Below are 115,343 nucleotides of genomic sequence, written 5' to 3' on the forward strand. Positions count from 1 at the left end.
TGCCACTGGATTTGACCGGTACCGACACCTGGATCAGGTAGGCATTGGCGCTGTCATCAAACTCGGGCGCAGCAATAAATACCTCACCCTGCCCGCCCTTGAAGGTTTCGGTAAATTTCTCTTCGTCGCCCTGCCAGAAATCCGAGGTTTTGTTAGTCATGGCGACATTTGCACCCTGATTGTCCACCACAAACATTTCAACATAATAAGGTTCGGATTTTTCGATAGTCCGCAGCGCCTTGGCTGCATCGTTCTCCATAATTTCACGCATACCTTCGTCGATTCCCTCTTTATTCGCCATCCATTCAGCATCGCGTTTTTTTATGTCATCCATCGACATTCCACGTGAATTGCGCGCCTCAACCGCCGCCACAATCACCGGGTTCTCGCCCAACTTTTCAATTTCAGCGAGGCGGGCATTCAAGGAGTTGGGTACCTCTTCAGCTGCAACTGCCCACGCCTGATGCACCGAGCAACAAGCACCAAGAATAAATAACGTCGTTTTAAGCAAACTTTTATCTAATCTCACGTTTTAATCCCCTATTTCAAATAGGCTCGGGTAACTTATGCGCCACAATCGCCTTTTAAGTAAAGAGGATAAACAACCCATGTCAAGTTAACGCAAAGCAGGATAAGTACCCCATTGATATTTTTAGATTTTTTAACGTAGGGTAATTTTTTGTTTAGCCGTTTGCGCGATGAGGTGATGGGGCTTACAACTAGATAGATAAACTTGTCTGGAGACACCTCAATGGCTCAACTCAACCGCCGCGAACTGCTCAAAGCGCTAGCCGCGCTCGGTGTCGCCGCCCATGCAGCGCCATTATTTGCCAGTTCTGCACCGAACAAACGTGTAGGTGTTGCACTTGTGGGGCTTGGATATTACAGCCGCGACCTGCTCGCCCCGGCATTGCAACTCACGCAACATTGTTATCTTGCCGGCATAGTGACTGGCTCACCGGAAAAAATTCCCGTGTGGCAAAAACAATATGGACTAAAGGATTACAACATCTACAACTACAGCAATATGTATGAATTGGCCAACAACCCGGATATTGATGTTGTTTATGTTGTCACGCCCACCGGCACGCACAAAAAATTTACGGAAATTGCAGCTAATGCGGGCAAACATGTGTGGTGCGAAAAGCCCATGGCGATGAATGCAAATGAATGCCAAGCGATGATTGATGTATGTAAAAAAAACAAAGTGCAATTGACAATTGGCTATCGCATGCAGCACGAACCTAATACGCAGCGCATCATGCAATTCGCCAAAGAAAAACCTTATGGAAAAATCCAAACGATTATCGCTGAAGCGGGCTACAACAGCGGCAATGCAGGATATAGCTGGCGCGCCGATCCAAAACTCGGCGGCGGCGCTGTGTATGATATGGGCGTCTATCCACTGAATGCCGCGCGTTATACCGCTGGCGAAGAACCTATCGCCGTAACCGCAAAAATGGAGAGCACGCGCGAGCTTTATAAAAATGTTGATGAGACCACTGAATTTGAACTGGAGTTCGCAAGCGGCTCACGCGCGCGATGCGCAACAAGTTATGCACGATCGATGAATTTACTACGCGCCGATTGTGAAAAAGGTTGGTATGAACTAAATCCTTTCCAATCCTATTCGGGAGTACAGGGTAAAACCAGCGATGGTATTCAACTCGCACCATCCCCCGCCAACCAACAAGCACGACAAATGGATAATGATGCACTCGCGATTTTAAATAAATCACCGCTTATTGTTCCCGGCGAAGAAGGCATGAAAGATATCGTCATTCTGGAAGCTATTTTTAAAGCGGCAAAAGAAGGCAAGCGAATTACGTTGTAATATTTAAATCCTCGCTCCCAAGCTCCACTTGGGAGTATACCTCCCAATTAAAACACGCTCATCAACCGCGACTGAAACCACATAATCACCGGAAACGCTGCCGGCCAAATCCAGAAAAAACGATTCAATCCAAACAAACACGCATTGGCCAAATGAAATAGCGCCGCAATTCCGAGTGCAACTATTAACAATGTTTGATTAAACAATACCAACGGAAATAACAATTCAAATATCATCACCGACCAGGACATAGCCAGCAACACCTGCGGCCGCCGCGCCCACAAGCGCACACTTTCACTCACGGGATAAGCACTCAACGCAAACACCTGCTGCAACGCTCGGCCGCTGCGCCATTCCGGATTAACTACTTTCACCCAACCGGATTGAAAATAAGAGAGGATTAATTGCACGGTCAAATATCCCAATGCAATTTCCTGCCAATAGCGTGAAGGCGCCAGATGCGATAGCCATAAACATAGCAGCACCAACATAGTCATAGTATCGCTGCCACCATTGTAGGGACCCTGAAAACGCTGGATTAACATTATCGCTGTCACCAACAATGCGGATTCAACCAGCAATGGTTGAAAGCCCAACATCAATAAAATCGCCAGCACTATGCGAATAAATCCCAGCGTTTTTTCTGATTGTTGTCCTCGTATAAATTCCAGGCTTTGCTGGAAAATTGCAAAGCCTAAAATAATCTCAGCGAACCGAACAGCAAGCTCAAGCGTCATTGCCCGTCACCCACATTCCGCAACGCAAACGGTCTGGAAACAAACACAACTTCATCACGCACCTGCCCTGCTTCGGACTCAAGCGCGCGAATACGAAACACCAAATAGTAAAATTCACTACCGACAACCATCTCCTGATTTAAAGCAGCCGCTACCAATCGCTGGCCAATTTCCCGTTCACGAAACTCTGAATAACCTTCGAACAAATGTTCCGCGCAGGTACTGATATACAAACGCTCATTCCACAAGGGATTGTGAAATAGCTGTTGCATACCGAGGGAAAAATTAACTTTTTTGGGTAAGGGGCGAAACGGTAACCACTCTTGCGGCTCGGAGTTTTTATCCGCAACAAAGCCCACCTCAATACGCGGCGATGGACCAATACTGCTGAAGAAGCGCCAGGAGGGGAAAAGTATGGGGAGAATTAGCTTTAACATTTCATATTAATAACAAAAAACCATGGAGAAACATGAGTCAATTTCACGCTACTACTCTATTGAAACACGTGCAGCTTAGCTCATTAACAGGCGGGCTTCGACATTAAAAGTCTATGAAAATTTAAATGCACTCGATGCCACAATACTTTCTTCATTTCTAGCGCGCTTCAATAGAGCACCTAGAAAATCATCAATAAAAGGATCTGATAATGGATGCAACTGAGCTAGATGTGTTTGCATTAGCGGATGTTGTAAACTGGGATTATCCAAACCATGCAATGACCTCAAGCGAAATACACTTAACACCTCGAAAGGATTGTAATATTCGAGCGGAAAATTTTCAAAATCATAAAATCGATTGCTATTCCAACTGTCATGACGACACTGATGAGTATGCCGGTCACAAATTTTTAGCAGAAGGCTCTTTAATTCATCAAGATTATTAGTATTCCATTTCTTCACTAACTCATTAAAAATGTCCACATCATAAGCACATTTTATATTTAATTGCTCCTGCACATCTCTCACCCCATCATATGCGTTAAGCAACCTTACTAGAAAATGCTGTGTCCTACGTCTACCGCAAGAATCACCACCATCGGCAATAATATTTTTAGCGAATGCAGAATTAATGCGATCCCGAAAATCTCTAGCGTAATCCAACCAACCCAATGACAAACACAAGCCCAAGGTGACGCCGTAATGACGTAGATAGCCCGATAGTTTTTGAGGTCTCTCGCCAGTCAAAAACTGTTGGTACGCGAATTCATAAAATTCTAGTTCTAATCGATCAGACCAGTATTTATGCACCACTGTCTCTTTGTAGGAGTCCAACCATGAAACATCGCATGTAAAACATAGCAAACATGAGTCCACCATTTTTTGGATAGAATAACGGTGCAGACTATGCATCATACTTAGACTTGTATATTTATCAGGTTTATAAGTTATGCCACTTTTCCTACATTCGCCTTCACTCATGTGACTGTAAAAAAACTCCTCTCCGCGCGCATATCTAGTCAGAAAATCCAAATCTTTGCTATAACTTACCCCCCAATTCGCTAATGACTTTGTATGTGTAGAAAGCTTGGGGTAGCGCTTATAAACACCATCAATGGTTTCTTTTAATTCATTTGGCTTATACATAGCACAGGCATCCTTAACTTAAACTCAAATACTCTAGCTCAGGCAATTAACTATATCGCCTTTTTCTTCAACTTCTCAATCTCATCGCGCAGTTTAGCCGCAACTTCAAATTCCAAATCTTTCGCCGCTTGGAACATTTGTTTTTCCATTAACTCGATGGTTTTCCAAATATCTTTCGGATTTACTTCAACGTTATATTTACCACTGCGCTCTGCGATTGCCATGGCTTTATTTCGCGCTGCGCGACTGCCACCGCCAGGTGCGACTGAGCCTTCCAGAATATCGGCAATGCTTTTGTTAATTCCTTTGGGAGTAATGCCATGGGCAAGGTTGTGTGCAATTTGTTTATCGCGGCGACGGTCAGTTTCTTCAATCGCACGCTGCATTGAACCTGTAATTCGATCAGCGTAGAGAATTGCCCGCCCTTTTAAGTTACGCGCGGCGCGGCCAATGGTTTGAATGAGCGAACGATCAGAACGAAGAAAGCCTTCTTTGTCCGCATCGAGAATTGCTACTAGCGATACTTCTGGCATATCCAAACCTTCACGCAAGAGGTTAATACCTACCAGCACATCGAATTGCCCCAAACGTAAATCGCGAATAATTTCTATACGCTCTACTGTGTCAATGTCCGAGTGCAAATAACGCACACGCACGCCGTGCTCACCAAGGTATTCGGTAAGGTCTTCTGCCATACGTTTGGTGAGCACGGTGATTAATACGCGGTCACCCTCACCCACAGTCGCGCGGATTTCAGACAGAACATCATCCACTTGTGTGGTTGCCGGGCGAATTTCAATTTGCGGATCAATCAATCCCGTCGGCCGCACCACCTGCTCAACCACTTGCCCTTGATTTTCCGCTTCGTATTTTCCAGGCGTTGCCGAAACCATAATCATTTGCGGAGCAATGCGCTCCCACTCATCAAAACGCATGGGGCGGTTATCCAATGCGGATGGCAAACGGAACCCGTATTCGACCAGCGTTTCTTTGCGCGAGCGGTCACCTTTGTACATAGCGCCGATTTGCGGAATAGTCACGTGGCTTTCGTCGATCACTAACAAAGCTTCGGGCGGCAAATAATCAAATAACGTCGGCGGTGCTTCGCCGGAATTACGGCCGGATAAATAACGCGAATAGTTTTCGATACCATTGCAGTAGCCTAATTCTTGCATCATTTCCAAATCGTATCGGGTGCGCTGTTCCAGCCGCTGCGCTTCAACGAGTTTGTTATTTTCGCGTAAGTATTCCAAGCGCGTTCGCAATTCTTCTTTTATGTTTTCAATCGCATCCAGAATTTGTTCGCGCGGCGTTACATAGTGGGATTTTGGATAGACCGTAAAACGCGGCACTTTTTGCAGCACTTCACCGGTGAGCGGATCAAAAATCGAAATCTGATCAACTTCATCATCAAACAATTCAATGCGCACGGCTTCGATATCCGAATCAGCGGGATAAATATCAATCACATCGCCGCGCACGCGATAAGTCGCGCGGGAGAATTCCATATCGTTGCGTGTGTATTGCAATTCAGCGAGGCGACGCAGAATTTGGCGCTGATCAATTTTGTCGCCGCGTACGATGTGCAGCAACATTTTCATATAAGCTTCTGGATCACCCAAACCGTAGATCGCTGAAACTGATGCGATGATGATGGCATCCTTACGCTCCAATAGCGCTTTGGTTGCGGACAAACGCATTTGTTCGATGTGTTCGTTTACTGCGGAATCTTTTTCAATAAAGGTATCAGACGAAGGCACATAGGCTTCGGGCTGATAATAGTCGTAGTAGGAAACGAAATATTCCACCGCGTTATTGGGGAAAAACTCTTTGAACTCACCGTAGAGTTGCGCCGCCAGCGTTTTGTTGTGTGCCATGATCAGCGTTGGGCGCTGCACCTGCGCGATCACATTGGCGATGGTGAAGGTTTTACCTGAGCCCGTAACACCCAACAGGGTCTGGTGAGCCAGCCCCGCCTCTATGCCTTGCACAAGGCCAGCAATAGCAGTGGGTTGGTCGCCCGCAGGCGCGAATTCACTATTTACAACAAATTGCTTGGACATAAGAACTCAATAATGAATTAAAAAAGGGATTGTAACTAAAACTGGTTCAACCCAGCGACCATACTTGCTAATGGACTGCAGTATTTCTTCTGGGACACGCCGTGAATACATCCCTGTAGGCTCATCTTCGACATCCATGTCTCAGACGGTCTCAGAAAAAATACTCCAATCCATTACGCGACAAATTGCTAAATAGGATGGCTAGCAGATGCCATTACTAGCTAGACTTGAAGACCACACAGCCTAACCCCCGCAACTGACAACCTATGTCAGCAGCACCCTTAATAACCGAAGGAGGCTTATATGAGCGAGTTCCGCACCGAACACGACAGCATGGGCGAGGTACAAGTGCCCAAAACCGCGCTCTACGGCGCCCAAACCCAACGCGCACTCGACAACTTCGCCATCAGCAGCCTTACCCTACCCCCGCGCTTTATTCACGCTGTAGTCCATATTAAAAAAGCCGCTGCACTGACTAATCGCGAACTGGGCCTGCTGGACGAAGACATCGCTTGGGCGATTTGCGCCGCCTGCGACAGCATAGTCGCAGGGCATTACGTGGATCAGTTCCCGGTAGATGTGTTCCAAACCGGTTCAGGCACCAGCACCAATATGAATGTGAACGAGGTCATTGCCCATATAGCCAGTGAACTGGCAGGGCAAAAAGTGCATGCCAATGACCATGTAAACATGAGCCAAAGCAGTAACGATACGATTCCCAGCGCAATCCATGTCAGCGCTGCGCTCGCCCTCAAACAGCAACTCTTTCCCGCGCTGGAAGAATTGCACACCAGCTTACTCGGCAAAGCGGAAGCACTGTCCGATGCAGTGAAAACTGGCCGCACCCATTTAATGGATGCTATGCCCGTGACATTTGGGCAGGAAATAACTGGCTGGGCGAGTCAAATTGAAAGCAATTATGTGCGCTTACAGATGGCGTTGCCGCAATTATTACGCTTGGCACAAGGCGGCACAGCCGTGGGAACCGGCATTAACGCTCACACGGAATTTGCAGAAAAATTTGCAGCGCATTTAAGCGAAGCAACTGGATTGATGTTTGAGCCTGCAGATAATTTTTTTGCACTCATGAGCGCGCAAGATACATCGGTTGCAATCTCAGGCCACTTAAAAACACTCGCCGTCAGCCTGATGAAAATCGCTAACGATTTGCGCTGGATGAATTCTGGTCCACTCGCCGGTTTGGCAGAGATCAGTTTAAAACCACTACAACCCGGCTCATCGATTATGCCAGGCAAAGTCAATCCGGTAATTCCTGAAGCGGTGACCATGGTGTGCGCACAAGTCATGGGGAACGATGTAAGTATTGGTATTGGCGGGCAATCCGGCAATTTCCAATTGAACGTGATGTTGCCATTAATTGCCTACAATTTATTGCAATCCATTGAATTACTCAGCAATGCGAGTAATGAACTGGCCGATAAAACTATCGCCACTTTTACCGTCAATCACACCAACCTGCAAAAAACGCTCGCGCAAAATCCGATTTTAGTGACCGCATTGAATCCGATTATTGGGTACGAAAATGCCGCAGCAATTGCCAAAAAAGCTTATAAAGACGGGCGCGCGATTATCGATGTTGCACAGGAAGAAACTGATTTGAGCCGTGACGAATTGGAGCAATTACTAAATCCAGAAAAATTAACTCGCGGCGGTTTGTAAAAAGCTGTCTTTTAAACGATTGAATGAGATAACCCCACAATGGATTTTGTTGTAGAGACACTGTTATTTTTATTTTTCGCTGCCACCGTTGCAGGTTTTATGGATACACTCGCTGGCGGTGGTGGTTTGATCACTATCCCTGCGTTGGTTGTATCCGGCGTACCACCACTCGCAGCCTTGGGTACCAATAAATTACAAAGTAGTTTTGGTTCAGGAACATCGAGTTTTTTATTATTTAAACGCAAAAAAATCCACTGGCAAGAATTGCGCCCCATGATGGTTGCCGCTTTTGTTGGCTCGGTCGCCGGCACAATAATTGTACAATTTATTGATGCCAAAGTACTTGGATTTATGATCCCACTGGTACTAATCATCATTGCTGCTTATTTTATTACCGCACCCTATTTACAGCTTGAATCGACTGAACCAAGAATGTCGAATAATGTTTATCAAAAAACTGTGCTGCCTGTTATTGGAATTTACGATGGTATGTTCGGACCCGGCACAGGATCTTTCCTTGCAGTTGCGGGTGTCAGTTTCCGCGGACTGGAATTAATCAAAGCCACAGCGATTGCGAAGCCACTCAACTTCGCCACCAATATCGCCTCGTTAATTGTTTTTATCTTTGCAGGTCAAATTATGTGGCTTGCCGGGTTCGCTATGATCGTCGGACAAATGCTCGGAGCTTGGATGGGTTCGCACTACCTTTTTAAAGTTAACCCAAAGGTATTGCGGATACTGATTGTTACAATTTGTTTGATCATGTTAGGGCAGTATTGGTACAAACAAATCGCTGTTTAAGGCTTTTACCAATAGCATCAGGAATCACACATGATGAACTTCTCCCACATAATCAGTCGATTGGTGTTGATACTGCTGAGCAGTACCATCGGCGCTTGCGTGGTCACCCCTAAAAAAGGGGCAAGCTATGATGAAAAATGCATGGTATCTACGCAGAAAATTGTACTCACCACAGAGCAAATGCGAACGTTCGATGAAATAGACTGCCTTACCAGGAGTTGTAAAGAAGAGGTAACGGGTGCCTTGGTCGTCGCGACCCTAACGGCTACCACGAGTGCAATAGTATCTGGATCGGTCGCATTAATAGGCAACACACTCTATTGGCTAGAGAGCCAAGGCGAGTGCCCGAATAAAAATCATCAGAAAGAAGATAAACTTCAAGTATTACCAGAGGGCACAGATGAGACCTACTTGATCAGAGAAGAAGTAATTACCGCTAGATCCTGATTTTATTATTCACATCACGATTCGCCGCAATTGGACGCTGCTCAATCACTTCCCGACCTGATTTTGCCATACGATCGTAAAGCACAACATGGACTGTAGCGGCGAGATTCATACAGCCAATGGTCGGGATGTAGACCACGTGCTGGCAATGATCTAACAATTCTTTTTTTATCGAGCCATCTTCCGGGCCGAAAATATAATAGGCGTTATCGGGATGTACAAAATCCATTAGTGGTGTCGCACCTTCGATTAATTCGATAGCAACCAAGGTGGCATTGTCCGGAATATCATCTAATAAATTTTCTACACCTACTAAAGCGATTTTACTACCAGCGTTTTTCGTATCGGTCGCAAATTTTTGCGCGCGCTCAAAACGCACACCACTATAAAAAACCGTAGTAGCTTCATAGCAGCCGGCTGCGCGCATTACCATTCCCACATTAGCAGGGCTTTTAGGGTTAACGAGACCTATGTGGGCGGATTTTTTGTGCATAGCAAAAACCTGAAAAATAGTAACGATTTAAATAGGATAGTGATGTTTTGGGCGCAGCAAGCGGCGCCCCTACGTCAGGATAGGCGCTGTTTGAAATCAGCGTAGCCAAATTCACGGATAACATCTAACTCATCGGTGCGTGAATCCCAAATGGCAATAGCGGGTAAATTAATACCATTGAACGTGGTGGTCTTCACCATTGTGTAGTGAGCCATATCGTCAAACATTATACGTTGGCCAACCGTTAAAGGCTTGCGGAAACTGTAATCGCCTATCACATCACCTGCTAAACAGGTCATCCCACCCAAGCGATAGGTATGTGCAAACTCATTGGGCATTCCTGCCCCCAATACATCGGCGCGGTATGGCATCTCTAATACATCCGGCATATGGCAAGTTGCTGAGGTATCCAAAATAGCCTGCGCAATACCATTCCAGGTAATATCTAATACCTCCGCCACCAGCACACCGCTACGCAGTGCAACCGCCTCGCCTGGCTCAAGATAAACTTGTTTTTGGTGTCGCACGCGGAAAGATTTAATCAGCTCAATTAACTCATCAACTTGGTAATCTTCACGACTGATATGGTGGCCGCCACCAAAATTGATCCATTTAATTTGCGGGAAATATTTCCCAAATTTTTCTTCAACGGCAATCAATGTACGCTGTAATGGAGGGAGATCTTGTTGGCAGAGCGTATGAAAATGCAAACCGCTAATACCATCAAGAATGTCTGGATCATCACTCACTGCCTGTTCAAATTGCGCAACAGTCACTCCCATACGCGAACAGGGTGCACAGGGATCGTATAGTTCAGTTTCACCTTCAGAATGCTCAGGATTAATGCGAATACCAAACTGCAATTCAGGGCGTTGTTGTTGTGCAGTTAACGCAAGTGATTTAAATCGTGACCACTGCGAAAACGAATTGAATAGCACATGATCGGCAACCTTCAAAATTTCGATTAAATCGGACTCTTTATAAGCGGCTGAATAGCAGTGTACTTCTCCACCGAATTCTTCTCGCCCCAAACGCGCCTCATGCACACCACTTGCACAGGTACCCGAGAGATGCTGACGAAATAAAGGAGCAAGATTCCAGCAAGAAAAAGCTTTTAATGCAGCAAGTACTTTTGCACCGCTTTCGCGCTGTACGCGGTTGAGGATTTTTAGATTATTTTGCACAGCCGCCTTGTCGATCACATAACAAGGTGATGGAACGCGTGCTGTATTAAAGTGCGTGAAATATTCGCGCTTTTGCATTACTCACCCTTCAATCGCACTGGGATCGACTTCCACAACTTGCCAAGGCAAACCGTATTTATTGAGATCCTCCATAAATGGATCCGGATCATACTGCTCCATATTCCATACCCCCGGCTTTTTCCATTTGCCTTCCAGAATCATTTTTGCACCGATCATGGCGGGCACACCGGTAGTGTAAGAAATCGCCTGGGATTTTACTTCGCGGTAGCACTCTTGATGGTCGCAGACATTGTAAACAAACATAGCCATAGGCTTACCATCTTTAATACCTTGCGCAAAACAACCTATACAGGTTTTGCCTTTGGTTAAAGGACCAAGGCTTGCAGGGTCAGGCAGCAGTGCTTTTAAAAATTGCAGCGGGACTATTTCGCGACCTTCAAACATCACCGGCTCAATGCCAGTCATGCCGACATTGCCCAGGACCTCCAGATGTTTTAAATAATTATCTGAAAAGGTCATCCAGAAACGCGCGCGTTTAATTTCAGGAAAATGTTTAACCAGCGATTCAAGTTCTTCGTGGTACATCATGTAGATTTTTTTAGGACCAATTTCTGCCGGAAAATCAAACACGCGATTAATGCTGAGCGGCGCAGTTTCAACCCAATTTCCATTTTCCCAATAGCGGCCATTGGCTGTAACCTCGCGAATATTGATTTCCGGATTGAAATTGGTCGCAAACGGCAAGCCATGGTCACCAGCATTACAATCGATAATATCCAGATAATGAATTTCATCGAAGTAATGCTTTTTCAAATAAGCGGTGTAAACGTTTGTTACACCCGGATCAAAACCGGAACCGAGCAGCGCTGTTAAACCCGCATCTTTAAATTTGTCCTGATACGCCCACTGCCAGGAGTATTCGAATTTGGCAGTATCCAATGGTTCGTAGTTGGCGGTATCAAGGTAATCCACACCGGTCTCCAAACAGGCATCCATAATCGTCAGGTCTTGATAAGGTAATGCCACGTTGATGACCAAATCCGGCTTTTCAGCCTTAATCAGAGCAACCAGTTGCGGTACATTATCCGCATCTACCTGTGCGGTTTTAATGGGGCGATTTAACTGCGCTGCAATTGTTTTGCATTTGGATTCAGTGCGACTTGCCAATACTATTTCTGAAAAAACCTCGGGTAACTGCGCGCATTTATGTACCACAACACCACTCACACCACCCGCCCCGATAATTAACACTTTTGCCATTAACACTAACTCCAAACCATTACTTCAATTATTTTTCAAAATAGGTATAGCCGCGCAGGCCTTCGGAATAGGCAGCAAGCATAAGTTGGCGATCTGCCAGGGTGATAATGCCATCGCGCACGGCATTTTCTGCTGTTTGACGAAATTGCTCGTAGAGTGCATCGGGATTATATTCCACATAAGTCAGCACATCGGCAATGCTATCACCATGCAACTCATGAACAAAATCAATGCTGCTGTCAGGATTTATACGCACACTGGCAACATTGGTATCGCCAAATAAATTGTGCAAATCTCCCAGGGTTTCCTGATATGCACCCACCAAAAACACACCGATATAATATTCCTCGCCATGCTTGATGGGGTGCAGCGCGAGGGTGGTAGATTCCCCTTCCGGACTGGCAAACTTTTGCAATTTCCCATCGCAGTCGCAGGTTAAATCGGCAATGATAGCTTGGCGCGTCGGCTCTTCATTTAATCGATGGATTGGCATCACCGGAAATACTTGCCCTATCGCCCATGAATCCGGCAAGGATTGGAATACGCTGAAATTGCCGTAATAAATATCGGCCAGCATCTGTGGCAAACTTTCCAATTCAGCAGGAATGCGCTTGACCTGAGGCAGGAGTGAAGCAATTTTTTGCAACCCGGCCCAATAGATATTTTCACCTAATACACGATGACGCAGGTTAATATCACCTGAATTAAATAAGTCGCGGATTTTATCGCGATAGTAAATAACATCGTTGTAAGACTCTTGCAAATTGGCAACACAAATTACATTGAGTGTGTGCCATAAATTGGCAATCATTTCATGACAATTTGCTGGCAATTCCGCAGGCAATGCTGTTGGTTCAAAGTGGGTGACATCGAGAATATTAAATAACAATATTGCCGTATGTGCGACTGTCGCGCGGCCTGATTCAGTTACAATTGTTGGGTGCGCGATCCCATGGGCATCAAGACTTTCCTGAATTGATTCCACCACATCAATACAATATTCTTGCACCGAATAATTGCGACTGTGGCCGTTAGTACTGCAAGTACCATCGTAATCAATCGCCAAACCGCCCCCCAAATCCAGATAACCAAGCGGCGCGCCCTCACCTACTAGTTCAATGTAATAGCGGCAGGCTTCCAGCACACCCGTACGAATACTGCGAATGTTGGGAATTTGTGAACCCAAATGAAAATGCAGCAATTGAAAACAATGCAACAAATTGGCATCGCGCAAGGTATCAATAACAGTTACCAGTTCATTGGTATTTAAACCAAATAAACTGCGGTCACCACTATCCGCACTCCAGTGGCCTTCCACCTTGGTAGACAGTTTTAGGCGGACTCCAATCAATGGTTCTATGCCGAGAGCGCGGCTGCGCTCAATGACAAATTGCAATTCAGTTAGTGTTTCCAATACAAAGAAACATTTAAAACCTAATTTACGCGCTTGCAAACCCAGTGAAATAAATTCGGCATCTTTGTAGCCATTACAAATAATAACGCTTTCGCGATTGGTAATCGTCGCGAGGGCAATCATCAATTCTGCTTTGCTGCCCGCTTCAAGGCCGTGATTGTAGCGCTCACCAAACCGCGCGATTTCGGCAATCACATGTTTTTGTTGATTGACCTTAATCGGAAAGGCTCCGCGATATTGGCCGCGATAGCCACTCGACTCAATCGCGTGTGCAAACGAATCGTTGAGGATGCTAATACGTGAATCGACAATATTTTCAAGGCGCAATAACACCGGCATCTGCAAGCCGCGCTGCTGCAAACCGTCGACGATTTCCATTAGCGATACATTAGCTTCACCTTCTGGAGTCGACGCTCGCACCACAACATCTCCTCGTGGTGAAACGCCAAAATAACCACTGCTCCATTCATCAATGCCATAGAGATCAGCCGATTGGCGCACAGACCAAATTTTGGATTCTTCTGGGTTATTCAAAATAGTTCCGTCCTGTGTAATTAACAGTTTGCAAATATTAATAGCCCCCTCAATAACTGGGACAAGAATGGAAAATGGCGCGCAATTTTCCACATTTTCTGTGAAAAATAAAGCATCACACCATTAGGGACAGAAATTAATCTGCAACAAATGAGCCTATTGCGCAGATTGTTGTTGAAGATACTGAATAAGTACACCCATATTTTTGATGTAGGCGCCAGTGGAAATCCCCATGACGGGATCATCTACCGGAAAAGGGGATGTATCCCATTCATCACCGACCATAGTAGCAGCATACTCGTTAGTGGCCTTGGTTATCGGTGCGACGCCTTTGTAAGGGTTGGTAGTGTAATAAAGTGGCGTTGGCCAATAACCTTGCTGATTGAGCGCCCCAATTAATGCAGCCGCTTGCTCGGTAAGATTTTTTGTTTCAGGTATTTTTTGTGCGCGAAAATTTAGATCTGACACACTGACTTTGCCAAGGGTAAAATATTTGGGTAGCGCAATATTAGTCATCGCCTTCAACGGTGAGTTTACAGTCACCTCTTTCGGCGTGAGCCGTAACACCTGCTCATATGCCGCACGCAATTTGGCAAGATCAATTGTGCTTGCCGATTTGTAGTGCGCCAGCATATTGCCGGGCGTGTAATCAACATAATATTCGCCATTACTCACATTGGCGCCGCGCCTGTGGGTAAACAGAGCCTTGTTAGTATCCAGTTCAATAAATGATGGATGGCTGCGCCCCTCATATTCTGGCTTGATAGGTAAGGTTAAACTTTCTAACCAGGCCAATGCTTCTGGAATTCGCGCAAGGAATTTTGTTTCGCCCGTCATGCGATAAAATTTAATCAACTGCTGGATATTTTCAGCAGTCGTCGGGGTATGCAGTGATTTGGGTTCATAAGAGCGTGCACCTGCAGGAACTAATTCAGGTGTGTACTGCAACGCCCAACCCGGCTGCGGCTGCCCCATTTGCGTGACCAAAAAACTATTCATCGCACGAATCACCGGTTCACGCACACGCGCCTCGCCGAGGATTTGGTAACACATTAATAGGAAATCGATATTTTCAGCGGCAACATCGTCATTGAACGTGATGAACGATGAATAATCTGCATGATCTTTGTAAGGATGGTCGTACATCAACGGAAAACGCTGCGGCCAACCACCAATGGGATATTGGCTCGCCAGTATAAAATGGATGGCTTTATCGAGTGCGGGGCGATATTTGGAATCACGTTTTTCACTATATAAACGCAATAAAAATTTTGCCGCTTCTGCGGTACCGACATCATCAAAGGTCGCATTACCGTAATAATGTTGGAATTCTTCCAGGCGCCAGGCATTTTTGCCAATAGTGGCATACCACTCTTTAAGTGCGGTCTCCCCGGCAAAATCGGCAACATAATTCCAACCACCACTCGGATGCTGGGCGTAGATAATTGCTCCTGCAACCTTTTCGGCAGCTACGTAATAAAACGCATCACCCGTAGCGTGATAGGCATCAAGAAACAAATGCCCCACACTTGCGGTACCCGGTGGCTGCATCCAAATCATCGAACGGCGCGCTTCAAGCTCGCCCCACTGGCGGGAAAAATCCGGCAAGTAAGACCACACAAAACCACCGCGATAACTCACCTTTTCCAACATAAATTGGCTGGCAGTTTTCATAGTGTGCTGTGTTTGCTCAGGCGAGGGCGCCGCAGCTATTGCCTGGGCGAAGTGAGTGCAGAGAAAAACAAAGCTGAAAAAAAACAGGTTGATGATGCGCATAGCCACTCTCTAATTATAGATATCCAATTACGGATACTATCTGTTATGGATTTTGCGACCGAAAAAAATTACCGATAAAAACGTTCACTGACATTAGGTTAGCACTGTTTTTAGATGTAATTATTGAAGTGCAACAGAGCAATCATAAGTGTCTTGCCGAAGTAGTTATAGGCGATTAACACTTTTTATCTAGCCAGCCAGGAAGGCTACTCAGGAAACCAATTGCGGAAACAGCCCTTTAATGCCCCCCGCAATAAACTCCACTGCAATTGCCACCAAGAGCAAGCCCATCACCCGCGTAGACATGACAATACTGCGTTTACTCAAATGCTCGCTAAACCAGGGCAGGAATTTAAAGCAGAGCATCAATGCAGCACTTACCAATAAAATACACAGGGTGATCGACAAGTAATGCGTAACCGAATTGGATTGGTGGGCATAAACAATGACCGCACTCATCGCTCCCGGCCCAGCAAGTAGCGGCATAGTGAGTGGCACCAGTGCGATGGTTTCATCTTGTGCGGCTTCGATCTCCGCAGGTGTATGGCCACGGGATTGCAGCATCCCCAAGCCCATCAGTAATAGGATCACGCCACCCGCACAGCGGAAAGCATCAACACTGATACCAAATGCCCAGAGTATCCATTCGCCAAATAACAGCGCCACCATTAGCGCAAAAAACACCGAAACAACCGTAAGGCGAGCGGTTTTCAGACGCTGCTCTTTATTCTGGTGCACTGTGAGTGCGATGAATACGGGAATAGCACCGAGCGGATCTACAATCGCCAACAGGCCTACCAGGAATTTGGTGTATTCAGTAATTTCCAACATGATCATGCTCTATCGCTGATAGTCATTGCTCAGAGTGTAGGCTAATTTCGCGTGTATCGCATCGCGCTAAGATCAGGCACCGAACAAATCAATTTGTGTAGCCGCTAGCACCTTGGTATCAGGTTTGTGTATTTTTTCCGTTCGTTTTTGTTTCATGCGCGAGCCATGCTTAACCAATACGCGCTGTGCGCTTTCCCGACCTTCATCACTCTTGCGTATGGCACTAATTCGCTCTTTCATGATACGAATATTATGTTCCGCGCTCACCAAGGGGGTGGGATAACCCGGCAGTGTTATTGTTTCGTGACAGGCAATTTGCTCTGCGCTGAATCCGCGCAATTCTGGTACCCAACGCTTGATAAATTGGCATTCAGGATCCTGATCCATCAACTGCTTAAGCGGACTATAAACGCGAATGGTGTTGATACCGACAATCGCCGCTTGCATTTGTATTTGGGAGAAATGAATACCCGGCTCGTAATCAGTAAACAAACGCGCCAGCGGGTATTGCAGATCGCGCCAATGGATGTGCAGACCAAAACACGCAAAATTTACCAGCATCGCGCGCATCCGAAAATTTAAAAAACCCGTCGCCTGCAAACACCGCATACAGGCATCAATAAAGGGAAAACCGGTGTTACCATTAATCCAAGCATCGAGCCTCGTTGCATCCTGTGAGTATTCCAGTTGTTCATACGCAGGGTTTAGTGCGCGCGACTCCATCCAACTCGCCGATTCCAATCGCTGCACAAAATGATCGCGCCAAAATAAACGCGCGCTAAAACCCTCCAAACTTTTGTGCCAACGCTGCGCAAGTTTATTGTCAGGCTGCGCGTCCAATAGTTCATCTAACTCGGTTAAGCGCTGATGCAAGCGTGAAAAAATCCGTCGCAAACTGATGGTGCCCCAGGCTATATGAGGCGATAACCGCGATCCGTAAAAAAAGGCTTTGTTGGGCGATGAAATACCGCCGCGATAGCCAATGCCGCGATCACTCAAAAAACTATCCAGCGTGCGCTTCGCCCTGCGCTCATTCACCACTTGTACACTCGACCATTGAATGCGCTCATCCAACAGTTGAGGAGCCAGCTCTTGCAGCTGTGGAATTTGATAACAATCATGCTGATTAATAGTGAGTGAGGGCAACAACGGTTGTGGTACCACTTCCGGCACTGGCAGTGGTTCACTATCAAATAAACGTTCAGCGATATATTGTTGTCGGTTGTCGCGCGAACGCAAAGCTCGCACCACACCAGATTGCGGAACTTCTTGCCAAATCACCGATTCAGCATCACACCATTTTTTTACTGCAATATCACGTTTAAACGTAACTGCCGCGCCGGTTTCTTCGTGTGAAAAAATATGAGTGAAATGAATATGCTGTCTTAAAAGAGAAAATCCGAGTGGCAAATTACATCGCACTATCAGCAACTCAGCCCCACGCAGTCGCAGTGAATTTTGTAGATCAGCCAAGGCAGTAAGCTGTGCGTGTAGATGAAAGGCAGATGCGTCTTGGGCAAGATAAATATCTGACTCAAGAAAAAAAACTGGAATGACTTGGCCACACTCAGTCAATGCCGCATGTAACGCAGCATTATCATCAAGGCGAAAATCGCGTTTTATCCACCAGAGCGCGAGCATGCAAAAACCAAAATGAAAGAGGTTTTATGCATACGTTAAACATTGACGGTTAGATCTGAGTGAATAGGAAAAATGTGACGATGAAAAAAATGGTAATAAAAAAGGCGATCCGAAGATCGCCTTTTCGAAACAACCAAACCGGAAAAATTACCAGCCAGTGATTTCTTTCAGTGCTTTACCGATATCAGCCAAGCTCTTAACAGTCTTAACACCTGCATCTTCCAGTGCAGCAAATTTCTCGTCAGCAGTACCTTTACCACCAGAAATAATCGCACCAGCGTGACCCATGCGCTTACCAGCAGGTGCAGTTACACCGGCAATGTAAGATACAACAGGCTTAGTCACGTTAGCTTTAATGAACGCTGCCGCTTCTTCTTCTGCAGAACCACCGATCTCACCAATCATTACGATTGCTTCGGTTTGTGGGTCAGCTTGGAACAACTTCAGGATATCGATGAAGTTGGAGCCTGGGATTGGGTCACCACCAATACCGACACAAGTAGATTGGCCGAAACCGTAGTCAGTCGTTTGCTTAACCGCTTCATAAGTCAAGGTACCTGAACGCGATACGATACCTACTTTACCTGGCTTGTGGATATGGCCTGGCATGATGCCAATTTTACATTCGCCCGGAGTAATAACACCTGGGCAGTTAGGGCCAATCAAACGCACGCCCAACTCGTCACACTTCACTTTTGCGTCAAGCATATCGAGGGTTGGGATACCTTCAGTAATACATACAATCAACTTGATGCCACCGTTAGCCGCTTCAAGGATTGAGTCTTTACAGAAAGGAGCCGGAACGTAGATAACTGATGCGGTTGCGCCAGTCGCTTCTACTGCTTCAGCAACAGTGTTGAACACTGGCAGGCCGAGGTGAGTTTGACCACCCTTACCTGGAGTTACACCACCAACCATTTTGGTGCCGTAAGCAATCGCTTGTTCAGAGTGGAAAGTACCTTGCGCGCCGGTGAAGCCTTGGCAGATTACTTTGGTGTCTTTGTTAATTAAAACGCTCATGTTCTTGGCCCCTTATTGATTCGCAGCAGCTGCAACAACTTTCTTGGCAGCGCCAGTCAAGTCGGTATCGGCAATAATGTTAAGGCCGCTTTCGCCCAACACTTTTGCACCCAATTCAGCATTGTTACCTTGCAGACGAACAACAACAGGTACTTTTACGCCTACTTCTTTAACTGCACCGATTACGCCTTCTGCGATCATGTCGCAACGTACGATACCGCCAAAGATGTTGATGAATACGGCTTTAACCGCGTCATCAGACAAAATGATTTTGAACGCTTCAACTACGCGCTCTTTGGTAGCACCACCGCCTACGTCGAGGAAGTTAGCCGGTTGGCCGCCGTGCAATTTAACGATGTCCATGGTACCCATCGCCAAACCAGCGCCGTTTACCATACAACCGATATCACCACCGAGCGCAACGTAGTTCAGTTCCCAAGCAGCAGCATGAGCTTCACGCGCATCTTCTTGTGATGGGTCTTGCATTGCTTTCAGTTCTGGATGACGGTACAGAGCGTTGCCGTCGATTACCAATTTGGCATCCAGGCAATGCAAGTTACCTTCCGGAGTGATTACCAATGGGTTAACTTCCAACAGCGCCAAATCTTTCTCTTTGAAGAGTTTGGCCAAGCCGAGAAAAATGTTAACGAATTGGTTAATTTGCTTGCCTTCCAAACCGAGCTTGAAAGCCAGATCGCGACCTTGGAAAGGCTGTGCGCCTACCAGTGGATCAACAGCAACTTTAAGGATTTTTTCAGGAGTGTCATGAGCAACTTTCTCAATCTCTACGCCACCTTCGGTAGAGGCCATGAACACGATACGACGGCTTGAACGATCAACTACAGCGCCCAAGTACAACTCTTTGGCGATGTCGGTGCAAGTCTCAACCAAAATGCGGCTTACTGGTTGGCCTTTCTCATCAGTTTGATAAGTCACCAGATTCTTACCCAACCACTTTTCAGCGAAAGCGCGGATATCTTCTTTGCTCTTAACCAGCTTTACGCCGCCCGCTTTACCGCGGCCGCCAGCGTGAACCTGAGCTTTAACGACGAACATATCGCCGCCGATTTGATCCGCGGCAGCAACAGCCTCTTCAACAGTCGCAGCAGCAATGCCCTTAGAAACAGGCAGACCATATTGGGCAAACAGTTGCTTACCCTGATACTCGTGCAAATTCATGGTGTAGTTCCATTTGACGATGGTTGGACATGCAATTATCGATAAACATGCCAACTGGGTTATCGATGGAGACGAACCTTATGAGTTCGCCCCCGCCTAAAAAACGAGGACTCTATGGTTCTCTTAACGCTTCTTCTTGTTGGCTACGTGGATGGCATGACCATGCACCGCCAATGCTGCTTCGTGGATAGCTTCAGACAGGGTTGGGTGACCAAACACCATCATGCCCAAATCTTCCGCACTGGAACCGAACTCCATTGCAATCGCCACTTGCTGAACCAAATCTGCAGCGCTTGGGCCAACAATGTGGGCACCAAGAATGCGATCAGTTACGGCGTGAGCAATAATTTTTACCAAACCCTGGGTTTCGTTAGCAGCCATAGCACGGCCAGATGCTGCAAACGGGAAAGTACCAACGTTATAAGGTTCACCCGACGCTTTAACTTGCTCTTCAGTTTTACCCACTGAAGCAACTTCCGGGTGGGTGTAAATTACGTTTGGAATAATGTCGTAATTAATTTGTGATTTTTGGCCTGCAATACGCTCAGCAACCATCACACCTTCTTCCGAACCTTTGTGAGCCAACATCGGGCCACGCACTACGTCACCAATTGCCCAGACACCTGGCGCATTAGTTTCGCATTGTTCGTTTACAAAGATAAAACCGCGCTCATCCAAATTAACACCGCTGTCAGCAGCCAACAGATTTTCGGTGAACGGGCGACGACCAACACACACAATCAACTTATCAAACGTTTCTTGCTGCTCTTTACCTTCTTTGTCCAAATAGGTGACGGTCACTTCTTTGCCGTTCACTTTTGAACCGGTAACACGTGAGCTGGTGCGGATATCCAAACCTTGTTTGGTGAGGATTTTTTGGGTTTCTTTCGCAATTTGCTGATCCATAATTGCGAGGAAACTATCCAATGCTTCCAACACAGTGACCTTGGAACCACAACGATTCCAGACAGACCCCAATTCCAAACCAATTACGCCAGCGCCGATTACACCTAAACGCTTTGGCACTTCGGTGAATTCCAACGCGCCAGTAGAATTAACAATAATATCGTTATCAACAGGTGCCGGTGGAATATTGATGGGGCTTGAACCTGAAGCCAAAATAACATTTTCAGCTTCATACACAGTTACCTTGCCTTCAAAGTCAGTCACTTCGACTTTCTTGCCAGCAAGTAATTTACCAGTGCCGAACAAGCTGGTAACGCCATTTGATTTAAACAATCCAGCAATGCCACCCGTCAAATTTTTGATGATTTGATTTTTACGCGCAATCATTGAAGAAACATTCAACTCTACGCCTGAAGTGGTAACACCATGAAGGCCAAGATCTTCTTTTGCTTCGTGGTATTTGTAAGAGCTATCGAGTAATGCTTTAGAGGGAATGCAACCTACGTTCAAGCAAGTACCACCGTTAACACCCTTGCCCTCTTCGTTTTTCCATTTCTCAACACACGCAGTTTTCAAACCTAATTGCGCGGCACGAATGGCAGCAACATAGCCCGCAGGGCCAGAACCGATAACTATCACATCAAATTTTTCAGACATAACAATGTTCCTAAATTATTAACAGTCGGCTACAACCTTGTGAGTGGTAACCCTTCACATAAAAACGCTCCTGGGTTGCCAGAAGCGTTTCAAAAAGCAGATTAGATTTCCAACACTTTATATTTCTAGAAGAATGCGCGCTGGATCTTCCAACAAATCTTTGATGGTCACGAGGAATTGCACAGCCTCTTTACCGTCGAGCAAGCGGTGATCGTAAGACAGTGCCAAGTACATCATCGGCAGAATTTCTACTTTGCCATTGACCGCCATTGGGCGCTCTTGAATTTTGTGCATGCCCAAAATTGCAGACTGCGGCAGGTTCAAAATCGGCGTAGACAAAAGTGAACCGAACACACCACCGTTGGTGATGGTGAAGGTGCCGCCAGACATTTCTTCAATACCAAGTTTGCCATCACGTGCTCGCAGACCAAAATCGCGGATAGTATTTTCGATGGTGGCCAGACTCATATTTTCGGCATTGCGCAACACAGGAACTACCAAGCCTTTTTCAGTCGATACTGCAACACCGATATCCTGGTAACCGTGATAAACAACATCGTTGTTGTCGATAGAGGCGTTTACCACAGGGAAACGACGCAGCGCTTCAGCAGCGGCTTTCACAAAGAAACTCATAAAGCCCAAACGTGAACCGTTATGCGCTTTTTCAAATTGGTCTTTGTATTTTGCACGCAGTGCCATTACCGGAGCCATGTTCACTTCATTGAACGTGGTCAGCATTGCCGTAGTGCTGGATGCTTCAAGCAAACGCTCGGCAATACGCTTACGCAAACGCGTCATAGGTACGCGCTTCTCAACACGATCACCTACGGCTTCGATTGCGGCAACAGGTACAGGCGCAGCAGGAGCGATCACCGCTGGTGCTGATTTCAAATGATTGGCAACATCTTCTTTGGTAACACGGCCATCTTTACCGCTGCCGGCGACAACTGCAGTATTCACATTGTTCTCTTCAGCCATTTTCCGTGCTGCAGGATTTACCAATTTTTCAGCGGTTGCGGCAACAGGCGCTGCTGCAGGAGCTGGAGTACTTGCTGCAGGAGTACCTGTTGCCACGGCACCCTCAACAAAACGGGCAATCACTTCATTACTCAATACAGTCTCGCCTTCACCTTTAATAATTTCAGCGATACTGCCATCTGCAGGTGCAACCACTTCCAACACAACCTTGTCGGTTTCAATATCAACGATCAACTCATCGCGCTTGACGGCTTCGCCTGGTTTTTTGTGCCAGGTTGCTACCGTGCCATCGGCAACGGATTCAGGGAAGGTAGGGGCTTTGATTTCGATACTCATGCTATTCCATCTCTCTGTAGCGCTAGGATTATTTGATCATTTAATCAGTTAGTAAAAGCACTCAAACAGTGAGCGCTTTATTCACAAAACGTTTTTCTTCTTCAAGGTGCGCAGACATGTAACCGCCCGCTGGTGCTGCCGATGGATCACGACCCACATAATCCAAATACATTTCTTTGCCGTACAACCCCTGCACTACATGGCGCATATGGTGTTGACTGCTATACCAAGCTCCCTGGTTCATTGGCTCCTCCTGGCACCAGAAGATATCTTTGATATCCTTGAATGGCGCCATAGCAGCTTTCAATTCTTCTTCAGGGAATGGATACAATTGCTCCAAGCGGATCAAGGCCACATTTTCCTGCTTGCGTGCAGTTCGCTCTTCAAGCAGCGTGTAATAAACCTTACCACTACACAAAATTACCCGCTCAACTTTGGACGGTTCGACGGTGCTATCGCCAATCACATTTTGGAAGCTGCCGTTGGCCAATTCTTCCAGCGTAGATGTTGCCAATTTATGACGCAGTAACGATTTCGGACTCATTACCACTAATGGACGACGCATCGGGCGAATCGCCTGGCGACGCAGCATGTGAAATACCTGCGCGGGTGTAGTTGGTACACAAACCTGAATATTGTGTTCCGCACACAATTGCATGAAACGTTCAAGACGCGCAGAAGAGTGCTCCGGCCCCTGCCCCTCATAACCGTGTGGTAACAACATGGTCAAACCGCACAAACGACCCCACTTGTGCTCACCACTGGTAATAAATTGGTCGATAACGACTTGGGCGCCGTTAGCGAAGTCACCGAACTGCGCCTCCCAAATCACTAAACCGGTTGGCGATGTTGTTGAATAGCCATACTCGAACGCTAATACGGCCTCCTCTGACAAATAAGAATCGAACAACTCAAAAGACGGTTGGTTAGGGGCCATATTCGCGAGAGGCACATAAGAAGAACCGTCTTTCTGGCTGTGAACTACCGCATGACGATGTGAAAAAGTACCGCGACCAACGTCTTGACCAGTCATGCGAACCTGATAACCCTGTTCAACCAGGGTAGCGTAAGCCAATGTTTCGGCCATACCCCAGTTAAGCGCCAAAGCACCAGCGGCCATTTTGCGGCGGTCTTCGTAAATTTTTTCAACTTGTTTTTGCAGCACGATTCCATCAGGAATTTCGCACATCTTATTTGCTGCAGCCTGCAGTGTTTTGAGTTCACAACCGGTTACTGCCGGCGTCTCCCAATCGTGGCCGATATAGGGCGACCAATCTACAAACAAGCTGCGATCCGGCTCGCTTACCAAACCACTCGCAACATTTTCGCCACGATCCAAGGCTGCGCGATACACGGTAGTCATCTCGTCAGCTGCCGCTTGGCTGAGCAGGCCCGCTGCAACCAACTTATCGGCATAGAGCGTGCGAGTAGTTTTGAGATTGCGAATAATTTGATACATCAACGGCTGGGTTGCAGAGGGCTCGTCAGTTTCGTTGTGACCGCGACGGCGATAGCAAACTAAATCAATTACCACGTCCTTCTTGAACTCATAGCGATAATCCATCGCCAACTGCGCCACAAACAATACTGCTTCAGGATCATCACCATTCACATGAAAAATCGGGCACTCGATCATTTTGGCGACGTCGGTACAGTACTCAGTTGAGCGTGCATCTTCACGTTTGTTAGTGGTGAAACCCACTTGATTGTTGATCACAAGATGTAAGGTACCACCAGTGCCGTACGCGCGAGTCTGGGACATTTGGAATGTCTCCATCACTACGCCTTGGCCTGCAAATGCAGCATCGCCATGCACATTGATAGGAACAACTTTGGCGCCGGTTTTGTCGTTGCGACGATCCTGACGGGCGCGCACAGAACCTTCAACCACGGGTGATACGATTTCCAAGTGCGACGGGTTAAACGCCATCGCCATGTGTAACTCTCCGCCAGGAGTCATTACGTTGGAAGAAAAACCTGAGTGATATTTCACATCGCCAGAGGTATTCAATGAACGCTTGCCATCAAATTCTGCAAACAATTCTGCAGGGCTTTTACCAAACACGTTGATCAACGCATTAAGGCGACCACGGTGAGCCATGCCCAATACTATTTCTTTTGCACCGTAAGTACCCGCGCGCTTTACCAAGGCATCAACTAATGGAATAAAACTTTCGCCACCTTCGAGACCGAAACGTTTGGTGCCTGGATATTTACTATCGAGATGACGCTCAAGGCCTTCCGCAGCTGTCAAACGCTCGAGGAGGGCAAGGCGCTGCTCTTTACTGAATTCAGGATTGGAGCGCACGCTCTCAAGACGCTGTTGCAACCATTGTTTTTCAGCAAGGGGCGTAATGTGCATAATCTCGGCACCGATATGACCGCAATAGGTCTTCTCTAATGCCTCAACAATTTCACGCAGGGTCGCCTGCTCTTTGCCGATAAACAAGCTGCCAGTGTTAAATACAGTATCCAGGTCTGCATTGGTCAGGCCGTGAAAACCTAATTCCAAATCGGCGACCGGATCGCGCTTCATCAATCCCAAAGGATCCAACTGGGCCTTTTGATGACCGCGGAAACGGTAGGAACTGATCAGTTGTACTACCTTGATTTGTTTTTGCTCGTGCTCAGCACTAACCGAGCCACCTGCAACGGCAACGGTGCGCACACGGGATTTACCCAATTGCTCGAATTGAGCGCGAATGACCGAATGGGGAGTATCTTGAGTCAACACACCGTTGATACGTGGTAATTGATCGAAGTAATTGCGCCATTCTTCAGGAACGGCATTAGGATTGTGTAGATATGTGTCGTAGAGCTCTTCGACATAAGCAGCGTTCCCACCAGAGATGTGAGACGTACTCCAAAATTGCTCCATAATGCTGTCTTGCATTCCACTCACCTTAATCATTGGGGACTCAGGCAAATCCCCTGCTATCAACTAGCGGTTAGCTACCAAACGTTTTCAACTTGTGATTAAAAACGCCGCTTTTAAGTTGCTGCAACACCGGGTTACAACAAACAGTTCTTCAACGCAGCGAGCACCAAAGCGCTCACTTTGTCATCAAATTTTTGCCAGCTTCAGATACAGAAAAGCGCCACCTTAGGTAGCGCTCTGTAACAACATATTGCGAATATGGCCGATGGCTCGTGTCGGGTTCAGCCCTTTGGGACAAACCGCCACACAGTTTTGGATACCATGGCAACGGAATACGCTAAAAGGATCGTCCAGATTGGCAAGTCGTTTCTCGGTCGCCAAATCGCGGCTATCAGCCAGGAAACGATAAGCCTGTAATAAACCAGCAGGACCGATAAACTTATCGGGGTTCCACCAGAAAGATGGGCAGCTGGTTGAGCAGCAGGCGCAGAGTATACACTCATAAAGGCCATCGAGCTTCTCGCGATCTGCAGGTGATTGCAAACGCTCAATTGCTGGTGCTGGCGTATCGTTTTGCAAGTATGGCTCAATTTTCTTGTATTGATCGTAGAACTGGGTCATATCAACTACCAGGTCACGAATCACTGGCAAACCGGGCAACGGGCGCAAAATCAAAGTATTGTTCTTGATGCACTCGGAGATTGGCTTGATGCAAGCCAAACCGTTTTTACCATTGATATTCATGCCATCAGAACCGCACACACCTTCGCGGCAAGAGCGGCGATAAGCAAGACTTTCGTCTTGTGCTTTCAGTAATTCCAATACATCCAATACCATCAAATCTTTACCCTGAGTATCCAGCTCATAGGTTTTCATATAGGGCGCATTATCTGTATCAGGGTTGTAGCGATAAACTTGTACTTTCAACATGACTTCTGCTCCCGATTGTTAGTAGGTACGTTTTTTAGGTTGGAAAGCTTCCATAGTGCGCGGCTTGAAATTTACCGCACGCTTGCCAACACGCTTATCAACGGGGAAATACATGGAGTGACACAACCAATTAGCATCGTCACGATCTTCAAAATCTTCACGCGCGTGCGCGCCGCGCGATTCTTTACGCTCTTCCGCTGCAATCGCCGTTGCTTCTGCGACTTCAAGCAAGTTTTGCAATTCTAATGCTTCAATACGCGCAGTATTGAATGCATTGCTCTTGTCAGTAATAGATACATTTTCAATACGCTTGCGCAGCTCAGCCAGTTGCTGGATACCTTTTTGCATAAACTCACCTTTACGGAATACACCGAAGAAGTTTTGCATAATGGTTTGCAACTCTTTACGCAGTACTGATGCGCTCTCACCGCTATTAGATGTATTTATTTTGTTTAGGCGCGCCATCGCTTTATCGATATCAGATTGAGTGGCATCGCGATGCTCAATACCCTCACGCAATGCTTTCTCAATGTACAGACCAGCTGCACGACCGAACACAACCAAGTCGAGCAATGAGTTTCCACCCAAACGGTTAGCGCCGTGCACAGACACACAAGCAACTTCACCACACGCAAACAAACCATCAATCACCACATCATTTCCATCAGCATCGACGGTCAACGCTTGCCCATTCACGTTAGTTGGAATGCCACCCATCATATAATGGCAAGTTGGAACTACAGGGATGGGAGCATATACAGGGTCAACGTGTGCGAAGGTGCGCGACAACTCGCAAATACCAGGCAATTTACTCTCGAGCACTTCTTCACCCAAGTGATCGAGCTTCAGCAGTACGTGATCCTTATTAGGACCTACACCACGACCAGCAATAATCTCCTGGATCATGGAGCGCGCCACTACGTCGCGACCAGCAAGATCTTTCGCATTAGGAGCATAACGCTCCATAAAGCGCTCGCCATCGGCGTTGATCAAGTAGCCACCTTCACCGCGGCAACCTTCAGTTACTAATACACCGGCACCGGCGATACCGGTTGGGTGGAACTGCCACATTTCGATATCTTGCACAGGAAAGCCAGCGCGCAACGCCATACCAACACCATCGCCAGTATTGATGTGAGCATTAGTAGTAGAAGCGTATATGCGCCCTGCACCACCGGTTGCCAACACAGTTGCCTTGGCTTTTACATAAACTGTTTCGCCATCTTCGATATTGATCGCGATAACACCAACCACTGCGCCGTCTTCATTTTTCACCAAATCAACTGCAAACCATTCATTAAGAAATACGGTTTTGTTTTTCAGGTTGCCTTGGTACAGAGTGTGGAGCAGTGCGTGCCCGGTACGGTCTGCCGCAGCGCAAGTACGCGCCGCCTGGCCACCTTCACCGAAGTTTTTAGATTGGCCACCAAATGGACGCTGGTAGATACGGCCTTCATCTGTACGGGAGAATGGCAAGCCCATATGCTCCAATTCAAATACCGCTTCAGGGCCTACCGAACACATGTACTCAATCGCATCCTGGTCGCCGATATAGTCGGAACCTTTGATAGTGTCATACATGTGCCAACGCCAATCATCATTTGGATCAGCACTGGCGATCGCACAAGTAATACCGCCCTGGGCAGATACAGTGTGCGAACGCGTTGGGAATACTTTTGTAATTACTGCTGTTTTGTAACCGGATTGTGCCAACTGCAAAGCGGCGCGCATACCAGCACCGCCGCCGCCAACCACAATACCGTCAAAAGAAATCGTGCGCATATTAGCCATTAATTAATACCCCAAATTACTTGAACACCCCAGACAAGATAGGTGACTGCAACTGCACCCAGCACTATCTGTGCGAATATACGAAGGAAAGTCGCTTTGGAGCCTAATAGACGGGTAGTTAAATAATCAGTGAGCACAGCCCACAAACCGATCCACGCATGCGATATAAAGGAAAGAAGGGTAACAAGGGTAAACACACGCATCCACAGTTGGTTATAAAGGGATTGCCACTGTTCGAAAGTCAATTCAGGATTACATGCAAGATAAGCCACGATAAAAATAGTGTACGCCGCCATGACGGCACCACCGACGCGTTGGATTAGCCAATCATAAAGGCCACTGCGTCCAAAACTGGTTACTGAAGTTACCATACCCACACCCCCGCCAACACGATCAATACAATGGCAATAGCCAGTGCGATTTTGGCACCAGTTTGACCACCTTTAAGAGATTCACCGATACCGAAATCCATAATCAAATGACGGATACCGAGCACCATGTGATACGCCAAACCAGCCAAAACTGCCCAGAGAACAAATTGGCATACAGGGTTTGCGGCGAGATCGCTAATGCTGTTAAAACCTTCTTGCGAATCAAGACTGGCATCCAGCATCCATAAAAGGACAGCTACGCCTGCAAAAAGGAAAACGCCGGAAGCACGATGAAGAATGGAAACGTAAGCAGTGATGGGGAGTTTAATAGTCGCTATATCTAGGTTGACAGGTCTTTTCTTGTTCACGGTCTATCTCACCTTTATGCCCATCGCGGGCAGGTTTAAGAATAAGCGCTTCACTTTTTATCATTTAAAAATGACCTTAAATGAAACACGCCCTGCAAGTCGCGCAGCATTATAGAGATTGGACTCTGGAAACACAAACAAAAAGCCGTGCAGAATTCCCTTCACGCTGGCAAGGAAAAATATTACTGCACTTTTAACGATGTTTTTACACAACACATTGATTATATTGAAAGATTTTAATAAAAATGCACCGCAAGCGCGCGTTTTTACCATTGCCGCTCCACATAAGTGCAGGCACATCGGTGAGTTTTTCAGCAATGTGAGACGCCACCACATGAGCACTCAGCTATGGCGCGAAAATTTCCGAAAAAGATAAAAGAAATTGCCCCAGAGATGTGCCAAAAACTTTCGCCTTAACAATTAAGTCATCTATAATGCCGCTCGCAAACGGCAGTGTCGGCCCACCATAAGAAACCGACTAGTCCATAAAAAACATAGCCGGCCTATGACGCTATTAAAAGTAGAGCTATTTGCACAACGCAAAGCTACCTACAGTTTTTATCAGTTGAGTAGAGCGAAACATGCTTTTCTCAAGCCTTTAGTCTTAATCAGTAAGCACAGGAGTCAGTAATGACTGACAAGAAAGCACATCTCTCGATTGATGGCATTGATTCGACAATTGAATTACCAATCTATGCCAGCACAATCGGACCTGACGTTATCGACGTCACCAGTATTACCAAGAATGGCTTTTTCACGTTTGACCCGGGCTTTATGTCCACCGCCTCATGCGAATCCAAGATTACGTTTATTGATGGCGATGAAGGCGTGCTACTCCACCGCGGTTACCCGATTGAACAACTGGCTGTCTCTTCTGATTATCTCGAAACTTGTTACCTCTTATTAAACGGCGAATTGCCAACTCCGGCGCAAAAAGACGAATTTACTGCCGCGATCAAAAAACACTCCGCTGTCGATCCCTCCATTGCCAATATCATCAAGAGCTTCAAACGCGAATCCCATCCGATGGCGATTTTGTGTAGTGCTGTCGCAGCCCTGGCCGCGGTATACAACGATGAAATCGATATTACCAACGCTGAAAGCCGCAAGCTGACCGCTTACCGATTGATTGGTCAAATGCCAACCTTGTCGGCAATGGTGTACAAACACCGCAAGGGCGAAGAGTTTATTGCCCCGGATGACAGCCTGAGCTATGCCGAAAATTATTTGAACATGACCTTTGGCACGGCTGGCAAAGCGCCTAACGTGAGCAAAACGATTGCCAAGGCCATGGATCGTATTTTTGTATTGCATGCAGACCATGAACAAAATGCATCGACATCTACCGTGCGCCTGTCCGGCTCTTCAGGCACCAATCCATTTGCCGCTATCGCTGCTGGTATTTCAACCTTGTGGGGCCCTGCCCATGGCGGCGCCAACGAGGCGGTATTGGAGATGCTGGAAGAAATCGGCACTGTGGAAAATATCGAAGCTTGTGTTGCACGCGCTAAAGATAAAACCTCTGGCTTCCGCTTGATGGGCTTTGGTCATCGTGTTTACAAAAACTTCGACCCTCGCGCCAAAGTAATGAAGCAAACTTGCGATGAAGTACTGGCCGAATTAGGCCTGGAAAATGATCCACTGCTTGCAATTGCAAAACGCCTCGAACAAATCGCATTGGAAGATCCATATTTCATTTCCAAAAAGCTCTATCCTAACGTTGATTTCTACTCCGGCATTATCATGAAAGCAATTGGTATCCCAACCGAAATGTTTACCGTGATTTTTGCTTTGGGTCGTGCGGTAGGTTGGTATTCCCACTGGGATGAAATGGTGAGTGGCCCTTACAAAATTGGCCGCCCACGTCAGCAATACACTGGCAGCCCGAAACGCGACTATCCAAAAAAGTAAGGCCAAAAAAAGTAAGTCATAAAAAGTAATCACTGTAAAAGCTACAAACAAAAAAGGCCGCACTGAAAACTGCGGCCTTTTTTATTGACGCTGCCCCCGAAACGCCCCCACGCACCGCAATTCAATCAGTTCGCGCACCATTTCAAACAAATGCTAAAGCGCCGGTTCAGAAATTCCCTCTATACTCCCACCACAGATCACACAGGCTTTTGCAACCACAAGTTTTTATTACACGAATAATCATCGCTTTTTTATCATAGGGAGTTGTTATGCCGCACACCTTGGTCCGCGCTCTAATTAGCCTTTTTCTGTTGGTTGGCAGCCATTTACAGGCAGCAGAAATTCCTACTGTACTGCAAGATTGGCAGGGCTGGGTCTTAAAAAAGCACCCGGAAATCCACTGCCCGTTTTTATATAACGATGCCCAACGCTCTTGCGTCTGGCCGAGTGAATTGCACATTGATGCCAATACACAGGGAGTACAGTTTACCCAGCGGATAGAAACATTTACCGAAAGTTGGATCAGACTGCCTGGCGGCACCGGCTTCTGGCCTGAGAATCTGCGCGATACCAGCAATTCACTCATGCAGGATAAATTAGCCATCCGCGAGCGCGGCGGAATCCCCGAAGTTCTCCTTCCACCTGGCCGATATACATTGCAAGGCGATATCCGCTGGACCGGTATTCCGCGCACACTGAGCATCCCACCCGCATCCGGGATCATCAAGCTGCAACTCAACGGCACGAGCGTAGCCACTCCATCACTCGAAAGCGATAGCCAGCTCTGGTTGACCGCAACACAAAATGCGCAGGAAACCCAGCAGCAAGACAGTTTGCAAGTACGCGTTTTTCGTAAACTGGATGATGGTATTCCTCTGAAAATCAGCACCCGCCTACAATTGGATGTGAGCGGCAAAGAGCGCGAAATACAACTGGGGCAGATGTTGCTCACCGGCTTTAATCCAATTCTGTTCAACAGCCGCCTACCTGCCCGCCTCGAAGCCGATGGCAAGCTGCGCGTGCAAGTTAAACCGGGCAGTTGGGAGATCGAACTGCATATGCAGTCCACCCAACCACAGCCCCATTTGGGCTACAAAGCGCTGGATGAGCACTGGCCGCAACAAGAAATATGGGTAGTCGCCAGCCAGCCAACACTGCGCAGCCTGCAAGTTTCCGGCGTATCCAGCATTGACCCAAGCCAGACTCAATTACCTGACGAATGGCGCGAACTACCCGCTTATTTGGTCACTCCGGACACCACCATGGAATTGCAGGAGTTGCAGCGCGGTGCGGGCGATAGCAGTAACCAACTGGTACTTGATAAAGAAATCTGGCTGGATTTTGATGGTCAAGGTTTTACGCTGCGCGACGAAATTAGTGGACAATTTCAACAAGGCTGGCGCATGGAAACGCTGCCACCCTATGAGTTGCAAAGTGCCGCCCTCAATGACGTACCCCAGTTGGTTACCCGCCTTGCCGACAACGCCAACACCGGCGTAGAAGTTCGCACCCGAGAACTTGACCTTACCGGCATCAGTCGCCTGCTGCGCAGCACAGCAATTCCGGTCAGTGGCTGGTCCGTGGATTTTGCGGAGGTTGATGCACAACTGCATTTGCCTCCGGGCTGGTCGCTACTTTCGGCGACTGGAGCCAGTTATGAATCCGGTAGCTGGGTATCCAAGTGGAGCCTGTGGGATATTTTCCTGGTACTGATAATCACCTTTACGGTAGTGCGCATCACCAACCCATTCTGGGGCGGATTGGCGCTGCTGACTCTGTTGCTCACTTTCCATCGCGCCGGCGCACCGCTGTTTATCTGGCTAAATATCGCTGCCCTGCTGGCCCTACTGCCCATGGTCAGCGGCAAGTTCAAAACCCAGTTGGTGCGCTATGCCTATGCCAGCTTTATTTTGCTCGGCTTATTTTTGCTGCCGTTTAGTGTGCAGCAGGCGCGGCAGGTGTTTTATCCCCAACAGGAGTTTTCGGGGCGCAATATCAGCGAGAGTTACTACGACGATAGCCAGAACAGTTGGGGCTTTGGCTTGGTAATGATGAGTTCGGATAACAAAGGAGTTGAAGCACCCCAAACAAAATACCGCGCAGATCAAGCCGATGCGGTAGAAGAGGTAGTTGTCACCGGCGTTCGATCCTCGCTCTCCAGCCCCAAACAACAAGTATCCCAGGAATACGATTTAGGCCAACAAGTACAGACAGGCCCGGGAGTTCCCGGTTGGAATTGGCACAATATCGATTTGCGCTGGAATGGGCCGGTAAAACCGGATGAAGTTACCCGCCTGTATCTACTGCCACCCGCCATCAATCGCGCAGGTAGCGCCTTGAGCCTATTGCTCCCTCTCCTGCTGGGTGCGCTGTTGCTGCGATTATTCTTACGGCAAACCGGACACACTCTACCGAGCTGGAAAATTGGCAACCGGACGCTGTTACCCACCCTTTTGTTGCTTGGCTGCGGCATCAGCCAAAGCGACAACAGCCAAGCTGATGTGCTGGTTTCCACTGCTTTACTCAAAGAACTGGAAACGCGCCTTACCCAGCCCGCGTCCTGCCTGCCGGATTGCGCCAGTATCGAATCCCTGCAAGTGAAAGCCGATGGCGAACAGTTGGCAATGGATATCATCATCCACAGCGCCGATGCAATCGCCCTGCCCCTGCCTGCCCAACGGCAGCAGTGGTGGCCAAATCAGGTGCTGATAGACAATAAACCGGCATCACTGGTACAAAATGCCAATGGCCAGCTGCTGGTCAATCTGCGTAAAGGGCGCAACTTGCTCCACCTTGAGGCAGTGATTAAGGGGCGCGACAGCCTCACCCTCAGCTTCCCCTTGCCCCTCCATAACCTGGGCAGCCAATTAGATGGCTGGCAATTGACGGGAGCACCAACGGCAAACCAAGCCAGCAGTTCACTGCAGCTCAACCGTATTCAGCGCAGCGAAGCATTGACCATAGCTGAACACCTGCAACCCGACCCTATCGCTCCCTTTATGACCGTGACGCGCCAACTACAATTGGGGCTGGAATGGCGTGTAGAAACACGCGTAGAGCGGGTTGCTCCTACCCAGGGAATGATTAATCTGGAGATCCCCTTATTGCCCGGTGAGTCGCCTATCAGTGGAGATACCAGCATCACTGGTGATGAAACCAGCAAAGGCAAAATCACCGTACAACTGGATTCCCATCAACAAACGACCTTCTGGTATTCCACCCTCAAGGCAGAGTCACCACTGGAACTTAAAGCACCGGCAAATCCGGCTTGGGTGGAAACCTGGGTCTTGGACACCTCGCCCATCTGGCACACACAGGTAACCGGTATACCTGCAGTGCAAACCAGCAACCTGCCCGTCTGGCAGCCCTGGCCAGACGAAAGCATCAGCATTATCGTCAGCCGTCCGCAGGCAGTAACAGGCAGTGCGATGACAATTGACCAGGCCCAGCTGAAATATACGCTGGGCGATCGCGCCAGCAGTTCCACCTTGAGCCTGTCCCTGCGCACCAACCAAGCAGGACACTACGACTTTGCCCTACCGGAGGGAGCCAGCCTCGAAGGTGTTAGCATCGATGGGGATGAGGCGCCCTTGTTGGCAGTAAATGGCCGGGTAAAAATCCCGCTGCACCCCGGCGAGCAAGAACTGGAAATTCGCTGGCAAGATGACAAGGGCACCCGCCTTAAAACCATAAGCCCGGCAATCGACCTGGGCAGCAATAGCAGCAACCTGACGATTAATATTGATTTGCCAGGTGATCGTTGGCCACTGCTGGTAGGCGGGCCCAGCGTGGGGCCAGCGGTATTGCTCTGGGGAATGTTGGCCGTGATACTGCTGCTCGCTCCGCTGCTCGGGCGCAGTCCACTGACACCACTGAAAACCCATCAATGGGTGCTCTTAAGCCTGGGGGTGGCGACAGTCAATCTCTATGTACTCGCCCTAATCGCCATCTGGCTGATCCTGCTCACCAAGCGCGGGACATTGGTACAGATAAGCTCAGCCAGAACCTTCAAGTGGATGCAGCTGGGATTATTTTGTCTATCGCTGGTGACCTTGTTGATGTTATTGGGCAACATCCCCTACAGTTTGCTATCCAGCCCGGATATGCACATCACCGGAAATGGTTCCAATGCGCATTATCTGCGCTGGTACCAAGACCAGAGTGCGGGTGAGTTCCCACAAGCCTGGATTATTTCACTCCCTTTGTGGAGCTATAAGTTGGCCATGCTGCTCTGGTCGCTATGGCTGGCGTCGGCGTTATTAGAATGGGTGCGTTGGGGCTGGCAGCAACTGAGCCACCATGCGTTATGGTATGCCCCGGATTCAATTTTGCCAGCTACGCCCAAAGGAGAAAATGATTTACTGGAGAATAAAACCGAGGCGAACAAACCCAATTCGGATGCTCATCCCAAATAATTTTCAGTTTGCCAAAAAACAAACCCTCACCAAATGGCGAGGGTTTATTAAAAACAATTTGAATATCCTTTTCCAATAATTCATTCAGCGAAAATTTTTAAAATATTGCATTAAAAATTCCAATCCGCCATTATCCAAAATTTATCAGTGTCGGTAATTTTGGTGGCAGCATCGCCCATTGCGTACTGCGCATACTTTGCAGTCCACACAACGGCACCCACTTTTTTGCTGATGCTCAAATCAATTTCATCACCGTAATCGGCGCTGCCAAAATCCGCATCGTATTTGTGATAGCTCACCAATGCCTGTGCACCCGCAAATGTCACACCCAGGTTTACATATTTATCTTCAAGACCATCCTTAGGTGTAGCTAAAAACTTATCTGCCCAACCATTAAATGCATGCAAGGTTGCCAAGGGAGTTGCAAAACCATAAGCACCATTATCAGAGCCCAAAACTTCATAGCCCAAACCAATGCTGTAACGTGAAACCGTATAGGTTCCTTCAGCTAACAAATAATCAGCATCAAACGCTTGTTTTGCACCTGCATCTTGTTGAGCTGCATATTCAAGGTTGTAGGTAAAGGTTTCACCCACTGTACCCTGCCAACGCGCACCAAAGGTATCGCTGGTTAAACCAAATTGGGCGATGGGGTTTTCCACATCCAACAAATAGGCATAGCCAATTAGTTTACCTGCATCAAAGCCGGTGTAGCTGGCATTTAGCACGTGGCTATTCATATTTAAATCGCCCAATCCGGCATTGGCCTCACCAAAAACACGATTCACGTTTTTGATATAAGCATAAGTAAAATTGGTGTAGCGAATTGCTTTGTTGGTGAGCGAGACACCATCGTATGTCTGCTCGTTCTGGCGCCAGCCTACATTACCGATAAAACGGGCGTTGTCGAGAATCAAACGCTGGCGACCATATTTAATTTGATTGTTAAATGTGGTGTAAGAAATAAAGCCTTGATTGACTTCAGTACCGATGGGATCAGCAATGATTGCTTTATTGGTATTCAGTGGATCATTGCCAGCAGTGCGATAATCGACTTCATTCGTCATCTCGCTCACATTGTCCATTTCCGCGGTAAAACCAAAACCATTCCATGCACCAGACTGATAAGACAAGCGCGATCTGGTTGTCCAGGCATTCGCTTCTTTCTCACCAGATTTATTTCCCTGCGCATTTAGAACATCTTCAGTTACATCTTCATAGCGTGTACGAAAATTTACCTTGATCACACTGCCCTGCTGCATAGATTCGGTGAATGTTTTTGCTGAAATACTTGGAGCAGCACAAAGCAGCGAACTTGCCGCAGCAACAAGAAGATGAATCGTATTTTTTTTCATAGAGCCTTCTCCAAAGATTTTCATAAATGTGTGTAGTTAATCCGCACCCTGCCAATAAATTTGAAATATAAAATTTATATTTGCTATGCACTAAAAAAGTTTCTTGTATGTTTATGGGCATAACATGGCGGTGACTGAAATCCATTAGAGCAAGGCTTATGCCAATTGATTTTCTAAACCATCCCCAAAGGAATAAATCATTATTAATCAAAGGGATATAAAACGTTAAAAAATACACCACGAAAAAATCGCATTTTTTTACGCGCACCCTTATGGGGACATCATAATTTTTTACGCGCCAATTAAATCCAACACGATAAAATTTATCGCACAATAAACGCCCACAAAAATGCACGCCGCTTTTTCACTTTGCACAAACTTGATGCAACCACAAAAAATAAGTGAATGGGTGCCTAAATAGCAGGCACAAAAAAGCCGCACAATTGCTTGTGCGGCTTGCATGTTAACGGGCAAAAAGGACTTAGTTAAGGCGTACGCTGGCGCCTTGCGCCAAGCCTTTTTCAATACGCACCTGTGCGAAAGTAACATCCAATTTATTATTGGCCACCAAGGTAAATGGCTCAAGAATGAGGGCAAACAACTCCTGTGGCGTGCGCTTCAATCCAAAGTCAGTGCCGGCGTCCGGATAGCATTTCAAATCTACGGTTAAAGTTTTCCAACCAGCCCCAGCAATACTGGTAAGCTCCCGGGTTATATCCACTTGTGAATAACAAGAAGGACCACAGCCAATGCGCACCCAAGCCTTATCGACAGGTGCAGCATCCACTTTTATATCAAACACCAACGAAGAATCTGATTCATAGTAATCACTCAACACCTGACGATTCAGCGTTGAGATGGCAACCAACCCCTCACCTTGACCATTCCACACAGCCCGACGCGCATCTTCCTGCACATCGCGGTCCACACAAGTTACCGTTAGCGTTGACACACTGGCGATATTGCCATTTAGATTGGCGCGATCGTTATTTTTACCTTCTAAAATAATGCCGTAAGCCCCCATGGGGCGACGATTGAATAATTCCAATATCGCAGAGCTGGACTCAAATACTATCCCCTCTTCTGACAAGTCATCGCCCAACGTATCAGTATCGCCATAATTCAAACCAAAACCATAGGCAAACAATGGATCATAATTTTCATCGCCAATATTCAACGTGCCCTGATCCGGCGATTTGGGCCATGAGAAGGCTAAGCGCCCCTTTACGGGATAATTAATTTGATCATCGGCATTTTTGAAGATCACATCAGCGATACCTGCACCTTCTGTACCCGGCTGCCAAATAACTGCAAACGCATCAGAGGCATTAAGTTCGCGGTTCACCCACATGGGGCGACCAGTGACAAACAATGCCACAACGGGAATTCCTTGGGATTTTAATTTCTTGAGCAAATCCAAATCGCTGGTATCGCCAGCTTTCAACAATTGGTGTTGGATATCGCCCTGCATTTCGGCATAGGGATCTTCACCAAAAATAACGATAGCAACATCCGGTCTCTCACTGTAGGAACCGTCGACACTCAATGTAACTTTACCGCCCGCACTGGCAACGGCATCCTGAATTCCCGCCCACAAAGTGGTAGCACCGGGGAAGTCCGCCATAGTATTGCCGGTACCCTGCCAGTTCACCGACCAACCACCAGTTTGCTTGCTGATATTGTCTGCGCCATCGCCTGCAACGAGAATATTTGCTTTGGCAGACAGCGGCAGAATATTGTTCTTGTTTTTTAACAATACAATGGATTCGCGTACAGCTTGGCGAGCAACAATACGATGCTCACGTGCACCAAGCAATTCATCTTTACCTGCGAGTGGGCGAGTTGATGGAAGACCTTTCTCCCACAGGTTCGCACGTAATTTCACACGCAGGATACGGCGCACTGCATCATCGACACGCGCCATCGGAATAACACCGGTACGCGCTTGCTCAACAGTATTGTTAAAAAGCTGCTTCCAGTCAGGATCGGGCACCATAAAGATATCCAATCCTGCATTAATTGCCTGTGGGCAATTCAATACCGTCGCGCCTGCAACAAAACCGTGGCCATTCCAATCGCCCACCACCAAACCGTCAAAACCCATTTGATTTTTTAATACATCAGTCAGTAAATAGCGATGCCCATGCATGTGTTCGCCGTGCCAGCTATTAAAGGAAGCCATCACACTTTGCACACCGGCTTCGATTGCGCTGTAGTAACCAGCTGCATGAATACGACATAAAGTCTCTTCATCATCGAGACAGTTACCGCGATCGATACCGTTGTGGGTACCACCATCGGCGATAAAATGTTTTGCAGTGGAAATAACGCGATATTTAGAGAGGAAGCCTGAGTCATGGGCTTCACCTTGCAACCCCTCAACCATCATGCCCGCATATTCGCGCACAAGATCAGGATGTTCGGAATAGGATTCGTAAGTGCGCCCCCAGCGATCATCGCGCGCAACCGCAACAGTGGGAGAGAAATCCCAATCCAATCCGGTCACCGCAATTTCAGTCGCCGTGATACGACCGATCTCTTTAATCAATTCAGGGTTGCGCGCGGCACCCAGCGCGATGTTGTGCGGAAACAGGGTTGCACCAACAATATTGCCTACGCCGTGAACTGCATCTGTGCCCCACATAATCGGGATAGCCACTTTGCCATCGCTGGTATCCATAGACGCCTGATAATAAGCATCTGCAATCGCCAACCAATCTGCAGCTTTTGAGTAACGGTTGCCATTGGGCACCGAGCCACCGCCATTCAACACCGAGCCGATGTGATAATCCTTAATATCCTGCGGAGTCAAGTGGCGAATCTCCGGCTGGATCATCTGCCCCACTTTTTCCTCAAGAGTTAACTGCGCGAGCAATTCGTCTATTTTCGCTTCAAGCGCTGGATCTTTTTTCACCTTGCTGGTGATGCTGGGCCACTGCACGTTTCAACCTCCGTCGGGGGCATCTAAAAAATCATTGTAGGGACAACACTGTGTAACGCCGAAAATCCTGACGGTTAAATAACACCAAGTGGCGCCAAAGCCCCACTTAAAGAGTGTAGCCGCCAGAATAAATGAACGGAAGATTCCTTGAGATAACCCCCGATACACCGCTCGAATCAGGGTAACTTGTGCGGGATGCCCATCTTGAGCACCTGTGTGACATCACTTCTCTTATTAAATTGCGGCCAATCAATCGAGCCAGCAACCCCTTCCAAGCTGGCGCAAACTACTATTTGCTGACAGCGCTGTCAACAATAGGGCGCGCCAACTTGCATGCGAATCAATATTAAACCTGAGAAATCGTATTTATTCATAAAATTAACAAATAAAACCCTGTATAAGCACCAGATATGCGCATGAAAAAGTGTGCAAAATCAATTTAGCAATCGGGCGTAAAAAGTGAATTTCCGCCCATCCAGTTTAATGTTATCCTCCTGAGCCTAACCACTATATTCAACACATCCCCCTATAACTATTTGATCTTCTTATAAAAGAAGCTGAGGAGTCACATGAGTCTTTTACTGGTTGCAGATATCGGCGGCACCAATGGCCGTTTTGGACTGGTCGAATTTGATGCAGAAAAGATCGGCACAAATGGCCAAATTAATTACACCGCAGAGCGCCAAATCACGCTCAAGTGTGCCGACTATGTTGATATGGCCACCATGATTAGAACCTGCTGCGCAAAATTTGGGGTTGATATACCTGATTATGCTTGTTTAGCGATTGCCGGCCCAATCGAAAATGGCCAGGCATCCATGACCAACCTGAATTGGAAATTTTCAATTCACGGCCTGCGCGATCAATTGGGAATGAAAACCCTGCATGTCATCAACGATTTTGCCTCGCTTGCATATGCAGTTCCTTTCCTCAAAGAAAATGAATTAGTCACTCTCTACGAATCCAATAAATCCAATCCTGACGCACCGATTGTCGTGATGGGACCTGGAACAGGTTTTGGTATGGCAGCGCTGGTTCCCAGCCAAAATAATTGGAAGATTATCCCTACCGAAGGTGGCCACGCCAGCTTTGCCCCAACAAATGAAAAAGAATTGGATATCAAATCATTTCTATTGAAAGAGCAAAGTCACGTATCGGTTGAAAATATTTTGTCCGGCGGCGGTTTGGTGACGCTTTATCGTGCACTTGCACACAACTCAGGTGTTGAAGCAAAACCCTATTCACCTGCTGATGTCAGCACCAAAGGCCTTGCGAATGAAGATCCCCTATGCCGCGAAGCCGTACTGACTTTCTGCGATGTATTGGGTGAAGTAGCAGGAGATAAAGCACTTTCCGTCGGTGCGCGCGGTGGTGTGGTTATTGGTGGTGGACTCACGCCCAAACTGATGGGCTTGTTGCCTGAATCCCATTTCCTTGAACGCTATAAAAACAAAGGCCCTATGGCGGGATATGTTAGCGACATTTCAATTCGATTGATTGTGAATGATAAAGCTGCACTGGTTGGCTCTGCCGCCTGGCTTATTCACAACACACCTGAACTAAAAGCTCACTAAAATAATTCACTGTTTTTCTCAATAAAAAATGCACCCTCGGGTGCATTTTTTATTGAGTTGCTAAATTATCAATGCTTATCTTTGGGCTTAATTAGCGGCCCGGTAGATTCGCGCGAAATAATACTGGAACTCAGCATACTGGCAGGTAATTGGATCTCGCGTCCTTTTAATTGTTTGAGCAACAAATCGGTAGCTTTTTTTGCCATCTGCCGAATAGGTTGGCGAATCGTTGTCAAGGCCGGCCAGATTTGGTGTGCAACAGGTGTATCGTCAAATCCTGCTACCGATAATTGTGCGGGAATTTTAATCCCCATCTGATGGGCAACCATCATTACCCCTGCCGCCATATCATCGTTCGCCGCAAAAATAGCGGTTGGCCGCTGGGCATCTGCCAACAATTTTTTCCCGCACATCTCACCGGATTCAAATGAATTATCGCCCTGCTCGACCAAATTTTTTAACAACGGTAAATCATTTTCCACCAAGGCCGCTTTATATCCCTCATAGCGTAACGACATGGCGCGATGATCAGGATGACCACAGATAAACCCAATACGCGTATGCCCCAACGCGATAAGTTGGCAGGTCATATCGTAGGATGCTTCTTCATCATTTGTTTCAACGTAGGGAGAAGCAGATTTATTTTCCGTCGGTGCAACACGCACAAACGGAATATTCATTTTTTTCAATAAATTGATAACGTTCATATTGTCGGATAGCGGCGGCGTCAGCATTACACCATCAACCCGTTTCTCCAAAATCATATCGGTCACTTCATTAATCAAATTCGGGTCGCGATGAATGGCCGGATGCACCAATAATTCGTAGCGTTGCGGGCGACAAATTTCCAATACCCCTTCCTGGATATCCAACACATAGTGCGCACTGGGATGCCCATAAATAAGCCCCAACAAATAAGAGCGGTTGCCTGCCAAACTGCGCGCCGATTGATTGGGGCGATAATCCAGAGCGCTGATCGCCGCCTCAACTTTTTCTCGGGTTGCAGGGCGCACATTAGGTTCGTTATTGACAACACGAGAGACTGTTTTCATGGACACGCCCGCCAGAGCGGCCACATCGTCGATGGTTGCTTTTGCCACAGTACTCACCTCAAGGTTGATTTTTATCGCTATTGTTATCGCGCACTCTGATTGGATGCCCGTGCGCAGTTATCCGTTAATATTTAACCAAACAAATATGAGTCAAAATGACTACAAGATGAATAATGCGCGTGTGATTGTAAACCGGGAACAAACAATGTGACAGCCTTATAGGCTTGGATTATAGTACCGCGCGCTTGGCGCACGCTTTTAATCGGCAATCGTCAATTTAAGACCACGACAACGACAGACCATTTTTATAACAAGAGGTAGAACCATGGCCAGCATTCCGCAAGGCTCATCAACGCAACACAGCTCGGTGGACGCAGGTAACAATACTGTGCCCCTGATTATCATCACTATCCTGTTTTTTATGTGGGGCCTATTAACATCAATGAATGATGTTTTGATTCCACACCTGAAAAGTGTCTACACCCTGAGCTACACCCAAGCAATGTTGGTGCAATTTTGCTTCTTCGGCGCCTACTTTGTTATCTCTTTACCTGCTGGTGCACTCATCAAAAAGCTGGGTTACCAAAACGGTGCCGTGGCCGGTTTGATTATCGCCGCGTCAGGTTGTGCGTTGTTTTACCCTGCAGCAACCAGTGGCTACGCCATTTTCCTGCTTGCATTATTTGTACTTGCCTCGGGCATCACTATTTTACAAGTTGCTGCAAACCCCTATGTGACGGTGCTTGGCCCAGCCAGAACCGCATCCAGCCGCTTAACCCTGACACAAGCATTTAACTCCTTAGGCACTACCATTGCCCCGTGGTTGGGTGGGATTTTAATTTTGGGCGGTGCGGTGTTAACGGCAGACCAACTCAATTTATTACCCGCGGCAGAAGTTGCTGAATACCGCGCAAAAGAAGCGGCATCTGTTCAAGGCCCCTATCTTGCACTTGCTGCTGCATTACTTGGCTTGGCATTATTTTTTGCCTTTGCCAAATTGCCAAAAATTCAACACGAAGACGAACCGGGTGTATCCGGTGATATGGCCTCCAACAAAGAATCTGCACTGTCACATAAACATTTGGTACTGGGTGCAATCGGGATATTTTTATATGTTGGTGCAGAAGTCGCGATAGGTAGTTTATTGATTAACTTTTTTGGCGAAGAAAATATTGCCGGCCTAAAAGAAGCTGACGCAGCACACTTGGTAAGTTATTACTGGGGCGGAGCAATGGTTGGCCGCTTTATTGGTTTTGCAGTCATGCGTTATATCAGCCCAGGCAAAACTCTGGCATTCAACTGCATCTGCGCTGTATTGCTGGTATTAACCGCAACCTTCACTGAAGGTAAGTTGGCCATGTGGGCGATTATCGCGGTGGGTTTGTTTAACTCTATTATGTTCCCAACCATTTTCAGTATGGCATTGCACAACCTCGGCAAATTCACTGGCCAAGGTTCTGGTGTTTTGTGCATGGCAATTGTTGGTGGTGCATTAGTGCCTTTACTACAAGGCGCTTTAGCCGATACCTTTGGCTTGCAAATCTCCTTCTTGCTGCCTGCTGCCTGCTATTTATACATCATGTATTTCGGTATTAAATATGCTGGAATATACAAAACTGCTCCGGCTTCAGAGCCAGCACATTTGTAATTTTCCGATAATAAAAATGGGCGCAGTAGCGCCCATTTTTTTGCGTCGAAAATAGCCATTGAACTCACCAACGCTTGCTTGCATCAACATCCTTAACATTTTCTTCAACCCACACAGACCCTTGTGTAGTTAGCTCCTTCTTCCAGAAAGGCGCCTGTGTTTTTAAAAAATCCATCAAGAATTCTGCCGCCTGAAATGCATGTTCACGATGTGCACTGGTAACACCGACAAAAACAATTTGATCACCCACCTGCAATTCACCAACGCGATGCACGATATGTGCAGCAATTAATTCCCAACGCGCTTTAGCTTCATCCAGAATGTTCTGCAAAATATTTTCTGTCATGCCGGGATAATGTTCGAGCGACATACTTTTTACATCGCGCGCATGATTCATATCACGCACCCGCCCCACAAAAAAAACCACTGCACCTACAGCAGTATCACCTGCAACCAATTCAGCGTACTCGTGCCCGATATCAAAATCCTGTGTTTGCACTGCAATCGAAAATGACATATCAGCCTCCGGTAACAGGTGGGAAAAAAGCAACTTCATCACCTGTTTTTAGTGCCACATCAGCTTTTGCATATTGGTGATTTACCGCGACCAGCAGTTTGCTATTGGAAAGAAATTGTTCCCAATGCGGATGACCAGCCACAAGGTATTGTTTGAGGGTTGCGATGCTAACAACATCTTCAGCCACAACTTGTAACTCAGCAGCGCCCAATTGCTCGCGCAGTTGGGCGAGAAATAAAACCCGGATCATTGCTCACTCTCTCCCCTAAGATAATGCCCACGCCGACCGCCAGATTTTTCCAGCAGGCAAACCTGCTCAATGACCATTTCCATATCGACAGCTTTACACATGTCGTAAATCGTTAATGCGGCAATGCTGGCTGCCGTCAGCGCTTCCATCTCAACGCCCGTTTGCCCGGTGAGTTTGCAATAGCTGGTGATTTCCACGGTGGAATGCTGGTCATCAATTACAAAATCTACTGCGACCTTACTCAACGCCAATGGATGACAAAGGGGAATCAAATCCGCACATTTTTTTGCTGCTTGAATTCCAGCAATGCGGGCAACTGCAAGTACATCACCTTTTTTAAGACTATTGGCTTTAATTTGCGCCAACGTCTCTGGCTTCATCATGACGCGCGCAAAGGCACGCGCCTCCCGTACGCTGGCAGGTTTTTCCGAGACATCCACCATGCTGGCGTGCCCTTGGGAATCTATATGGGTTAGTGACATAGAGAACTTATCCAATGCAATGAACTGCAGTTTACCGTGCAGCAGGAAGTAAATATCGTTATCATAAAACACCTGTCGGCTATGGCCGCATTTTTATTTCCCTCGCAGCAGAATTCCACCAACTAATGACTTCAACCCAAACTCTTGATCGTCGTTTTACCTTGGCACCCATGATGGAGTGGTCAACCTCTGACTGCCGCACCTTCTGGCGCTTGCTGACCAAAGAAGCAGTGCTTTACACGGAGATGGTTACCACTGGCGCGCTCTTGCACGGCGATAAGTCGCGGTTTCTGGATTACAACGCTTGCGAACATCCGCTGGCATTGCAATTAGGCGGCAGCGATCCCATCGCCCTCGCCGAATGTGCCCGTATTGCAGAAGATTGGGGATACGATGAGGTGAATCTCAACTGCGGCTGCCCGAGTGATCGCGTGCAAAATGGCATGATCGGCGCCTGCTTGATGGCAGAGCCTGAACTGGTTGCCGATTGTATCGCCGCTATGCAAAACGCCGTCAAAATCCCTGTCACCGTCAAACACCGCATCGGTATTGATGATATGGACGACTATGAAGGCTTGGTTAAATTTGTCAGCACTATCGCAGAAACTGGCTGTCACACGTTTATCGTCCATGCGCGCAAAGCCTGGTTAAAAGGCCTAAGCCCCAAGGAGAATCGCGAAGTTCCACCATTGCAGTACGATAAGGTGTATCAACTGAAACAAGACTTTCCGCACTTGAATATCATCATCAATGGTGGCGTCACTACATTGGAGCAAAGCAAAAACCTGCTGGATCATGTGGATGGAGTGATGATCGGGCGCGAAGCCTATAGCAACCCTTATCTTCTCGCGCAGGTCGATCAACAGATTTACGGAATCGACAAGCCCGTGGTGAGCCGCGCTGAGGTCATGCAAAAATTTATGCTGTATTGCACTGAAGAATTGGCCAAAGGAGCTCGCCTTAATCACCTGACCCGCCATATCCTGGGGCTCTACCAAGGTCTGCCGGGGGCGCGCCAGTTCCGCCGGATTATCAGCGAACAGGCGCATAAACCCGATGCAGGAATTGAGGTGCTTGAGCGCGCCCTTGCTGCATTAAATGAGTTACCATTAGCAAATACAGTTGATGCCGGGAATGCTTAAGGCCTTCAACACTATCGAATTATCAGCTTATAAAAAATGACTGCTTTCCGCATAAAGTCATAACGACTATAATATATCTGACGGCAATAAAACGAAGATCAACCACTTGTACTTTCAGAGATAGGATTACCACTGTGACTAGCAAACTTGAACAACTGAAAAAATTTACCGATGTAGTTGCCGATACCGGCGACATCGAAGCCATCCGCCTGTACAAACCGCTGGATGCCACCACTAACCCATCCCTGGTATATAAGGCTGCGCAAATGCCGCAATACCAGGATTTGCTCACGGCATCGATCAATGCCAGCAAAGGCATCACCAATAGCGCGCAACAATTAAGCGCTGCTTGCGACCATTTGGCAGTGGGTATTGGCTTGGAAATTTTAAAAATCGTTCCCGGCCGCATTTCAACCGAAGTCGACGCACGCCTGTCGTTCGATACCAAAGCTTCTATTGCCAAAGCCCACGAACTCATCAGCCTTTATGAAAAAGGTGGTGTGGATAAATCACGCGTTCTGATCAAACTCGCTTCTACCTGGGAAGGTATCCGTGCTGCGGAAGTGCTGGAAAAAGAAGGCATCAATTGCAACCTCACCTTGTTGTTTGGTTTTAACCAGGCTGCTGCCTGTGCAGATGCAGGTGTGTTTTTGATCTCTCCGTTTGTGGGTCGTATTCTGGATTGGTACAAAGCCAATACTGACAAAAAGGAATACACCGCTGAAGAAGATCCAGGTGTAGTGTCTGTGCGTCACATTTACAATTACTACAAACAAAATGACTACAAAACAGTAGTGATGGGTGCCAGCTTCCGTAACATCGGTGAAATCGAAGCACTTGCCGGCTGTGATCGCCTGACCATCAGCCCACAATTGCTGCAAGAGTTGGAGCAGGACAAAAACGAATTGAAACGCGTTTTATCACCGGACAACACGGGTGACGCAATTGCCAAACGCCTTGAAACTGAAGCGAGCTTCCGCTTTGGCTTGAATCAGGATGCCATGGCGACCGAAAAACTGGCTGAAGGCATTCGCGGTTTTGTCAAAGACCAGATCAATCTTGAGAATTTGTTGAAAGCCCGTGCTCAATAAACTCTCGCGCTTTATCGAGCGCCACCTGCAACCCGCAGGTGGCAGTTCGCCCGTATTATCTGATCACCAGAAACAATTGGCGGTAGCCTCATTGCTGGTTGAAGTAGCAATGGCTGACCATCAATTTTCCGAGGTGGAGCTGCACAACCTCACTCTCATTCTTGAGCGTAAGTTTTCACTATCGCTTGACGAGCTTACAGAGTTGATTAGTCTTGCTAAAAACGAAACTAATCATGCAACGTCCCTGCATCAATTTACCCAGCTTATTAATCAGTATTGCACGACAGAAGAGAAATTTAAGCTGATGAAAGCCATGTGGGAAATGGCTTATGCCGATAATGATCTGGATAAATACGAGGATTATATTATTCGCAAAGTGGCCGATTTGATTTACGTGCCACACACCGAATTTATTCGTGCCAAAAGTCTGGTTAAAGCGAGTTTGTTAAGCGCAGAAAATTAATGCAGCGTTCAAATAAAGGAGGGTATTAGCAGCTCTCGAGCATATTGACCAAATTTCGGAAAGTATCGGCGTTACTAGCGTTCAGCCCCATCAAAATTTTGTGCGCTTCCAGCACTTTTTCTTTCACTTCCTGTTCATTACAGTTAACACAATTCAGCGGTTGCTCGGCTAACACAGGGGCATCCAATTTATCGACAATGGTGAAAATATCGCCGAAACCCATAGTCTGCAAAATACGCTGGATACTGGGATTACTCGCCAGAATCACCGGCATAATGCCGTGACGCTCTTGCCCAAGGATAGAAATTTTCGCCATCAGCCCCAGAGTAGTACTATCGATAGCCTCTGCCTCCGACAGATCAAAGAGTACCGAGATAAAACTCTCACTCTTGAACATGGCATCGATAAATTGATCAAATGAGATGCACAATGTCAGGCGTACATCGCCCACCATTTTGATCACATAAACACCATTGTGGTCGGCAACTAAAATCTGGCCGGCTTTCATCAACTAACACCTCGGGCGATGGACAAGACTGCAATGTCATCCGGGTTATCACGAACTTCTTTTATAACTAAAGTATTACAGACAGAATCCAAACTGCCACTACTTGAAGCAATTAGTTTTAATAAATGGGCTTCTTTGTCTTGTAACTCCGTTTGTGGCAAGGTTTCCAATACACCGTCAGAAAAACAGACTAAAGCAAATTTCTCTGGTAACTGCCGTTCGTAAACCTCCCAGTTAACTTCCTTGAAAATGCCGACCGGCTTGCCGCGCCCGGTCAAATATTCGACGCCAGCATCAGTGAGTAAAATGGGCATCGGCAAATGACCAGCCACAACGTAATGCATTTGGTGGGTAACCGTATCGATTACGCCCACAAAAAGCGTCAGGTGGTGGCTCAGGCGTGTGTCATGCAACTCGCGATTAATCTGCCGCAACATGACATCTGCACCTTGCGCAAAAGAGCTTTCATCCCCAAACAACCCCTCTTCCCGCACCATACGGCTAACCAGATGTTTAAGCCAGATAGTCACAAAAGCAGAAGATGCGCCATGCCCGGAGACATCGGCCAAATAAAATGCGAGATAGCGTTTTTTGATGTGGGCGTAATCAACAAAATCGCCGCTGAGGAACAGGGATGGGACGATGGTATGGGCAGCAGTATAACCTTCTTCAGTTGTGAAGCCCGAAGGCATCAAACGGCGCTGCACCCGTCGACCGGCAATTTGGTCGCGCTCAAGCACGCGCAGATTTTCCTTTAACTCCCGATTAGCGTCTTCCAATTGAATTCGATAGCGCTGGTTTTCCTCTTCCAAATCCTGTCGGTCGAGCACTTTGTTGATCGAATGGACCAGCACTTCCAAATCGACCACTGGTTTTATCAAATAATCGCGCGCACCTAAACGTAGCGCAGTTACCACATCATTCATCACACCGGCGCCGGAGATAACAATCACCGGCAGCGAAGGATGGCGATCATGCAATAGCTGCAGTAGTTGCAAACCATCGCCATTCGGCATACGCAGATCAGTGATGATTAAATCGGGAAGGGAATGGTCAGGATTAGCGAGCAGATCAAGTGCAGCGGTGGCATCAGAGGCAGAACACACACAAAAGCCACTGTCCGTCAGATAGGTCACAATACTCTGGCGGACAAGGGCATCGTCATCGATGATAAGCAGCTTGCGGCTTGCGGGTGTCATCTTATGCTCGGACTTTTTATGGCTACAGTTGAGTTAAGGGCAATCGATAAGGCGCGTAACACTACTCCTTCACCTTAAGGAGCGCAAGCCATAGCAACTAACGCCCTGCCTGCTTAGCTAATTAAGTTTTGTTTGCATTCTATTTGCACCGCCAAGGGGCAACAATCGTTAAATCTTGGACTATTTCGGCTTGCTACGATTTTTGTCGCGTTCAGCTTTACGTCGCATCTCGACCAGTTGGCGCTGAGTCATTTTGCTTTTGCGCTCGGTATAGGGGTTTTCATTATTGCGATATTCAATCCTGATCGGTGTGCCATGCAAATCGAGCACACGCCGGAAAGTTTTTTCCAAATATTTGGTGTAATGGCTAGGTATATCGTTCGTCTGGTTGCCGTGGATCACAATAATAGGAGGGTTATGCCCGCCTGGATGCGCATAGCGTAGCTTGATGCGACGCCCTTGAATCATTGGTGGCTGATGCTCGCGCACTGCATCTTGCAGGATACGAGTCAGGAAATTGGTGCTGAATTTATCGGTGGCGGATTGGTAAGCTAGCTCAATCGATTTGTACAGGTTACCCACGCCAGTGCCGTGGAGGGCTGAGATAAAGTGAATAGTCGCAAAATCCACAAAACGCAAACGGCGTTCAAGTTCGCTTTTGACATACTGCTTGTGCGCATCGTCTAAGCCATCCCACTTATTTAGTGCGATAACCAGCGCGCGCCCCGCTTCGATAGTCGTGCCCATCAAATGCAGGTCCTGCTCTACTACACCTTCGCTGGCATCCATTACCAACACAACAACATTTGCATCTGCAATAGCCTGCATAGTTTTAACAATTGAGAACTTTTCGACCATCAAATCGATATTTTTACGGCGGCGCACACCGGCCGTATCAATCAGCGTGTAAGGCTTATCAAAACGGGTGTAATTGATATATGTACTATCGCGCGTGGTGCCCGGCTCGTCATAAACCACAACCCGCTCTTCACCTAGCAAGCGATTGACCAAGGTCGATTTACCTACATTCGGACGCCCCACAATAGCAATTTTTATCCCGGTTGCCTCTTCTGCTTGATAGTCTTCAGGCAGCTCAGGAATATCAGCCAGCACCTCTTCCATTAAGGATCTAACACCGCGACCATGGCTGGCAGTCGTGGGGTGAACCTCTCCCAGACCCAGCTCATAAAAAGGCGCCAGTGCGATATCAGGATCCATTCCATCTATTTTATTAGCGACAACATAGGTTTTTTTGTTGTTTACCCGCAAATGCTTGGCAATCATTTCATCAGCAGGGTTTAAACCAACGCGACTATCCACAATAAACAGCACTATGTCAGCTTCCTGAATTGCAAGAAGTGACTGGCCAGCCATCATGCTATCAATGCCCTCTTCTTCTCCGCTTATCCCGCCGGTATCAATTACGATAAACCGGCGATTCTCCAACACGCCCTCGCCGTATTTACGGTCGCGGGTCAAACCGGGATAGTCTGCCACCAATGCATCACGCGACTGGGTGAGACGATTGAAGAGTGTGGATTTACCCACATTAGGGCGGCCAACAAGTGCTATTACGGGGATTATCATAAAAGTATCAATTGAGATGAAAAATCATGGGATTGCAGCAAAGGATCACCGCATAAATTCATGTACGTAAAAAAACAAAACCAGCCGCTGAGAAGTTTACCTTATTCGATTCAGGTAAATTCAAGCGGCTGGTTGGCGTTAATAAATAAAGCTGGAAACTATTTGTCCTTTTCCGCCCTAAATGCGATTAGTTTGCCGCGATTGGTATAAACATAAAGTGTCTCGCCATCCGTTAGCATTGGTGCTCGGGCACCCTTTCTATCTACGCGAGTGCGCGCAACAAATTCACCATCACTTTGGTTAACAACATGCATGTAGCCTTTAAAATCAACCACTGCGACATAATCACCAAACACTTGCGGGCCATTTAACAGACGACGCAGCATTTTTTCGTTACTCCACAGCTGCTCACCCGTGACTGAGTTGTATGCAACCAATTTTCCGTCGGCATGGGCGACAAACAACTTATCACCCGACAGCGCCACACTCTCGCTGGTAGAGCCATCCTGACCCCAAAGAGGTTTGCCAGTACCACGAGCGAGGGCACTGATACGCCCTTGATAAGTACCTACATAAATCACACCATCTTTAATCAACGGGCTGGAGTGGATATCAACCATACGCTCCAATTCGGAACGTCCTTTAGGTGACGCAATACGCTGCTCCCACAATATCAATCCATTGGCCGGATTAAATGCCATCATACGACCATTGGAAAAACCGGAATAAATAGCGGTATCTGTCACTATGGGTGATGGAGTTCCACGCAAGGTTAATACCGGTGGTGGATTGTCATAAAACCACAACTGTTCGCCGGTTTTTGCATCCAGCGAAAACAATTTGCCATTCACGGTTTGTGCAGCAACAACACTACCATTAGTGCGCGGAGCAGAAACCACTTCACCCGGTAATTGTTTACGCCATACTTCATCACCTGTTTCTTTGGAAAGCGCCATCACTTCGCCAGCGTAAGTTGCGACCAACAGCAGGCCATTCTCTGCCGCTATGCCACCTACGATTTGGCGATTGGGGTCACCTGCAACAAAAAAACTTTTTAACCAGGTCCACAGGCCTTGTTGCGATTTATTAACTTTGCGCGACCACCGCTTTTTACCGGTTTTGCTGTCTAACGCAACAACCAGACCTTCATAATCCACTGCATAGATAGCATCGCCATCCAATGCCGGAGTGAGGCTACTAAACCCTTTGTTTTGGCCTTCACCGATGCCGCGTTTCCATACCTTGTCGAGATCCAATGTCTCTTTAAAATCGACCAACTCCATGGGTTCATTCCCGGTTTTTTTACTAAACCAGGAACAGCCGGACATAGCGAATGCACAAAGCAATACCAAGCAGCTCAAGTGCCTCACAGAGACTTGCATCATTGAGCCTTCTCCTCAGCCGGAGCTGCAGGTACAGGGCCATCCACTTTCAAATCATCAACTTTCATTTGCAATAACATGTAGCGCTCTTGTTGTTGAGGGTCGGTTGCTGCGAGTGCTTTTTCGTAAGCAGTACGTGCCGCATCCAAATCACCTTGCAATTTCAGGATATCACCGCGCGCTTCTGCATACTCGGAAGTGAACGCAGCAGCAGGCTCGGGTGACAATTGTGCCAATGCATCGGCATAAACTTTTTGTGCCGTTAATACACGAGCCAGACGCAAACGAGCAAGTTGCTCAGTCGCGGCCTCGGGTTTGGCAGACAAAACCCATTTAAGTTCACTCACAGCAACATCCAATTTATTATCTTCCACCGCTAACTTGGCCAGGAAAAATGCAGCGCTGTGCGCATACATACTTTTACTGTTGCCGTCTTTCAACTCGCCAGCGAGGTGAGCGATAGTTGCTTTATCTGAATCCGTCAGGGTTTTACCTGGTTCAGCATTGGTCAGTTTGAGCAATTGCTCATACACTTCTGACGCTTTTTCCGCTTTCTGACGTTTTTGGTCCTGCCAAGTGGTGTATCCAAAATAACCAACCACAGCAACCAACACGGCGATAATTACGGTTTTACCGTAATCCTTCCACCAGCGCTTTAATACTTCTAATTGTTCTTCTTCTGAAAGATGTACGCTCACAATTGACTCCTGTAGGCCTTAGCGCAATGCGCAAAAAATGAAATAATTTTTAAAACGTTATTTTTTTACTCGGCGAACTGCTTTACTCAAGAGCACGAAGGTAAGCAATTGCCTTATCAAAATCGAGTGTTTGCTGCTCGATTTCTTCACGCAAAAATTTGATCGTCACTTTACCTGCTTTGACTTCATCTTCACCTAAAATAAGTGCGATATCTGCACCACTTTTATCGGCTTTTTTCAGCTGGTTTTTAAAGTTGCCTCCGCCGCAATTGGTTAACAATTGCACAAAAGGCAACTCATCGCGAATCCGTTCTGCCAATTGCATAGCAACTGATTGCACATCACCCACAGCAACCAAATAAATATCCGCCTGCTGATCGAGCCCCTCGGGTATTGCTTTTACCGCCTGCAACAGTAAAACCAAGCGCTCAAGGCCGATACCAAATCCAACCGCTGGCGTTGATTTGCCGCCCAATTGCTCGACTAAACCATCGTAACGACCGCCTGCACACACTGTACTTTGAGCGCCTAATTTGTCAGTCACCCATTCGAACGCCGTTTTACCATAATAATCGAGGCCGCGCACCAAGCGCGGATTAATCTGGTAACTAACACCAGCAGCATCAAGCAAGGATTTTAGACCCTCAAAATGCACACGCGATTCTTCATCCAGATAATCCAGCAATACTGGCGCTGCATTGAGCAATGCCTGGGTGTTTGCATCTTTGGAATCGAGGATACGCATCGGATTTGTAGAGAGGCGGCGTTTGCTGTCCTCATCCAACTGATCCTGCACATTACTCAGATAAGCAACCAGCGCATCTTTATAGGCCGCTCGCGCTTCTGCACTACCGAGCGAGTTAATTTGCAACTGCACGTGTTCAGCAACACCAAGCTCGCGCAAAATACGCGCACTAAGAACCAACACTTCGGCATCAATATCCGGCCCTTGAATACCAAAAGTTTCTACACCAATCTGGTGAAATTGGCGGTAGCGACCTTTCTGTGGGCGTTCATGGCGAAACATAGGCCCCATATACCAAAGGCGTTGCGTTTGATTGTAGAGCAAACCATTTTCTTCGCAGGCGCGAACACAACACGCAGTACCTTCAGGACGCAGGGTGAGGCTGTCACCGTTGCGATCATCAAAGGTATACATTTCTTTTTCGACGATGTCGGTAACTTCACCGATAGAACGTTTAAATAATTCAGTTGATTCAACAATCGGAAAACGAATTTCCTGATAGCCGTAACGCGCCAAAATATCAGTGACGCCACCTTCAACGTATTGCCATAAAGGCGAATCTGCCGGAAGCAGATCGTTCATGCCACGAATTGCCTGGATTTTTTTCAATTTCGAACCTTAATTGTTGCAAGCCAGAAAGCGATTAGCCTTTGGCAATAATATTCCTGGCGTCAGCATCCATCTGTGCTTGTTTTTGCGCCGCTTTTGCGCGGATCAACCGCTCTAAATTATCAACCAGATTTTCATTGGTTAACTTTTGGTTAGGTTCACCGTCAATATAAATTAAATTGCTTGGTGTGCCACCAGCAAGCCCCAAGTCTGCCTCTTTGGCTTCACCCGGGCCATTAACGACACACCCAATAACAGCGACATCGAGCGGAACAGTAATATCTTCTACTCGCTGTTCAAGATCATTCATCGTTTTGATCACATCAAAATTTTGTCGCGAACAACTAGGGCAAGCGATAAAATTTACGCCCTTGCTGCGCAAACGCAAACTGCGCAGCATGTCCCAACCAACCTTAATTTCTTCAACAGGATCAGCAGCAAGCGACACACGAATCGTATCACCGATACCATCCATTAACAGCGCGCCCAAACCTATAGAGGATTTCACAGTCCCCGAGCGCAAACCACCTGCTTCGGTAATACCCAAATGCAATGGCTGCTCAATCAATGTAGCGAGTTTGCGATACGCCGCAACCGCCATAAACACATCGGACGCTTTTACACTTACTTTAAAATTATGGAAATTAAGCGAATCCAGAATTTCAACATGGCGCAATGCAGACTCCACCAATGCATCAGGTGTAGGCTCGCCATATTTTTTTTGCAAATCCTTTTCAAGCGAACCCGCATTAACGCCAATCCGAATCGGAATATTGAGATCGCGCGCCTTATCAACCACAGCTTTAATACGCTTTTCACGTCCGATATTACCGGGATTAATACGTAAGCAATCCACACCCAAGTCCGCTACTCGCAGCGCGATGCGATAATCAAAATGGATATCCGCCACTAACGGAATATTGACTTGCTTGCGAATTTCACCAAACGCTTCCGCCGCCTCCATCGTTGGTACAGACACACGAATAATATCGGCACCAGCCAATTGAATGCGACGAATTTGCTCTACTGTTGCCGCAACATCAGTAGTTTCGGTATTCGTCATACTCTGTACTGAAATAGGCGCATCACCGCCAACGGGAACATTACCCACCATAATCTGGCGAGATTTACGACGTTTTATTGGAGACTCGCAGTGCATAACTATTCCTGATCAATTTTACGCAATCATTCGCGTGTGGGCGCACCCACTTTTATCGACAATACATTGGTACCCAAAGCAGGCACTATAGCGACCTGATCGCCATTTAATTCTATCTTGGCTGCAGGTGAATTACCGAGCTTCACATCAAATGGAGCTGTACCCTGCAATTGCAAACTACTGCCTGCGGATTGCAAATCGGCTACCAATACATCACCGCGCGCATCACTGACTTCAAGCCAACACTCTTCGGTAAAAGAAAAAGCAATTGAATCCAATTGATTAGCATTAGCCTGTTTTGCTGCCAATTCAGAATGTGCAGCCGAAGACATAGACAAACTCGCTGCAACAGATTGAATTGCACTGGAGAGACTTGAATTCTGCACCGGTTTTACGGAACTATCTGATGTAACATTCACCGGCTGCTGACTTCCAATAAGTTGTTGCTCCACTGTGACCAGCGCAACACTGCTCACCGCTGCCTGTCGTGCATTGGATTCGCTTAGCGATTGTACATTTAGCGCAGTTTCCACAGGAGGAACCACTGCCATGGGCCTGTTGTATGTTGGTTGCTGACGATTATCAAAAAACCAAATCGATACCAACCAAAGTACTAACAAGGCAAGCAGAACCATTACAATAAACTGCCACAGGGGTTTATTGGCAGATTCTGTGCGACGCGGTAAAACCTGCTCAACCAACCCATGTTTTTGCGCATGACGATCATAGGCTGCAAGCACCTGCACTACATCAAGCTTTACTAAATTTGCGTACGCACGTAAGTATCCACGGGTAAATGTGTCTGAACCCATATGGCGATAATCATCTGACTCAAGGGCACGCACCTTGGTCAACGTCATATAGAGTTCTTTCGCTACTTGCTCCTGAGTCAAGCCTGCACGCTCACGCGCCCAAACTAATAATTTACCAGGTGAAAGTTCGCGAAAACGACTATCGTCGGTAGATTTTTTTTCGTCGTCAGCTGCCATTAAAAGCCCGTTAATTTAAATATCGCTTGTGGTTTTACATCATCGTTTGTTTGTATTCCAAATACTCTTTGGAATAGGGAAAGCGATTCTTTAATACCAACAAATAACTGGCTTCTTTATCCTTGTTGCCAAACACGCGCTCCAAGCGAATCCCAAGCAAGAGCGCACGTGCAGATTGCTGCCCAAGTGCCTGATAGCGATCCAAATGCCTCTTGGCTTCAGCGTATTCCTGGTTTTGGAAACTCATGGCGGCCAATTCAATATACGGCTCAGAAATTCCTTTATCCAATATTGATGCATGTTCAAACGCGGCCTTGGCACGCTCGTTTTTCCCAAGCAGCAACGCGGTCCTGCCGACATTTACCAGAGCAGAAGCACGGCCATCATAATCGAGATCGCTGGCAGCCAGTTCGAATTGCGCAAGCGCCTCTTCATAGCGTTTCAGACCAAATAAAAATACTCCGTAATTATTATTGGCCAACGTAAAATTCTTTTTACGCTTGAGTGCTTTCTTGAAGGTTTCTTCCGCAAGCGCAGGTTCACCCTCTAACTGATAAAGACGCGCCATCGCTTCAGTAGCATCAGCAGAGTTTTTATCAATTTCTGATGCTTTGCGTAAGTGATGACGAGCAGCTTCCCTATTACCATTATCAATATATCCTTGAGCCAACTTAATATGTAATTCCAAAGATTTCGATTTATCAACTTGCCGTGGCTTGCCACTTTTTACTTCTGACGCACAACCAATGAGAAGTGCAACAGCAACAACAGACACCAGGGTTAATTTCAGCAATCTTGTAAAGTTATTCATTTGCATCATTGACACCATTGTATTTGGAATTATTGGCTAACAATTTTTACCGCTTGTACTTCATCAAACTGCGCGCGGTAGCGTTCGCTACGGCGCGTCACATCATTCACCTGTCCTGCTAACTGACCACAGGCTGCATCGATATCGTCACCACGCGTCGTGCGTACAGTAGTAATGTAACCTTCCTCCATCAAAATATCCTGAAACTTGCGCAACGCGTTGTTACTGACTCTTTTATAATTCGATAGATTAAATGGATTAAATGGAATCAGATTGATTTTTACCGGAACATCACGCAATAGCTCAGCCAGTTCACGGGCGTGATGGGGGCGATCATTCACTTGATCAATCAACGTGTATTCAATGGTAATTTTTCGATGGGTGTCCGGCATTGCTTCGATGTAGCGTTTGGCAGAATCAAGCAACATCGCAATTGGATATTTACGATTGATTGGTACTAATTCATTGCGCAATTCATCGTTAGGTGCGTGTAGCGAGATAGCAAGGCAGGCATCGGTATACTGGCTTAAACGATCCAATTGCGGCACCACACCGGAAGTGCTCAGCGTAACGCGACGCTTAGAAATTCCGTAAGCGTTGTCGTGCATCATAAGGTTCATGGAATCGACAACATTATCGAAATTGAGCAACGGCTCTCCCATGCCCATCATCACCACGTTGGTGACTCTGCGCGGGCCATTAACCTGCAATTGACCAAAGGATTTGGCCGCAATCCACACTTGTCCAATAATTTCAGCTGCTGTTAAATCGCGATTAAATCCCTGCTTGCCCGTTGCACAAAAACTGCAATCCAATGAGCAGCCAACTTGCGACGACACACACAAAGTACCGCGGTCACCATCGGGAATAAATACGGTTTCAATAACATTATTGCCACTGACACGAATTAAAAACTTACGCGTGCCATCAGTTGAATCAAATTGCTGCACAACTTCCGGCATACGTATTTCCGCAATGTTTTTCAACTTTGCACGCAAATCTTTGCTGACGTTAGTCATATCATCAAAGTTGTCAGCGCCAAGCTGATGGATCCATTTCATCACCTGAATAGCGCGAAATTTTTTCTCGCCAATCGATTCAAAAAATGCCACCAGTTTGGCTTCTGGCAAGCCCAACAGATTCATTTTGGCAGAGCCCTCTGCAACCTCCGCGCTAGCGGTGTTAGTGGAACTGGAAACTTCAGTCATGGCTCTATTACCTGGTGAACTACGTTGGGAATAACAGTGATTACAAAATTAACGGATAACAACTTCATTGCTGGCAAAGAAATAAGCGATCTCGCGCGCAGCTGAAGTGGGCGAATCTGAACCGTGGACAGCATTGGCATCAATGGCTTCCGCAAAATCAGCACGGATAGTACCCGGAGCCGCTTTGGCAGGATCAGTAGCGCCCATGAGTTCGCGGTTAGCCGCGATAGCATTTTCACCGGACAGCACTTGCACAACCACAGGGCCAGAGGTCATAAAATCGACCAAGCCAGCGAAGAATGGACGGCCTTTGTGCTCGGCATAGAAGCCTTCCGCTTGAGCACGGCTCAACAGCATCATGCGCTGGGCAACGATTTTGAGGCCAGACTTTTCAAAACGAGCGACGATTTCACCGATATGGTTCTTGCTAACAGCATCGGGTTTGATAATGGATAAGGTTTGTTCAACAGCCATGAGACGCTCCACACGCGATTTTCCGGTTACTGCAGGCTCGGATTTCACCACCCAAAAGCGGATTCAATGCCTACAAAATACAAAACCCGCGAATTATACGCGGGTTTACATTATTTTTATATCCTAGCTATTTGATTAATAAACAAAATCGGTTAGGAAACCTGTCCCGATATTCCATCCGATTTGGATTGGCTTAATTAGTTTGGCTGGCACGATCCTTAATCCGCTTCACCATCGCCCTAAGGCCATTCCCCCGGGTAGAACTCAGGTGCTGCAAAAGGTCCAGCTGTGTGAAATAAGCATCTATATCAAATGCAAGGATTTCCCCAGGGGTCTTGCCGTTAAAGGCAGCCAAGACTACGCCAAGCAAACCCTTAACGATAAATGCATCGCTATCTGCCTGGAAAAATAACTTGCCCGCACGCCATTCATCCACCAACCACACTTGGCTTTGGCAACCGCGCACCAGATAATCTTCGGTACGCAAACTGGCATCCATCTCGGGCAGCTCCTTGCCCAGATCGATAATGTACTTGTAGCGCTCCTCCCAGTTATCAAAAAAACCGAGACTGTCGATAATGTCATCGACGGTTACATCTATGCCAAATTGGGTCATCAAAATTCTCAATACAGGGTCATCAATACACGGAAATCAATAGAACATACCGGTTTGCAACTGGGCCTCTTCGCTCATCATATGGCGCTGCCACGGTGGATCAAACACCAACTCAACCTTCACCGTTTTAACGTTGGGCACCTTGCGCACGCGATATTCGACGTCGCCAACCAACACCGGCCCCATACCGCAGGCTGGCGCAGTTAACGTCATTTGGATATCCACCTGCTTTGCAGCCTGATCCACCTCAACACCGTAAATCAGCCCGAGATTCACTAAATCTACGGGAATTTCCGGATCAAACACCGTGCCGAGCGCTTGCCAGACCTGCTCTTCGATAATCTGGTCATTGGCAGGCTCGGGGAAGCTTATGGTCTCGGACTCAAGCCCCAGCAAATGCGCATCAGTACCATCTACCCGCACCATCTGGCCGTGATAGGTCAGCGTGTAATTACCGCCCAAAGCCTGGGTGATAGTAACGAAGGTTCCTTCAGGGATAGTCAGTGGTGTACCGTCAGGGACACGCCGCGCCGGACAATCAGCTTGGGCGACCACCATACGTCTTTCAGACATAGTAATTCTCTACGCAAGGCGTCTTAGTTAACGCTAAAACTTTCACCGCATCCGCAATAGTCTTTGACACGCGGATTATTGAATTTAAGCTGGCGGTTAACGCCTTCAGTGACGTAATCAATTTCAGTGCCGCTCACAACTGACAGACTTTTAGAGTCAACCAATAACTCGACACCAGTCTCCAGTTGCATGTGCACGTCATCAGCTCTGGCTTCATTGACCAAATCCACAACGTACATCCAGCCAGTACAACCACTTTGCCTTACACTCAAGCGCACCGCTTTCGCGTCTTTAGCAGAACCCAACTGCCGCTTGAAATGTTCAACCGCCGTTGGGGTGACCTGCACAGGTTGCTGCGGATCAAATGATGCGATACTCATAGCAGTCTCCAGGGTTAACTCATCGCTCGTTAAAGCATGTTTCGTTACAACACGTTCGTTACATTAAAAGGCGTTACAACAAAAAGGTTTTCGCTTTTTCAATCGCTGCGAACAGACGATCCACCTCGGCAAAGGTGTTATAAAAACTGAAACTCGCGCGCACTGTGCCGGGAATTCCATATTGATCCATAATCGGTTGCGCACAGTGATTACCCGTGCGCACCGCAATTCCCTGCTTATCCAATAAGACACCGACATCGGCCGGATGTGCACCTTCGAGCAAAAAACTCATTACTGAGGTTTTATGTGCGGCAGTACCAACCAATTTCAAGCCAGCGGTTGCACGCGCTTTTTCCTCAGCATAATTTAACAGTGCCTGTTCATGCGCAGCGGCAGCGGTACGGTCGATTGAATTTAAATAGTCGATCGCAGCACCCAAACCTATAGCGCCCGCGATATCTGGCGTGCCCGCTTCAAATTTGTAGGGCAACTGATTAAAGGTTGTGCCTGCAAACGAAACGGTTTCGATCATCTCGCCCCCACCCTGATAGGGCGACATGGCATTCAGCAAATCTTCTTTACCGTACAACACACCCAAACCCGTCGGACCAAATAGTTTGTGTGCAGAAAACACATAAAAATCGCAATTGAGTTTTTGGACATCCACCGCCCAATGGCTCACTGCTTGCGCGCCGTCAATTAACACGCGCGCGCCAACTGCATGCGCCAGCGTAATAATTTTTTCGATGGGATTAATCGTGCCCATTGCATTGGATACATGACCTACGGCGACCATTTTTACATGGGCGTCAAGCATGGCATCAAACGCCAGCATGTTGATATTACCGTTAGCATCGACAGCAATCGGTTCAACTTTCGCACCGGTTGTCTGGGCGATTAATTGCCAGGGAACAATATTGGAGTGATGCTCCATCGCCGATACCAGAATACGGTCACCCGGCTGCAAATTGGTTTTGCCCCAAGAGGCGGCAACCAGATTAATACTCTCGGTTGTACCGCGCGTCCAAATAATTTGTTTTGCCGCTGGAGCATTTAAAAACTGTGCAACTTTTTCGCGCGCCGCTTCAAACTTTACCGTGGATCGATCAGCCAAGGCATGAGCACCGCGATGAACATTGCTGTTGTCATTGCGATAATAATCACTGATTGCATCAATCACCGCATTGGGTTTTTGGGTGGTAGCCGCATTGTCGAGATACACCAGCGGCTGCCCATTCACCTGTTGGTGCAAGATAGGGAAATCAGCGCGGATTGTTTCCACATCAAAATGCAACACGTCAATATCACCCAAAGATTTAGTCATCCGTCAACTCCGCCAATGCGCTGGCAGCAATCAAACTATTGTCGCGACCAAAGAGTTTCGCCAAACGCGGCTGCAAATAATCGTGCACTACGGGTTGCGCAATTTGTTCCAGCAGTTCATTGATAAAACCAAAACTGAGCATCACATCGGCTTCGGCGCGCGACAAACCGCGGCTCTGCAAATAGTAACGCGCATTGGCATTTAACTGGCTTATGGTTGCACCGTGAGCGCACTTCACATCATCTGCGTAAATTTCCAACTCCGGCTTGGTATTCACTTCCGCCTTGCTGGAGGTCAGCATGTTTTTGTTGCTTAATTCCGCGAGAGTTTTTTGCGCGTCTTTATGAATATAAATACGGCCATTAAAAATGGCCTGTGCCGAATCACTCACAATTCCGCGAAACACTTCATTCGATGTGCAATGCGGAACCCAGTGGCAAATATTGGTGTGATAATCCACAACCTGTTGGTTGCGCGGCAGATAAATCCCTTGCAGATCCAACTCGGCCCCCTGCCCGCGATGATTTAATTGGTAATCGACACGCATCAGGCTTGAGCCCAATGCCAACGCGAAGCCACGCAGACGTGCATTGCGCTGTAAATCCACATGCACTGCACCTATATGCAGGGCGTGCTCTTCTTCCAAATTCAAACGGTAGTGATGCAAATTAGCGTTATCACCAATATGAATTTCAGTCAGCGAATTGACGAAACCATTTTGCACATCAGCGCTAGAGAAATAATGCTCCACAATGTCAGCGCGTGAATTTTCGTCGAGCACAATCAATACACGCTGGTTGTTTACCGCTTTAACAGCCGTAACAACATTGACAATATAAATTGGTTTTTCCAACTGCTGATTACGAGGGACGTGAATCAACACACCGTCGTCGAGCCAGGCATCATTCAACGTGGCAAACAAATGCTGCTCGCCCTCAACAATCTTGCCCAAATACTTGTTAATAAGCTCTTGCTGTTCTGCATTCGCTTGCGAAAAATGCACAACAGATTCAGGCAATTTACTTGAATGGGCAGGATCAAAAACGCCATTAACAAATACCAACTGAAAAGCATCCATCGGAATCAATTCATTTTGCAATGCCTTATCCAGGGTTTGACTTGCGGTAGCACCCCAGGTATACAAAATGGTTTTATGCAAACTCTGCATCGGCGTATATTTCCAATGCTCGGTTTTGCGCGTGGGCCAAGGTTGCGCCAACCAATCATCAGTTGCCTTATTGCGTAACTCTTCCAGCCAGGTCAGTGGCTGCTGCTGGGCGGTGAGTCGTATCGCTTGATGTTGAAAATCACTCATGCTTACACTGCCTCGGTTTCAAGCCACGCGTAGCCTTTTTTTTCCAGCTCCAGCGCCAGTTCTTTACCGCCCGTTTTAACAATGCGGCCATTGGCCAACACGTGCACGTAATCCGGCACTATGTAATCCAGCAAACGCTGATAGTGAGTTACCACAATAAAACTGCGCTCAGGCGAACGCATCGCATTCACTCCGTTAGCAACTACTTGGAGCGCATCAATATCCAAACCTGAATCAGTTTCATCGAGAATGCACAGGCTCGGCTCAAGCAACATCATTTGCATAATTTCGTTGCGTTTCTTTTCACCACCCGAAAAGCCTTCGTTAACACCGCGTTTTAAAAAAGCCTGTTCGAGATTAACGCGTTTACTGGTTTCACGTGCGAGTTTCATAAACTCAACTGCAGACAACTCTGGTTGACCATGATGCTTACGTTTGGCATCGACAGAAGCTTTTAAAAATTCCATATTGCTTACGCCCGGAATTTCTACCGGATATTGGAATGCAAGGAACAAACCTTCGCGCGCACGCTCTTCAATTTCCAGCTCAAACAAATCCTTGCCATTAAACTCAACACTGCCGCCAGTTACTTCATAACCATCGCGGCCAGATAACACATTACCCAATGTACTTTTGCCCGCACCGTTTGGCCCCATAATGGCGTGAACTTCACCGGGTTTGACGGTCAGATTTAAACCTTTAAGGATGTCTTTCTCTTCAACACGGGCAAACAAATCAGTAATGCGTAACATAAATTTTTTAGTCCGATAATTTTCTAACACGGTAAATTCAAATTTTTAATTTTTCTTGTTGGGCTATGTCGCTCGCTAAACTCGCGGCTAGCCCAACCTGCAAAATCACTCTGAGCGGCTAGCCTACGGAGCCTTCGAGGCTTACTTCCAGCAACTTGCCGGCTTCAACCGCAAATTCCATTGGCAATTCTTTAAATACTTCACGGCAAAAACCATTCACAATCATGGAAACGGCTTTTTCTGCATCCAGGCCACGCTGTTGGCAGAGGAACATTTGGTCTTCACTCACTTTTGATGTGGTGGCCTCGTGCTCAATCACAGCGCTCGGATTTTTACTTTCGATATAAGGGAATGTGTGCGCGCCGCATTTATCACCGATCAACAGCGAATCACACTGGGTGTAATTACGCGCACCTTCGGCACCGGGATTGATACGCACCAAGCCACGATAGGCATTAGAACTTTTACCTGCTGAAATCCCCTTGGAGATAATCGTTGAGCGGGTATTTTTGCCGATATGAATCATCTTGGTGCCGGTATCGGCCTGCTGATAATTATTGGTCAGCGCAACGGAATAAAACTCACCGACACTATTATCACCACGCAAAATACAACTTGGATATTTCCAGGTCACCGCAGAACCGGTTTCAACTTGTGTCCAGGAAATTTTGGCATTGGTGTGGCACACACCGCGCTTGGTCACAAAGTTGTAAATACCGCCCTTGCCTTCCTCGTTACCGGGATACCAGTTTTGCACGGTGGAATATTTAATTTCCGCATTGTCGAGCGCAATCAACTCAACCACAGCAGCATGCAACTGGTTTTCATCGCGCATAGGCGCGGTGCAGCCTTCAAGATAACTCACGTGCGAACCTTCATCGGCGATAATCAAGGTGCGCTCAAATTGACCGGTATTTTGTTCATTGATACGGAAGTAAGTAGACAACTCCATTGGGCAGCGCACACCTTTGGGGATATACACAAAGGAGCCATCGGAAAATACTGCGGAATTCAATGCAGCGTAATAGTTGTCTTTTTGCGGAACTACTGAGCCGATATATTTTTTCACCAGCTCCGGATACTTATGCACCGCTTCGCTGATCGAACAAAAAATAACACCCACTTCAAATAATTTTTCACGGAAAGTCGTTACCACCGATACGGAGTCAAACACCACATCCATTGCCACACCGGCAAGTGCTGCCTGTTCATGCAAAGGAATGCCCAACTTTTCATAGGTGCGCAATAATTCCGGATCAACCTCATCCAAACTTTTGGGCTTTTCATCCATCGATTTGGGTGCTGAATAATAAGACACCGCTTGAAAATCAATATCCTCGTATTTGACATGCGCCCATTCCGGCTCGGTCATTTCAAGCCAGGATTGATAGGCCTTCAAACGCCATTCCAGCAACCACTCGGGTTCATTTTTCTTCGCCGAAATAAAACGGATAACATCTTCATTCAACCCCGGTGGCAGGGTTTCCGAATCGATGGTGGTATGGAAACCCGCCGCGTATTCTTTTTTAATGAGATGTTCGACTTGTTCAGACATGGGCATTTACCTGTTTTTGCAAAGGGTTAGCAAACCAACACTAAGCCTTGTGCAGCTTGGCGATAACACCGCGAAGGTGTTCAATCGCATATTCAATTTCGTCGGCAGTGGTGTAACGGCCAATACTAAAACGCAGCGAGGCTTGCGCTGCTTCATCATCCAAACCAATCGCTTGCAGTACATAGCTGGGCGACATGCTCGCGGAATTACACGCAGAGCCGCTGGAGATCGCCAAATCGCGCAACGAGAGCAGCAACATTTCGCCGTCGGCATTGCTAAACGCGAGATTTAAAATACCGCTGACACAATCAATACTCGATCCATTGCGTTTAATTCCCGGCAAATCCGCTATGCCTTGCCATAAACGGTCGCGCAATCTTGCAATACGCTCGCAATCTTCATCGAGATGTACAGCCGCTAATCTTGCAGCCTCACCCATACCCACTAATTGATGTGTAGGTAAAGTGCCGGAACGCATACCGCGCTCATGGCCACCACCGTGAATTTGTGCAGCGATTTTTACGTCGCCTGAACGGCGCACGTAGAGCGCACCAACACCTTTGGGCCCATAAAATTTATGCGCCGATAGCGACAGCAGGTCTACACCAAGTGTTTTCACATCGACAGGAATTTTCCCCGCGCTTTGTGCAGCATCACAATGAAATAAAATATCGCGCGCCTTACAGACTTCAACTAAATCTTTGATGTCATTAATGCAACCCAACTCATTGTTGACTTGCATGATGCTGACTAAAAATGTATCCGCTTGCAGCGCCGCAGAGAGTGCATCCGCAGTGATAATCCCTTCTGGTGAAGGTTGTAAATATGTGACGCGAAAACCTTGCGCCTCCAACCAACTTGCGGGATCAAGCACGGCTTTATGTTCAATGGCCGACACAACAATATGGCCACCAGCGTGGTGATTGGTGCGATAAGTTTCTGCAACACCTTTGAGCGCAAGATTGTTGGCTTCGGTTGCGCCACTGGTCCAAACGATTTCACGCGGATCTGCATTGATTAAACTGGCAACCTGCGCGCGCGCTTCTTCTACCAGTTCCTCAGCTTGCCAGCCATACACATGGGAGCGGGAGGCAGGGTTGGCGAAGGTGCCATCCAATGTCAGACACTCAACCATCCGCGCCGCCACTTCAGGGGCAACGGGTGTAGTCGCGGCGTAATCTAAATAAATGGGCTTGCGCAAAACAGTGGGTACCTTAACGGTGAAAAACTACAGTGTGAAAAATGGAATTGTAAAAACCAGCTACAAAATTTCACTAATCGCAATATGAGTCTCGTCATTGTGACTGCTTACCACACGCAAATCCTGGCGCTTGCGGACCGATTGGATATCGTTACGTGCAACCAGATCAGCGAGGGTGATATCACTCAAAAACTGATGGATTTGCGCACTTAAATCTTCCCATAAATGATGGGTTAAACAGACTTCGCCTTCATGGCAATTGCCCTTGCCTTCGCAGCGGGTTGCATCGAGCGATTCACTGACCGCATCGACTACTTGGGCGATGGAGATATCGGTAGTGCTGCCCATCAGGCGATAGCCACCACCTGGACCCCGTACGCTTTTCACTAATTTAAAATAGCGCAAACGCGCGAATAATTGCTCAAGATAAGAGAGGGATATGCCTTGGCGTGCGGAAATATCCGCCAGACTAACAGGCCCCTCATCGCAGTGGAGCGCCAAATCCAACATGGCGGTCACGGCATAGCGGCCTTTGGTGGTAAGTCTCATAGCAGAGAAGCCTCGCTGCAAAATCCCGGTATTAATCTATTGTCGCGAGCGGGAAATAGCACTCAAGTCCAGACGCGACGCCAATTCCGAGTATTTTACTCAAGTATTCACTTTTTTCCAACGCCCAATCACCATAGCAACAAATATCGCCAGGATTACCCAGCCTATTCTGCAGGTTTATCGTCCTTTGTTAGCTCGCGCATAGACTCCAAACCCGGCGCCTTGCCAAATTTAGTCATCACCTTGCCGCTGTAATGGATATAGTTCTGCACCGCTGTGAGCACACCACGCAGGATATTCAGCTCCATCTGGTCCATACGCACACGGTTATAGAGACGACGCAGGCGGGTCATGGTCTGCTTGGGATTATCACGATCAAGGAAGTTTAATTCAGCAAGGGTTTGCTCAAGATGTTCGTAATAAGTTTCCATCGCCTGGGCCTCTACCGGCGGCATATCCCACTGGTGCTGCGGCAGGGTATTGCCTTCGGCCGCCTGCAAATACGCCATACGGACTTCATAGGTAATGACCTGCACGGCCGTTGCGAGGTTAAGCGAGCTGTAATCCGGATTGGCCGGGATATGCACATGGTAGTTGCATTTATGCAGTTCTTCGTTGGTCAAGCCGCGATCTTCACGTCCGAATACGATGGCCACCTCATGGCTCGCCGCTTCTGCCCATACATTTTCACCGCATTGGCGCGGATCTAACAGCGGCCAAGGGATACGGCGCTCGCGGGCGCTGGTGCCAACCACCAGACTACAGCCAGCGATGGCCTCATCCAATGTTTCAACCACGACGGCTTCATCGAGCACATCAGTCGCACCGGCAGAACGCCACACCGCTTTGTCTGACGGATATTCCTGCGGCGCGACCAGATAAAGGCGCGACAGCCCCATATTTTTCATCGCCCGCGCCGCGCCGCCAATATTGCCGGGGTGGCTGGTATTGACCAAAACGATACGGATATTGGCAAAAGGCTGGGCTGACATAGGCAAATCTCGGTAACTAAGGGAATATGACGCAGGCGAAGCGATAAAAAGGCGCGCAGTATACAGTCACTTATCACTAGCCTCTAGTGATGACTTGCCGGTATACTGCGCGCCCTCGGCGAGAGGCGCTTATGCCGCCTGCGGTCATGTTCTTTTACAATCCCTACCCCCTGAACAATCAGGTCTGCTGATATCCATGCGATATCGAGTAGCCTATTTAATTGGTGCTTTATGGAACCCATGTTAACGATTGCCTTGCGCGCTGGTCGCAAAGCTGCCGAATTGATTGAGCGCGCATTTGAGCGTGTTGATTTATTAACGATTGAAACCAAAAGCCGCAACGACTATGTCACTGAAGTCGATAAGGCCGCCGAAAAAGAAATTATTTACCACCTCCGTAAAGCCTACCCCGACCACAGTATTCGCGGTGAAGAAGGCGGACATCAACCCGGCAAAAACCCCGATTACGAATGGATTATCGATCCACTCGATGGCACTACCAATTTTATTCACGGGGTACCGCACTTCTCTATCTCCATCGCCTGCAAATACAAAGGCCAGATCGAACACGCCGTTGTTATCGACCCCATCAAACGCGAAGAATTTACTGCCAGCCGTGGCCGTGGTGCTGCATTGAATGGCCGTCGCCTGCGTGTTTCTACCCGTCGCAACCTTGAAGGCGCGCTGATAGGTACTGGCATCCCCTTTAGTGGCTATGCGCTCGAACATATCGGCCCTTACCTCGCCTGCGTGCAAGAAATTGCCGGGCAGACCTCCGGTATCCGCCGCGCCGGTTCAGCTGCATTGGATTTGGCTTATGTAGCAGCTGGCCGCTTTGATGCTTTCTGGGAAATGAATTTAAACGAGTGGGATATCGCGGGTGGAATCTTGTTAGTAAAAGAAGCCGGCGGTTTGATCAGCGACTTTAATGGCGGTGCGGATTATTTGGAAACCGGCCACATCGTATGCGGTTCACCCAAAGTATTTAAGCCGATCCTGCAGATAGTGCAAAAAAATCTGGGGCATCTGAAATAAATTTTTTAGAACACCCAAATGAAAAACGGCGAGCCAAGGCTCGCCGTTTTTCATTCATCTGAACTGCTTTAGCGGTCAGAATGCAACGCAATCGAATCCCAGCTTGCACAGATAATGCGATCCAACATCGCATCATCAACGGCAACAAACCCTTGCAGCGATTTGCGCGCGATTTCAAAATAGGGCTCAAACGCTAGCGAAAATAAAATCTCATCTGGAAAATTTTTCAGCATCTGCTGTTCGCGCCCGCGCAGGAAAAAAGTAAAGAGCGGCTCCAATACCACCTTCGCCTCTTCATGGCGGCTGCGCAGCAAATCTGCAGGCAGATGATCAAACTGCCCCTTGCTCAATATCATCGCTGGATGACGTTTGAATAGCGCCCAAAAGTTGACGCACATTTGATGGAATTGCTGTTGTAAACTTAGCTCCCTCCCCAATGAAACAAACACTTCCCGCCCCACAGTTTCAATAATCTGGCTATGTAATTTTTTTATCAAATCTTCGCGATCCTCAAAATATAAATACACCGTACCCGTCGCGACGCCCGCCTCTTTGGCGACATCACGGATTGAAAAACCGTGGAAGCCGCGACTCGCCAAGAGATTTAATGTTGCATCAAGAATGATGTCGCACTTGTTCATGATGACACCGAATCATCTGGTTTCGGAGCAGCAGGAAACCAGCGCTGCGCCAAACGGAAGACCACCACAAAAAATACCGGCACAAAGAAAATGGCGAGTACGGTGGCAGAGAACATTCCACCAAATACCCCGGTACCAATCGCATTCTGGCTACCGGAACCAGCCCCCGAACTAATCACCAATGGTGTTACGCCGAGCATAAACGCAAGCGAGGTCATGATGATGGGACGCAAGCGCATACGCACTGCCTCCATAGTTGCTTGCACCAAATCCATTCCATCTTCGTAAAGTGCCTTGGCGAATTCGACAATCAAAATTGCATTTTTCGCAGCAAGGCCGATGGTAGTTAACAAACCCACTTGAAAATACACATCGTTGGATAGGCCACGCCCCATCGCAAATAACACCGCCCCTATCACACCCAGCGGCACCACTAATATCACCGCAAAAGGTACTGACCAACTTTCATAAAGTGCCGCCAAACATAAAAATACAATCAGGATGGAGAGCGCATACAACAGCGGCGCCTGATTACCAGACTCGCGCTCCTGAAATGACATCCCCGTCCATTGATAACCTATACCCGCTGGTAATTTCGCCACAATTTCCTCCGCCGCCAGCATCGCATCGCCCGAGCTAACACCTGGTGCGCCCTGCCCGATAATATTGAGCGAAGACACACCGTTGTAGCGTTCAAGACGTGGCGACCCATAAATCCAACGGCCCGATGTAAACGCCGAGAAAGGTACCATTTCACCTTTGCTATTGCGCACGTACCAATTTTTTACATCTTCCGGCAACATGCGGTATTGGGCATCGCCTTGCACAAATACTTTTTTCACGCGGCCTTTATCGATAAAGTCATTTACATAAGATGCAGCCCAGGCAGTGGAAAAAATGCTGTTTATATCGGTCAACGAAACACCCAGTGCCGTCGCTTTTTCCTGATCGACATCCAACTTAAATTGTGGGTTATCTTCTTGCCCATTGGGACGCACACCTACTAAACGCTTGTCCTGTGCCGCCATACCGAGAAATTGATTGCGCGCTTGCATCAAAGCTTCATGCCCCAAACCGCCCAAATCCTGCAACTGCAAATTGAATCCGGATGAAGTGCCCAATTGGGTAATCGCAGGTGGCACAAAGGGGAATACCATTGCATCTTTAATTTTGGAGAAGGCACCCATCGCACGCGCCGCAATACTTTGCACGTGTTGTGATTCGTCGGTGCGCTCGCTCCAATCTTTCATGCCGACAAACGCGATGCCGTTATTTTGCCCTCGCCCACTAAAACTGAATCCAATTACCGAGAATACAGAACGCACATTATCTTTTTCGTTTTCAAGATAATGTTTTTCAATTTGATCCATAACCACCATAGAGCGCTCTTTGGTTGCGCCAACTGGTAAGGTCATTTGGGTAAACATAATGCCCTGGTCCTCATCCGGCAAAAATGAACTTGGCAGACGGGTGAATAAAAATCCGAGCACCAATACAATCGCCACATAGATCACCATGTAACGACCGGTTTTACCCAACATCGAACTAACACCAGACTGATATTTAGTGGTCGCCTTGTTAAAGTTGCGATTAAACCAACCGAAGAAACCACGCTTTTCGTAATGATCATGTTTGACCGGTTTTAATAAAGAGGCGCAGAGTGCAGGTGTGAGCGTCAACGCAACAATTACTGACAACACCATCGCCGACACAATGGTAATGGAGAACTGGCGATAAATAACGCCAGTGGATCCACCAAAAAATGCCATAGGCACGAACACAGCGGATAACACCAACGCAATACCAATTAATGCACCCGTAATTTGCTGCATGGATTTGCGTGTTGCCTCGCGCGGTGAAAGCCCCTCCTCTGCCATCACTCGCTCAACGTTTTCCACTACCACGATGGCATCATCTACCAACAATCCAATTGCTAGCACCATCGCAAACATAGTGAGCGTATTAATGGAATAACCAAATACGGACAGGACAGCAAATGTACCGAGCAACACTACCGGCACCGCAATCGTGGGAATTAACGTTGCGCGAAAATTTTGCAGGAATAAATACATCACTAAAAACACCAACACAATCGCTTCGATGAGTGTGTGCACCACCGCTTCAATCGACAGTTTTACAAAAGGCGTGGTGTCAAAAGGATAAACAACTTCCAAACTCTGAGGAAAAAAGCCTTGCAGCTCAGCGATACGTTTGCGCACCGCATCAGCGGTATCCAACGCATTTGCGCCTGCCGCTAACGTGATCGCCAAACCAGTGGCAGGACGATTATTGTATTCCGTTTCGAATTGATAATTTTCACCGCCGAGCTCAACGCGCGCTACATCACCTAAACGAATTTGCGAACCATCCTGATTCACACGCAATAAAATATTGCGAAACTGCTCCGGTGTGGAAAGACGGGTTTGCACCACAATACTGGCATTAATTTGTTGCCCCGGCAGCGCTGGAGTACCACCTAGTTCGCCTGCTGCAATTTGCGCATTTTGTGCGCGTATCGCTGTAGCAACATCAACCGTGGTGAGTTTGTAAGTAGCAAGTTTATTGGCATCCAACCAAATACGCATCGCGTATTGCGAACCGAACAATGTTATCTGCCCAACACCATTAACGCGACTTAATTGATCCTGCACGTTGGCGGCCACATAGTCAGCAATATCGTATTTATCCATGCTGCCATCAGCAGAAACAAAACCGATCACCATCAAAAAACCGGCTGATGATTTTGTAACGCGAATGCCCTGCTGCTGCACTTCTTGCGGCAACAATGGCATAGCCGTCTGCAATTTATTTTGCACTTGTACCTGCGCAATATCTGGATCAGTGCCCGCTAAAAATGTCAGCGTCACTTCACCGCGGCCACTGGCATCACTGGTCGATGACATGTATTGCACATTGTCGATACCGGTAAGGCCCTGCTCAATAATTTGTATAACCGTATCTTGCACAGTTTGCGCGGAAGCTCCGGGGTAAGAAGCGCTAATACTCACTGCTGGTGGCGCCACTTCCGGATATTGCGCTATAGGCAATTTAAAAATTGACAGCGCGCCCGCCAACATAATGATGATGGAAATAACCCACGCAAATACGGGGCGATCAATAAAAAATCTGGCCATGTCGTTTACTCCCCGGCCTTGCTGCTAGCCGCCGCCGCTTTGGCGGGTGCTCCCGGCTTCACTTTTTGCAAGCCTTCAACAATCACCTGATCGCCCACAGCCAAACCTTCCAACACCAACCACTGGTCGCCCACTGCGCGGCCGGTTTTTAATTGGCGCAGCTCAACCACGCCTTCTTTATTAATCATCATGGCAGTTGCATTGCCAGTGCGATCACGCGTAATGCCACGCTGGGGTGCCAGCAAAGAATTAGTGCGCACACCTTCGTCCAATTGCGTGCGCACAAACATGCCAGGCAATAACAACCGATCCGGGTTGGGAAATTGCGCGCGCAAAACAACGGTGCCCGTCGATTCATTTACACCCACTTCGGCAAATTGCAAACTGCCTTCGTGCTCGTAGACTGAACCGTCATCCAACAGCAGACGCACTTTGGCGCTCTCTGTCCTTGCAACATCGCCTTTAATCATTTCACGGCGCAGTTGTAACAATTCCTCTGCCGATTGGGAAACATCGACATAAATGGGGTCCAGCTGCATGATACTGGCCAACACATCGGCCTGACCTGCATTAACCAAGGCACCTTCAGTCACAGACGATTTACTGATAACACCATCAATCGGAGCCAACACTTTGGTGTACTTAAGATTGATCTGCGCCGTCTCCACTGCAGCTTTTGCCGCTGCAACATTCGCTTTGGTCTGGCCGAAATTAGCTAAGGCATCATCGTAGTCTTGCTGGCTGATAGCCTTCATTGAGTTCAGATTTTTGTAACGAGCCTCCTTCGCCTTTGCGGCGGCCAGATTGGCATCTGCGCGCGCCAGCTCTGCTTGTGCACTACTCAGCGCAGCTTGGTAGGTTGCAGGATCTATTTGATACAAGGGTGTACCCGCCTTGATTTCAGCACCTTCCACAAACAAGCGTTTCTGGATAATTCCACTCACTTGCGGGCGCACTTCCGCCTTGCGGTAAGCTGAGGTGCGACCCGGCAATTCAACTTGCAGAGGCACATCAGACGCACTCAAAGTCACCACTCCTACCTCAATCGATGCCGGAGCAGCCGCAGTTGCCGGTGTCTTGGTGTCGCATGCAGATAGCGCCAACCCCATGAATCCTATGGCAAAAATTGCCCGATACCGAATAACTGGGAACATGGTGAACTCCTTAAAGTGCGTTAATGCGAGACTGAATAAAAGGCTGGACTGAGGGGGAAACGATATACCTTCTGAAAAATGAACAAATGTTCATTGCTGGATAATAGACAGCTTTGCCGCTAAAACCACGAACATTTGCATTTGTTAACGATTGTGATTAAAGGCTGGAAGTGAAAGAGGAAAAACCGGTGCTTAAAAAGAATAAGCACCAGTTAAAAGAGCTTGGGAATCAATGGTCATGCAGGAGCTTGTTAAATACTTCAATCAAACGATGAATATCCACCGGTTTGGTCAGGTAATCGTAAAAACCCGCATTGCGCCCGCGCTCAACATCGTAAGGCATGGCATTCGCCGACAAACCAATCACCGGAACTGCACGTGTATCAGGATCATTTTTTAATACACTCAAGACCTCGTAACCATCCATTCCCGGCAAGTTGATATCCAATATCACCAAATCCGGCTGCGTACTGCGCGCTTTATAAATACCCAAAAACGCCTCTTCCGCAACATCTAGTTCAAGCTGAGGATAGCGCGCGAAGATTTGCTGCAGTAGACGGATATTGGTTGGGTTATCTTCTACATACAGGACTTTGCAACGACGTTTTACATTGAGCGATGCGGGAGTGTAATCCTTGTTGGTCGAGGTGCGCACAATTGAATCAGCATTCCATTCTGTGGCCATTGGTAAGTCGATCCAGAAAGTAGTCCCCATACCTTCAGCACTGGTGAAATCAAGATACCCCTGCATCATCTCCACTAATTGTTTGGTGATCACCAACCCCACTCCTGAGCCCTCAATATTGGTATTTTCCGCCGTCAAACGGTTAAAGGGCTGGAAGACTTCACTTTGGCGCTGCAGAGGAATACCGCGCCCGGTATCGCGCACACTGATGCGCAATTGCTGCCCGGGTTGCGCAATAAGTTTTACTTCAACCTCGCCGCCCACATAATTATATTTCACCGCATTACTCAGCAAATTCAGGAGCGCCTGCTTAAAACGGACGTGATCGGCAATAACATAGGTATTGGAAAATTCAGCAAGCAATGAAGATAAACGAATCCCTTTGGCGTCCGCTTGTGGCTGCACTAAGGTAAAACATTCAGTAATCAAGCGTGAGACCAATACCGGCTCAAGCGATACCGTCATATTGCCCGATTCGATTTTGGCCAAGTCCAACACATCATTAATCAACTGCAGTAAATGTTCGCCCGCTTTGCGGATTTCGCGCACGTTATCAATTTGTTGGGGTTTTAAATTGCCGTCGTATTCAAATAATTGGGTGTAGCCCAAAATTGCATTGAGCGGTGTGCGCAATTCGTGGCTCATACTCGACAAAAAATCGGACTTGGCGCGGTTGGCTTTTTCAGCTTGTTCTTTGGCCTGGATAACGCGCTCTTCTGCACGCTTTACTTCGGTAATATCCATATTGCTACCCGACATCATAATCGGCTGGCCTTTTTCATTAAACACGGCACGTCCACGACCGCGAATCCAACGAATTTCACCCTGGGTGCTGATAAGCCGGTACTCCACATCGAAGGGCGCACGACCAGCCATGTGCTCAACCAGTGCATTATCAAACTTGGATAAATCTTGCGGATAAATATGTTTGCGCCAAATTTTTAAGCGGTCTTCACCCTCGGTGAGTACATCATCCAGATCGTCATAACCTAATAATTCCCAGCAACGATGGGAAAAGTGGAAGCCGCCGCGGTCGGCATACCATTCCCATATACCATCGCTGGATGCCTGGATAATCCGCACCTGACGCGCCTCACTCTCACGTAGTGCTGCCTCTACCTTTTTAATTTCAGTGATATCAAAATTCACGCCCGACATAATCCTCGCGTGGCCATGTTCATCGCGGAGCGAGTCGGCACGGACTTGCGTCCAAATATAATCACCCATTTTAGTTCGGATGCGATAGGAGACATCGAGCGGTTTGCCACTACGCAAATGCTGGCGCGCGGCCTCGATTGCAAATTCGCGATCATCGGGATGCATATAAGTCAGCACTTTAGAGGCATCGCTAATACTTTCCGCATCCTCAGGACCGTAACCTAAACGCTCCCAGAACCCGCCCGACCATTCGATGTGCTGGGTTTGCAAATCCCACTCCCAAAAGCCATAACCACTGCCATTAAAAATACGCTGAAAACGTCCCACAGTGGTACGTAACAACTCAATATCATCACTTAATTGCAGTGCTGGACTAAAACTAATGTGCTCGATCATAGAAATTATTAGCGAGTTAAGGGAAATTGGTTGGACGATACCCGAGATATCCCGATTGTACAATCGCAGTAAAAACGAGGGGTCATAAACAACAACAGCGCCTATTGGCGCTGTTGTTTGATGACATTAAAAAAGCCGAGGATTATGGGATTTCATCAAGCTCAGTACCATCTTCTGCTTTAGCTTTTGGCATCAAATCTTCTTTGGTGATACCCAATGCCGCAGTGATATTTGCACAGATATAAACTGATGAGTAAGTACCGGCAACAATACCGATAATCAGCGCCAGAGCAAAACCTTGCAAGACTTCACCGGCGATAAAATACAAACAAAACAACACAATAAACACCGACGCAGACGTCATAATAGTACGGCCAAGCGTTTGGGTGATGGAGATATTGATCACCTCGTGTGGATCTGTTTTACGCAGGATGCGGAAATTTTCACGGATGCGATCGTAGATTACGATGGTATCGTTGATGGAGTAACCTATCAGCGCAAGGATTGCCGCCAGCACAGTCAAATCAAAATCCCAGTGGAAAAATGCGAAGAAACCCAAGGTGACAATAACGTCGTGAACCAAACCAATAATAGCGCCGGTTGAAAATTTCCATTGGAATTGTACGGCAACGTAAAGGAATACCAAGGCAAAGGCCACCAGCATTCCCAAACCACCTTGATCGCGTAACTCATCACCAATTTGCGGCCCAACAAACTCGCTGCTGCGCAATTGAATTTTAGCGCCGGTTGCCTGTTCAATGTCGGCGATAATCTGACGCAGATAAACAGAGTCGATAGAGTTTTCAACTACAACCAGAGTTTTACCTTCACGAGTTTGGTATTCAACACGGCCATAGGTTTCCGGAGAAAACAACGCTTTTTGTTGCAGCGCCTCTGCACTCACATTGGCAATCACCAAGGTATCTGCAAAACCTTCAAGCTCGCGTGCCGGACGCTCGATACCTTCCAATGCTGCCCCGGAGCCCAAGGCCGCAATTTGCGTAGTGAGCTTTTCCTGCGCTTTTACTTTCATTTGATCCTGGGTGCGGATCATAACCTCTTGGTCAGAACCAAAGAGCACCGCGACCGGGCTTTTCAATTCTTCTTTTTCCAGCACACCTCTGATGTTGTCCAGATCCGCAGGGCGATCAAACAACAATTCCAACTGAGTACCACCGGTAAAATCCAAACCCAGTTTCAAACCATTAATCGCCAGTGACGCAAGAGAAATAATGACTATGATGATGGACAAGGCGGAGGTGTAATGTCTAACCCCCATGAAATCGATAATACGTAATTCCTTAGTCATAGCAGTGATCTCTTAAATCGAAATTTTCTGTAAGTTTTTACGGCCGCCATATACCAAATTGGCAAGGGCGCGACTGCAGCTGACCGAGGCGTACATAGTGGTCAGAATACCTACAATCAGGGTAACCGCGAAACCTTTGATCGGGCCTGTACCTATCGCAAACAAAATCACACCCACAATCAAGGTAGTCAGGTTGGCATCGAGAATGGTAATGAATGCACGTTCGTAACCCGCATAAATTGCTTGTTGCGGCGAGGCGCCATTTTTAAGTTCTTCACGGATACGCGAGTGAATTAACACGTTGGCATCTACCGCCATACCAATCGTTAATACGATACCGGCAATACCAGGTAATGTGAGCGTTGCGCCAAACATCGACAACATAGTGATCATCAGCAGCAGGTTAAGTGCCAATGCAATGTTGGCGAAAATACCGAACATGCGATACACCACGAGCATAAACAGCACTACCAGACCGAAGCCCCACAGAGTTGCATCAACACCATTTTTAATGTTTTCTGCCCCGAGCGATGGACCAATTGTACGCTCTTCCACAAAGTGCATAGGTGCGGCCAAAGCACCGGCACGCAGCAAAAGCGCAAGTTCTGATGCTTCTGCGGGGTTATCCAAACCGGTAATGCGGAACTGCACACCCAACGCACTTTGAATTGTCGCAAGGCTGATAACTTTGCGCTCAACGTATTGCGTCATTTTTTCTACATCTTCACCCGCTGCATTTTTGACAATTTGCGTTCGGGTTTTGTATTCGATAAACAGGATACCCATTTGACGGCCAACGTTATTGCGGGTCACGCGGTGCATATGCGTTCCACCCAGGCTATCCAGCGTAATATTCACTTGGGGCTGATTGGTTTCCGGATCAAAACTGCTCGTAGCATTAGCAACGCGATCACCAGTTACAATAAGTTGTTTTTCCAAAACTGCATTGCCGCGCTGCATTTGCATCAGCTCGTCTTTGAAGGGGAACTCTTCTTTATTGGAAACCAAGGTATCGGGCGATGCGCCCAAACGGAATTCAAGGTTGGCGGTTTTACCGATCACACGCTTGGCTTCTGCAGGGTCTTGAATACCGGCGAGCTGCACGATAATCCGGCTGCGTCCCTGGCGCTGAACCATTGGTTCAGATACGCCCAATTCGTTAACGCGGTTGCGCAAAGTGATCAGGTTTTGGCTAACAGCATAATCTTCAATTTCGCGCACGCCTGCTTCGGTAAAATTAGCAGCAAAGGTAAATTCACCTGCGGTTTGCTCGCTATCGGGAGTAGTAAACAGCATGGTGGGATAATCACCGCGCAACAAACTTAATGCTTCGTCACGCGCTTCTTCTGAGCGGAAGCGCGCGGTGATTTGATTATCTTTCTGCGCAACAACCGATGCGTAACGCACCTTGGCTTTGCGCATCTTGTCTTTCATATCGTCAGCATTGATCTCCTGACGTTTGGCGACTGCAGAAGCGGTATCCACCTCCAGTAAAAAGTGCACGCCGCCCGCAAGGTCAAGGCCCAACTTTAGGGGCGAAGCACCCAAAGACTGCAGCCATGCTGGTGTAGTTGGTGCTGTATTTAAAGCGACCACATAACCATCACCCAATGCTTGCTGCACAATTTTACGCGCAACCATTTGTTGCTCAACATCCTTAATGCGCAACATGGCGGTCTTGGCAGTCACTTCTCCACCAAACGCTTCAATGTTGGCGGCTTTTAGCGCTGCCTCCATTTTTGCCAGTACAGGTGCATCGATAACTTTTGCACTCGAATCACCCGAGACTTGCAACGCGGGATCTGGCGCATAGAGGTTAGGGATTGAGTAGATAATACCGATCACAGCAAAAAACAGCAGCAAGAGGTATTTCCAGAGCGGGTAGCGATTTAACATAGGTTTTCCCAACTTATCAGCGGCGGGTTTTAAAGTCGTTTCGATTCGCTGTACCGCTCAAATCGTGCACTTCTCATTCGCCTTATTTCTACTTGCGCACAGCAACAGAAAGTTACTGCGGTATGGTCAAGGGCGCCGGATTATACCCTTTAATTGGCGTACAACAACGGTGCAGCACTCATTGTGTGGGTTCTGGCGGTACTTCCAAGCCCTGGCGACCATAAAAGTCGACTAAAAAAGCATCAAAAGTGTTATCGCTCAATGCCTTGCGCATATCCGCCATGATTTTTTGGTAGTAGCGCAGGTTATGAATTGTGTTCAATTGTGCGCCCAGCATCTCGTTGCATTTGTCCAAATGGTGCAGATAAGAACGCGAGAAATTTTTGCAGGTATAACAGTCACATTGCGCATCAAGCGGACCGGTATCGTCGCGATATTTAGCATTGCGCAGCTTGATCACTCCTTCGCTGGTGAATAAGTGACCGTTGCGCGCATTGCGAGTAGGCATAACGCAATCAAACATATCCACACCGCGACGCACACCTTCCACCAAATCCGCTGGCTTGCCCACACCCATCAAATAGCGCGGCTTGTGCTTAGGCATTTGCGGCGTAAGGCTTTCGAGAATGCGCAGCATATCTTCTTTGGGTTCGCCGACCGACAAACCGCCAATCGCATAACCATCAAACCCAATTTCCACTAAACCGGTCAGGGATTCGGTGCGCAGATTTTCATACATGCCACCCTGCACGATTCCGAATAACGCCGAGGGGTTATCACCGTGGGCGATCTTGGAACGCTTGGCCCAGCGCAGCGACAATTCCATCGAGTCACGCGCTTCATGAATAGTCGCCGGATAGGGCGTGCACTCGTCAAAAATCATAACGATGTCAGAACCCAAATCGCGCTGCACTTGCATCGACTCTTCAGGCCCCATAAACACTTTGCTGCCGTTAATGGGCGATTTAAAAGTCACACCGTCTTCGGTAATTTTGCGCAACTTACCCAAGCTGAAAACCTGAAAGCCACCGGAGTCGGTCAGGATAGGGCCTTTCCACTGCATAAAATCGTGGAGGTCACCGTGCGCCTTTATCACTTCAGTACCGGGGCGCAACATTAAATGAAAGGTGTTACCAAGAATGATATGGGCACCTATGTCTTCCACATCGCGCGGGGTCATACCCTTCACAGTGCCGTAGGTTCCTACAGGCATAAATGCCGGAGTCTCGACTGTGCCGCGCGGAAACTTCAAACGGCCACGACGCGCCCTGCCCGTCTGGCTATCTAATTCAAATTCCATAAAACATTGGTTAGTCACGATCTTCTCTCTCGGCTCAGATAAGTAGTATTCAAACAGACCCGCCAACTGGTTGCTGCGCGGCCGCAGGATTGCGGGTGATAAACATGGCATCGCCATAACTGAAAAAACGGTATTGCTGTGCAACAGCTTCTTTGTAAGCAGCCATGGTAAAACCATATCCAGCAAAAGCCGACACCAACATAATCAAGGTAGATTCGGGCAAATGGAAGTTGGTCACCAACGCATCGACCACCTGAAACTGGTAGCCAGGATAAATAAAAATACTGGTCTCACCCTGATAAGGATGGATCGCGCCTTTTTGAGAAGAATCCGCATATCCCTGCGCGGCCGATTCCAAACTGCGCACGCTGGTAGTACCTACGGCGATAACGCGCTTGCCCGCCGCCCTGGTTGCGCGCACCCGCTCACACACCTCGGGTGACACATCCATAATTTCCGAGTGCATCTGGTGCTCGGCAATATTATCGACACGCATATTCTGGAAAGTGCCCGCTCCCACATGCAAAGTCACAAACGCGATATTCACGCCTTTTGCACGCAGCTGCTCCAACATCAATTCATCAAAATGCAAACCGGCGGTAGGTGCAGCAACAGCACCCTGCTCTTTGCTATACACGGTTTGATAGCGCTCGCGGTCGGCAGCAACATTGTCTCTATCTATATAAGGAGGCAATGGCATATGGCCGATACGATCCAACACGACCAACGCCGAATCATCACCCAGAAATTCCCACTCGAACATCGCATCGTGACGGGCAACCAATTGCACGCGGGTGCCATCCTGCAATATCACCTGCGAATCCACCTTGGGTGCTTTGCTTGCACGGGTATGGGCGAGCACGCGGCGATTATCCAACACGCGCTCCACCAGAATTTCCACCTGCCCGCCCGATGTTTTCTGACCGAACAAGCGCGCCGGAATCACGCGGGTATTGTTAAACACCATCAAATCACCCGGCTCGACCAGATTGAGCAGATCGGGAAATTGCCCATGGGCAAGCTGCCCACTCCGGCCATCCAAATGCAATAAACGACTACCCCGCCGCTCTGCAGCAGGTGCACGGGCGATAAGGGCATTAGGTAACTCGTATGAAAAATCCTGGCGGCGCATAACAGTCAGATAGAGTAAATAAGGTTGGCGTGAAAAAGGTCGGCAGGGTAACCCAATTTAGGGCTCTTGCAAAATCAAGCGCCGAGGGAATCGCTCTAATTAGGACGCCGGATTTTGAATCCGACGCGTCTCCTGACTCTCAGGATAGACAGTGGAAGGCGGCAGCAACCGTAATAATCAACCGCTTTTTGATCAACTTGCCTAGTAATTGAATCAAATGGATTACTGATTAAGGGCTTTATGAAGTTTTCGTAATTAGTGTTTGACAGACAGGCGCAAATCATTAAAATGCGCACCACTCGCCAGTGTGGCGGAATTGGTAGACGCACCGGATTCAAAATCCGGCGCCCTTAAAGCGTGTCGGTTCGAGTCCGACCACTGGCACCAAACCCGTAAAATCAAGGGCTTACAGCAATGTAAGCCCTTTTTTTTCGTCCAAATTTCGCCGATCAAAACCCCTATGGGGGCACGCAGGGGGCGCACAATAAAAAAGCACCTCAAAGCCGCGTCGTTATTGAGTAGTTACTTTGTTTATTTAGTGAACGGAAACTTCATTTTTCTTCAATTTACTTCCCCCTTCGCACTGTCAATGTGCCCCCGTGCCCCCCAATCCTGCGGGCTGCATTCAATATGTCATTTCAAAAATTCAAATTTTGCGCAGAACCCGCAGGTCGGGGAGGAGTGAATTTCCAGCCTGGTCCACGTGTCTCTGCTATTTTTTCGGGTGGGGGTATACTTCGGGAAACTATTGGGAGGATCGCACCATGTGCGGATATGCACGCAGGCACATCAGACTGGCAGACCTTGAAGAGTTCGTGAAACTCATAGGCCTCCTGGGCGCGTACCAGTTTGATCTATTCGATGAGGCGTTGCTGCACTTCCGCCCGGCGTTCGGTGGCGCCGCACACCAGCAGATAAAGGATTTGATTATTAACGACGAGGGAAAATTAAAAACGGTCGATGCGACCTGGTGGTATCAGTGCGAGGAACAGGACGGCAAGTTGATCGTTGATAACAAACTCACCACCTTCAACGCACGCAACTTAACAAGCCGCTATTGGAAATCGGGCATACGCCATCACCGCGCGATTGTATTGGCAACCGCCATTGGTGAAGGAAAGGAAGTCGATAAGAAAAAACACAGCTACTTCGTTGAAAGCGATACACCACTACTCATCGGCGCCGTGTATCGCAAGTTTGAAAACAATTTATACAGCACCGCAATCATCACACGCGATGAACACCCGCGCTTCTCTGAATTTCACGATAAAGCCTTCCCACTATTTTTACCGCCCGATCCAGAATTTTTACAGCTATGGCTAAGTGATGGACCGGAAACGCACCCGGCGATTGCGCACCTGCTAGAAAACCCGAGCATATTCAACACACTGAAAGTAACGGAAGTGAAAACGTTTAAAGATGCAGTAGCGAAAGGCGAAACCATAACGCTCGCCCCGGACGAACAAGCGGCCTAACGAACAACCGCCAGTTTTTGCACTGGCGGCTTACTGCTACGCGGTATGATGATTAATTTACCCTCCTTATCAGAAATCAAAAAAACCACCCATTGCCCGGGTGCAGACGAGGCCTGATCCGTTCGCCAGCCCAACACAACCTCATCTTCTTTTAAATCGATCCATTGGCACATCGCATGCGGGTTGCCGTTCGTGTAACGCGTCGCCAGCACCTTCACTTTGTGCCCGCCCTCATCATCAATTGAGCTGATATTCCTAACACCAGCGCAAGGAACACGAATTACAGTGCCCTTTAATCCCATCACATCGACAATAGGAAAATCTCTTTGCCCGGCAACATCGCCAGCCCAAAACCGTTTGTAATATTCGATAGCCGACACAACGTCACCCTGTCGCTTGCAGTTGAGATGATTTGTCACTAACGCGCGGCACAATAATCGGAACGCCTTTGTCATCAACGAGCAGGTACACAATCCAGTCACCCATTGCCACATTGCTCTGGTTGGTACGCCAGCCCAATACAGCGTCATCGACGGATATATATTTCCAGTCGCTCTCGGTGGTTGCGTAAGTCTCGGAATAGCGCTCGGCTATCACTTTGACGTAATGGCCTTTGGTTGTTTTGGTGATGCGCTCATTGGTAAAACCCACGCAGGGCACGCGGATTCTGGCGCTGTCCTTACCCATTACCTCCACTTCCTGGGCGATGGTGGAAGGCCAAATCGTATTTTTGAGTGTATATTCAATAGCGGCCATAGTGCCTCCTATACTGTATTTTCATACAGTACATTTTAAACACACTCGAGCCATCCTTGGAAGCCCCTTGGCTTATAACTATTACGTCGCAAACATAACTTTCATATAGTTCGAATTAGAGCAAAGCTCGCTTCGTCAAAATCAAAGCCAAAATTAAACAAGTGATCATCCTCGTCTTTGCATTCGATTGAGAAAAATGGTTCAGAAATTGAAGGCTTCTGGCCGTCTAGCCGGAAAGTTGCAATTGCGCCAGAATTAACGTGCGTGCCAACGAAATTAAAAACTAAACTTTCAAAATTGTAGGTAACTATTTTTAAATCTTTTGCGAAGCCCCTACCGTTATTTTTAATCTCAATGTCCCAACTCCCATTTGATTTTTTCAGGATCCTCGCTGTGAGTTCAGGCTTTATTTCACGCCTCCGGAGGTCTTCTAAGTATTTCTTATTCTCCTCGAATTCAGATCTATGAAAGTGATGTGCTTGCTCGGAAATATCAACTTGTCTTTTTGAGCTGTCAGCTATTATCTGGTTTGAGCGTACATAAAGTGACAATTCAGTGAGCTGCGCTTCCAATGCCTTAGTATTTAATTGCAACTCCTCCCCCTGCTGCCTATACCCCGCAACCAACCAGAACAGCGCGAGTGGGGACATAGTGCCCGCCAAAAAATCGCCTATCGCATTTGGGTCCATGGACAAAAACTTGTCCCATTTAAAAAACACATACGCCGCAACACCACCCAACCAAACAACTGTAACCGCAATTGCCCACTTGGTTGATGTACGCATCTTTTGTTTTTCCTGCTTTATTTCTTCCATATCTACCCGCCCACTAAAAGTAAACAAAAACCCCGTTATTACACAATATTGCACTGTATTACACATTGACACAGCAAACCACCCGCACTACTCTACCAATGCAACGGCAAAATCCGCTGCCAGGACTGGTACTCCTGAAAACTTTCTAGGAGCAACAAGCGCGCTCTGCGCTTTTTTTGTTGCTGGCTTTCGGCTACCTTGCGTTATGGCGGCTGGGCGGGGCTACCCTTCGGGGTGGGCCGGTTTCCTAGAGTTCCGGTAGTACCAACCCTGTCCAGTCGCCTCCATGACTTGGTACTCATGCAGGCGGTTTTATAGGAAATTAAACTAGGTCTGTATTATGAAAACTAACTCCGCACGCAAAACTTCCCCTGCAACACCGGAAACAAAACTCCGCCGTGTAATTAAATTAGACGCATCGCAATTCGCGATCTACACCACCGGCACAATCGATATTTTAAATCCCGACGGTGAACCAATCGATTGCATTGGCAACACTGTTACCTTGCTCAATTCAAATGAAGCACGCGAGAAGTTGGCAAACAATTTACGCTTGATTGAAGAATTGCTTTTAAACAGCCACGATGGAATTCAATTATCTGAACATGCAGTTGCAGGGCTCGCGGAAACGCTATCGCGCGCTGAAAGGATGATTGGTAACTAAAAATAATTAAGGCGGCCGGTTGGCCGCCACACCGGAGACAAAATGTGACTAAAAGAGGCAAGTTTATATACTTTGGACTCATAGCAACTTCAGCACTGATAATTATAAACGCAATCTATTGGCTCATTCATTTTTACCTGAAGTCATCAAACGTATTGGATGAGCAATTGGGAGGGCCTGCTGAGTTTGGCCAATTTGGAGATATGATCGGAGGGATCTTAAATCCAGTCTTTGGGTTTATCACAACAATAGTTGTGCTGTATACGCTGTATCTAGAATTGGAGAGCAGCAAAAACAACGAACTAGTACGTCAACGGAATGAATTGCATGATTATCTAATCAAAGCTCTAAAACAATATGATGAGGAAGTAAACAAAAAGCAATTTAATAACCAAAGCTTTTTAGATAGATATACCATTAATAATCTATTCAATCCCGAAATGCTAGGTGAATATGAGCAAGCATTTTTCCTTCTGGATAAATACAACAAGAATCATAAACCGATTCCACCAACAGAATCTAATCCAATAATTAGACCGTTAGGTCGAATTCAATTAAAGCAAGAATATATAATTAGGGCATACGTCAGTTTAATAAAAATACACGATATTGGAATAATTAAAGCAGGTCTAGCAATGGAGCTGTTAGGCTGGATTAAAACTCAGCGGGAGCACAGAATTTTGTCCGGTGACGAATCAGAAAAAATTACAGACCAAGTAATGAAATTATTTCCCGATGGCGCTATATAATTTTTTTGAATATTAGTCATCTGTAGGGGCAGGCCGCGATTTAATTCTATCGCAGTCCGCTTATCTCAACCAAAATTATCTGCTTGAAATTTATTCACCCTAGAAACATCACAATCAGACATTAGAGGGAGTAAAAAATGGAAGCAATTGAAGTAATAGACACTGCAGTTAAAGTAGGACTTGGCGCGCTCATAACGGGCTTGACTACATACGCAATAACAAAGGCAAACCATAAATCTGAAAAGTCTAAGGAAGCAGTAAAAAAACGAGCAGAATTATTGACGTACTCGCTGGAAAAAATTGAAACTTATTTTAATGCAATGAACGACCTTGGAGGCTTGATAAACGGATTGCATGAATTGGGTTATGAAGCGGGAGCAATCCCCTTAGAACAAATCAATTATTTCCATGAAACAGACGACAATCTTGTGAAAGCAGCGGAATCTCGAGTTATCGCGAGCTCAAGACTTAAGTTAATGGGCTTAAAAAATATTGCATCCTTACTTGAAGACACTAGGAAGCTAGAAGATGAACTCAGACATAAATCAGCGTTCAAATCCGAGCTGATATCCTCAGAAGAACTAATGCAAATCATGGGAAATATCATCGCGAAAAGAGATGAAATATATGAACTGCTATCAAATGAATTTACAGCACTTTATGAATAGCGACAGAAAAATTAGTCAAAATCCGGATCAACTCCCAAATTAAGCAAATCTAGCGCCCGCTCTCCAAAACAAAATTGCCCAAATGAAAAGTTAATATTTAGCAGAACAACTTGGGCGTAATTGGTGAAATTTCCGTAGCGGGGTAAGCAAATACGATATATTAAACAGAAGGAAGTAATTTTAACTAAAAATAATTAAATCGGACAGATGGCCGCCTTGCAAAAGGCCACGATTTAACTCTATTCGAGGACGAAAAATGTTAGTTAAATTTTGTGAGCATAAATACAATCCGCTCGGTGCGTGTAAAACGATAAGGCTAGGCACAATTGAGTATTATCGAACACTCAATCCCTCATTCACGATTGCAGACCCTCATGAAGGGGTAGATTCGTATGACGTAGACTATTTTTCAGAAGTGCCAAATGAAGAATGCAAAAAGTTTCTAGCGAACGGATATTTTAATTTAGGCGACGCTAAACGTGTAACAATGGTTGGCGTAAAAATTAAAAGAACGCACCCTAATTGTTACATCTGGTGCTGCAAAAAAATTGAGGGCCAATTAAAAAAAGGAGATGGACGCTCTATAGACGTTAAATATTCATCGCACTACATAATTAAATCTCCAGAAGAATTCGCAAACCATGCAAAAAAAATGCTTCATCAGAATTTATCAATCGATAGTTTTGACGAAAGTTCTCAACACTACATTTCTGGAAATTCACTTTCAATTACTGATCTTGAGCTACATTGTTATTACGATGAAATAAGATATGTTCCTCAGAAAATGGGGGCTTTCTTCGGAGAGCATTCCTTCCACTACAATCAAGATATTCCTGATTTCATAAGACACGTTTTCACAAAACCTGAGAAGCACAAACATGAAAGTGAATTCCGTTTTCTTTTTAGTATTTTTTGCCCAATAAACAAAAGGCTATTGACCGTTAAGAAAGATCCTATTAATTTGCAATGGATACCCAATAGTGCTATTGGTTTATAGTAAATAACAGGTTAGGCTCCGTTCTTTGCATTCATGATTAGCTTTAATGCAAACAAAAAAGCCCCATGCAATTACATGAGGCTTTTCACAGTCAGTAACTGTCAATTTAACCCCGCAGGCTGCGGGCTAATAATCGTGTGAATGGGAATAGCCTGATACATCCCTGAAAGCTCATCAACACGCGCATAGGCCTGTTCTGACGTTTCATAAATCTGCGGCACCGGATCGTTATCAACGCGAAAAGTCATATCGTAAGCGGTGATTTTGCCGCCCATATCAGACTTCCAATTTTTTATTTCCGATTCGCTTCGCGACTCATTAATTGAGCCGTCATCCGCAACCAATCGATAAACTAATTCACCCATTTTAAAACCTCACCTCATTAAAAAGACCGATTAACTTTCGTTTCTTCGTGTGACATATAATCAAACGCCGCAACATCCTGCGCAGTAACGCCGCTGGATGTTGCAATCACCCCATGACCAACGCGATAAACGCCATCAGTGGGTAAATTTGTCGATACGGTTTGCGCCGCAATTAATGCACCCGCGCCATCAAACACACTGAATGTTGCTGAAGCGCCATTATCTGCAATCACAATTTTTAACTTGTAGTACACACCCGCAGTAAGCGTTGTTATCACCGGCGATGAGGTATACACGTTGTTGATCCCACAGCGCCCCACAACAGAACCTGCCGTAACAACAAACGCCACTTCATGGTTCCCAGCAGAAGATGAAATAGAATTTGTGTAGCCTAAAACAACTTGCGATGTTGCATAAGCAACGGGCGAAACATAAAAAATAAAACGCGATACTTCACCACCGGAAAGCGCAAAAGCGGTGTTGGCAGTCAGTGCCCGGTAGCCGCTGTTTGCAGTAGTGGATGACCTGAACATGTACATCCCAGGGTGAGCAACCAAGTTACCCGCCGATACTGAGTTTGCACTGCCACCCGAGTTTGCGCCAAATGTCCACGCAGACGCATTATTGCTAATAAATTCATTTTCAATTTTCACAAACGTGTTTGCTGCGGGGTTACGCCATTCCGTCGCAAAAGGCGTAGAACCATTTTTAGCAAGCAGTTGCCCGTCAATACCGTCAATAGGAATTAGGCGCGGCATGATCGAATTAAACTTCTCCCTGATAGCGATCGTCAATAAATTCACTCGCTCAACAAGTGTGTTCATTTACACAAGTCCTGCAGTAAATGTGGTTACAAAATTGGTGTCCGGATCGCCAATTTCATCAGCACCATATGCCGCGATATTGGTTCGCGCATTTTGTTTTTGCGTCAGCGTAAGCCCTTGCGTATTAATATCGGTACGCACGCGGCTTGAAAGTGCGGCGGTCATAGTGCCAACAAAATTAGCATCGTTATTCAGCGCGTTTGCCAGCTCTTGCAACGTATCAAGCGCAGCTGGGGCACCCGCCAAAACACCGTTTAAACCCGCCGTAATTTCGCTAGCGATTTTGGTAATAGACCAGGTGCTGGTAGTGCTATCGCTCAGCGCATCATTGATCGAAGCACCGCCACCACCGGCGACGGAATCCACAGCTACTTTTAATTCATTGATCGCCGCAACCAAATTGGTTTTGTTGGCAGTATTCAATGCAGATAAGTCCACCATTTTCCCGTTAAGCAAAGTTCTTAAAATTTTGCACTCGGTTGCAATAACGGTGGATAAATCTTTAATGCGTTGCTCTAAAGTACTCATGTCTTCCCCTTCACACTAATTGGTTTTGAAACCACAAACTAACATCGCCAATGTCCGGGATTGAGCCTGCGGGTAATTCATCCTCCCACCCATAATCAAACGCACCACCGCCGCGAGCCTTCAAAACTTTTGGCGCACCGGTTGGCGCGGGTGGAACGCCTGCAAAGCTATTTACATTCTTTGCAACCGTTTTGTTTTCAACCTTTACCGGTACTGTCACCGCATTAGGTTGAACAATTACATCAACCGTTATCATTGCGGGTCACTCCACGTTTGAAAATTATTTCAATGGTGTCACTACGCGCGCCGCGCACACCATCGGTAATCCACACATCTAACACAGCCTTTTGAAAATCAAGCCCAATGGTGATAGATGGCGGAATCTCTAATCGCAGTTGGCCACCATCCAAATCCCGCGTAAAAAATGGCGAATCATCCTCCACCGATAAAAGCACCGCGCCACCTTCTCGCTGGTTGCGCAATTCGCTTCTGGCAGTAAAACCATTAAGCGGTAAAGCCGTTGTTGCATCAGTTTTAAAATTACAGATAAAGGTGAACGGCTCACCAGCGACCATAAAATGCATATTGTTATCAGTCATAAAACACCCTTATTCAACAATGGGATCAAGCCGCGATTTCAACGCATCTGCAGACGTTTTTTCACCGCCATAAGCACCGCTTTGGTCTGGCTTTTTTGTTTTAAGTGGGTTGCCGTTGTCGGTATATTCGTGCGTGTGATCTTTAGCAATGTTGGCAATATTCGCGACTAGCTGAATCAACTCACTCAAAATCTGCAACACGTTTTCGCCTTCACTGCCCAGCCAAACAGTGCCGCCGTTCTGCACCTTAATTAACTGTTTCAGCACGGCGAATGAATCGGCGATGTTGCCAATGCGCTGCTGTAAATCCCGCGCCACCTTCACATTGCAATCACTGGCAGTCGTTAAATTTAAATTGTCCGCCGCCGCAATGTTGCAAACACCACCGCTTAACAGTTTCAGCGCACCCAACGCTTCAATTATTTTTGTACCTAATACCTGCTCTGTACTGTTGCGCTTAACTTGCGCAAAAAATTCGTGCGCCGTGGTAGTAGCGGAATAACAATGCAGTGCAAAACGCAAACAGTCATCTGTAATATTGGCGTTGGTGCTTCGCTCCCAATTACCGGCCACATTAGCGCGCTGGAAAACACCGGTACCGGCCTGCAATAAAAGCTCACCTGGTGCAACAGCGGGCAAACTTAAACCGTCTGTTAAAATGGTGCGAATAAATGGCTTGCTGGGCAATCCATACGCAAACGCCATCTCCACAATTGCGCCCGCTTCCGGGAACCCAAAAACACCGCGCTCTAAACCCGCACAGCTCGCCGGTAATGGCACTGCCTTAAAAACCGGGAACAAAGCATCGGGCAAATCATTTTCATCTAGCACCACTACATCAACTGCATAGCGGGTGCGGAACTTTTCACTCAGTGCAGGCGATAAAACCGGGTCACAAACGCTTTCAACACGCGCAAAAACCGGTAGGTGATACATGCCCACAAGCTCGGGCTTATTGCGGTCTACAATACGGCTGATTTGTTTATCCATCGTGTCCCCCACGGGTTGTTATCCCACTCCAATTCCATGTGTGCATCACTAAAATTTACGCCGGTAATAATTCCACCGCTTGTGAACTTCACACCTGGGCGAATACTGGGAACCGCTGGCACCTTGGCAGAATTTGCAATCCCGCTGGCGGCCTGCCACTCCACCGGCAGTTCAATTTCTTTGCCTGCCCAATAGCTATGCTGCCAGGCACCCACAAACACATTGCCATCGCCCTGCTGCTGCCAAATCATTTGCGGAATGCGATACACGCGCGCCAGTGAATCCATGCAGTGGTAGCCGTTACCAATTGAATAAAACGCCGGGGCTTTGGTTTTACAATAATCCTGCGGTGGATGAACAAACGTAACCGCTGTAGTTTTGCTGATACCGGCCAGCACATCGGGTAACGCACAATTGCGTAAATTCAACGGCATAACCCGGTTCAACGCCGCCGATAATTCACGGCAAAAAATGCACTGCTGCTTTTTATCAACCGCAAAGCTAATTTCGATAAACCCTGTAAATATCACGCTCAATGCATCAGGCTTGTATCCAATACTGAATTGCACAACACCCGAGGCCTTGGCACCAATGAACGTAAAAGCAGCCCTGCCCGGCGTGAATAAATTCAACCGCACATCGTCGGTATTCAGTTCAACCGCCGTGCCATTAATCGTCAGCAGTTTATGCAGCTTCATCGCTACCCGCCTTTGGTGCCAATGCAGAATCCAAATTGGCTAATATTTTTTCAAAGCTACCCATTGTTTCAGGTGGTGATGTTTCATTAACCGCCTCACCTGAAACCACTTCACCCGCCGCAACCTGCGGAGCGCCAACTACTTTGGTTTGGCGTTGCTCCATTTTTTCAGGAACACTTTTGTACTCCTTCAATGCAAAATTAATTTGCCACGCGCGCAAGCGGTAATCGTCCCGCACATCAAATGAATCGGTAAACTTTACTTGGCGCACATTCATTGCATTCGCAGCAGGCTCAACAATGTCATAAACAACCAGTGTTCCATCGGCATTGGTTGCCTGGGCAATTGCCGTTAACTCGCTCAATAAATCCGCTTCATCGTGCGGCAACAGTAGCGCCACGGTAATCACTTTAGGCTTAATGCCTTTTTCAGCGGTGTTTGTTGCGCTGGTCTGTGCCCCTAAGGTTTCGTCCTCAAAACGCATACCCACGGTCACCCGCAATTCTTTATTGGGCACAGTAAAATCATTCAGCATCATAAGCCCAGCATCTCCCGCACTAACTCAAGTTCACCGGGCGCGCCGGTAAACACAATGCAGCAACACAAGGGAGCGTCATGCCCAGCACCACTTGCATTCAGTAGCGCTTTAATTTGCGCCGGTGTCTTATTGGTAATGTATTGCCCTGCCCCTGTACCGTTTGCAAATTGCGCCTGCACACTCGCCACAAGGCTCTGAGTAGCAGCCAAAGAATCGGTTTTTTTAGCAATTACATTTACCAACTCTTGCTCGGGTGACGCGCCGCCAAGTTCGTAACCTTCGGCATGCGCACTCAATTCACCAAGGGTTTTTGTCGCAGTGCTAATGCCATAGAAATGGGCGCTTTCATTGCCCACCCAACGTGAATTAATAGCAGCCACCGGGAGAATAATTTTGTCACTCTCAACGCTGGCGATTTGTGCTGCCCGGCGCTCGCACATCAACGTTGCCGGTAGTGGGAAAACAGCATTAAATTGGTTTAATGTTTCGTAAAAACCAAAAAAACCATTTGCTGAAATTAATAACACCACAGCATCAATAACACCGGTTGGTGCTAAATGGTCGTATTCATCCACCAGTTTATTTGCGGCGGTCGCAACGGCATTGGCGGTCGATAAATAGCGGTAATGGTTGTCACCCTCTCCCACTCCCTGCGCCCAGGGGTGGGCACACAACACCTTCACCCCTGCCAACATTGCATCAACAATTTGGCCATGCTCAGCAATACTGCCAACGGCAACAGCCGCAACTGGGTTGCTTACCAATGTGTAATCAGGTGCTGCCACTAATCGGCTATGCGCTGCTGCCAATTCACTCGCAGCACTGCCCAATGAGCCGTTAAGCGTGCCAACAGCATCAGCGAGTGTGGGAGGCCACTGAAAAGAAATAGCACTAAACATTTTTCACCAAACCCGCGTCACGGTTAATCAAGACAATTGCCCAGCTTCAATTAACATTGCAGCTGCAAACAATTCATCAACATCTTCATCGCTTAATCCAAGCTGCGTGGTCAACATCAGAATCATTGGATTGTCTCGCTGAAAATTAATACCTTCACGCCATGCCAACTTAATCCGTACGGGCGTGCCCGGCGAATCAATGGCAGCTTCAACAGCGTCATAAAGCCCAGCGTCGGCCAACGCAACCTTAGCCTGATAGGATGTAATGGTAAGCACACCGCGCCCGCCCTTTATAAGCGGCTTTATATTCACAATCGGCATTATTTAATCCTCAAATAATTCGGCTTGCGGTTGAAAGTAAAATCCAGTGATCCAAAGCCAATGTAATCCGCTGCATCAACATCGAACTTCAATATTTTTGAAGCCTTATCAACGGCGCTTTTAGCCATTAACAGATCGCCAAAAACCACAAATTCAGTTGTTGTTCCGTAAGACAACTCATTAGCACTTTGTGAAGGGTGGAAGCGTTCATAGGTAACAAAATCTTGCGTGTACAAAAAATACGTGTTGGTGTGTGAAGCTAAAAGAAATCCGTCTTTAACCGGAAATGAAACAACACTCCGGTTGTACGAATTTATGGCATTGTAGGTAAGCTCAAGCGGAACTGATTCCCTAATGAACTCCCACGTTGAAAGATCGGGGCTTTTATATAATCCGCCGCCCGATTCCCAATAAAAATTATTCAAGTGCGAATACATTTTTGTCGGGGTTCCGTGGCCATGGTTGTGTGTGGTAAACGCCGCACCACCGTTAACTGTTTTTTGGTAGCCAGCAACACCCTTGGATGCAACAACAATAGTGCCAGCATGCGCGCTTATCAAAACATCCACAGTGCCTGTTGTTGCCACTGCAAGTGATCTATTTGCTTTGGTAGAGCCGTTCGTCATCGATACGCATGCTGTATCACCCGCCACCACAAATAACGCTGTGGTTGCTGTGGCTGCGCCAGCCACCGTATTGGACGTCGCAGCAGTCAACGCTCTTGCGACGGTGGCAGCACCGAAGCTGTTGCCTCCATCGCTGCTAAACGATGTTTTTAATTCCGTTGCGCTGTTACTCGCCAGAATAAAATGCCCACCTATATGCACAACACCCACAACGGGCGCGCCGTGGCTATGCTCAACCAATTCAAACGAATCGCCAGTGTTATTACTCACCAACACATAGCTGCTGCTGTTGCAGGCTATTACAATATTTCCCGCACCGTCCCGCGCGCACTGCCTGGGGCTTTTAGTCAGCGTTTCGCTTTCGGGAAAAAACACTTCTTTCCCATAATTTTTCAGGCTTTGAATTGCGAAGGCTTCTTCATACCCTTCAGCAGTGTGTAACTTGCCCTCAATCAGCCAATGGCGGCCTTTTTCGTCAATGAATTGATCGCCCTGATACAAAAGCGGGCGAATATCACCAATTATTGTTTCATCGTCTTTTTGCAGGCTTGCAGCAACAACCATTAAATCTTCTATGGCGCTGGCTGGATCAAGCGCATTAACAATTCGCTGAATCTGTGCATCCAAATTGGTGCGTGTTATATCTACGCCAATCAATTCAACTTTTTTTGCAGCAATCGCTGTCTCTAAAACACTGTCAATGCTCGATGCATTGGTCAGTGCATTTATGCGCGCCTGCAATTCATTTTTTAGAACAGTTGTGTCCAGCATGAAAGCTCCTACAATCCGGCCAGCGCCAAGCGGCGCAAGCGTATAAAATCAGGGTGCGTTTTTAATTGGTCTGGCTGTATTGCGGTATCCGCTTTTATGCCCTGGGCAGATGTAGCAAACGTATCAATCAACGCGCCAGGCACAGTGCGTTTAATCCGGTGGTCAGTCACCACACCCGCACCGCTTATACTCGCCACCTTAACTAAGTAGTGCGGTTTACCGGCTGGGTCGTTGTAATCCGCTAATGGTGCACCGGGTGCGCTGGTGAAAATCTCATAGGCGCTCTCACCACCCGCGAAACCACCGCTACGGAAAACATCCACGTAAAAATCAATCGGTAGTGCTAAACCTGCCATCGGTTCATCTGCACCTATGCGCACGCGAATACCTTCAACGTAAGCGGTGCCCGCTTTTACCAAAAAATTTCCCCCACCCGCATTCACTACGCGGAATGCATCGTTAAAAAACAAACTACGGCCATATAAATCGCGCATATCCGCAATCAGCGCGGCGTCAATGTTGTCCAGTACATCGGTAAACGAAATCTGCCATGTTTCTGCGGGTACAGTAATGCCAGTAATTTCAGATGCGTTGTTGTACTGGGTTAAAAAGTTTCGGGTAATAGTATTGCCCGTTGTTAAGCCAGCGGTTTCGTATTTGTACTGGCGCGGTGTGTAGCTCACGCCGATTAGCGTGTCATCTTCATCAACAATTCCCACCCAGTTAAAATAGAAATTGCCAACAGTTGCGCCAAGAATAATGCTGTACACCACTTTGTTTTCAGCAACATAACCCTGCGCTGTTTTTAATTGCTCATGCACTATGTGTGCGGGGGCTGGCATGCCCTGCGCGACGTCAACCGGTGCGGCGGTGTCCAGCCCTGGTATATCGGCAAACACAAAGCGCGAAATAATGAGTGGTTCACTATTCGCTTGCTTCAATGCAATTTTTGCACGCCCGGTATTAATTACTGCTGCTGCCATAGCCGCCTCTAAAAACTCGCCACATCAAAAGACCATGAGTTATCAAACTCAATAGTCGCCAACTCAACCACCACGGAATTAATGGTTTCAAATTCGTAACGCCTGCACGTGCGGCCATACTGTTTAATTAATATGGTTAGCAGCTCGGCGTTTTGCCCCAACTGGCTATCAGTCAGGCGCAACACAATCACATCCCAATCTTTTCCATCAACGCGCTCTTCGACTTCCACATAGCCAATGCCAAGGCGTAGGAATATATTTTTTATTCCAATAATCGAGCCAGCATCTCGCGCATTCACGTGGGCGTATTTCACGCGCGCCCGGTAAAGCCACAAGGGTTCTGTTGCAAAGCGGTCTATATCGCGCTGCCACGCAATCATGTTCAACACACCCACCGTGCAGGTCATTGGGTCTAACTGCGTGAGTGGCCAGCGCAAACCCAATTCAATGTTGTTCCACCATTTTTGGCAGAGTTTTATTAGCGGTATGGATTGGCCTTGGTTGAACCAAAAATTCAGGTCAAGCTTAATCATCGAACGCCACCGTAACCTCACCCATGCGTGGTATGTCTAGTGCGCTGGTAATTTCAGCAAGGCTAAATTGCACAGATTTTAATAACGGAAATAGACCGTGCAGTTCAGCAGCCAACAATGAAAAAGAGAATTCGCTCAGGGGTTGCGTAACCGTAACGGCGTATTGGTTGTTTGCGCGAAAGGCTGCGCCAATAGCGTTGGTAACATTGGCCAGCAATATCGCTTTTTCTTCAACCGTAACATTGGCTACAGCGCCAATGGCCACTGTAAAATCGTGTTCGGTTTCGGGCATGGAATACACGCGCAAATCGTCACCATGGCCGTGGTTTCCACCCGCCATCACGTGGGCTTCAATCGCCTCAATTAATTGAGTGCTGGGCTGGCCAACATCCATCAAAATGTAGGCATTAGCTGTACCTGGTCCACGCGGGGCACCATGCTCAAAAAACACATTGCGTGTATTGATATTCGCAAAGCTGGTGATGATTTTTAAATACACTGCATCGGTGTGGTATTGGTTCACTGCAGTAAATTGGTTGCGAATACGCAAGCGGTAATCATCCGGGCTTTCTACATCCGCACCGGCGCTGGTGAGCCAGTTAGCGGTGTTGGTTACTGAGGTAATGCCGTCAATGGGCACCTGCTGAATGGCGTAGTAACCGGCGGGCAAGTTGTAACCCTCTCCCACTTCCACCGCTTCAGCTGCAACACTGATACTCGCAACACCGTCTGGCAGAATGGTGGTGGCCAGTATGCGCAAGTGATAACTGCGCCCATTAATGAGCGGGCTCTTAATAATGCTGTTGGCAGGTATCACCAAATCACCCACGGTATTCACGCGGCTAAATAACAAATTGCCTTGCGCTTTTTTTGCGGGTTTTATAGTGAGGTCTACCGCCCAGCCAAACATATCCAACCAAATGCCGGTCGCGGTACGCAAAAACATATTGGGCAGAATTTGCTTTAACAATAAATCGCGCACAATCCACAACAGTGGTGCAGTAACCAGTGCCGTAATACCACGCCAAAATGGAGATATTTCAGCACTGTTGTTGTAAGGCAATTGTTCAGCAGCCGCTATAGCATGCCACTGCGCTTTTGCTTCGGCTTCAGTGGTGGGCAAACCGGCATCTACTACCATTTGCTTAAACTCACTGCTGTAGTCATCACTCACAACGTCACCTCAATATCACCGTACTGCATTGTTTTTGCGGTAATCAAAAACGTTTCATTGTCCAACTGAACCATGCGCGCTGTGCCTGGGCGAATGCGTTCATCGTTTTCTACGTGCTGTTCAATTCGCACCATGCCGCGCTTTATTTTTTCGCTGCTACGCTGCCCAATCATTTCCACCAGTAAGCCGGTTTCACGGATCATGTGTTTAATGTCCTGGGCAATGCTGGCACGGCCATCAATGCCCACGGGCAAACCAAACTCATCCAAAACAATGCTGTCGCCCGCAATGAGCAAATCAAAATGGTCAGCCATTTACGCACTCATCATCAATTGGTCGCGCAGGGTGTAGCCATCCACCTTTTGCGTGGTGTTCACATTCAGCGTGCCAATGCTGGTGCCTTTGTTGTTATTGGTGTTGCTGTTATTAATTTGTTGCAGCAAACCACCTTGCGGAACATTGCGCACTGGCGCTACGGGTGCCGGTGCGAGCTTTTCGCGGTCGCGCTCTATATTGGCTTCCAAATTTTCCGCAGGTATTGCAGGCACAGCCACAGGCGCTTTGGCAAACGCTGGTAAATTCGCTGGTTCAGCAACTTGCATAACAGCGGGTACGGTTACGGGTGCAGGCTGTGCAATTTGCATCACCGTTGGAATAGTTACCGGGGCTGGTTGCGCCACTTTCATCACTGCCGGGGCTATTGCGGGTGCAACATTGTTTAACGGGGTTGTAGGTACTTTTTCAGCTGCCAGTTGCGCAGGGTTAGTGCTTTGCAATTTGCTGGTGTCAATGTTTACACCGGGCAACAGGTTCAGCGTTTCCAGCGCGAGCTTTGCAGGTGCCATAAGCACATCAAACACATTTAAATTCGCCAGCCAATTTTTGAATGATGAAAACCACTGCGGTATTTTTTCCAAGTTGGTAATTAAAAATCCGACAAAATCCGCAGCCAATAACAAGGGCTGGAAAATAAATTTCAGTACGGGGTTGTCTTCAATTACTGCGCGGAAGGCCTGCCACTTTTCAAACATCCAAGTAATTGCACCCACTGCGGCGGCCTTTACTGAATCCCAGTGAGTAACCACATAAGCGAGTGCAGCAATAAGCGCGACCACACCCACCACCACCCATGTGATTGGGTTGGCAAGCAGTGCAGCGGTAAATGCCCAGGCGCTTGCAGCACCGGAAATAAAACCGGCTTTCATCGCAATTAGGCCAGTGATTAACATGGGGAAACGAATGGCAGTTGTTAGCAACAAAATGCGGGTTGCAGCCAGTGCCGCATTCCACAACCAAATGCCAGCGCGAATCAAATACAGTGGCGATTTCAAAATAGTAATTGCTGTCGTAAAGCCAGCCACGGCAATCATGGCAGCGCCTTTGATAATCGCGAATGCAGATACAGCCGCGACCACAACACCAATCCAAATAGCCAGCTTGGCGAGAGCACCGAACAAGTGCGGGTATTTATCAATCCACTCACCCAACACCGATAGGTTTTTAATTCCCGCGTCATAAAACGGGATTAGCGCTTTATCAACCAATGCACCAAAACCAATTTTTACAGCAATACCGGCTTGGTTGAGGCGGTCGGTTTTCATGGTCATGGCTTCGGCCATTGCGCGGGCCTTTTCCATGCCGCGAACGTTGCCCAGTGCGGTGATTGAATCGGTCAAACCGTTGGTGTCGGCAATTAATAATTTAATGGCGGCCACGGCTTCATCGGAACCAAATGCCTTTTTCAGCAAATCACTTTTTGCCACGGTGTCGATAGCACCAAACTTGCCTTGGAGTTTTGAAAGAATCTGGTCAACCGGCAACATGCGCCCTGCACTGTCGGTGAATTTCATTCCCAGTTCGTCCTGGGCATTACCTACCCCGCGCAGAAACGCTTTGTACTTCGTTCCAGCTTCGCTACCGCTCATGGTGGCCTGCAGCTTACCCAGTACCGCCATTTGTTCGTTAATGGCCACGCCGTGGGCTGTAGCGTCTGCACCTAATGCGGTGAAGGCGCCACTCATTTGAACACCGTTGGTTTTAAACATTTCCACGGCCTGTGCAGTTTGGCCGGTGAGTTGTTGCACCCACTGAGCCTTGCCCATGGAATCCGCTTGGCCTTTGAAAATTCCGTACATGGTGCCCATGTAGTTGGTGATGGTGGCGGCGTCCGCTTTGGTGCCTTTTGCGAGCAGGTTGCTGGCTTCAGTGAAGGTGGCGAGTTCTTTGCCAGCAAGGCCAGCAATCGCACTTTGAATATCGTATGAGCTGCGCACAAAATCGGCGGCGCTTTCGCCGTAGCGAATTGAGAATTTAAGCCCGGCTTTTTCCAGTGCGGCCATTGCATCTTCTGCAACACTCAGGCTGCGCACTTCACCGGCGGCGCGGTGAAAATCGTGGTAGTCACCGGTCACAGAATTAAGTGCAGCACCCACACCCCAAATTCCAATAGCACCGCCCGTGATGTTGGCAAAGCCTGTTGTAACGCCGGTGGTGAGCTTGTTCATGGTGCCCATGATTCTATTAGCGGGTCCAGTTACCTTATCCAGTAACTCAATCCGCATTAATAATTTTTCAAGTCGGGTCATGTATCACTCACCGTTAAGCGCTAGGGCTATACCATTGGCCACTGAGTTACTAAAATTTTCCCAGTAGATTTTTTCTAAATGCAGCGCGGTTGCGAGCGTCTCGATATCGTTCACATCACTACCGGGCAAATGCTTCATCGCTAATGCCTGGTAGTGGCTGTAGGCGCTCCCGCTTAGTCGCTCTGCACGCTGCTCGATTTCTTTACAACAAGGCCAATATCAGGCGTATAGTCTTCATAAATGCCACCCGCAATTTCCACCTCGGAACCGGGGTTTTGTTCAAGCACTTCGCGCAGTTCTGCCTTTTGTTTTTGATCCACAGTCATCATCAAAAAGTTATGGCTTGGAGCCACTTTTTCTTTTTGAGAAATTGCGTTCACATACTTGTTGTATGAGTCGCGGTTAACGGTGAATTTAAATTCTTTGCCACCGGCTTCAATATCAAACACTTGTTCGTTTTTGCTCATGGTTCTAATCCCCGAGGGTTGGTTGATTTAAAAAATTACTTGTGTAAAAACTCTTTAAAGCCCATCCACACAGCAGCGAGAAAGCCGCCAATTAATGTGGTGAGCACCACGCGCGTGGTTATGGTAGTCACTTGCTCAAATGCCTTGCGCTGCTTACGCAAGTGCGCCTGGTCTGCCTGCACTTCCAAGAAATCGGCAGGGTCTATTCCTAATTTTTCCAGCACATTGGTAATGCCTTTTTCAGCTCCAGCAGCGGCTATTGCTTCCAGTTCCTGCTTGGTTAAATCACTCACGCGCCGCCCTCTTTCGCTGGTTGCTTTTTTGATTATCAATCGGTCATATGGGAATTAACCTAGTCAAGAACCGGCGGGCTTTACACAACCCGCCAGCACCCCCTGCACCTGGTCTACATAGAGTTTTAATTGCGCACGGTCGGTTAACACCAAATTCAATAATTCGCAGTCATCTTCATGGCCTTTAATTTTTGTAGTGGCCAGAACTGGTACTGCCGGTAAATCTTTTTGCTCGATGCAAGGCGCTACAACCACTTTGGTTACGTCTACCGGTGTATATACCGGCACTTCTTTTACGGTGGTGCAGCCAAGCAATATTGAAAACAAAATTATCAGCGCCACAGCAATTAAAACTGATTGCAAGCTAAGCCCAAACTGGTCTGTTCTAATCACGGCAACACCTCATCCAAAATTGTTTTACCTATGCCCGCTACGGTGCAGCTGGCGCCTTTGTCTTGCTCAAGCCATGCAATACGGTTCTGCAATTGGTTAACGCGCTGTGCGGCTTCCTGTTGGGCTTTTAATCGCGCTGCTGCCATTTGCTTTGCAGTTTCCTCAAATGCCTTAATGCGCCGCTCTTGATCGCCCAGGTAATCCATTAACCCGCGCACTTCCATGCGTTTTATTAACGCCTCGGCTTGTAGTGTGGTTTTGTCCGCTTCCAGCTGCTCTATTTCTGCTTGCAGCGTGAAATTGTGAATGCCGGTAGGTATGAGCACCAGCAACAGCAACACGGCCACTACGCCCGCGATATACGCTTTAATACTGTCGTTTAGAATCATCGCTGGCCTCGTAAGGTTCTGGTTGGTTGCTTTTGCGGTTACCAAAATAACTGGCCGCGTTTTGTGTGGCGTTTCCGGCGATGAATGCGCCTAGCGTCCACTCGCCCAATTCAACAAATTGATCGCCGTTTAAATCTCCCAAGCGCAGTAAAATAAAACTCGCCAGCCCGCACGCCATGGTGGCCACAAACCGTGTGCCGCCCACGCGGGTGAAAATGTGCTGCTGGCTACTCAAAATCAGTGCTCTCAAATAATGTGTAGGTAAAACCGTTGCCGTAATGTTTGGCCGCGTAATTGGCCAATTTCATTAACTGGTCAAAGTCCGCGTTGTTGGCCAGCACTTGGCAACCGGCGCTCCACTTGTCCACTTGCTTACTGGTGCCGGTTGCGCTGGCACGGTGGCAATTCAAACCAATTAATTCACGCACGCCGGTGCGAGCGTTTAAATCCAAATTCGCATCGCGGTTGTTATCGCGGATCACCACCGTGGGCAGGCGTTGCACTAGCGCTTCATATTTGCCTTGGTGCATGCCTACTTTCCACAAACCAAAATACTGGCCAGCGGGCAAAATGGCGGTGCCTTGCATATTGGCAGGGTTCAACCGGTAATAGGTGCCGGGGTCTGTTGTGCAGGGGTATTGCAACAAAATCTGCTCACCGTTTTTGGTGAAGGCAATGCAAAACAAGTCGTTAAACGTGTTGGCTTGCACATCGCGCATATTGCGGATGCCAATCAGGTTTATGTTGTAATCGCCGTTCTCAAAAAAGTTGTAACCTTTGGCACGGCTGATTTGTTTTACCGCTTCATAACTCAGGTGTGGCAGTTGCATTACATCGCCCTTTGTTTTTTCTGAAACACTTCACGCTGGTGAAAACCTTCGCATTCTGTACACCGCTTCACACCGCCTAACGCTTGCCTTTTTTGATCAATCTCAAAACCGCAATCCGTGCAGTGCGTAAGGCTTATGATGTGAAACGTGTTCTTGCTTAACTGCGCCTGCAATGCGGTGCTGTTGAGCGTTGCTTGCAGGTCTACCGCCTCATCCAAATTGTCGGCTGGCATTAGCGGATGTTTTCTGTTTCAGCTGAATCCAAATACGGCACACCGTTAATGCGTACAAAATCAGGACTGGTGATATCAAACGGCAATTTGTGCATTAACTTTTCACCGCCTTTTGAATCCACGCTGATCAAATCACTAATGCGCAACTTGCAACCAAATGCTTCAATGTTTAATGTTTCGTCGTCCACCTCCGCATTACTCACAATGTCGAAGGGTTCCAGTTTTTTGAAACTTCCAGCTTTCTTCGCCGCAGCTACAATCAAATTAAAGTTTTGTGTATCCACCTCAATTTCACCGGAGCCACTGGTATCGCCATCCACAAATCCATTAGCAATGCCACGTGTTTTTGCGACCGCAGTACCATCATCAATACTGATACTGAAAGTGTTTACATGTATCATCAAATCACTGAGCATGATGTCTACGTCTTTACCACCAATGCGACTACCCATTTTTTACTCCACAAATTTCAAAAAAATAAATTCAGTTTTTTACTGCAACAAGCGGCGGAATTAACCGCCGGTGCTGCTTAAATCCAAAATCAAATTGGCGGTGATCTCTTTGGGTGAATTCCATGGGCGCACTTTGATGTACACCTCAACCGCGTTTTGGCTTGGCCATACAATGGTGATGCTGTCGTCAGCCGGTGGGCGGATCTCGCCGGGGAATTGATCCCCTGCAAACACGGTGCTTTTGCTCATCTCGCGCAGTGGTCGCATGAAATAAGTTTTGTTGCTGGCGATTGAAATAGAGCTGTCATTCAAGCGGCGGTCTGCAATGCGGCGAATTGCCAAAATGCGAACAGCTCGGGCGGCCTTGTCGATCACGCGCAGGTTTTCTATCACTTGGTAATCACCGCCCGGCTCATCCAGCAAGTTGCAATCGCTCCAGAACATGCCGGGGTAGTCGGTGTACCACTGGGGCACGCTCAAGCGGTTCGCGTCCAACGTGGTTAAAACAGCCGCTGGCAGCGTTTGGCCGGTGCTGTCCACTGGTGCATCACCCAAGGCCAGCAGAGAGCCTGTAGAAACGCGCATAGGCGAATCAGCAATGCTTACAGCGCGGTTGCATAAACGGCCACACAACACGCCCAGATTGTTGCCATGCAGTTGGGGTACTGGTGATACACGGTAGGCGCTGATTCCGGCTGTAAGCGCAGCCTGTGCAGCGGTGTACTGCGCCCATGTTTGTGTGTCTGCATCGATGCCTGGTGTTGCAATCAGGATCGCTACACGGCGCGCTTGTTGGGTGCGGATGGCTTCAGCTTTGGTGAATGCCGCTGTGAAATCAGCTCCAGTGGCTACCGGCAAACACACAGCCACCAGTTCGGTGGATACAGTGAGGAAGGCCAAGTCCAACGCCTCACGCCAATCATCGTCTGCTGCGATTGGAGCGGCGTAGGCCTGCCAGTTCTCGCCGCCGTTGGCGCGGGCTGCAATCACTTGAGTTTTCAAATCGCTTGCGGCGGCACCCAGCAACACATCTAAATCGCTCTGTGTGTTTAGTGAGAGCACATCGCCCACACCGGTTGCACACACACCAATAAAAAGTGTTTTTCGCTCGACCTCAGGAAAGTTGCCTTGCCCCAAGTTGAGGTTGTTAACCGTTACTTTGCCCTGACCCATAGCTACACCCTTGAATGAATTGTGTTGTCAAAAACCTTGTTTACGAATGCGCCCACTTGCGCATTAGTCGCGCCTAAAAATGGGCGCCCTGGTACGGTTGTTACCCATGCCTTTTTCGGCTGTTCATCGCGCAGGATTGTTAGAATAAATCCCGCTTGTTTCTGTTTTAAATTTTCCTGAATCCACTTGAGCGATGGCTTGCGCCATTTCTTGCTGCCCTTCACGCGGATTTTGTAACCTTCATCGCGCAATGCCTTTGCTTGCTTTTTTGTTGCTGGCTCTTCGTAATGCGCGCTAATGCCTTTTTCTTTTGCAACAGCGGCGGCGGTCATTACTTTGGTTACGCCTTCATGCTGCTGGTAGGCAACGCTTCCGCGAAAACCTACATCCACAAAATCCGGCGTTACAAAGTTGGCCTGCACCTGCCGGGCTAAATGCCGCAACAGTTTTCTATCGTTACCGCGTTTGCGCGGTGCCCAAGAGCGGCCTTCTACATCGCGTTGCGCTTTTAAATTGCGGATGCTTTGCCGCTTAATTTCCCTGCCAAACCCGCCTAACAGTTGGCGGCGTTTGCGCGCGGGAAGTTTTAAAAGTTCAAGGCGCTTTTGTGCATCCAAGTGGCCAAAAAAATTAATTCGCAGGTCGCTCATATGGATGATCCGTTGGGCGCTGTTGCGTATCGCCTACGCCGACTTTGCTTGCATCGGTAATCACTGCCGGTGCAACGCTGTAGCGGTTGCCGCGATACAGGATTTTTCCGCTATCGTCCGGGACGATGGTAATGTCCTCATCAAACGAAATTTTTACCTGCACATCTGTAGTGCTGTCATCGAGCGGTGTTACATCCCATTCGGGCATCGGTAAGTCTTGTTCGGTTCGCTTACCATCGTTTTCCATCAACCAAATACTAACCATCACCAAAAAATCAGAGGCGTCCTGGCTGTATCGCTCAACATCAAAAACAGCGTCATAACGGAACCGGCAAATAACGTATCCATTGCCCTCTCGCTTGCCCGAGTATTCACTCGCACCGTTTTCCATCCAGTAATCAAATTGCTCTGCCGCAAATAATTTCTGGTTAATTAAAAATGTGGCAAGTGCCTGCATTTTTGCGAGTGCCATTTACAGCAGCTCCACGCTTACGTTTTCAGTTAACCCCAACAGGCGACGAATAGCGCGGCCAGATTGGGCAAGGTGATATTGGATTGTGTCGTCACCTTCTTTGGCTAGATTCTCTGCTTGTTCCCGGCGGTTGAGAGTGGCGAACGCCATCACTAACAAGCCCATAGCTCTGCAAAAAACTGCGCGTTTGTATTGCTCCACTTTTGTGAGCTCATCACCAATCATCGCGGCGTCTACTTGTTCCAGCATGGTGTGGCCCAGGGCGACCCATTCCGCTTTTTTCACAGCCAACTGCGCGTTGCAATCGCTAATAGCTAAACGGGTGTGGTGTTCAATCACATCGCTTTTGTATTCCGCTGGCACCCGGTAAAACCGTTGCAGCTCACCCAGTTTAATATCGGGGTAAAAACCGTCATTGGTTATTTCCGTGTTTAAAAACGTGTCTGGCTTGCCGGTGAAACTCATTACTACTACTCGCAATTAGACACTGAGCAAAACGGGTTTAGGTAAAGCGAACTTCGTTTACCGCCCCCGTTTGCCAGTGCTCTCGGGGAGAGACGTTTTCAGCTACTTAAATTCAGTAAGTGGCTTATTTAAGTTTTTCTGCACGCGGTGCAATGCACCTTTAACACCGTGTTTTTCAGGATTAGCCGCAACTGCTTTCAAAAAGTAGGATTCTGCTTTTTCATCATGCTTTTCTTTTTCTGCGTACAACGCCACTAGCTTGAACAGCATGCCCATTAACGCCCGTTCACTTACCAACCATTGGTTACTCTCGATGCGCTCAACAACTTGCGTAAGGTACGGCTCAGCGCTGTGGCCAGCTTTGAATTGTTCCAGCGCCCAATCGTGTACCTGCCGGGTGATGACAGATTCCAAATTGGCGGATTTAAAACGCTCGGGCATTTTTTGGTGTTGCGCGATGGCGTAATCAGCCCAGGTAATACCCTGTTCGATTTGGCCAGCATCCACCATCCAAATGGCAAACCACACCAGTGGTTCAAACGGATGCTGCGCGCCGCTTTCGCGGTAGTGCTCAATAATCGGTTGCCACTTTGGAATGAGTTGTTCTTTTTTCAGCGCAATTTTCTTTTTCACATCGGTGAGTGAATGCAATGCGTCTTGGTCTTGCTTCAGCGCAGCCATGAGCACATCTTGTGGATGACTGGCGGCAGGAATAATGATTGTGGTGTTGCTGTTTGCAGCCGCACCTGAATTATCGGCAGCAGATTGATCTGCAATTTTTGTTGCAGCGAGTGCGGCCAAACAGGCGGCCTTGTGTGCTTTTGCAAGTGACATAAATTGTGTTCCCCGAGCTTAAAAAACCCGCCCCGTAGAGCGGGATAATCAACGTGCTGCTTCCATGCACTCAGCCATGAAACTGATTGTTAAACCCAAACCCCGCCTTCTTTGATTTTGACGTTCGCAAATTCAAAACCGGCTGCGAGTTCTTCGTTTTCCACCACGTAGCAATCATTAACGCTGGTGTAATCTTCAATTCGATCACGCTTTGGATTGTCAATTGTTCTGCGGCGAACACTGCTGTCTTGGTAATACCAACTCAGGTTTGCATAAGTGGTAATAAACAAACCGCGTGATGGAAAACCGCTTGGTGTATCGGTTGGCATACCACCATAGGTTTTGGTTACCTTTTCATTTGCAATGCGCTCTTTTTCGCTAGGTGTTGAACCCTGTGCGTGATACAAAGCTGCTTTATCTGCTGCCAACAAATCAGAGCCAACCATCAGCACCAAATCATTGCGCTCGCGATAAATCGGATCGAGTTTTTGTTTTAAGTCGTGTGCGGCAGCATCCAAGTTGGGGTAGTCGCCACCCTCGCCGATGCGGATTTCACCAGCGACAGAACCTTCTTCCATCCACTGCGCACCGCCGTTGTATTCGCGCATGATTTGGAACCAACCCTTGTTAAGGTCTTCGCCGTTGGGGTTAGTCACTGGATTGGTAACAGCAGCAGCAGTAAGCCCATACCAGCCGCAGCGCACTCGCGCCATTGCCACCGCTTGGCGAACCCACTTTGCGTAGCGCTCTTGAAAGTCTGGGAACTTTGCCCAGGTGTCGATGGTTTTGTATTTGATGGCAATATCAACTTCCGTCTTGAAACACTCATAATCCTTGTCGCCAAGCACTAAAGGATCGATAGGTTCACGATCATTGGCACTTGTATCTGTGCGCTTACCCACCACCGGTGAAACTGAGCCGTAAACTTTTTCACCTTTCATTTCATCAACAGGAAAAACGTTGATTTTTTTCAGGAAGGTATCTTCCTCTACAATCTTGTCGTGCAGCGTTTGAGCTACTGTCGGTGTAACTGAGAAGGTTTCGGCTACGGACGCAACACCAAAGGTAGTTGCCATCGCAATACAAAACGCTAAATACTTTTGTTTACTGACTTCATTCATTTTGAAAATCTCGGTAATTGTTCTGATTAAAAACCGTTAAAAATAAAACTGATTGAGTTGGTGATTAGCAGATAACCGCGTTTTCGGCGCTGGCGCCATCACCGGCGGGATTTGTGCTTGGCACTGGGTTTTTCTTGGCGGCCTCAAAATCTTCGCTCAATTTGGTGAATTTATCGTTCAATTCATCGAATGACTTTTTGCTAACAAACTCTTCAGTTTGTGGCGCAGGTGATGGTTCAGTTTTTGGCACTGGGGCGGGTGCAGGCGCCGGGGCTGGGGCGGGTTGCGGTGTAAACTTACCGATCAGAGTTTCCAACAATTCGTTGGTTTTGTTTTGGGTTGTTGTCAGTTGGTTAAATTGTTTTTCGTCCATTGCGGTTTCCTGCTCGGTGTTAGTTGAAAGTTTGTCGCGGATACGATCAAAAATGCCTTTTTCCTCAGCGCTGGATAAATCCAATGCGTCACCCTGGATATGGAACTTTTCGGCGTTCTCGCTGAATTGCAGTTCAGTGGTGCCAAGGCTTGCGGGGTTGTCGGTAACGGCTAAACCGCCCAAGTAGTAAAATCCACGACCCGCAAAGTTTTTAAGCACTTCAATTGAGGTGTGAACAAGGCGGCCTTGTTGGTTGGCATAAACCAAATTGTCTGAGGGGGCGAGAATAGCCATTAAATGCACTTCGCCTTTTAATTGCGCGTCTGTTGCTGGCTCCACTTTCAGCGCAAGCACTTTGCCTTGTGAGCCATAATAGCGTTCGTGATTAGGCCAGATTTTTGCACTGTACAAACGTTCGCTATAATTAGAGGCCATATCTTCAAGCCACTTTTTTTCAATTTTTCGGCCATCGGTTGTTTCGCCACTGGTGGCAACAATTACCCAACCGGTTTTTAAATTTCTTGCCATGCAATCAACATCCAGTGAATTAAAAATAGTGAATTTATTCAGTGCGTGTTCAGCGAGTGATTGCAGAATATGTGTGTTTTGAACTCCCTTCAAAGACAAGAGGTTTTATAAATTTCTATACGCGAGATATAGAAATTATTAGAACTATCAGCACGATTTAAAAATAAAAATGCTGATTAAACTGGCGGCATGACAAAAGCCGCCAATCAAATTAAAGCCACTCCAGAAATTAGAGCCGCCGCACGCGGGCTTTATTTGCAGCACACTCCAATTTCAGTTATTGCTGAGCGCTTTGGCGTATCCGGCAGGACTGTGTACAACTGGCGTGACGAAGGTCAATGGGACAACTTAATCGCGGGCGTAAGCATTGAGCAGGCAATAAGCCGCCGCATTATTGATTTAGCAGCAAAAGAAAATAAAACCCCTGCCGAATTGGACGAAATGGACAGGCTGATTAATCAGCTTGAAAAAATGGCAAAGGTTCGCCAATTGGAGGCAAAGACAGCGGCGATACTAAAGGGTGAAGCCGCTAATGATAGCGGCGAACTAAAAACCCAGCGCACTGATAAGAAGAAAAAACAACAGATCAAGAATGATGTAAGCGAAATAACCGCCGAACGGTTAGAAGAAATTCGCAATGAATTGTTTTTTGGTTATCAGCATAAGTGGCATGAAAACAAAAGCCAGAAAACACGCTTTATTCTTAAATCACGTCAGATTGGTGCAACCTTCTATTTCGCCTGGGAAGCGTTCGAGGATGCAATTCTCACCGGCGATAACCAACTATTCTTAAGCGCCAGTAAAAACCAAGCGTTTGTGTTTAAAGCTTACATGATTGGTTTTGCGCATAAATACTTTGGCATTGAGTTAAAAGGCAGTGATTGCATCACGCTAAGCAACGGCGCCAACATTCGTTTTGTTTCCACCAATGGCCGCACCGCACAAAGTTACAACGGTCACCTGTATGTAGACGAAGTTTTCTGGATTCCGAATTTCCAAAAACTCAATGAAGTTGCCAGCGCCATGGCGTCACAGAAAAAGTGGCGACTAACTTATTTCTCTACACCGTCCCTAAAATCACATGGGGCTTACCCGATGTGGAGCGGCGAGAAATTCAACGAAGACAGAAAAAACAAAGTTGATTTTGACCTTAGCCATGAAGCACTTAAAGACGGCGCGCTAGGTGCAGATCGCATTTGGCGACACATCGTAACGGTGAAAGATGCGGAAAAATCTGGCTGCAAATTGTTTGATATTGAAGACCTTAAATTCCGCTACAGCGAAAGCTCTTTCAATACGCTATTTATGTGCGCGTTCATGGAAGCGGGACTATCCGTTTTCAAACTCGGGCAATTACTGGGCTGCGCTGTTGATAGCAATGTGGTTTGGGTTGATTTCAAAAAAGGCACCGTGCGGCCGTATGGCAATAACCCTGTTTGGCTTGGGTATGACCCGGCACGCCGCGGTGATAAATCTGCCGTTGTAATTGTCGCCCCGCCATTAGTGGAAGGCGGCAAATTTCGGGTGCTGGAAAACATCACGTTACGCGGTGCATGGCGGCACCAAGCCAATGAAATTAAAGCGCTCACCCAAAAATACAATATCGCCTTTATGGGTATTGACTGTACTGGACCAGGGCACGGCGTATTTGAGATGGTTCAAGTGTTTTTCCCCCGCGCCACACCAATTCATTACGGTTTAGACACCAAAACGAATCTGGTGCTAAAAGCACAAGACATTATTGAATCAGGGCGCATCGAGTGGGACGCGGAATTTACAGACATTCCGCAATCGTTTTTACAGATCACGCAAGAAACCACCAGCAGCGACCAAATAACCTATGCCGCTAACCGCAGTAGCGATACCGGCCACGCGGATTCCGCTTGGTCAATCATGCACGCAATAAGCAACGAACCTTTAACCGAACGCCGTAAATCCGGCGTAGCAATGGGCTAATAACGCGATGAGAAAACAACGACACAGAACTGCAACAGCACCCACAACGAAATTAGCCAGCGAACACAAGCAAAATGCCGCCACCATTTTTAAATTTGGTGAACCTGAACAAGTATTAAGTAATAGCCTAGCCGATTACCTTGGCGTGTTCGCGGGTGCCGGTAATTATTATGAGCCGCCAATATCACTAAAAGGCCTTGCTACAATCCTTGGCGCCAATGGGCACCACGGCACTATTCCACCCTTTCGCCGGGATCGTCTAATTCAGCACTATAAAACCAGTGATGTTATATCCGACTGGGATTTAGGCTGCGCCAACATCGACCATGATGTTTTTGGTAACTGCTACCTGCAACGAATTGAAAATGTTTTTGGTGAAACAATTCAGTTTAAACACCTGCCCGCTATTTCCATGCGCCGCATGACCAAGGCCGACACCTATTGCCAGCTGCAAAAAAATGGCAAAGAACCGATTGAGTTCAAGCCAGGCGAAGTGGTTCACCTGAAAGAATACGATGTGCGCCAAAGCATTTACGGCATTCCGCAATACTTCGGCGGCATTAATTCTGTGATGCTCAGTGAAGACGCCACCCTATTCCGCCGCAAGTATTATGTGAACGGCGCGCACATGGGCTACATCCTTTACACCAGCGATTCATCACTCGACCCTAAGGATGAAGACGCGATTAAAAAAGCAGTGAAGGAATCCAAGGGTGTGGGTAATTTCCGCAGCTTGTATTTGAATATCCCGAACGGGAAAAAAGACTCAGTGCAATTGATCCCTGTGGGTGACATTGCCACTAAAGATGAGTTCGAGCGCATCAAAAACACGACACGTGCAGACGTTCTGGCGATGTGGAGAATGCAGCCTGCCCTGTGTGGAGCAATACCAGAAAATGTGGGCGGCTTTGGTGATATTTGGAAAATTGCTGAAGTGTATTTTGAATATGAAACAGTGCCCATGCAGGACAGATTTTTGCAGCTTAACCAGTTCTTAAAACCAGCTCGGCGTATTGAGTTTGGCAAGCCAGAATCAAGGGCGGCGTGATGCGCTTGGTTACTGCAAAATACCGTACAAATGTTATACTTCTGCCGCGCACAAATTTATTTCGCGGGGAAGATCAAATGATTCTGATTAAATGCAAAGTGTGTAAGGGAAAGGCAATTGTTCAGGCTAGAAAAGAGCTAGATGTAACAATGAGCCAACTTTATTGCAGTTGCAAAGATCCAGAGTGCGGCCATACGTTTGTGATGGATTTGTGTTTTAGCCATACCCTTTCACCTAGCGCGCAACAACACAAAGATGTGGTAGTAAGCTTTTTGCGCGCCCTGCCGGACACAGAGCGGCAAATGATGCTTGCATCACTCTAACGATTAAGCCGCCCGAACCGGGGCGGCAACCCCATGTAATTCCGCTACGCATTCAATCGCCCCCTCTGCTTTTTTTAAATGTTTATTTTGCCACTCCAACACCACCCATAAACCTTCCGCTTCATTTGCCGAAAGCTCGCCTGCTGAAATGCGAGTACAGACCCCCTGTATCAAATTGTTTACCGACCTCACTTGGTGAAGACATTCAAGCGCATTATAAATTTTAGTTTCCATCATAAAACTCCGTATGGTTTTTTCAGGCGTAAAAACACCTGCAATAGAATTGCATAGCTGTTAGTTAACAATATTGAAGAACGAGAATGGACTTCAGCGGATTGCCCGCCACAAATATTCGTAGTTGCTCTGCAACTGCAGTGGGTACGACAAAGCAGGCGTCGCATTACCAATGCAAAACGGCAAAAACCGATCCCCCATAGAGCAAGACCGTTAAACAAGATTAGGGAGACAACAGAATTATGTCAACGCATTTTTGTGACGCAGCACCCCTAATAAATTGCAACAGCGTATTGCAATTCAATCGAAAATTTATTTCGTGCAGATTAATCTCAACAATTTGTAGTCAATTTCTCACAAATAAATGGATGATTTCCTACAGACACATCTAACCTCAAAAGGTACTGTGCTCGGCAATTTACCAAAAATTTAAGCGAGGCAGAACATGAAGTGGTGGGAAAAGACAATAGAATATCTCTTTATTATTAATGGCGTTAAAAATCGAAAATTAAATCTTTCGCCGCTTGATGGTAACCACGAATTGGCAGGAGACTTAATCGCAGCACACGATGCAAAGTTTTTTTTAATCGAGTTTAAGTCACAATACTCAGCAATAATTTCGGAACACGAGAAGTTTTATCGATTTGAACTTGCGAAACGGTCATTAGAAAACAGAGACGGCCATCATTTTGTTGTTTATGGTGAACTCTCAGAATCAAACCCTTGCACTTTGAAATTGAATGCTCAAACATACTTTTCTCAAATTGAAAAACCTATCGATGATATTTTCATTAGTGGTATAGACGGAAGTAATTTTAAAGCTTATCTGCAAGAGTATATTGATTTTAAGATTCCGCCTATTAGCGGATCAGGTGGAGGACGGTCTTTAAATTTTGGAATGGTAGCTGCAGTGGACACCAAAACAGGTAGCGCAAGCACAATGAGCCTTGATGAGTTCATGATTAACTTAAGCCTCACCAAAAATCACACAAAAACTTTTTCCATGGGCATGTAATTAATACCCAATATAAAAATATATCAAAGGGATCTGATAATGATTATTGTGCCAATCTTAGAAAGCCCGTATCGTAAAATAAATTTTTATATGTTTATTGACGCCAAGGGATTGTTAATCACCTCCTTTTTCCAAGTTATAGCAAAACCAGATATCAGTTTAGGGTGCTTCGACACTTTCGATGAAGCATCAGAACTGCTTAACTATTCTCATCTGTTTGATGGAACACTAATTGAAAAACCTGAATCCTTTTTTATAGGTACTACTGAGAGTTTACAGCTTTAATAGCTGATGCCTCAAACACCTGAACCACATTAAAAACAATAAAGGGCGACCAATTGGCCGCCCTCTTTTAATCCCAAAAATTATTGCACTTGTAATACACCTCGACACTTGGACACGCTGTTTTGTGCCCGTAGTACAACAGAAAAATAAAACTCAGCAACAACACAATCCCGACCACATTTAGCACTTGATTAAATTTGCCTTTCATAATTCACCTATTTTTTGCAAACA

General features: G+C 47.4%; 115 protein-coding genes and 1 tRNA gene (1 of these 116 running past the window's edge). 23 read left to right on the forward strand and 93 right to left on the reverse strand.

What is annotated here, in order from left to right; genetic code table 11:
* On the reverse strand, positions 1-529 hold the 5' portion of the coding sequence (locus B4E62_RS14330) for a cache domain-containing protein (RefSeq protein ID WP_310069913.1). It extends 65 nt beyond the left edge of the window; only the first 529 of its 594 coding nucleotides appear in the window; it begins with the start codon at positions 527-529; its stop codon lies beyond the left edge, outside the window.
* Between the two features lie 222 nt (positions 530-751).
* Between B4E62_RS14330 and B4E62_RS14335 the strand changes: the two genes are divergently transcribed.
* Positions 752-1,834, forward strand: a complete 1,083-nt coding sequence (locus tag B4E62_RS14335) for a Gfo/Idh/MocA family oxidoreductase (RefSeq protein WP_331352503.1) — start codon at positions 752-754, stop codon at positions 1,832-1,834.
* Positions 1,835-1,881: 47 nt separating this feature from the next.
* Here B4E62_RS14335 and B4E62_RS14340 read toward each other — a convergent pair whose 3' ends face one another.
* The 4 genes from B4E62_RS14340 to uvrB form a co-directional block, all read right to left on the reverse strand.
* Complete coding sequence (locus tag B4E62_RS14340) at positions 1,882-2,571, reverse strand: HTTM domain-containing protein (RefSeq protein ID WP_331352504.1); 690 nt, start codon at positions 2,569-2,571, stop codon at positions 1,882-1,884.
* A complete protein-coding gene (locus tag B4E62_RS14345) occupies positions 2,568-3,008 on the reverse strand; it encodes a hypothetical protein (RefSeq protein ID WP_331352505.1) in 441 nt (146 codons plus the stop codon). The genes B4E62_RS14340 and B4E62_RS14345 overlap by 4 nt, the downstream gene beginning before the upstream one ends.
* Before the next feature lie 111 nt (positions 3,009-3,119).
* A complete protein-coding gene (locus B4E62_RS14350; protein WP_331352506.1) occupies positions 3,120-4,154 on the reverse strand; it encodes a hypothetical protein in 1,035 nt (344 codons plus the stop codon).
* Positions 4,155-4,204: 50 nt separating this feature from the next.
* Positions 4,205-6,217 carry an excinuclease ABC subunit UvrB gene (uvrB, locus tag B4E62_RS14355; RefSeq protein ID WP_331352507.1) on the reverse strand — a complete coding sequence of 671 codons (2,013 nt, stop codon included), beginning with the start codon at positions 6,215-6,217 and terminating at the stop codon, positions 4,205-4,207.
* A 303-nt stretch (positions 6,218-6,520) separates the two neighbouring features.
* On the opposite strand from uvrB, the gene B4E62_RS14360 reads away from it, so the two are divergent.
* From B4E62_RS14360 to B4E62_RS14370, 3 genes are read left to right on the forward strand one after another with little or no spacing between them, the layout of a single operon-like run.
* Complete coding sequence (locus tag B4E62_RS14360; protein ID WP_331352508.1) at positions 6,521-7,897, forward strand: class II fumarate hydratase; 1,377 nt, start codon at positions 6,521-6,523, stop codon at positions 7,895-7,897.
* 39 nt (positions 7,898-7,936) lie between these two features.
* A complete protein-coding gene (locus tag B4E62_RS14365; RefSeq protein ID WP_331352509.1) occupies positions 7,937-8,698 on the forward strand; it encodes a TSUP family transporter in 762 nt (253 codons plus the stop codon).
* 30 nt (positions 8,699-8,728) lie between these two features.
* Complete coding sequence (locus B4E62_RS14370; protein WP_331352510.1) at positions 8,729-9,145, forward strand: hypothetical protein; 417 nt, start codon at positions 8,729-8,731, stop codon at positions 9,143-9,145.
* Here the strand turns inward: B4E62_RS14370 and B4E62_RS14375 are convergent.
* The 17 genes from B4E62_RS14375 to B4E62_RS14455 form a co-directional block, all read right to left on the reverse strand.
* Positions 9,135-9,638, reverse strand: coding sequence for an RNA methyltransferase (locus tag B4E62_RS14375; RefSeq protein ID WP_331352511.1), 504 nt, complete (start codon positions 9,636-9,638; stop codon positions 9,135-9,137). The two genes, B4E62_RS14370 and B4E62_RS14375, sit on opposite strands and share 11 nt — an antisense overlap.
* 74 nt (positions 9,639-9,712) lie before the next feature.
* Positions 9,713-10,900 (reverse strand): carboxynorspermidine decarboxylase, encoded by a 1,188-nt coding sequence (gene nspC / locus B4E62_RS14380; RefSeq protein ID WP_331352512.1) that lies wholly within the window; start codon positions 10,898-10,900, stop codon positions 9,713-9,715.
* Positions 10,901-10,903: 3 nt separating this feature from the next.
* Positions 10,904-12,103, reverse strand: coding sequence for a saccharopine dehydrogenase family protein (locus B4E62_RS14385; RefSeq protein ID WP_331352513.1), 1,200 nt, complete (start codon positions 12,101-12,103; stop codon positions 10,904-10,906).
* Between the two features lie 28 nt (positions 12,104-12,131).
* Positions 12,132-14,051 (reverse strand): biosynthetic arginine decarboxylase, encoded by a 1,920-nt coding sequence (gene speA / locus B4E62_RS14390; protein ID WP_331352514.1) that lies wholly within the window; start codon positions 14,049-14,051, stop codon positions 12,132-12,134.
* Positions 14,052-14,207: 156 nt separating this feature from the next.
* The gene (locus B4E62_RS14395; protein ID WP_331352515.1) at positions 14,208-15,827 is read right to left on the reverse strand and encodes a pectate lyase; all 1,620 of its coding nucleotides are present in this window, start codon (positions 15,825-15,827) and stop codon (positions 14,208-14,210) included.
* 210 nt (positions 15,828-16,037) lie between these two features.
* Complete coding sequence (locus tag B4E62_RS14400; protein WP_331352516.1) at positions 16,038-16,658, reverse strand: NAAT family transporter; 621 nt, start codon at positions 16,656-16,658, stop codon at positions 16,038-16,040.
* A 72-nt stretch (positions 16,659-16,730) separates the two neighbouring features.
* Positions 16,731-18,299: a cryptochrome/deoxyribodipyrimidine photo-lyase family protein gene (locus tag B4E62_RS14405; RefSeq protein ID WP_331352517.1), complete on the reverse strand. Its 1,569-nt coding sequence runs from the start codon at positions 18,297-18,299 to the stop codon at positions 16,731-16,733.
* A gap of 147 nt (positions 18,300-18,446) precedes the next feature.
* Entirely contained in the window at positions 18,447-19,319 is an 873-nt protein-coding gene (sucD, locus tag B4E62_RS14410) for a succinate--CoA ligase subunit alpha (protein WP_310069873.1), read from the reverse strand.
* 12 nt (positions 19,320-19,331) lie between these two features.
* Entirely contained in the window at positions 19,332-20,498 is a 1,167-nt protein-coding gene (gene sucC, locus B4E62_RS14415; RefSeq protein ID WP_151057411.1) for an ADP-forming succinate--CoA ligase subunit beta, read from the reverse strand.
* A gap of 123 nt (positions 20,499-20,621) precedes the next feature.
* A complete protein-coding gene (lpdA, locus tag B4E62_RS14420) occupies positions 20,622-22,061 on the reverse strand; it encodes a dihydrolipoyl dehydrogenase (RefSeq protein ID WP_331352518.1) in 1,440 nt (479 codons plus the stop codon).
* 117 nt (positions 22,062-22,178) lie between these two features.
* Positions 22,179-23,375 carry a 2-oxoglutarate dehydrogenase complex dihydrolipoyllysine-residue succinyltransferase gene (odhB, locus tag B4E62_RS14425; RefSeq protein WP_331352519.1) on the reverse strand — a complete coding sequence of 399 codons (1,197 nt, stop codon included), beginning with the start codon at positions 23,373-23,375 and terminating at the stop codon, positions 22,179-22,181.
* Positions 23,376-23,436: 61 nt separating this feature from the next.
* Complete coding sequence (locus tag B4E62_RS14430; RefSeq protein WP_310069862.1) at positions 23,437-26,268, reverse strand: 2-oxoglutarate dehydrogenase E1 component; 2,832 nt, start codon at positions 26,266-26,268, stop codon at positions 23,437-23,439.
* Positions 26,269-26,478: 210 nt separating this feature from the next.
* Positions 26,479-27,183 (reverse strand): succinate dehydrogenase iron-sulfur subunit, encoded by a 705-nt coding sequence (locus tag B4E62_RS14435; protein WP_310069859.1) that lies wholly within the window; start codon positions 27,181-27,183, stop codon positions 26,479-26,481.
* Positions 27,184-27,201: 18 nt separating this feature from the next.
* A complete protein-coding gene (sdhA, locus tag B4E62_RS14440; RefSeq protein WP_331352520.1) occupies positions 27,202-28,974 on the reverse strand; it encodes a succinate dehydrogenase flavoprotein subunit in 1,773 nt (590 codons plus the stop codon).
* On the reverse strand, positions 28,974-29,345 hold the full coding sequence (gene sdhD, locus B4E62_RS14445; RefSeq protein ID WP_310069853.1) for a succinate dehydrogenase, hydrophobic membrane anchor protein: 372 nt from the start codon (positions 29,343-29,345) through the stop codon (positions 28,974-28,976). Before sdhD ends, sdhA begins: the two co-directional genes overlap by 1 nt.
* Positions 29,339-29,713, reverse strand: coding sequence for a succinate dehydrogenase, cytochrome b556 subunit (sdhC, locus tag B4E62_RS14450; RefSeq protein WP_331352521.1), 375 nt, complete (start codon positions 29,711-29,713; stop codon positions 29,339-29,341). The genes sdhD and sdhC overlap by 7 nt, the downstream gene beginning before the upstream one ends.
* 60 nt (positions 29,714-29,773) lie before the next feature.
* Positions 29,774-29,986, reverse strand: a complete 213-nt coding sequence (locus tag B4E62_RS14455; RefSeq protein WP_310069849.1) for a hypothetical protein — start codon at positions 29,984-29,986, stop codon at positions 29,774-29,776.
* A gap of 357 nt (positions 29,987-30,343) precedes the next feature.
* On the opposite strand from B4E62_RS14455, the gene B4E62_RS14460 reads away from it, so the two are divergent.
* Positions 30,344-31,624 carry a citrate synthase gene (locus B4E62_RS14460; RefSeq protein WP_310069847.1) on the forward strand — a complete coding sequence of 427 codons (1,281 nt, stop codon included), beginning with the start codon at positions 30,344-30,346 and terminating at the stop codon, positions 31,622-31,624.
* 269 nt (positions 31,625-31,893) lie between these two features.
* The gene (locus B4E62_RS14465) at positions 31,894-36,039 is read left to right on the forward strand and encodes a hypothetical protein (RefSeq protein ID WP_331352522.1); all 4,146 of its coding nucleotides are present in this window, start codon (positions 31,894-31,896) and stop codon (positions 36,037-36,039) included.
* Positions 36,040-36,149: 110 nt separating this feature from the next.
* On the opposite strand, the gene B4E62_RS14470 is transcribed toward B4E62_RS14465, so the two are convergent.
* Positions 36,150-37,394: an alginate export family protein gene (locus tag B4E62_RS14470; protein WP_331352523.1), complete on the reverse strand. Its 1,245-nt coding sequence runs from the start codon at positions 37,392-37,394 to the stop codon at positions 36,150-36,152.
* 481 nt (positions 37,395-37,875) lie between these two features.
* Positions 37,876-40,335 carry a glycoside hydrolase family 3 protein gene (locus B4E62_RS14475; protein WP_331352524.1) on the reverse strand — a complete coding sequence of 820 codons (2,460 nt, stop codon included), beginning with the start codon at positions 40,333-40,335 and terminating at the stop codon, positions 37,876-37,878.
* 569 nt (positions 40,336-40,904) lie between these two features.
* Here B4E62_RS14475 and glk point away from each other — a divergent pair.
* Positions 40,905-41,909, forward strand: coding sequence for a glucokinase (gene glk / locus B4E62_RS14480; protein ID WP_310069835.1), 1,005 nt, complete (start codon positions 40,905-40,907; stop codon positions 41,907-41,909).
* 68 nt (positions 41,910-41,977) lie between these two features.
* Here the strand turns inward: glk and B4E62_RS14485 are convergent, their stop codons facing one another.
* Positions 41,978-43,009 carry a LacI family DNA-binding transcriptional regulator gene (locus B4E62_RS14485; protein WP_310069833.1) on the reverse strand — a complete coding sequence of 344 codons (1,032 nt, stop codon included), beginning with the start codon at positions 43,007-43,009 and terminating at the stop codon, positions 41,978-41,980.
* 277 nt (positions 43,010-43,286) lie between these two features.
* Here B4E62_RS14485 and fucP point away from each other — a divergent pair, with 277 nt between their 5' ends.
* Positions 43,287-44,609, forward strand: coding sequence for an L-fucose:H+ symporter permease (fucP, locus tag B4E62_RS14490; protein ID WP_310069830.1), 1,323 nt, complete (start codon positions 43,287-43,289; stop codon positions 44,607-44,609).
* A 64-nt stretch (positions 44,610-44,673) separates the two neighbouring features.
* Here fucP and moaE read toward each other — a convergent pair whose 3' ends face one another.
* From moaE to moaC, 3 genes are read right to left on the reverse strand one after another with little or no spacing between them, the layout of a single operon-like run.
* Positions 44,674-45,126, reverse strand: a complete 453-nt coding sequence (gene moaE / locus B4E62_RS14495) for a molybdopterin synthase catalytic subunit MoaE (RefSeq protein WP_331352525.1) — start codon at positions 45,124-45,126, stop codon at positions 44,674-44,676.
* A 1-nt stretch (position 45,127) separates the two neighbouring features.
* The gene (moaD, locus tag B4E62_RS14500) at positions 45,128-45,376 is read right to left on the reverse strand and encodes a molybdopterin converting factor subunit 1 (RefSeq protein WP_310069825.1); all 249 of its coding nucleotides are present in this window, start codon (positions 45,374-45,376) and stop codon (positions 45,128-45,130) included.
* Entirely contained in the window at positions 45,373-45,858 is a 486-nt protein-coding gene (gene moaC / locus B4E62_RS14505; protein ID WP_331352526.1) for a cyclic pyranopterin monophosphate synthase MoaC, read from the reverse strand. Before moaC ends, moaD begins: the two co-directional genes overlap by 4 nt.
* Before the next feature lie 125 nt (positions 45,859-45,983).
* On the opposite strand from moaC, the gene dusA reads away from it, so the two are divergent.
* The 3 genes from dusA to B4E62_RS14520 all read left to right on the forward strand — a co-directional run bounded on the left by dusA (position 45,984) and on the right by B4E62_RS14520 (position 48,554).
* Complete coding sequence (gene dusA / locus B4E62_RS14510) at positions 45,984-47,000, forward strand: tRNA dihydrouridine(20/20a) synthase DusA (RefSeq protein ID WP_331352527.1); 1,017 nt, start codon at positions 45,984-45,986, stop codon at positions 46,998-47,000.
* A 134-nt stretch (positions 47,001-47,134) separates the two neighbouring features.
* Positions 47,135-48,091: a transaldolase gene (gene tal, locus B4E62_RS14515; protein ID WP_331352528.1), complete on the forward strand. Its 957-nt coding sequence runs from the start codon at positions 47,135-47,137 to the stop codon at positions 48,089-48,091.
* Entirely contained in the window at positions 48,081-48,554 is a 474-nt protein-coding gene (locus tag B4E62_RS14520; RefSeq protein ID WP_310069816.1) for a TerB family tellurite resistance protein, read from the forward strand. Before tal ends, B4E62_RS14520 begins: the two co-directional genes overlap by 11 nt.
* 25 nt (positions 48,555-48,579) lie before the next feature.
* Here B4E62_RS14520 and B4E62_RS14525 read toward each other — a convergent pair whose 3' ends face one another.
* The 21 genes from B4E62_RS14525 to trmJ all read right to left on the reverse strand — a co-directional run bounded on the left by B4E62_RS14525 (position 48,580) and on the right by trmJ (position 69,180).
* Entirely contained in the window at positions 48,580-49,062 is a 483-nt protein-coding gene (locus B4E62_RS14525; RefSeq protein ID WP_310069813.1) for an STAS domain-containing protein, read from the reverse strand.
* Positions 49,062-50,261 (reverse strand): PP2C family protein-serine/threonine phosphatase, encoded by a 1,200-nt coding sequence (locus B4E62_RS14530; protein ID WP_310069811.1) that lies wholly within the window; start codon positions 50,259-50,261, stop codon positions 49,062-49,064. The genes B4E62_RS14525 and B4E62_RS14530 overlap by 1 nt, the downstream gene beginning before the upstream one ends.
* Positions 50,262-50,441: 180 nt before the next feature.
* Positions 50,442-51,845 carry a ribosome biogenesis GTPase Der gene (gene der / locus B4E62_RS14535; protein WP_331352684.1) on the reverse strand — a complete coding sequence of 468 codons (1,404 nt, stop codon included), beginning with the start codon at positions 51,843-51,845 and terminating at the stop codon, positions 50,442-50,444.
* A 161-nt stretch (positions 51,846-52,006) separates the two neighbouring features.
* Complete coding sequence (gene bamB, locus B4E62_RS14540; RefSeq protein WP_331352529.1) at positions 52,007-53,233, reverse strand: outer membrane protein assembly factor BamB; 1,227 nt, start codon at positions 53,231-53,233, stop codon at positions 52,007-52,009.
* The gene (locus tag B4E62_RS14545; protein ID WP_331352530.1) at positions 53,230-53,928 is read right to left on the reverse strand and encodes a tetratricopeptide repeat protein; all 699 of its coding nucleotides are present in this window, start codon (positions 53,926-53,928) and stop codon (positions 53,230-53,232) included. Before B4E62_RS14545 ends, bamB begins: the two co-directional genes overlap by 4 nt.
* An 82-nt stretch (positions 53,929-54,010) precedes the next feature.
* Positions 54,011-55,282, reverse strand: coding sequence for a histidine--tRNA ligase (gene hisS, locus B4E62_RS14550; RefSeq protein ID WP_331352531.1), 1,272 nt, complete (start codon positions 55,280-55,282; stop codon positions 54,011-54,013).
* A gap of 34 nt (positions 55,283-55,316) precedes the next feature.
* The gene (ispG, locus tag B4E62_RS14555) at positions 55,317-56,441 is read right to left on the reverse strand and encodes a flavodoxin-dependent (E)-4-hydroxy-3-methylbut-2-enyl-diphosphate synthase (RefSeq protein WP_310069799.1); all 1,125 of its coding nucleotides are present in this window, start codon (positions 56,439-56,441) and stop codon (positions 55,317-55,319) included.
* Between the two features lie 26 nt (positions 56,442-56,467).
* Positions 56,468-57,430: a RodZ domain-containing protein gene (locus tag B4E62_RS14560; protein WP_310069795.1), complete on the reverse strand. Its 963-nt coding sequence runs from the start codon at positions 57,428-57,430 to the stop codon at positions 56,468-56,470.
* 34 nt (positions 57,431-57,464) lie between these two features.
* A complete protein-coding gene (pilW, locus tag B4E62_RS14565; protein ID WP_331352532.1) occupies positions 57,465-58,241 on the reverse strand; it encodes a type IV pilus biogenesis/stability protein PilW in 777 nt (258 codons plus the stop codon).
* Between the two features lie 29 nt (positions 58,242-58,270).
* Positions 58,271-59,449, reverse strand: a complete 1,179-nt coding sequence (gene rlmN / locus B4E62_RS14570) for a 23S rRNA (adenine(2503)-C(2))-methyltransferase RlmN (RefSeq protein ID WP_331352533.1) — start codon at positions 59,447-59,449, stop codon at positions 58,271-58,273.
* Positions 59,450-59,497: 48 nt separating this feature from the next.
* On the reverse strand, positions 59,498-59,923 hold the full coding sequence (ndk, locus tag B4E62_RS14575; protein ID WP_331352534.1) for a nucleoside-diphosphate kinase: 426 nt from the start codon (positions 59,921-59,923) through the stop codon (positions 59,498-59,500).
* A 193-nt stretch (positions 59,924-60,116) separates the two neighbouring features.
* Positions 60,117-60,539, reverse strand: a complete 423-nt coding sequence (locus B4E62_RS14580; protein WP_310069783.1) for a SufE family protein — start codon at positions 60,537-60,539, stop codon at positions 60,117-60,119.
* A gap of 36 nt (positions 60,540-60,575) precedes the next feature.
* Positions 60,576-61,112, reverse strand: coding sequence for a putative Fe-S cluster assembly protein SufT (gene sufT / locus B4E62_RS14585; RefSeq protein WP_331352535.1), 537 nt, complete (start codon positions 61,110-61,112; stop codon positions 60,576-60,578).
* 23 nt (positions 61,113-61,135) lie between these two features.
* Positions 61,136-61,492 carry an iron-sulfur cluster assembly accessory protein gene (locus B4E62_RS14590; protein ID WP_331352536.1) on the reverse strand — a complete coding sequence of 119 codons (357 nt, stop codon included), beginning with the start codon at positions 61,490-61,492 and terminating at the stop codon, positions 61,136-61,138.
* 73 nt (positions 61,493-61,565) lie between these two features.
* On the reverse strand, positions 61,566-62,816 hold the full coding sequence (locus tag B4E62_RS14595) for a cysteine desulfurase (RefSeq protein ID WP_331352537.1): 1,251 nt from the start codon (positions 62,814-62,816) through the stop codon (positions 61,566-61,568).
* On the reverse strand, positions 62,809-64,131 hold the full coding sequence (gene sufD / locus B4E62_RS14600) for a Fe-S cluster assembly protein SufD (protein ID WP_331352538.1): 1,323 nt from the start codon (positions 64,129-64,131) through the stop codon (positions 62,809-62,811). The genes B4E62_RS14595 and sufD overlap by 8 nt, the downstream gene beginning before the upstream one ends.
* 2 nt (positions 64,132-64,133) lie before the next feature.
* A complete protein-coding gene (sufC, locus tag B4E62_RS14605; RefSeq protein WP_331352539.1) occupies positions 64,134-64,883 on the reverse strand; it encodes a Fe-S cluster assembly ATPase SufC in 750 nt (249 codons plus the stop codon).
* 118 nt (positions 64,884-65,001) lie between these two features.
* Positions 65,002-66,438 carry a Fe-S cluster assembly protein SufB gene (gene sufB / locus B4E62_RS14610; RefSeq protein WP_310069774.1) on the reverse strand — a complete coding sequence of 479 codons (1,437 nt, stop codon included), beginning with the start codon at positions 66,436-66,438 and terminating at the stop codon, positions 65,002-65,004.
* Positions 66,439-66,478: 40 nt separating this feature from the next.
* The gene (locus tag B4E62_RS14615) at positions 66,479-67,639 is read right to left on the reverse strand and encodes an IscS subfamily cysteine desulfurase (protein WP_331352540.1); all 1,161 of its coding nucleotides are present in this window, start codon (positions 67,637-67,639) and stop codon (positions 66,479-66,481) included.
* A gap of 60 nt (positions 67,640-67,699) precedes the next feature.
* Positions 67,700-68,188, reverse strand: coding sequence for a Fe-S cluster assembly transcriptional regulator IscR (iscR, locus tag B4E62_RS14620; RefSeq protein WP_331352541.1), 489 nt, complete (start codon positions 68,186-68,188; stop codon positions 67,700-67,702).
* Between the two features lie 164 nt (positions 68,189-68,352).
* Entirely contained in the window at positions 68,353-69,180 is an 828-nt protein-coding gene (gene trmJ / locus B4E62_RS14625; protein ID WP_331352542.1) for a tRNA (cytosine(32)/uridine(32)-2'-O)-methyltransferase TrmJ, read from the reverse strand.
* 231 nt (positions 69,181-69,411) lie between these two features.
* Between trmJ and B4E62_RS14630 the strand changes: the two genes are divergently transcribed.
* On the forward strand, positions 69,412-70,215 hold the full coding sequence (locus B4E62_RS14630; protein WP_310069766.1) for an inositol monophosphatase family protein: 804 nt from the start codon (positions 69,412-69,414) through the stop codon (positions 70,213-70,215).
* Positions 70,216-70,283: 68 nt separating this feature from the next.
* Here B4E62_RS14630 and B4E62_RS14635 read toward each other — a convergent pair whose 3' ends face one another.
* The 8 genes from B4E62_RS14635 to queA all read right to left on the reverse strand — a co-directional run bounded on the left by B4E62_RS14635 (position 70,284) and on the right by queA (position 83,020).
* Positions 70,284-70,856 (reverse strand): helix-turn-helix domain-containing protein, encoded by a 573-nt coding sequence (locus B4E62_RS14635; RefSeq protein ID WP_331352543.1) that lies wholly within the window; start codon positions 70,854-70,856, stop codon positions 70,284-70,286.
* The gene (locus tag B4E62_RS14640) at positions 70,853-73,990 is read right to left on the reverse strand and encodes an efflux RND transporter permease subunit (protein WP_331352544.1); all 3,138 of its coding nucleotides are present in this window, start codon (positions 73,988-73,990) and stop codon (positions 70,853-70,855) included. The genes B4E62_RS14635 and B4E62_RS14640 overlap by 4 nt, the downstream gene beginning before the upstream one ends.
* A 5-nt stretch (positions 73,991-73,995) precedes the next feature.
* Positions 73,996-75,144 carry an efflux RND transporter periplasmic adaptor subunit gene (locus tag B4E62_RS14645; RefSeq protein WP_331352545.1) on the reverse strand — a complete coding sequence of 383 codons (1,149 nt, stop codon included), beginning with the start codon at positions 75,142-75,144 and terminating at the stop codon, positions 73,996-73,998.
* Between the two features lie 229 nt (positions 75,145-75,373).
* Positions 75,374-77,383 carry a hybrid sensor histidine kinase/response regulator gene (locus tag B4E62_RS14650; RefSeq protein ID WP_331352546.1) on the reverse strand — a complete coding sequence of 670 codons (2,010 nt, stop codon included), beginning with the start codon at positions 77,381-77,383 and terminating at the stop codon, positions 75,374-75,376.
* 142 nt (positions 77,384-77,525) lie between these two features.
* Entirely contained in the window at positions 77,526-78,692 is a 1,167-nt protein-coding gene (gene secF, locus B4E62_RS14655) for a protein translocase subunit SecF (protein WP_331352547.1), read from the reverse strand.
* Positions 78,693-78,704: 12 nt separating this feature from the next.
* Positions 78,705-80,588, reverse strand: coding sequence for a protein translocase subunit SecD (secD, locus tag B4E62_RS14660; RefSeq protein ID WP_310069753.1), 1,884 nt, complete (start codon positions 80,586-80,588; stop codon positions 78,705-78,707).
* A gap of 178 nt (positions 80,589-80,766) precedes the next feature.
* Entirely contained in the window at positions 80,767-81,906 is a 1,140-nt protein-coding gene (gene tgt, locus B4E62_RS14665; protein ID WP_331352548.1) for a tRNA guanosine(34) transglycosylase Tgt, read from the reverse strand.
* A 31-nt stretch (positions 81,907-81,937) separates the two neighbouring features.
* Positions 81,938-83,020 (reverse strand): tRNA preQ1(34) S-adenosylmethionine ribosyltransferase-isomerase QueA, encoded by a 1,083-nt coding sequence (gene queA, locus B4E62_RS14670; protein ID WP_310069750.1) that lies wholly within the window; start codon positions 83,018-83,020, stop codon positions 81,938-81,940.
* A gap of 301 nt (positions 83,021-83,321) precedes the next feature.
* Between queA and B4E62_RS14675 the strand changes: the two genes are divergently transcribed.
* Together B4E62_RS14675 and B4E62_RS14680 are read left to right on the forward strand one after the other, a co-directional pair.
* Positions 83,322-83,407 (forward strand) — tRNA-Leu (locus B4E62_RS14675).
* A 377-nt stretch (positions 83,408-83,784) separates the two neighbouring features.
* A complete protein-coding gene (locus tag B4E62_RS14680; protein ID WP_331352549.1) occupies positions 83,785-84,495 on the forward strand; it encodes an SOS response-associated peptidase family protein in 711 nt (236 codons plus the stop codon).
* On the opposite strand, the gene B4E62_RS14685 is transcribed toward B4E62_RS14680, so the two are convergent.
* The 3 genes from B4E62_RS14685 to B4E62_RS14695 form a co-directional block, all read right to left on the reverse strand.
* Positions 84,492-84,875 carry a hypothetical protein gene (locus B4E62_RS14685; RefSeq protein WP_331352550.1) on the reverse strand — a complete coding sequence of 128 codons (384 nt, stop codon included), beginning with the start codon at positions 84,873-84,875 and terminating at the stop codon, positions 84,492-84,494. The genes B4E62_RS14680 and B4E62_RS14685 overlap by 4 nt on opposite strands.
* Before the next feature lie 4 nt (positions 84,876-84,879).
* Positions 84,880-85,251, reverse strand: coding sequence for a hypothetical protein (locus B4E62_RS14690; protein WP_331352551.1), 372 nt, complete (start codon positions 85,249-85,251; stop codon positions 84,880-84,882).
* Between the two features lie 101 nt (positions 85,252-85,352).
* Positions 85,353-86,066 (reverse strand): hypothetical protein, encoded by a 714-nt coding sequence (locus tag B4E62_RS14695; RefSeq protein ID WP_331352552.1) that lies wholly within the window; start codon positions 86,064-86,066, stop codon positions 85,353-85,355.
* A 340-nt stretch (positions 86,067-86,406) separates the two neighbouring features.
* Here B4E62_RS14695 and B4E62_RS14700 point away from each other — a divergent pair, with 340 nt between their 5' ends.
* From B4E62_RS14700 to B4E62_RS14715, 4 genes are all read left to right on the forward strand, one after another.
* Positions 86,407-86,730 (forward strand): hypothetical protein, encoded by a 324-nt coding sequence (locus B4E62_RS14700; RefSeq protein WP_331352553.1) that lies wholly within the window; start codon positions 86,407-86,409, stop codon positions 86,728-86,730.
* A gap of 44 nt (positions 86,731-86,774) precedes the next feature.
* Entirely contained in the window at positions 86,775-87,479 is a 705-nt protein-coding gene (locus B4E62_RS14705; protein WP_331352554.1) for a hypothetical protein, read from the forward strand.
* A 137-nt stretch (positions 87,480-87,616) separates the two neighbouring features.
* Positions 87,617-88,147 (forward strand): hypothetical protein, encoded by a 531-nt coding sequence (locus tag B4E62_RS14710; protein WP_331352555.1) that lies wholly within the window; start codon positions 87,617-87,619, stop codon positions 88,145-88,147.
* 256 nt (positions 88,148-88,403) lie between these two features.
* Positions 88,404-89,144: a hypothetical protein gene (locus B4E62_RS14715; protein ID WP_331352556.1), complete on the forward strand. Its 741-nt coding sequence runs from the start codon at positions 88,404-88,406 to the stop codon at positions 89,142-89,144.
* A gap of 101 nt (positions 89,145-89,245) precedes the next feature.
* Here the strand turns inward: B4E62_RS14715 and B4E62_RS14720 are convergent, their stop codons facing one another.
* The 32 genes from B4E62_RS14720 to B4E62_RS14875 form a co-directional block, all read right to left on the reverse strand.
* Positions 89,246-89,509 carry a hypothetical protein gene (locus B4E62_RS14720; RefSeq protein ID WP_331352557.1) on the reverse strand — a complete coding sequence of 88 codons (264 nt, stop codon included), beginning with the start codon at positions 89,507-89,509 and terminating at the stop codon, positions 89,246-89,248.
* A 17-nt stretch (positions 89,510-89,526) separates the two neighbouring features.
* Positions 89,527-90,333 (reverse strand): hypothetical protein, encoded by an 807-nt coding sequence (locus B4E62_RS14725; RefSeq protein ID WP_331352558.1) that lies wholly within the window; start codon positions 90,331-90,333, stop codon positions 89,527-89,529.
* A complete protein-coding gene (locus B4E62_RS14730; protein ID WP_331352559.1) occupies positions 90,334-90,861 on the reverse strand; it encodes a hypothetical protein in 528 nt (175 codons plus the stop codon).
* 10 nt (positions 90,862-90,871) lie between these two features.
* Entirely contained in the window at positions 90,872-91,117 is a 246-nt protein-coding gene (locus B4E62_RS14735; protein WP_331352560.1) for a hypothetical protein, read from the reverse strand.
* Positions 91,104-91,460, reverse strand: coding sequence for a hypothetical protein (locus B4E62_RS14740; protein ID WP_331352561.1), 357 nt, complete (start codon positions 91,458-91,460; stop codon positions 91,104-91,106). Before B4E62_RS14740 ends, B4E62_RS14735 begins: the two co-directional genes overlap by 14 nt.
* A gap of 9 nt (positions 91,461-91,469) precedes the next feature.
* The gene (locus B4E62_RS14745) at positions 91,470-92,450 is read right to left on the reverse strand and encodes a hypothetical protein (RefSeq protein ID WP_331352562.1); all 981 of its coding nucleotides are present in this window, start codon (positions 92,448-92,450) and stop codon (positions 91,470-91,472) included.
* Positions 92,423-93,148, reverse strand: coding sequence for a hypothetical protein (locus tag B4E62_RS14750; protein WP_331352563.1), 726 nt, complete (start codon positions 93,146-93,148; stop codon positions 92,423-92,425). Before B4E62_RS14750 ends, B4E62_RS14745 begins: the two co-directional genes overlap by 28 nt.
* Complete coding sequence (locus B4E62_RS14755) at positions 93,135-93,686, reverse strand: hypothetical protein (RefSeq protein ID WP_331352564.1); 552 nt, start codon at positions 93,684-93,686, stop codon at positions 93,135-93,137. Before B4E62_RS14755 ends, B4E62_RS14750 begins: the two co-directional genes overlap by 14 nt.
* Entirely contained in the window at positions 93,683-94,585 is a 903-nt protein-coding gene (locus B4E62_RS14760; protein ID WP_331352565.1) for a hypothetical protein, read from the reverse strand. Before B4E62_RS14760 ends, B4E62_RS14755 begins: the two co-directional genes overlap by 4 nt.
* Before the next feature lie 27 nt (positions 94,586-94,612).
* Positions 94,613-94,906: a hypothetical protein gene (locus B4E62_RS14765; RefSeq protein WP_331352566.1), complete on the reverse strand. Its 294-nt coding sequence runs from the start codon at positions 94,904-94,906 to the stop codon at positions 94,613-94,615.
* Positions 94,906-96,303 carry a hypothetical protein gene (locus B4E62_RS14770; protein WP_331352567.1) on the reverse strand — a complete coding sequence of 466 codons (1,398 nt, stop codon included), beginning with the start codon at positions 96,301-96,303 and terminating at the stop codon, positions 94,906-94,908. The genes B4E62_RS14765 and B4E62_RS14770 overlap by 1 nt, the downstream gene beginning before the upstream one ends.
* Before the next feature lie 8 nt (positions 96,304-96,311).
* Positions 96,312-97,286, reverse strand: a complete 975-nt coding sequence (locus B4E62_RS14775; protein ID WP_331352568.1) for a phage tail protein — start codon at positions 97,284-97,286, stop codon at positions 96,312-96,314.
* An 8-nt stretch (positions 97,287-97,294) separates the two neighbouring features.
* Entirely contained in the window at positions 97,295-97,819 is a 525-nt protein-coding gene (locus tag B4E62_RS14780) for a phage tail protein (RefSeq protein ID WP_331352569.1), read from the reverse strand.
* A complete protein-coding gene (locus B4E62_RS14785; protein ID WP_331352570.1) occupies positions 97,812-98,993 on the reverse strand; it encodes a baseplate J/gp47 family protein in 1,182 nt (393 codons plus the stop codon). Before B4E62_RS14785 ends, B4E62_RS14780 begins: the two co-directional genes overlap by 8 nt.
* Positions 98,990-99,307, reverse strand: coding sequence for a DUF2590 family protein (locus B4E62_RS14790; RefSeq protein WP_331352571.1), 318 nt, complete (start codon positions 99,305-99,307; stop codon positions 98,990-98,992). The genes B4E62_RS14785 and B4E62_RS14790 overlap by 4 nt, the downstream gene beginning before the upstream one ends.
* The gene (locus tag B4E62_RS14795; protein WP_331352572.1) at positions 99,308-101,578 is read right to left on the reverse strand and encodes a phage tail tape measure protein; all 2,271 of its coding nucleotides are present in this window, start codon (positions 101,576-101,578) and stop codon (positions 99,308-99,310) included.
* Between the two features lie 3 nt (positions 101,579-101,581).
* Positions 101,582-101,716, reverse strand: a complete 135-nt coding sequence (locus B4E62_RS14800; protein ID WP_331352573.1) for a DUF6890 family protein — start codon at positions 101,714-101,716, stop codon at positions 101,582-101,584.
* Positions 101,717-101,751: 35 nt separating this feature from the next.
* Positions 101,752-102,045 (reverse strand): putative phage tail assembly chaperone, encoded by a 294-nt coding sequence (locus B4E62_RS14805; protein ID WP_331352574.1) that lies wholly within the window; start codon positions 102,043-102,045, stop codon positions 101,752-101,754.
* Between the two features lie 35 nt (positions 102,046-102,080).
* On the reverse strand, positions 102,081-102,338 hold the full coding sequence (locus tag B4E62_RS14810; protein ID WP_331352575.1) for a hypothetical protein: 258 nt from the start codon (positions 102,336-102,338) through the stop codon (positions 102,081-102,083).
* Between the two features lie 63 nt (positions 102,339-102,401).
* Positions 102,402-102,731 carry a hypothetical protein gene (locus B4E62_RS14815; RefSeq protein ID WP_331352576.1) on the reverse strand — a complete coding sequence of 110 codons (330 nt, stop codon included), beginning with the start codon at positions 102,729-102,731 and terminating at the stop codon, positions 102,402-102,404.
* Positions 102,728-103,120 (reverse strand): hypothetical protein, encoded by a 393-nt coding sequence (locus B4E62_RS14820; RefSeq protein WP_331352577.1) that lies wholly within the window; start codon positions 103,118-103,120, stop codon positions 102,728-102,730. Before B4E62_RS14820 ends, B4E62_RS14815 begins: the two co-directional genes overlap by 4 nt.
* Positions 103,098-103,355: a hypothetical protein gene (locus B4E62_RS14825; RefSeq protein ID WP_331352578.1), complete on the reverse strand. Its 258-nt coding sequence runs from the start codon at positions 103,353-103,355 to the stop codon at positions 103,098-103,100. Before B4E62_RS14825 ends, B4E62_RS14820 begins: the two co-directional genes overlap by 23 nt.
* Positions 103,348-103,950, reverse strand: coding sequence for a hypothetical protein (locus B4E62_RS14830; protein ID WP_331352579.1), 603 nt, complete (start codon positions 103,948-103,950; stop codon positions 103,348-103,350). The genes B4E62_RS14825 and B4E62_RS14830 overlap by 8 nt, the downstream gene beginning before the upstream one ends.
* Positions 103,950-104,183: a hypothetical protein gene (locus B4E62_RS14835; RefSeq protein ID WP_331352580.1), complete on the reverse strand. Its 234-nt coding sequence runs from the start codon at positions 104,181-104,183 to the stop codon at positions 103,950-103,952. Before B4E62_RS14835 ends, B4E62_RS14830 begins: the two co-directional genes overlap by 1 nt.
* Entirely contained in the window at positions 104,183-104,635 is a 453-nt protein-coding gene (locus B4E62_RS14840; RefSeq protein ID WP_331352581.1) for a phage protein, read from the reverse strand. Before B4E62_RS14840 ends, B4E62_RS14835 begins: the two co-directional genes overlap by 1 nt.
* Positions 104,636-104,695: 60 nt before the next feature.
* Positions 104,696-105,808 (reverse strand): DUF2586 domain-containing protein, encoded by a 1,113-nt coding sequence (locus B4E62_RS14845; RefSeq protein ID WP_331352582.1) that lies wholly within the window; start codon positions 105,806-105,808, stop codon positions 104,696-104,698.
* A gap of 2 nt (positions 105,809-105,810) precedes the next feature.
* Complete coding sequence (locus tag B4E62_RS14850; RefSeq protein ID WP_331352583.1) at positions 105,811-106,458, reverse strand: hypothetical protein; 648 nt, start codon at positions 106,456-106,458, stop codon at positions 105,811-105,813.
* Positions 106,439-106,930, reverse strand: coding sequence for a phage tail protein (locus B4E62_RS14855; RefSeq protein WP_331352584.1), 492 nt, complete (start codon positions 106,928-106,930; stop codon positions 106,439-106,441). The genes B4E62_RS14850 and B4E62_RS14855 overlap by 20 nt, the downstream gene beginning before the upstream one ends.
* Positions 106,931-107,395 (reverse strand): head completion/stabilization protein, encoded by a 465-nt coding sequence (locus tag B4E62_RS14860; protein ID WP_331352585.1) that lies wholly within the window; start codon positions 107,393-107,395, stop codon positions 106,931-106,933.
* Between the two features lie 102 nt (positions 107,396-107,497).
* Complete coding sequence (gene gpM, locus B4E62_RS14865) at positions 107,498-108,229, reverse strand: phage terminase small subunit (protein ID WP_331352586.1); 732 nt, start codon at positions 108,227-108,229, stop codon at positions 107,498-107,500.
* 89 nt (positions 108,230-108,318) lie between these two features.
* Complete coding sequence (locus tag B4E62_RS14870) at positions 108,319-109,350, reverse strand: phage major capsid protein, P2 family (protein ID WP_331352587.1); 1,032 nt, start codon at positions 109,348-109,350, stop codon at positions 108,319-108,321.
* A 64-nt stretch (positions 109,351-109,414) separates the two neighbouring features.
* On the reverse strand, positions 109,415-110,251 hold the full coding sequence (locus B4E62_RS14875) for a GPO family capsid scaffolding protein (RefSeq protein WP_331352588.1): 837 nt from the start codon (positions 110,249-110,251) through the stop codon (positions 109,415-109,417).
* 189 nt (positions 110,252-110,440) lie between these two features.
* Here B4E62_RS14875 and B4E62_RS14880 point away from each other — a divergent pair, with 189 nt between their 5' ends.
* The 3 genes from B4E62_RS14880 to B4E62_RS14890 all read left to right on the forward strand — a co-directional run bounded on the left by B4E62_RS14880 (position 110,441) and on the right by B4E62_RS14890 (position 113,578).
* A complete protein-coding gene (locus tag B4E62_RS14880) occupies positions 110,441-112,207 on the forward strand; it encodes a terminase large subunit domain-containing protein (RefSeq protein WP_331352589.1) in 1,767 nt (588 codons plus the stop codon).
* A gap of 7 nt (positions 112,208-112,214) precedes the next feature.
* Positions 112,215-113,255, forward strand: a complete 1,041-nt coding sequence (locus B4E62_RS14885) for a phage portal protein (protein ID WP_331352590.1) — start codon at positions 112,215-112,217, stop codon at positions 113,253-113,255.
* 77 nt (positions 113,256-113,332) lie between these two features.
* Positions 113,333-113,578: an ogr/Delta-like zinc finger family protein gene (locus B4E62_RS14890; protein ID WP_331352591.1), complete on the forward strand. Its 246-nt coding sequence runs from the start codon at positions 113,333-113,335 to the stop codon at positions 113,576-113,578.
* 3 nt (positions 113,579-113,581) lie between these two features.
* Here B4E62_RS14890 and B4E62_RS14895 read toward each other — a convergent pair whose 3' ends face one another.
* A complete protein-coding gene (locus tag B4E62_RS14895) occupies positions 113,582-113,815 on the reverse strand; it encodes a hypothetical protein (RefSeq protein WP_331352592.1) in 234 nt (77 codons plus the stop codon).
* Between the two features lie 442 nt (positions 113,816-114,257).
* On the opposite strand from B4E62_RS14895, the gene B4E62_RS14900 reads away from it, so the two are divergent.
* Both B4E62_RS14900 and B4E62_RS14905 read left to right on the forward strand, forming a co-directional pair.
* Positions 114,258-114,827 carry a hypothetical protein gene (locus B4E62_RS14900; protein ID WP_331352593.1) on the forward strand — a complete coding sequence of 190 codons (570 nt, stop codon included), beginning with the start codon at positions 114,258-114,260 and terminating at the stop codon, positions 114,825-114,827.
* Positions 114,828-114,866: 39 nt separating this feature from the next.
* Positions 114,867-115,112, forward strand: a complete 246-nt coding sequence (locus B4E62_RS14905) for a hypothetical protein (protein WP_331352594.1) — start codon at positions 114,867-114,869, stop codon at positions 115,110-115,112.
* Positions 115,113-115,343: the final 231 nt, after the last annotated feature.

The sequence above is a fragment of the Cellvibrio sp. UBA7671 genome (genome assembly GCA_002483145.1).
In the GTDB taxonomy this organism is placed as follows: domain Bacteria; phylum Pseudomonadota; class Gammaproteobacteria; order Pseudomonadales; family Cellvibrionaceae; genus Cellvibrio; species Cellvibrio fibrivorans.

What these genes read in the sequence shown, in the direction of transcription:
- B4E62_RS14760 (WP_331352565.1), bottom strand. Translation starts at nt 94,585, where the DNA reads ATGTTTAGTGCTATTTCTTTTCAGTGGCCTCCCACACTCGCTGATGCT.
- secF (WP_331352547.1), bottom strand. Translation starts at nt 78,692, where the DNA reads ATGACTAAGGAATTACGTATTATCGATTTCATGGGGGTTAGACATTAC.
- B4E62_RS14525 (WP_310069813.1), bottom strand. Translation starts at nt 49,062, where the DNA reads ATGAAAGCCGGCCAGATTTTAGTTGCCGACCACAATGGTGTTTATGTG.
- sucC (WP_151057411.1), bottom strand. Translation starts at nt 20,498, where the DNA reads ATGAATTTGCACGAGTATCAGGGTAAGCAACTGTTTGCCCAATATGGT.
- B4E62_RS14435 (WP_310069859.1), bottom strand. Translation starts at nt 27,183, where the DNA reads ATGTTGAAAGTACAAGTTTATCGCTACAACCCTGATACAGATAATGCG.
- B4E62_RS14875 (WP_331352588.1), bottom strand. Translation starts at nt 110,251, where the DNA reads ATGGCAAGAAATTTAAAAACCGGTTGGGTAATTGTTGCCACCAGTGGC.
- B4E62_RS14770 (WP_331352567.1), bottom strand. Translation starts at nt 96,303, where the DNA reads ATGCTGGACACAACTGTTCTAAAAAATGAATTGCAGGCGCGCATAAAT.
- B4E62_RS14350 (WP_331352506.1), bottom strand. Translation starts at nt 4,154, where the DNA reads ATGTATAAGCCAAATGAATTAAAAGAAACCATTGATGGTGTTTATAAG.
- B4E62_RS14890 (WP_331352591.1), top strand. Translation starts at nt 113,333, where the DNA reads ATGATTCTGATTAAATGCAAAGTGTGTAAGGGAAAGGCAATTGTTCAG.
- B4E62_RS14345 (WP_331352505.1), bottom strand. Translation starts at nt 3,008, where the DNA reads ATGTTAAAGCTAATTCTCCCCATACTTTTCCCCTCCTGGCGCTTCTTC.
- sdhA (WP_331352520.1), bottom strand. Translation starts at nt 28,974, where the DNA reads ATGGCTAATATGCGCACGATTTCTTTTGACGGTATTGTGGTTGGCGGC.
- sufD (WP_331352538.1), bottom strand. Translation starts at nt 64,131, where the DNA reads ATGAGTGATTTTCAACATCAAGCGATACGACTCACCGCCCAGCAGCAG.
- B4E62_RS14800 (WP_331352573.1), bottom strand. Translation starts at nt 101,716, where the DNA reads ATGAAGCATTTGCCCGGTAGTGATGTGAACGATATCGAGACGCTCGCA.
- B4E62_RS14640 (WP_331352544.1), bottom strand. Translation starts at nt 73,990, where the DNA reads ATGGCCAGATTTTTTATTGATCGCCCCGTATTTGCGTGGGTTATTTCC.
- sucD (WP_310069873.1), bottom strand. Translation starts at nt 19,319, where the DNA reads ATGAGCGTTTTAATTAACAAAGACACCAAAGTAATCTGCCAAGGCTTC.
- B4E62_RS14840 (WP_331352581.1), bottom strand. Translation starts at nt 104,635, where the DNA reads ATGGGTAGTCGCATTGGTGGTAAAGACGTAGACATCATGCTCAGTGAT.
- B4E62_RS14530 (WP_310069811.1), bottom strand. Translation starts at nt 50,261, where the DNA reads ATGACACCCGCAAGCCGCAAGCTGCTTATCATCGATGACGATGCCCTT.
- moaC (WP_331352526.1), bottom strand. Translation starts at nt 45,858, where the DNA reads ATGTCACTAACCCATATAGATTCCCAAGGGCACGCCAGCATGGTGGAT.
- B4E62_RS14395 (WP_331352515.1), bottom strand. Translation starts at nt 15,827, where the DNA reads ATGCGCATCATCAACCTGTTTTTTTTCAGCTTTGTTTTTCTCTGCACT.
- lpdA (WP_331352518.1), bottom strand. Translation starts at nt 22,061, where the DNA reads ATGTCTGAAAAATTTGATGTGATAGTTATCGGTTCTGGCCCTGCGGGC.
- B4E62_RS14765 (WP_331352566.1), bottom strand. Translation starts at nt 94,906, where the DNA reads ATGCCGATTGTGAATATAAAGCCGCTTATAAAGGGCGGGCGCGGTGTG.
- B4E62_RS14905 (WP_331352594.1), top strand. Translation starts at nt 114,867, where the DNA reads ATGATTATTGTGCCAATCTTAGAAAGCCCGTATCGTAAAATAAATTTT.
- B4E62_RS14735 (WP_331352560.1), bottom strand. Translation starts at nt 91,117, where the DNA reads ATGATAACGGTTGATGTAATTGTTCAACCTAATGCGGTGACAGTACCG.
- B4E62_RS14880 (WP_331352589.1), top strand. Translation starts at nt 110,441, where the DNA reads ATGACAAAAGCCGCCAATCAAATTAAAGCCACTCCAGAAATTAGAGCC.
- glk (WP_310069835.1), top strand. Translation starts at nt 40,905, where the DNA reads ATGAGTCTTTTACTGGTTGCAGATATCGGCGGCACCAATGGCCGTTTT.
- trmJ (WP_331352542.1), bottom strand. Translation starts at nt 69,180, where the DNA reads ATGTCAGCCCAGCCTTTTGCCAATATCCGTATCGTTTTGGTCAATACC.
- dusA (WP_331352527.1), top strand. Translation starts at nt 45,984, where the DNA reads ATGACTTCAACCCAAACTCTTGATCGTCGTTTTACCTTGGCACCCATG.
- rlmN (WP_331352533.1), bottom strand. Translation starts at nt 59,449, where the DNA reads ATGACTGAAGTTTCCAGTTCCACTAACACCGCTAGCGCGGAGGTTGCA.
- B4E62_RS14900 (WP_331352593.1), top strand. Translation starts at nt 114,258, where the DNA reads ATGAAGTGGTGGGAAAAGACAATAGAATATCTCTTTATTATTAATGGC.
- B4E62_RS14370 (WP_331352510.1), top strand. Translation starts at nt 8,729, where the DNA reads ATGATGAACTTCTCCCACATAATCAGTCGATTGGTGTTGATACTGCTG.
- B4E62_RS14695 (WP_331352552.1), bottom strand. Translation starts at nt 86,066, where the DNA reads ATGGAAGAAATAAAGCAGGAAAAACAAAAGATGCGTACATCAACCAAG.
- B4E62_RS14375 (WP_331352511.1), bottom strand. Translation starts at nt 9,638, where the DNA reads ATGCACAAAAAATCCGCCCACATAGGTCTCGTTAACCCTAAAAGCCCT.
- B4E62_RS14385 (WP_331352513.1), bottom strand. Translation starts at nt 12,103, where the DNA reads ATGGCAAAAGTGTTAATTATCGGGGCGGGTGGTGTGAGTGGTGTTGTG.
- uvrB (WP_331352507.1), bottom strand. Translation starts at nt 6,217, where the DNA reads ATGTCCAAGCAATTTGTTGTAAATAGTGAATTCGCGCCTGCGGGCGAC.
- B4E62_RS14690 (WP_331352551.1), bottom strand. Translation starts at nt 85,251, where the DNA reads ATGGCCGCTATTGAATATACACTCAAAAATACGATTTGGCCTTCCACC.
- B4E62_RS14405 (WP_331352517.1), bottom strand. Translation starts at nt 18,299, where the DNA reads ATGCTCGCGCTCTGGTGGATAAAACGCGATTTTCGCCTTGATGATAAT.
- fucP (WP_310069830.1), top strand. Translation starts at nt 43,287, where the DNA reads ATGGCCAGCATTCCGCAAGGCTCATCAACGCAACACAGCTCGGTGGAC.
- B4E62_RS14870 (WP_331352587.1), bottom strand. Translation starts at nt 109,350, where the DNA reads ATGAATGAAGTCAGTAAACAAAAGTATTTAGCGTTTTGTATTGCGATG.
- secD (WP_310069753.1), bottom strand. Translation starts at nt 80,588, where the DNA reads ATGTTAAATCGCTACCCGCTCTGGAAATACCTCTTGCTGCTGTTTTTT.
- B4E62_RS14740 (WP_331352561.1), bottom strand. Translation starts at nt 91,460, where the DNA reads ATGACTGATAACAATATGCATTTTATGGTCGCTGGTGAGCCGTTCACC.
- B4E62_RS14465 (WP_331352522.1), top strand. Translation starts at nt 31,894, where the DNA reads ATGCCGCACACCTTGGTCCGCGCTCTAATTAGCCTTTTTCTGTTGGTT.
- moaD (WP_310069825.1), bottom strand. Translation starts at nt 45,376, where the DNA reads ATGATCCGGGTTTTATTTCTCGCCCAACTGCGCGAGCAATTGGGCGCT.
- B4E62_RS14835 (WP_331352580.1), bottom strand. Translation starts at nt 104,183, where the DNA reads ATGCCAGCCGACAATTTGGATGAGGCGGTAGACCTGCAAGCAACGCTC.
- B4E62_RS14895 (WP_331352592.1), bottom strand. Translation starts at nt 113,815, where the DNA reads ATGATGGAAACTAAAATTTATAATGCGCTTGAATGTCTTCACCAAGTG.
- B4E62_RS14680 (WP_331352549.1), top strand. Translation starts at nt 83,785, where the DNA reads ATGTGCGGATATGCACGCAGGCACATCAGACTGGCAGACCTTGAAGAG.
- sufB (WP_310069774.1), bottom strand. Translation starts at nt 66,438, where the DNA reads ATGTCTGAACAAGTCGAACATCTCATTAAAAAAGAATACGCGGCGGGT.
- B4E62_RS14805 (WP_331352574.1), bottom strand. Translation starts at nt 102,045, where the DNA reads ATGAGCAAAAACGAACAAGTGTTTGATATTGAAGCCGGTGGCAAAGAA.
- B4E62_RS14860 (WP_331352585.1), bottom strand. Translation starts at nt 107,395, where the DNA reads ATGAGTTTCACCGGCAAGCCAGACACGTTTTTAAACACGGAAATAACC.
- moaE (WP_331352525.1), bottom strand. Translation starts at nt 45,126, where the DNA reads ATGTCATTTTCGATTGCAGTGCAAACACAGGATTTTGATATCGGGCAC.
- B4E62_RS14755 (WP_331352564.1), bottom strand. Translation starts at nt 93,686, where the DNA reads ATGATGCTGAATGATTTTACTGTGCCCAATAAAGAATTGCGGGTGACC.
- nspC (WP_331352512.1), bottom strand. Translation starts at nt 10,900, where the DNA reads ATGCAAAAGCGCGAATATTTCACGCACTTTAATACAGCACGCGTTCCA.
- B4E62_RS14745 (WP_331352562.1), bottom strand. Translation starts at nt 92,450, where the DNA reads ATGGATAAACAAATCAGCCGTATTGTAGACCGCAATAAGCCCGAGCTT.
- B4E62_RS14725 (WP_331352558.1), bottom strand. Translation starts at nt 90,333, where the DNA reads ATGAACACACTTGTTGAGCGAGTGAATTTATTGACGATCGCTATCAGG.
- B4E62_RS14720 (WP_331352557.1), bottom strand. Translation starts at nt 89,509, where the DNA reads ATGGGTGAATTAGTTTATCGATTGGTTGCGGATGACGGCTCAATTAAT.
- B4E62_RS14650 (WP_331352546.1), bottom strand. Translation starts at nt 77,383, where the DNA reads ATGATCGAGCACATTAGTTTTAGTCCAGCACTGCAATTAAGTGATGAT.
- B4E62_RS14775 (WP_331352568.1), bottom strand. Translation starts at nt 97,286, where the DNA reads ATGGCAGCAGCAGTAATTAATACCGGGCGTGCAAAAATTGCATTGAAG.
- B4E62_RS14455 (WP_310069849.1), bottom strand. Translation starts at nt 29,986, where the DNA reads ATGGTAAAAACGCGCGCTTGCGGTGCATTTTTATTAAAATCTTTCAAT.
- B4E62_RS14790 (WP_331352571.1), bottom strand. Translation starts at nt 99,307, where the DNA reads ATGGCTGACCATTTTGATTTGCTCATTGCGGGCGACAGCATTGTTTTG.
- B4E62_RS14470 (WP_331352523.1), bottom strand. Translation starts at nt 37,394, where the DNA reads ATGAAAAAAAATACGATTCATCTTCTTGTTGCTGCGGCAAGTTCGCTG.
- B4E62_RS14630 (WP_310069766.1), top strand. Translation starts at nt 69,412, where the DNA reads ATGGAACCCATGTTAACGATTGCCTTGCGCGCTGGTCGCAAAGCTGCC.
- sufC (WP_331352539.1), bottom strand. Translation starts at nt 64,883, where the DNA reads ATGTTACGCATTACTGATTTGTTTGCCCGTGTTGAAGAGAAAGACATC.
- B4E62_RS14845 (WP_331352582.1), bottom strand. Translation starts at nt 105,808, where the DNA reads ATGGGTCAGGGCAAAGTAACGGTTAACAACCTCAACTTGGGGCAAGGC.
- B4E62_RS14885 (WP_331352590.1), top strand. Translation starts at nt 112,215, where the DNA reads ATGAGAAAACAACGACACAGAACTGCAACAGCACCCACAACGAAATTA.
- pilW (WP_331352532.1), bottom strand. Translation starts at nt 58,241, where the DNA reads ATGAATAACTTTACAAGATTGCTGAAATTAACCCTGGTGTCTGTTGTT.
- B4E62_RS14750 (WP_331352563.1), bottom strand. Translation starts at nt 93,148, where the DNA reads ATGAAGCTGCATAAACTGCTGACGATTAATGGCACGGCGGTTGAACTG.
- odhB (WP_331352519.1), bottom strand. Translation starts at nt 23,375, where the DNA reads ATGAGTATCGAAATCAAAGCCCCTACCTTCCCTGAATCCGTTGCCGAT.
- B4E62_RS14795 (WP_331352572.1), bottom strand. Translation starts at nt 101,578, where the DNA reads ATGACCCGACTTGAAAAATTATTAATGCGGATTGAGTTACTGGATAAG.
- B4E62_RS14780 (WP_331352569.1), bottom strand. Translation starts at nt 97,819, where the DNA reads ATGATTAAGCTTGACCTGAATTTTTGGTTCAACCAAGGCCAATCCATA.
- B4E62_RS14645 (WP_331352545.1), bottom strand. Translation starts at nt 75,144, where the DNA reads ATGTTCCCAGTTATTCGGTATCGGGCAATTTTTGCCATAGGATTCATG.
- queA (WP_310069750.1), bottom strand. Translation starts at nt 83,020, where the DNA reads ATGCGCCGCCAGGATTTTTCATACGAGTTACCTAATGCCCTTATCGCC.
- ispG (WP_310069799.1), bottom strand. Translation starts at nt 56,441, where the DNA reads ATGCACTGCGAGTCTCCAATAAAACGTCGTAAATCTCGCCAGATTATG.
- B4E62_RS14700 (WP_331352553.1), top strand. Translation starts at nt 86,407, where the DNA reads ATGAAAACTAACTCCGCACGCAAAACTTCCCCTGCAACACCGGAAACA.
- B4E62_RS14730 (WP_331352559.1), bottom strand. Translation starts at nt 90,861, where the DNA reads ATGAGTACTTTAGAGCAACGCATTAAAGATTTATCCACCGTTATTGCA.
- B4E62_RS14855 (WP_331352584.1), bottom strand. Translation starts at nt 106,930, where the DNA reads ATGGCACTCGCAAAAATGCAGGCACTTGCCACATTTTTAATTAACCAG.
- B4E62_RS14365 (WP_331352509.1), top strand. Translation starts at nt 7,937, where the DNA reads ATGGATTTTGTTGTAGAGACACTGTTATTTTTATTTTTCGCTGCCACC.
- B4E62_RS14850 (WP_331352583.1), bottom strand. Translation starts at nt 106,458, where the DNA reads ATGAGCGACCTGCGAATTAATTTTTTTGGCCACTTGGATGCACAAAAG.
- B4E62_RS14430 (WP_310069862.1), bottom strand. Translation starts at nt 26,268, where the DNA reads ATGCAAGACAGCATTATGGAGCAATTTTGGAGTACGTCTCACATCTCT.
- B4E62_RS14335 (WP_331352503.1), top strand. Translation starts at nt 752, where the DNA reads ATGGCTCAACTCAACCGCCGCGAACTGCTCAAAGCGCTAGCCGCGCTC.
- gpM (WP_331352586.1), bottom strand. Translation starts at nt 108,229, where the DNA reads ATGTCACTTGCAAAAGCACACAAGGCCGCCTGTTTGGCCGCACTCGCT.
- B4E62_RS14715 (WP_331352556.1), top strand. Translation starts at nt 88,404, where the DNA reads ATGTTAGTTAAATTTTGTGAGCATAAATACAATCCGCTCGGTGCGTGT.
- B4E62_RS14560 (WP_310069795.1), bottom strand. Translation starts at nt 57,430, where the DNA reads ATGGCAGCTGACGACGAAAAAAAATCTACCGACGATAGTCGTTTTCGC.
- iscR (WP_331352541.1), bottom strand. Translation starts at nt 68,188, where the DNA reads ATGAGACTTACCACCAAAGGCCGCTATGCCGTGACCGCCATGTTGGAT.
- B4E62_RS14400 (WP_331352516.1), bottom strand. Translation starts at nt 16,658, where the DNA reads ATGTTGGAAATTACTGAATACACCAAATTCCTGGTAGGCCTGTTGGCG.
- B4E62_RS14635 (WP_331352543.1), bottom strand. Translation starts at nt 70,856, where the DNA reads ATGAACAAGTGCGACATCATTCTTGATGCAACATTAAATCTCTTGGCG.
- B4E62_RS14340 (WP_331352504.1), bottom strand. Translation starts at nt 2,571, where the DNA reads ATGACGCTTGAGCTTGCTGTTCGGTTCGCTGAGATTATTTTAGGCTTT.
- sdhD (WP_310069853.1), bottom strand. Translation starts at nt 29,345, where the DNA reads ATGGTAACTTCAGTAACCAGTTTTGGACGCAGTGGCCTTTATGATTGG.
- B4E62_RS14460 (WP_310069847.1), top strand. Translation starts at nt 30,344, where the DNA reads ATGACTGACAAGAAAGCACATCTCTCGATTGATGGCATTGATTCGACA.
- B4E62_RS14360 (WP_331352508.1), top strand. Translation starts at nt 6,521, where the DNA reads ATGAGCGAGTTCCGCACCGAACACGACAGCATGGGCGAGGTACAAGTG.
- bamB (WP_331352529.1), bottom strand. Translation starts at nt 53,233, where the DNA reads ATGATGCAAGTCTCTGTGAGGCACTTGAGCTGCTTGGTATTGCTTTGT.
- sufT (WP_331352535.1), bottom strand. Translation starts at nt 61,112, where the DNA reads ATGTCTGAAAGACGTATGGTGGTCGCCCAAGCTGATTGTCCGGCGCGG.
- B4E62_RS14590 (WP_331352536.1), bottom strand. Translation starts at nt 61,492, where the DNA reads ATGAGTATCGCATCATTTGATCCGCAGCAACCTGTGCAGGTCACCCCA.
- B4E62_RS14830 (WP_331352579.1), bottom strand. Translation starts at nt 103,950, where the DNA reads ATGCAACTGCCACACCTGAGTTATGAAGCGGTAAAACAAATCAGCCGT.
- B4E62_RS14710 (WP_331352555.1), top strand. Translation starts at nt 87,617, where the DNA reads ATGGAAGCAATTGAAGTAATAGACACTGCAGTTAAAGTAGGACTTGGC.
- B4E62_RS14580 (WP_310069783.1), bottom strand. Translation starts at nt 60,539, where the DNA reads ATGACCCAATTTGGCATAGATGTAACCGTCGATGACATTATCGACAGT.
- ndk (WP_331352534.1), bottom strand. Translation starts at nt 59,923, where the DNA reads ATGGCTGTTGAACAAACCTTATCCATTATCAAACCCGATGCTGTTAGC.
- B4E62_RS14595 (WP_331352537.1), bottom strand. Translation starts at nt 62,816, where the DNA reads ATGACTAAATCTTTGGGTGATATTGACGTGTTGCATTTTGATGTGGAA.
- B4E62_RS14820 (WP_331352577.1), bottom strand. Translation starts at nt 103,120, where the DNA reads ATGATTCTAAACGACAGTATTAAAGCGTATATCGCGGGCGTAGTGGCC.